The organism is Candidatus Tisiphia endosymbiont of Beris chalybata, assembly GCF_964026555.1.
In the GTDB taxonomy this organism is placed as follows: domain Bacteria; phylum Pseudomonadota; class Alphaproteobacteria; order Rickettsiales; family Rickettsiaceae; genus Tisiphia.
Genome location: NZ_OZ032159.1, coordinates 1 through 115343 on the forward strand (window position 1 = coordinate 1; position 115343 = coordinate 115343).

The following is a 115343-nucleotide window of genomic DNA, read 5'->3' on the forward strand; positions in this document are numbered from 1 at the left end:
ATGAAAAGTTATGGTGCTTGGTGGTTTTTATGCTCAATATATGCTGCTCTGACTTAAGGTATGAGCATAATATCAGGGCTGCCTCATATAAAAAATTATATAAGTAATATTGAATAAAAATTATTATAGTAGTGGTTACAAATAAGTGAGTGGTAACCATGAGAGAAGAAGAATTACGAGAAAGTTTTGAAGACTTTATTAATGGAATAAATGATCATAGAGTTGATAGGAATAAGCTTCATAGTGTGGAGGAGATTTTATTTTTGACTTTAACTGCAATTATTTGTGGAGCAGAAGGTTGGCGAGATATTGAACGATTTGGCAGGTTAAAATTAGAATTTTTACGTACGGTGTTTCCATATGCTAATGGAATTCCTTCTGACGATACGTTACGACGTTTTTTTCGAGTACTTGATCCTAAAACATTCAGCACATGCTTTACCGTTTGGGCAAGTAGCTTAAAACTTCCAAGTAGCACACATATAGCTATAGATGGGAAAGTGTCTCGTCATACATTCGATGGTGATAAGAATCCATTACATATGGTATCAGCTTTTGCTAGTGAATGTCGAACAGTGTTAGCACAAGAGAAAGTATCTGATAAAAGTAATGAAATTACAGCAATACCTAAATTACTTGGTATTCTAGACATAAAAGGAGCTATTGTTACCATTGATGCTATGGGCTGTCAAAGAGAGATTGCCCAAGCAATTATCGATAAAGAAGCAGATTACATATTATCATTAAAAGGTAATCAAGGAAATTTACACCAAGATATTAAGTTAGTATTTGCAGATAAAGAGTTGCTGAATGAATTGTCAGTTGATATCAATCAAACAACTGACGGAAGTGAGCATGGACGTATTGAAGAACGGATTTATCGAGCTGTTACTATGCCACAAGAATTACAGGAGCAACATAATTGGCCGGAGCTTAAGACAATTATAGAGGTTATAAGTAAACGAGAAATAAAAGGAGTTTTATCTGAAGAAACAAGATATTACATTAGCTCTTTAGAGCAAGAAGCAGTAAAAATCGGTATGGCAATCCGATCTCATTGGGCTATTGAGAATAGTGTGCACTGGATTTTGGATGTTAGTTTTAGAGATGATGATTCACGTATTAGAAAAGGTAATGCTCCTCAAAATATAGCTATTATTAAACACATGGCATTGAATGTATTACAGAAGGCTAAGCAAAAAAGGGATTCTATCAAGCAGCTTAGAAAAGCAGCTGGTTGGGATAATAATCAACTACTCACTATCTTACAGTATATTTAAGTGCGGCAGCCCTGCAGTTTATTACTGAATCTGTTGACTCGCTGGTAACTAATTTTCGTTCCTCTCAGCTTTGGTCAGATAGTCTTCAAAGCCAGTTTATGACTGCGCAAAGTAAAATGGGGTCATTAACTAATAGATCGAGTGAACTTAATTCTCAAGAACAAAGACAATCCGAGAGTCTGACCTTAAAATGGGCCCAAAGTGATTCAATGATTAAAGGTTTTTCATTTAGTGAAAATCAAGCGATCAAAGAATCTATTTTACAAGGGCAATCTCTTAACGAAAATTACGGTAGTAGTGAAAGAAAAGAAACCTCTACTAGTACTAATGCAAGTTTAGGGTTAAATTTAGGAGTTGTTAATGCAGGTGGAGGAGTAGGTGCTAATAATAGTAAAACTGAAGCCTATGATACATCAGCAAGCAAACAAAAAGCCTATAATGATGCTTTAGAAAAAGTAAAATCAGCTCAAAGAGATAATCGGATTAGTACTAGCAATGATGAAGTTAGATCATTAGGCCAAGATTTAATTAGTACCTGGAATGAACAACAATCAGTTAGTAGAGAAATAGCTAAAACAACGCAAACAATGCAACAATTATCCAACCAAAGAAACTATGTTGAGAGTAACTCCGCTACTATTGACCGCAACATGAATGAACCAGTTTTACAAGCAATTATTGCTCGAAATATCCCAGGAGTAACCAGCAAGGAACAAGCAGCTAGATGGGCAAGCCACCACAGTCATGAAGCTATGAACATAGCACAAGAAGTAGTTGGTATAAATAAACCATTACCCCAAAGTAATTGGAACGATAGTCACCCTCAAGTTAAAGATCTACAGTCAATTGATTCTATCATTAACAATACACCAATGACAACACAAGAGGACCTGAAAACCAACTATCTAGAATCAAATAATAGATTACAAGAGCAAGCTACTGTGACAGATAGCACAGGTGCATCAAAAGCATTAGCCGAATCAGTAAAATCTGATTTAAATAAAGGCAAAAAATTGTATAGTCAAAATGTAGATGAAATACTTGACAATCAATTGTCCAGCTCAGAAAGAGAGAAAGCAGTAGATCTTGAAATTACGACTGTTGATATCAAGGATGATAGTAACAAATTAAAAGAGCAATTTGATCAAACCAGCAATTCAACAATTGTTAGAACTGCGGGACGAGTAGTGGATAATATGAGGTTAAATACAGATGCTATCAAAAAGCAAAATATTACTTTGCCTTTAAGCAATAACAAGGATAATAAAAATTAATATTTTAAAAATAAAAAGTAATTTATGAGTATGATAAAAAAGTTAGTTGTAACTATCCTGTCATTGCTATTATTTAATATAACAATTGTAACCGCCAAAGAATCTTTAAACCAAGAGGTTACTAACAAACATAGACTGCAACAAAATATCCAAGATCAGGATTTAACTAACGATTCTGATCTCACTGCTGCAAAATCCTATTATGATAAAGGAATAGCTTTTAAAAGATTTAAAAAATATCAAGATGCCATAGAAAATTTTGACCTAGCCATTAAACATAAACATGATTATGCAGAAAGCTACTTGGAAAGAGGATGTTGTTTATTACACTTAGAAAAATATCAAAAAGCTATAGAGAATTTTGATCTCGCTATTAAATATCAACCTAATTATGTGGAAAGCTATTTAGAAAAAGGACATGCTTTATCAGAATTAGGAAAACAACATGCAGCTATAGAAAATTATAACATAGCTATAAAATACCAACCTGATTATTCAAATGCCTATCACAACAAGGGAGTAGCTTTTGAAAGGTTAGGGCAATATCAAGAAGCTATAGAAAATTATAATTTAGCAATTAAATACCAACCTAATGATGCACCGACATATTATAACAAGGGTATATCTTTAATAAAGTTAGGAAGATACCAAGAAGCTATAGAAAATTTTGACCTGGCTATACAATACAAACCTGAACTTACTGAAAGTTATCAAGAAAAAGGTCAAGTATTACAAAAACTTGGAAAATCTAAGGACGCTACAGAATTATTTAATAAAGCTAAATCGTTGTCAAAGTAAATTTTTTATCTACTAATAGATTAACCGCGCGTGTAGCCTTAAGAAAATGGCTAAAATCGCTATAATAACGCCATGTTCGACTTTTTTTTAAGATTGACAAAAGAATAGGATAGCCTAATAAGGTCATAGTTCAATTATCGAGAAAGAAGCTATGACCCTAGAAACGTTAATTCTGGATAAGAGAGTTATGAATATATAGATTAAAGTCAAGTTTTGTGGAAGGTTTAGTTTTTTTTAGAGAATAAGCAACTAGGGTAGAAAGAATATGAACAAAAGCATTAATAGGAGATCTATGTCTTGTATGTTCAAGATTCATTTTATTTTTTAAAAAATCAAAAACTGTTTCAATTAAGTTTCGTTTTCGAAGCAAGATTTTTTCCTTTAAATCCATTAATTTATTCGCCATATTTTTCTTAATTCCATGAATCATTTTTAAGCCTCTTTCATATAAATTTAAAAACAAATTTTGCTTGATATATCCCTTGTCAGCGGCCATAATGCCAGTTAATCCTTTAGTTAATTGCGCTACCGGAACTCTATCATCTACATTACCATTAGTCACTTTTAATGCCATAATTTCTCCTTGGTTATTAATTATTAAATGTAATTTAAAGCCATAAAAATATCCCATAGAGGATTTACTATGTTTGGCTAATCCTTTAAAAACTTTATTACTATAGCGTCGTTTATTGTGACAAGCTTTAATTGTTGTAGAGTCAATAAAATAAATACCTGTTTCTTGCCCAAATAATAAATGAATCAACATATTTAAGGGCATGAATAATCGCGGCATTAAAGCAACAAATCTGTTATAGCTTAGGGCGCTAGGGAAGTCGTTCTTATGTAAATATTCGACGTAAGTTTTATAGAAAAATTTAAAGTTCTTAGCATGCGATGTATGAAACATAATTATTATTGTTAACATTTCGCTTAAACTCATATTACAAGCGCGATCTCTCTGCTTATTGGATGGTAATAATTTGCTCTTTTCATATTCAAGATAAATTTTACAAAAATCATCTATAAAACTATATAATTCTGTGATATCTTTCTTCATGCCTACAGTTTGTTTTTTTGTTCAAAAACTTCAATACTGTAGGTTGCCTCCCTTGGCAATCCTTATTATACGCCATGTTCGACTTTTTTTTAAGATTGACAAAAGAATAGGATAGACTAATAAGGTCATAGTTCAATTATCGAGAAAGAAGCTATGACCCTAGAAGAGTTTATCATTACTGTGTATTGTTTCATAGAAGAAAAAATGACTATCTTAACGCCATGTTCGACTTTTTTTTAGCAGGTAACTAATTTTTCGAGTTGTGTTGGCACAAGTTTTAAAGACTTTGTCAAAAATGTAGCAATAGTATGAGCAAGTAATTTTCTAGCGATGCGAGATTGTAGATGCCAGTAACTCTTAACTCTGATAGCATTAATAGCAAAACGTTCTGTAAGCTGACCAATAACAGTTTCAATTAAACGACGAGTAGCAGTAATCCATTTAAGGAAATTCTTGGATCTATTATCCTTCATATTCTTTTTTAAAGGTGTTTGTAAATCAATGTTTTTGGTGGCCAATTCATCTTTTAAATCCTGACCAAGATAGCCTTTATCGCCCAGTACCATGCCACTAATATTAGGAGACATTACTTGCAGAGCTTCACGTTCAGACCCATTAGCAGGAGTTATCATGAATCCAGCTATTCGACCTTCTTCATTAATTAATACGTGTCCTAGAAAACCGTAATAATAGCTATCTTTCGAAGCGCAGTACCCATAGTCAGCGTATTCCTTAAAACATCGCCCTCTCGTTGCTCGGGCCAAATTTATTACAGGAATCGGTACCCCATCTATCATATGCAGATCTGATTTGCTTGCACTCTTAAACAAGTCGGCAAGCAGCATGTTCTTAATAGATAAAAGACCGCTACATTGCTTCACATAAGACGGTCTACTCTTTAGATTGGGAAACCATTCTTGAAAATGACGTTTAAAATATTCCCATATCTGCTTGTCTTGGTGCAAACCGATAAATTCTCCCACCACTTCCATTGTTAATGCTTCCACGTCACTTAAGCAAGGTGGAAATCCTGCTTTCCTTACTTTGATATTTTTGGTTATTATAGTCATTTTTTCTTCTATGAAACAATACACAGTAATGATAAACTCTTCTAGGGTCATAGCTTCTTTCTCGATAATTGAACTATGACCTTATTAGGCTATCCTATTCTTTTGTCAATCTTAAAAAAAAGTCGAACATGGCGTTTATTATCTATTATCCTCCCATATTCCCCTTATCCAGAATTAACGTTAGAAGAGTTTATCATTACTGTGTATTGTTTCATAGAAGAAAAAATGACTATAATAACCAAAAATATCAAAGTAAGGAAAGCAGGATTTCCACCTTGCTTAAGTGACGTGGAAGCATTAACAATGGAAGTGGTGGGAGAATTTATCGGTTTGCACCAAGACAAGCAGATATGGGAATATTTTAAACGTCATTTTCAAGAATGGTTTCCCAATCTAAAGAGTAGACCGTCTTATGTGAAGCAATGTAGCGGTCTTTTATCTATTAAGAACATGCTGCTTGCCGACTTGTTTAAGAGTGCAAGCAAATCAGATCTGCATATGATAGATGGGGTACCGATTCCTGTAATAAATTTGGCCCGAGCAACGAGAGGGCGATGTTTTAAGGAATACGCTGACTATGGGTACTGCGCTTCGAAAGATAGCTATTATTACGGTTTTCTAGGACACGTATTAATTAATGAAGAAGGTCGAATAGCTGGATTCATGATAACTCCTGCTAATGGGTCTGAACGTGAAGCTCTGCAAGTAATGTCTCCTAATATTAGTGGCATGGTACTGGGCGATAAAGGCTATCTTGGTCAGGATTTAAAAGATGAATTGGCCACCAAAAACATTGATTTACAAACACCTTTAAAAAAGAATATGAAGGATAATAGATCCAAGAATTTCCTTAAATGGATTACTGCTACTCGTCGTTTAATTGAAACTGTTATTGGTCAGCTTACAGAACGTTTTGCTATTAATGCTATCAGAGTTAAGAGTTACTGGCATCTACAATCTCGCATCGCTAGAAAATTACTTGCTCATACTATTGCTACATTTTTGACAAAGTCTTTAAAACTTGTGCCAACACAACTCGAAAAATTAGTTACCTGCTAAAAAAAAGTCGAACATGGCGTTAAGATAGTGAGTAGTTGATTATTATCCCAACCAGCTGCTTTTCTAAGCTGCTTGATAGAATCCCTTTTTTGCTTAGCCTTCTGTAATACATTCAATGCCATGTGTTTAATAATAGCTATATTTTGAGGAGCATTACCTTTTCTAATACGTGAATCATCATCTCTAAAACTAACATCCAAAATCCAGTGCACACTATTCTCAATAGCCCAATGAGATCGGATTGCCATACCGATTTTTACTGCTTCTTGCTCTAAAGAGCTAATGTAATATCTTGTTTCTTCAGATAAAACTCCTTTTATTTCTCGTTTACTTATAACCTCTATAATTGTCTTAAGCTCCGGCCAATTATGTTGCTCCTGTAATTCTTGTGGCATAGTAACAGCTCGATAAATCCGTTCTTCAATACGTCCATGCTCACTTCCGTCAGTTGTTTGATTGATATCAACTGACAATTCATTCAGCAACTCTTTATCTGCAAATACTAACTTAATATCTTGGTGTAAATTTCCTTGATTACCTTTTAATGATAGTATGTAATCTGCTTCTTTATCGATAATTGCTTGGGCAATCTCTCTTTGACAGCCCATAGCATCAATGGTAACAATAGCTCCTTTTATGTCTAGAATACCAAGTAATTTAGGTATTGCTGTAATTTCATTACTTTTATCAGATACTTTCTCTTGTGCTAACACTGTTCGACATTCACTAGCAAAAGCTGATACCATATGTAATGGATTCTTATCACCATCGAATGTATGACGAGACACTTTCCCATCTATAGCTATATGTGTGCTACTTGGAAGTTTTAAGCTACTTGCCCAAACGGTAAAGCATGTGCTGAATGTTTTAGGATCAAGTACTCGAAAAAAACGTCGTAACGTATCGTCAGAAGGAATTCCATTAGCATATGGAAACACCGTACGTAAAAATTCTAATTTTAACCTGCCAAATCGTTCAATATCTCGCCAACCTTCTGCTCCACAAATAATTGCAGTTAAAGTCAAAAATAAAATCTCCTCCACACTATGAAGCTTATTCCTATCAACTCTATGATCATTTATTCCATTAATAAAGTCTTCAAAACTTTCTCGTAATTCTTCTTCTCTCATGGTTACCACTCACTTATTTGTAACCACTACTATAATAATTTTTATTCAATATTACTTATATAATTTTTTATATGAGGCAGCCCTGCGATTATGCTGTATGGCAATATCATTCCTATTACCACCTGTTAGAAACCCTTCTATTATATGTCCTACTATAGTCATAACAAAGTGTAATTTTGTGCTCATACCACCCTTACTTTTTCCCTTGCTTTGGATCCCCCTTTTAAACCGCCACCATGTCGATGCAGTTTAAATATTGTACTATCAGCAATTACTATATTAATCAGCAACTTTTTACTTTGTTGTAATATCATTAGAATCTTCCACCATATTCCTTTCTCACTACCCCTTTTAACACGTTGATAGATTGTATGCCAACATCCATAACATTTTGGTAAATCTCTCCATGGTATCCCAGTTCTTAGTACATACATTATTCCACAAAATACCTTATAATGACTAATTTTTGGTGGCCGTCCCTTCCAAATATAATTCTTCTCTATAATTGGTTGTATTTCTTTTTCAAAAAATCTTTGCTCTACAGGAAACAAACGTTGATCCATTAAATCTCTCCTTGTTCTTTCCTGTATAATATAGCATATTCTTTTAATATTTATACACCTTTGTTAACAGTGTCTAGAAATCTACCCTTTTCTATTTTCATTGCCTCATTCATAAGAATTTGAAAAGCTTCGCTCATACCTTCAAATTCCTTCTCACTAATTGTTGCCATTAATGATTCCATTGTGTTATTCTTTTCTTGATAGTACATATTCTATCTCTTCTTGGTTTTTTTCACTTCAAAAGATAAAATATGGGCTATCGCTTTGCAACAACTGTTACACCTATCTTGCTCCGCCTACCTAATGCAATTTTACAGCAAATTTGTTACACTAACAAATTTGGGCAGGAAATTTATAGGTTCTGTTCTACTTAGTACTTGAATCTTCATGTTCTAGGTGATACTTTTGTTTTGATTGACTTACATAATACAAATATAGCTATTCTGGAAAGGTTTTTACCATAGTTTGGGTAAAATTATTGATCAACAATATGAAAACTTTTGTCAGGCAATTACTCAAACTATGGTAAAAACCTTTCCGTGTTAACTATAGATGTAATATAGGTAATCACAATTATGGTAACTAGTTTTAAAAAGGATAGGGTATTCATCATAAGTTAAGTGGAGGATATAATGGAAGATATAGAGCGGGCCAAGAAGGATGAAGAACAGCATCGTTTAGTATTTGAAGCGGTAACAAGTATCTTTGATAAGCAAAGCTTAAAAATAGATGATAGCCTTAAAGATGATATAAGAAACATGACAAATCCATTGTTAAAAGTGGCTAACCTTTATGGCCCAGTTGGAGAACAAGCGAATTCCAATATGGAGATTTATGCTAATGAATTTAATAAATTATTGCAACGCTACAAACCACTAACTAATAATATTACAACACTAGTGGACGCTATTGAAAAAAATGTCATAGGGAAAGAGACTCCTGCGGGTAGAGCTGAATTCATTAAAGAATATACCGATCGAGTATTAGGGGGGTGTGATATTCCATTGGAGAATTATCACGATAGAATACCAACTACCCAAGAAAATGAAAGTTTGTTCAATGAAATCGAAAACACACTGAAGCAATATGGCCCACTTTTAGCTGGTTTAATGCCACAAATAAAACAAGACATACGCAATACGAAAATGTTGCATAATGTTGAGATTCCTATTAATATGTTGGAGGGGGCAGGTACGGATAATTATCTAAAGACATTTGACGAATTTTTGACTAGGTCTAAAGGGCCGTGGGGTCAAAAAGAACAAGTGATAAATGATGAGATCATAATAAAGTTAGCAAATATTTATGATAAACTTACTACTGATATGCCTAAGGGACGAGCTGATGAGCTTAAGCAAAAAATGGATGATAAATTAAAAACCCAGGGGTTGGATAGAAAAAATTGGCAGGAAATACAATCTCAATATCAAGTAATAGAAGATATTATTACTAATCTTGAAACAATAGCAAATAAGCAAAATTTGGGTCAAGACATAGGTGCATCTAATGCTGTTAAATTTAAAAAGAAAGTAGAATTAATCAAACAATCGCTTAAGAACCAGTCTACTATTGCCCCTAGTATTAGAAAAGAGTTTCCTGAATTGCTTACACCGCTTGGTAACTGTAACGATTATAATATTAGGGGTAGGGTGAAAGAAAAAGTTTTTACGCAAGGACTTGAGGAGTTAAAGAATTGGTGTATAAGCACACAGAAAGAGCTGAATAACCCTAAGCATAAATTGGAAGAATTAAGAAATGTTATAGATAACGCCCTTAAATATATAGGGAATGCACTATTGTATGGACTCTACAAAACTCTAGGAGAGAACATAACGGCAGGAGAAGGATTAGGGAATAATATTCCTGATAAATTTCAAGAAGCACAGAAAGAGTATCGTCAATCTGTTCAAATATTCACAAATGCTAGCAACATGCATAACAATTTAAAAGCGATTACTCAAACAGTTAGCTCATATGTAGCACCTAATAAACAGCCCCCTGTAAGTAAGAGTTCTATCGTGCCTTCAACACTACACAGTAATAAGCAGAGTAATAAGCAGGGACCTCCTACACGAGGATAAAAATTGTAGATTATTCCCGAACCAAAGCATATAGTCCTCGAACTAATGGAATTCGTGACCGTTCAGTGTGCCAAGAACTAACTATGGAAATAGTTGGATGCTTAGTGATTCATGGTGGTAGGCCCACCGAGATCGGTTAGCACGAGCAGATCTCAAACGACCTCACGGTGCTGTCTCTTTCAAGGAGATGGTGTTGAGCGGATGTGGAAAAGGCGACGCAGGTCGTCACGTAGGACTCAAGGAGGTGAACGAGAGTGAACCATTGAAGAGGTATCGAAAACACGTTTTTTTTCTGTCAAAACCAAGGAGTCTGAACGGTCTTTGGGATAAGATTGACCGGTAATGTGTGTTTTGGGTCAATGACAGACGGTATAGAAATGGCACGAACTTGAGTTAGGGAATCGCATAGAACTTGGGAACCATCTATGTTTATCTTCCAGTAGATGGGGCGGATAGAAAAGTAGTAGTGATGAAGACTTAGAAATAAGCTGGAGCGAAGGATTCTACTTTTTGGGACATGGAAGATTAAACAACCGCAAGGAAGGATAAGGTACAAAATGTCAAGACAATATAATGTGACTCAAACTGAAGTTTTGGATGCTTGGAAGAGTGTTCGAAAAGCAGGTGGAGCATGTGGTTATGATAAACAAACTATCCAAGATATAGAGGCGGATCTGGACAACCAGATTTACAAAATATGGAATAGGATGTCTTCTGGTAGCGATATGGCCAAACCTGTGCTTTTAGTAGACCTCTTGCATAACCTAAAGATAATTGAAGAATTTTTAGGAGAAACGAAGTCGAGTACCGCAGCGTACATAGACGTACGTGAGGAACAGAGAGGAGTTTCGACGACAAAATTACCAATTAGATTAGGTTATGCAAGAGGTCTATTATTGTTAGAAAAAAATTTAAACCATTTATAGAATTTTACCACCCTTTTTTTTATCGCCTATTAATTACTCAATTTTTATCTCCTTGCAGCGGAATGAGAGTTGAAGATAAATACCTGTACGCACCTTAATGGTCTATGCTATACTTAAGTGTACGAGTATGAGAGGATTTGAGCCTAGACTCATTGCTCCAATTACCACTTGTTAGCAATGAAGTGATAAGGGCTATTTGCACTGGCAGTAGCTCTCTATAAAAAAACAACAATTAATTTATTATGTTCAGCTTATGTTTAAATTTTATATTAAAGGTACATTAATGCATCTCTCATTTATGACTATGTTATTATTAACTACTATGCTAAGTTCTTGTAATACTATGCAAGGGATGGGTAAAGATTTACAAGCGGGAGGTAAAAAATTAGAACATTCTGCAGAAACACACAAACCAGCTAAATAGAAGAAACGGGATTTTTCTCTCTAAAGCCGCAGTTAGGAAACAAAGATATTAGGATTATTAATTGAGTTTTTATATATATACTGTTCGTACCTGAAGAGTTGGTAGACGAAGGTCAACTTCAAGAAGAGCAAAGAGGGTCAAATTCCATAGTACCCTACGATTTTGGGTTGGAGGGTTGATTTAGGGAGGGAAGAAGTAGTATAAGGTTGATATTTTTTGAGAAACTATGCACCAAATACTACTTCAAGAATTGATTTTATATATAGACGGAAATAAATCAAGATTAAAATGTTTGTCTGGGATGATAATCAGTTTAATAACTGGAGGTTCTATCGACCCAAAGGGTTTAGCGCTTGGTATTTCAGGTGATGCTAAAGCATCGTCAAAAATCCATAGGATTTATCGATTGTTAAAAGAATTTACTTTTGATTATATGAAGGTTGCATCATTACTGTTAAGCTTGTTCGGTGTAGGAAATTATGTTGTAGCAATGGATCGAACAAATTGGAAATTTGGTAAAACAGATATTAATATTTTGTTTTTAGTAATTGTAATTGGTAAGATATCAGTGCCAATATATTGGCATTCTTTATCGCATGGTGGAGCTTGTTCTAAAGAATTTATGGAAGAATTTTTGCAGAAGTTTATTGACAATTTTGGGGTTGAAAAAATAAAATATTTACTTGCTGATCGAGAATTTATGAATAAAGAATGGTTAAATTTCTTAATAGATAATCATATAAGATTTGCTATTCCCCTAAGAACGGATCACCAAATTCGTCTTGAGAAAGGTTTAAAAACTTTAACGATTGGAAAAATAGACCTCTTGCATAACCTAATCTAATTGGTAATTTTGTCGTCGAAACTCCTCTCTGTTCCTCACGTACGTCTATGTACGCTGCGGTACTCGACTTCGTTTCTCCTAAAAATTCTTCAATTATCTTTAGGTTATGCAAGAGGTCTAATATTTAATGATCTCAAAGCCTTAAAATATAAGGTTTGTGCTGGAATATTGTGGGATAGAAAAGTCAATTTTGCTGCATATAGAAATGATAAAAATGAACTGATGGTTTTGGTGTCATCAATTGAGGTCGAAGTTGATATTTTCGCTTTATATAGGTACCGCTGGTCCATCGAACGGTTGTTTAAGCATCTCAAAAGCGGAGGCTTTGATATTGAAAAAAGTCACTTAGTAAATTTGGATAGATTCAAAAAATTATTGGTGGTAACTGCTATTGCTTCAGCTTTAATAGTTAAGAATGGCTTAATACAAAATTCACTAAACCCAATCCGTATAAAACTCCAAAAAACCACTGAAAAACAATTATTTTCATTATTTACTTACGGGTTTGATCATATTAAAAATATCTTTTATCAATCTATCATTAATAGCTGTAACTCAACTAATACGCACCTTATTAATACCTCCAAAAATAGAACTTCTTACTACTTACTCTGCCTCCCTACAAAAATCGTAGGGTACTCGCGCACCGGAGCGTACATATTAGTGTGAGGAGCCTCGATCTTTAGGGCACGACGACGCCAATTCTTGAAGTTCACCTAGTATAGTATAGTCCATTAAGGTGCGTACAGGGTATTTATCTTCAAGTATGCATAACTACTATGCTTCCCGCATACTATCATGTATGTATCATAATAGCCTAAGCTATATACACGTTGTGCTGCTCGACTTTGCTAACGTGTCTAGCTTTACTTAAAGTTAACCTCTGGTCTACCAACTCTTTATTTAGCAACAGTATAAGATGAGGACTTTGAAGGAGAAAGAATTAATAGCCCTCTTTCCTAGCTCGATGTGAGCTAGGAAAGAGGGCTAATCAAAGAATTGGATTTGAAATAGAAGAGAAATATGAGGTTGCCTAATATTATTGAGTTCGATATACGAGGATATATACTCGGTCGACTTCAAGAATTGGCGGGCGGCTCCCTCTCAAGATCGGCGCCACTCACGTACGAGAATCAGTACGCGTGCTGCTCAACTTTTGCCACGTGCTAGCGCCAATTCTTGAAGTTGACCTTTGTACCACCTCTTCATTTACGAACATTATATATCGAACTCAGGCTATAACTTTATATTTTGTTACATACCAAATCTTAAGCCAAGCATTATATTATGCGCTCTATAAGCGGTCTTACCACCTTCCTTGCTATCAAGTACTACTTTCTTACTTTTACCAAAGTCTCTCCAGCTATAAGAAAGTTCTCCTTTTACTCCCTCATTTAGATCTACCGTCCCACCCAGACTGAGTTGGTAAGCTAGATTATTCTTTACTTTGCTAGACGCAGTGTTAACTGCCCCTGCTGTCTCTAGTAATATTTTTTCTTTCACTTGACCCCAACCAAGGCCAGCTCCAGCGAAAATTTTGGCACCGCTAAAATCAAATAAATCTACATAACCGTTGAGCAATACTGATAACACTTTGCCTTTGTGTTTTATAGATCGAGGCGCACCTTGATAATCAAAAGATTTTTTCAATGCGGGATTTGCTAGCATGTGAAAAGTCAGATCTGTTCTAAAATTATCTATATAATAACCCGCACCAACGCCAAAAATTCCAGCCTGTCTACCTTTCATCTTAACTTGAAAGGCAGTATCTTTAGTTCTATCTAAAAATGATACTCCACCTTCAATTTTTCCATAAAATTGGTTTTCAGTTGTAACGGTAGTAACTGTCGCAACTGGCATTACTTTTACTTCAGGTTCGCAACCATCACAAGCCAATGCTGAAACAGAGGTTAAAAGAGCCGTACTTGTTGCCGCAATTAAAAGTAATTTTTTCATAATTTATTTCTCCTTAAATATTTGTTATTAAATAAAAACTTAATAAACATTAGTACTTTAATTTCTTAAATATAAGTAAATACCTATTTTTTTACTCTATCGTCACTAACATTTAACACATACCAATCTTTTTAGCTAGAAAAGTTAGGAAAAAATTGATATATTTTCTTCTAGATGTGACATAACTAATGGCATATTATATATCAAATTTTATTCCAACTACTACATTATGCCCTCTATAACCAGTGTTACCTAGAGAATTTTCTTCTTTTACTTTTTTAGTTTTCCCATAATCACTCCATCTGTATGAAAGCTCAGCTGCTACACCTTCAGCTACATCAGCAGAAGCACCTACAGTTAACTGATAAGCAAAATTATTCGCTTTCTTGGTAGAATATGACCTGTCTACTCCACCAATATGACCCTGAATTTTTTCCTTTACTTGACTCCAACCAATACCTGCCCCAGCAAATAATTTAGCTACCCCGCCGTCAAATAAATCAACATAACCGTTCAATAATAATGACATTACTTTTCCTTTATGTTTTACAGAATTATTCACTCCACTTTTACCAGTAGATTTTTTAAATTGAGGATTAGCAAGAAAATGGAGAGTTAAGTCAGTCCTAACATTCTCCATTACATAATAACCTGCTCCAAGGCCGAAAATTCCAACAGCTTTAGAGGTCATTTTTGTATCAAACAATTTATTTTTGATCTTATTGAGAAAGCTGGCCCCAGCCTCTGCTTTCACATAAAACTCATTCTCTTCTGCAAACGATATAGTAGAAGTAAGAAGCGTAGTACTTATTGCTGCGATTAAAAATAATTTTTTCATAATCTATTTCTCCTTAATTATAAAATAAGAGCTCTCTGCTCTTTTCAGCAACACCTGCGAAACAAAAAATTGCTCTTAAATTTCTCTGGCTACTTTAACCCGGTTATATATAGCATGATATTACTCTTATCAAAATAAAAAATTAGCTAAATTATTAATCAACGCTGGAAATAACCTGCTATGTTGCAGAAACAACACAGTTTATCACAATATAAGTTCATCTGGTACAGTTTATCATTTAAGTAACTATAAAGCTCATATATTTTTCGAACTTATTTTTTTCATCTTTATAATGGTCAGCATCTGGTAAAGCCGGCTTTTTAACATGAATACTGGGCCATTTATTAGAAAAAAATTTAGCTCTTTCTATCCAGTCAATTAGCTCTTCTGCTTCAGGTTTTATAGCTTTCACTGGGCATTCAATTTCGCACACCCCACAATCAATACATTCATCAGGGTTAATTACTAACATTAGTTCCCCTTCATAAAAGCAATCAACAGGACATACTTCCACACAGTCAGTATATTTACATTTTATACATTCATCAGTCACGACATAAGTCATAAGCTTTCTTGTTCCCTAAGCTTGGCTATTAACACGCGACATCGCAAGCCAAAAACCAGCAAAAAATATAATATAGTACTTATAAACATTAACATTAATGGCCATAACATAGTTTTATGAATAGCGGGTCCCTCTAACCTTAAAATACTTGCAGGCTGATGTAAACTATACCAAATATTTACCGAAAATTTAATTATAGGAATGTTGATAAAACCAATTAGTGCAATTGCTGAAGCTGGTTTTTCACTACGCCTTATATTATCCCCACTATTAACCACTACTATATAACTTAAATATAGTAAAAATAATATTAACATAGAAGTAAGCCTTGCATCCCAAACCCACCAAGTACCCCAAATAGGCTTACCCCATAAAGAGCCGGTGACTAAGCTAATCAGGCAGAATAGCGCTCCAATAGGGGCACTGGCCACTGCCATTAAAAATGCCAATTGCACTCTCCATACCACGTTCACTAAGCTGCAAATTGCCATAAAAGTATAAATCCCTAGCGCCATCCAAGAAGCGGGGACATGGATGTACATGATTCTCACCATTTCACCTTGCTGATAATCCGCTGGGGAAGCTATTAAAGCTTGGTATAGGCCTATTCCCATTGTTAACAACATTAAAACCCCTAATATTGGAGTCATAAATTGTACTAGCTTACTAAAATAATAAGGATTTAGTAATTTAAACATTTAGTCACTTGATTAATTATTTTTAAATATTGGCGATAAAATAGCTCGTCGCTCATTTTATCTACCTGCCAATTTTCGCTTTCTACTATTACTAAAATAGCATTAAGGTGTTTATAAACTGCTGAGTTTTGATCAAGGCTTATTATTAAACATTTACTATTTGAGGCGCTTAATATTTGCTCTATATTACTGATATATTTAAGGCTTTTTTGGTTAGAATTATATAATTTTGTTACGCGATATTGTGCATCATCAAAAAAATATTCCAAACTATCAGTAAGTAAGATAACGTCTGAGAGTAAAGATAATCGATCTTTTTTAATTTTACTAAGGGTTTCTATTTGTTGTTTTGATTTTGCTAGGTTTTCATGAATATATACCCTCATATCAGGAAATTGCTCTACTAATATTTTGACTAATTGTTCTAATAAGACTTGAACATTATATAAATCTAGCCAAATATGCCAATTATTATAAGAGTTATTTTTCACAATATTTAATCCAGGCATATTACTAATTTTAACTATATTTTTACTATAGCCCTTCATTAATTTTCCTATAAAACCATCAAACTGCTCATTGATATAGAATACAATATCAGCATTTTGAATCTTTTCTAAATCACTAGGTTTTAGGTTATAATGATGCGGGCAGCCGCTATTATTGGCAATAGAAATCACTTCCGCCTGTTCTTTAACTAACATTGCTATAATAGCTGCAAGGGGAGTAATACTAGTGACAATTTTAATTTGTTCTCTACTTGCCAAAGCATGGGAGGTAAATAACACAATCAGAATGCTAATAATCGCTTTCATATTTATCTGCCAACATATTAAGTAATTGCTCTTTAGTTAACATAAAATCACTTTCTATCCATAATTCCTTTAATATCCTTATAAATTTACCAGTAACTTTACCATGAATATTTTGCATATGCAAATCATGACCATTTAGGGGAAATATTGGGCGCTGCCTTAATGAGTAGTCTTTAATAAATTCTTGCGCTACTTCCATCTCTAACCTACCAAGCGCTACTAAAATATTGAGGCGCTGTAAATAATCATTCTCTTCTATCCAAATTTTTTTTAATATATTAGTATCTACTACTAAGGGTACAGAGTTAATAGAGCTCTTTCCAAATTCTACTCCTACTGATAATTTTGTCGTCGAACTCCTCTCCGTTCCGTAACAATCGTCTATGTACGCAGCTCGACTCGACTTCGCTTCTCCTAAAAATTCCTTAGTAGTAGCGAGTTTGGAAAGAGCTCTAATAAACCTAATCATAGAAATAATTTTACTTGCCTCTTGCCGCGAGAATTTTAAATCTAATAAATCACTTACCTGCAGGTTATGAATATGCTCAAATAATAAGGAGTATATATGATATAATTGGAGAGGACCCATTTCCTTAGAAAGATTGATATACTCCTTGGATATGAATTTGCATGCGTCGTTGCTCAATGCTCGCCTATTATCTATAGGCTTCGCTCCATCTAGCCTAGCAGCAAAATCATCTGAGAGGAGTATAGTTTTTAACAATATTTTGTGATCAAATTTAGTAATAGGGAATATTAGCTGTAGAATCCTGGAGTTAAACATTTGCTGTAAAATATGAGGACTATTAGCTGACATAACTAGCTTATCCATTTCCCATTTGATGCGTTCTTTAGATAGGGTATGCAAATTTGTTTTTAATTCAACACATGCATTTAATCCATCACGATCTAACTGTTTAGCGTAATAACACGAAAAGCGGAAAAACCGCAAAATCCGTAAATAATCCTCCTGAATTCTTTTATGTGCTTGACCTATAAATATTACCCTCGACTCTTGCAGATCCTGTAATCCATTAAAATAATCATAAATTTTATGTTCAAATGGGCAATAGCTTAATGCATTAATAGTAAAATCCCGCCTAGCAGCATCCTGAAAAAAGTCATCTGTAAAAATCACACTAGCGTGCCTGCCATCAGTTTGTACATCTTTTCTAAGAGTTGTAATTTCAAATTTTTCTTTATTGAAAAAAGCAGTGACTGTACCATATTTTTCGCCAGTCGGAAGCACCTTAATATTCGCCTTGCCTAAAATCTCTATTGTCTGTTGTGGTAATAAATTCGTTGCTATATCAATATCATAATTTTTTCTATTTAAAATTGCGTCTCGCACTGCTCCTCCAACAACTCTAGCCCTTCCCCCCCCTTGTTGCAATATGGATAAAATTTGCTGGTAATAATTTGAGGGAATAATCAACTGTTTACAGGAGATATGCATGTTACCTAAAAATTTAAATAATCCTTATAGAAAGTGGGGTTATCTTAATTTGAGGGAAGATAAACCAATTAACGCAAATATTATAGCTATGATCCAAAAACGTATTACCACCTTTGATTCAGGCCACCCCCCTTTTTCAAAGTGATGATGTAATGGGGCCATCTTGAAAATTCTTTTGCCTCCAGATGTTCGAAAATAATATACTTGAATTATTACAGATAGAGTTTCCACTACAAATAAGCCACCTGTAATTGCTAATACAATTTCATGTTTAGCAATTACACTGAGCACTCCAAGCGCTCCACCTAAACTTAAGCTGCCCGTATCCCCCATAAATATCTCTGCTGGCTGTGCGTTAAACCATAAAAACCCGAGGCTAGACCCAACAATTGCAGTACAAAAAATTGCTAGTTCAGAAATATAGGGTACATAAATAATTTGCAAATAATTTGCATAAAAATTATTACCTACTAGGTAGATAATTAAAGCAAAAGATGCAGCAGTAATTGCTATTGGTACTATTGCAAGCCCATCAAGCCCATCAGTTAAATTAACTGCGTTGGAAGCCCCTACTATAACGAACATAGAGAATGGTACATAAAATAGCCCTAAATCAAGAACTAAATTTTTGAAAAAAGGTATGCTAAGGATATTACTATTTGGATTACTAACACTATTTAATAACAAACAAGCAATAAGGCAAATAATCGATTGAAATAATAATTTCTTCTTCCCGCTCACCCCCCGGTGGTGATTTCTGGTAATTTTTGCGTAATCATCTATAAACCCTATTATGCCAAAACTAATAAATATAAATAATGCTATCCATATATATTTATTAGTGAGATCGGTAAATAATAAAGTTGAACTACAAACAGAAAAGATAATCATTATCCCCCCCATAGTAGGGGTTCCTACTTTTAATTTATGGGTTTCTGGACCATCATCACGAATTGGTTGCCCATGTTTCTGAAGATTGTGTAAAAATTTAATGAGACGTGGGCCTATTAAAAATGAAATAAGCAAACTAAATAACATAGCAAGCCCCATACGAAAAGTAATATAATGCAATAGATTTGCTATATGTAATTTTTGGATATAGGGCGCTAGTAGATTATATAACATTATAATACCTTAAAAATTTGTAGAATTTTATCAAGTTTAATACCCCTTGAACCTTTTATTAAAATCAATTCATTCCCACTAAGCAACTCACTCATATTTTCTATCAGCGTATCTACATTATCAAAATGATATTTTTCTATATACTGAGGAAGTAAATCATATATATGCCTTACATGATTACCAACTAAACAGATTTTTGTAGCAGCGGAATCAATTATCAGGGGCACCATCGCTTGATGTAATTGAACCGAATCATTCCCCAATTCTAGCATGTCTCCTACTATAGCTATTTTTTGTTTGCTACTAAGTTGTTTTAAATATAATAAAGAGGCTTTTAATGATTCAGGGTTAGCATTATAATAATCACAAATAATATCGAAATTCAAATTATTATATTCAGCTTTAACAATTTTACCGCGCCCTTCAGTAGGCAATATTTTTGGCAACTGCCTAACAGTTACTTCTAGGTCTTTATTGAGAACTGCTGCTACTTGCAGAACTGCTGCGTAATTTACCGCAGAGTGTTCAGGGATAAGTGGGGTCACAATATCTAGCGCCTTAACAAGTATTTTGTTAGAAACAGCATATTGTAAATGTACGTTTTGGCCTTGATTTTTATATCGCATTAATTGAGAATCTGCGCCCATGGATTTACCAAAAGTAAATATATTATTCATTGCTAACTTCTGTAGCTTATCTAAAACTCGACCATAATATTGATTATCGATATTTATAATAGCTATCCCATTTTTTGCCATGCCCTCAAAAATTTCACACTTAGCATCTGCAATCTCCACGCAAGAGTTAAAAAACTCCAAATGCGCTTCCGAGATCGTGGTAATCACCGCTATATTAGGCTTTACCATTTGGCTCAGTTCTCTAATCTCTCCTGCGTGGTTCATACCTAGCTCAAATATAGCCTGCTCTATATGACATGGCATAGAAGCAAGATTAATGAGTACCCCTAGATAATTATTAAAGTTTCCTCTACCGGCAAAAACCGGACCAAAATGGCTCAAAATAGTTTTAATTGCTTCTTTAGTCCCTGTTTTACCGCTACTCCCCGTAACCGCAATAAAGGTTGCCTTCGACTTGCGCCGCTTATATTCAGCCATTTGTATCAAAGCTAATAATGTATCAGAAACCTTAATGACTTTATCACTAGCTATTCCTGGGATTTCGCGGCTAATAATTACGGCACTTGCTCCTTTAGCAATAGCCTCTAGCGCATAATCATGCCCATCTCTATTACCTTTAAGGGCGATAAATAAATCTCCTGCTAATACCGCATTAGAATTAAACTGTATTTGCTGACCAGCAATACTAGGATGTATTACTACTCCTAAGCAATTGCTTAAATCTTCTGCTGACCAAATCATTCTCTTAACCACATTATTCTCCTTCTAAAATATTTTATCAATAGACCTCTTGTACAACTCGTATCGAGCTTCGCAAGGGATTGATACAGTTACGAATATGTTAACTCGATGAGTCCAAATTGATTTGATCATAATAAATTCCTGATTTTGTACTACCTTTTTTTAATGCCCATATAGTAACTATAGAAATCAGAGCAATATAGATTGCTACAGATATAGAAGTGCCAGTAAAATGCCATAGCGCAATACAAAGGGCAGGAGTAAAACGCCCTAATATGGAACTTCCTATCGCATTGCTAATACTAGAGAGTAAGTATTTATCGGAAGCGGGTAATAAGTCATTAACCCATATATTCAAGGGGCAGGCAAAAATTACTCCTAACACAATAATCCATAAACGAACTAAACTCACATACCATAAAGAAGCATGATCCACAAACCACCATAAGGGGATAATAGTGATGGTTAAAAGAACAGCACAAATAGACATTACTCTATTAGGGCTACTCTTTTTTATCCACTCTCCTATTAAAGGAAATATAGCCGCAAATAGAGCAGCATCCACAATTAGTAACAATGTATTATATTTCATCATTTCTTCGAAGGTTATTGCGGTAATCAAAGGGATCAAACTATTCATTACTATAAAAGGTATCGCATAAGTCATATATGAAAAGCCGTTTATTACTGACACATATAGGATATTCATCTTATTATTATTAATTAAACTTATATTATTACTTATAATAGTTCGAATTTGCACTTTTGGCTTAATTAATATTGGAGTTGTAGTTAAGTTCTTTCTTAAATAATATCCTATAATAGCCGTATTACCCCCAAAGACAAAACATAACCTCCAATATTCAGGAGCATTAAAAATAATTAAGATTGTACTAATAAAGGAAGCAATAATAATTCCGAGCATAGTCGATAATTGATATAATGTAGAAGCTCTTAAAGCTTGAGTATAAGGCTTATTTTCGAGAATATATAATTTTGCAATAGAAGTTTCGCCTTCTGCAAATATCCCTTGTAACATCCGGACAATAGTTAATATAAGAGGAGCAACCCATCCTACCATTTCATAAGAGGGGATAATACTCATTAATACTGTAGCAACCGCAACTCCTATTAATGAATAAGATAAAGCTAAAGGCGCTCCCCATTTTTTTGCGATTATACTAAAAATTATCGCACCTACGGGTCTAGTAATTATTGAACTTGCAAGAACGCTATAAGCTAAAATTAAACTTACTATAGGATCGTTATTAGGAAAAAAAATTTTTGACAGGATGGGGGCAATAAAACCATAGAGAGCTATATCAAAATGGTCTAAGCCATTCCCTATTATAATAGATAAATCTTGTCTTGTTAATGAAGTATTAGTCATAAGTTTATTATAATTCATTTATTTTTACTTGATATACTCTTGCGATTACTAGAAGCCTAATTTTATAGTCAATTGACTATATTTTACGCAGTAGAGACGCGCAAGTAACATATACTGCTCGTAACTGAAGAGTTGGTATACTCGGTGAACTTCAAGAATTGGATTTTATTTTAAATGGCGAGCGTTTGCTGCGTACATGCCAGTACGTGAGCACGTGAGTCCATGATAAAATAAAAAAACAATTTTTGAAAGACGAGTAGTATATATACATTATATCCTCAAATCCTTGATAATTGTAGAGCTACGACATTTCAACCCCTATAAGATTCGCCTCTTCTCTCACCAATAAGATTTCTCTGAGAGCTGTTATTTCTGGATTTCCTATCTCTTCTTCTGAGTTCTTATAATGATGGGGTATTGCTAAATTAGAGCTAGTAATATTATTATCGGAATTATCTTGGATAATAGCATCATATTTTGTGGTAAGCTTATTTATCAAGTTATATATTTTATGCTGATATTTAGAAGGAAGGATCTCTATTAATGTTTCTTGCAATTCGCCTAAACTTGCTCTAACATTTTCTACTTCTATTAGCATATGGTCACCTACATCTTGTTCCGGCACCTGTGCTTTGGCATAAAATTCCCCTAACTTCTGCAGAATCTGAAGGTTTTTACGACCAGCGCCAGGGCAACATATAGTAGCTATTTCGTGAAAGGATATATATTTCAGTAAAAAATTGCTCTCCCCTTTAAAAATATAATTACCCTTATGATCTTGCTGGTAAGCACCCGTTTCATTACGCTCAAATAAATATTGACATAAAGCTTCAAAAACTGCACTGGTACGCGTCCCATTCTTTATTATAGAAGAGATAGAGACTAAATTATCGTTAAGTTCTGCTTCAAACTTATACTCTAGAGTTTTTAACGCTTTTAATGCTGACTTATTCTTAATAAAAAACTGCATATATGGCTTTTGGGTTCTCTCTTTAGGAGAGATGGTAGTAATGAAATCGCATTTAAGCTGCTGGCTGGTCTGCTCTAATTTAAACCTTCTTTGTACAATGGCAAATATATGTTGATTTATCTTTGAATGGCAGACCCCTGACGAATCATAATTATTAGCTAGGCTAGCTTGCTGTTGCTCATGATTCCAAATCTCCAGGCTTGCTCTTTCTCTAATATCCTTCTCCACTGTCCTACTCCTTCCTATGACCTTAGTTGTTTTACTATAGTCAACTGATGAGAAGTTGGTGACATCGTCACTCAATGCTTGCCTATTATATATAGGCGTCGCTCCATCGCTCCTAGCACCAAATTCTCCTGAATTGACTATAATAGCAGAGCATTTAGTTGGACTCTTATCATTTATGGTAGGTATCTCTATGTTAACATCTGTTGGGGTAACTTTGTCTGTATTTTCGCGATTATGTTCCAAATGCTCAACAAGTTGCACCCCAGAAATATTAGAGCTTGAACAATGAAGTATAGAAAGGTATCGGCCTTTAAGATACTCTATGAATGGTTCTACTTTTTTTACTTCTATATGTTGTGCATGTTTTAATAAGTGCGTCAATTCATTCCAGGATTCTTGCATTTCTGCACTTTTCCCCCTACTACATTTACCTAAATCATTTTCAATTAGCTGAGCTTTTACATAAAATCGACATAATGTTTTGATAATGTGAATATTTATTGCTCCCTCCCCAGAATGACATATGATAGCGATCTCAGGGAGCGATAGATGATGAAATAATAAATTTATCTCTTCTGTAAAAAAATAATTACCTTCTTGATCTTGACAATAAGTATTATCAGCTTCATTCAAATAAAATAATTGAGCACATAATTCTTGAAAAACTTCTATTATATTATTTTCACACCTTATTATATAGGAAATCCATACTAAATTCGGAAGAAAAGCATTACCAAATATACATTCTAGCGCTTGCAGTACCCTTAAGGCGGGATCATTATTAAGAAAAAAGTCTATATATTTCAATTGAATCACAGAATCATCGCTTATAATTGCAATGAAGGTTGGTTCAAGCTCATGCACTGTCTGTCCTAACCTAAACTTTTGTTGTAGCTTAGTAAACGCTTCTTGTACTTCTCGTACTACAATTTGCGGGATAGGTAATTCTAAAAAACTTGATTGCTCTAAAGAATTACTTTCCCAAAACGGCCTAGCAGTTTGAAGCTCTCTTGCTATACTTTGTTGATTTGAAGAACTGAGCACATAAAATTTCGAGAAACTCCTATCTGTATCTACTTCATAATGTACATTGCTTTGGCGGTCCTGACTTATGCCTTGTGGCATTTGGCAATATTGCAAGGCGCCTACTCTCACATCTTGCTTCTCTGCCCTAACAGTTTTTTGTTTCTTATTAACTATTAATTCATTGTCGTTTTGTTGTGTATGAGGACGTTTAACAAAAATAGGTTCTGTATTCATAAATATATTATTAGGCAATTAATTCACCAGCAGTTATATTAATCTGTAATTAAAAATAATTTATTATATTTACCTTAAAATTGAATTACAATAAATAAATAATACAAACTTTAGAATCTACAAATTTTAGGTCCTTATGTTAGACTTCTTTCGAAACTCGCTGCTGATAGGGAATGCGACAGAGATGTGATGCGAGCTATGAAAGAGGTCTACTGAATCAAATTGCTGAAATACTGCTTGCGTTTATTAGGCATTTACTTTACCTTTGAATTTTTCCAAATAACAATAGACCTCTTTCATAGCTCGCATCGCCCAGGGAATTTGAAGGCAACTCTTTGCCCCAAACCGCAGCGTACTTAAATGTGCGTGAGGATTCGAGCCTAGATTCATTGTCCCAATTACCAGCTCGATGCGAGCTATGAAAGAGGTCTAATATGTATACTAATTACTTTATTTATCTACTTCTTTCGGGACTGCAGCTAAGGATCGCCCCTAGGTTTCGAGGCGGTCACAGCCCAATACGAGTCTCCAGAGAGGTTGAATGAGGAGTCTTGAAGTACGAGCAGTATACTGCTCGTACTTCAAGAGTTGGTAGACGATAGAATCAACTTTAAGTAGAGCGAGGAAGCTCAAAATCGAGCAGCGCAGCGTACCATAAAGTACGTGAGCAGCCTTGATCTTTAGGGCACAACGACGCCAATTCTTGAAGTTCCTAGAGTAGACCTCTTGCATAACCTAATCTAATTGGTAATTTTGTTGTCGAAACTCCTCTCTGTTCCTCACGTACGTCTATGTACGCTGCGGTACTCGACTTCGTTTCTCCTAAAAATTCTTCAATTATCTTTAGGTTATGCAAGAGGTCTAGTATATACTTCTAATAATTAGGATCAAATTGCACAAACCATTTAATTATTTTATTTCGGCAATAAAATCGAAAGAAATCACTGGCTTAGCTTCAGATTCTAGGCTAGCACAGCCAGGGAATATATTTTTTGCTATCAAAGGCCTCACCGCTGATGGTAATAATTTTATCGATGTCGTAATAAAAAAAGGGATAAAATTCATTGTCACCGACAACCCTGATGCCCTAAATAATTCAAATATTCTTACTAATAACGTCAATATAACGCTAGTTGAAGATTCTAGACTAGCTTTACTAGATTCAATTAATCTGTTTTATCCGCTATTACCTAAATATAGGGTGGCTGCTACCGGCACCAATGGCAAAACTTCTGTAGTATCTTATTGTAGGCAATTATATTCCTTATTAGGCCACCGTAGTAGCTCAATAGGGACCTTAGGCGTTGAGTATTCGCCCGCAATAAATCTCTCTATTATTCAGGAAATTCTAGACAAATCTCCGCAGCTTACCACTTTAGATCTTTTAACTACTAGGCAAATTTTCCATATCCTTGCCAAGCATAATATTAATTATATAGCTTTCGAAGCCTCTAGCCACGGCCTTCACCAGCAAAGGTTAGATGGGATCAAAGTACAAGTTGCATGCTTTACTAGTTTCAGCCAAGATCATCTTGATTATCATAAAGATATGGATTCTTATCTTTTAGCAAAATTAAGGTTATTTACCAACAATTTATTACCATTTGGTATTGCTATAATTAATTCTGAAATTAAACAATTAGGATTTATTACCAGCTATTTACAAGCACATAATATACAATTTTTAACTGTGGGTAGGGGAGGAGATTTAAACATTACTGCCACCAAGCAAGCAATTGATAGACAAAACATTAGCTTCACCTATAAAGAACAATGTTATAATTTTGCTACTAGTATAATCGGTAGTTTTCAAGCTTCTAATTTATTAATTGCAGCAATGATGGTGCACCTGACTGGCTTCCCATTGAATGAAGTAATAGCAAAGTTACCGAAAATTGAAGCAGTGAAAGGAAGATTACAAAGAGCTAGCGATGATAATAGTCCCTATCATGTAGTGATTGATTATGCTCATACTCCAGAAGCATTAAAAAAAACCTTGTTAGAGCTCAAACAAATAAAAGCAAACGCTGGGTCATTAAAGGTTATATTTGGTTGTGGGGGCAATAGAGATACTACAAAAAGGGCACAAATGGGGCACATTGCTAGCCAAATAGCAGATGAAATTATTATTACTGACGATAACCCTAGATATGAATCTGCAAGCTCAATAAGGCAACAGATCATTAAAGGTATAGGTGATAATAATTCTAATTATGAAGAAATAGCCAATCGAGAAGAAGCTATTATCTACACTATAAATAACCTACAGAGAAATGACATTTTATTAATTGCTGGTAAAGGGCATGAGGAGTATCAAATAATTAAGGATATAAAAACCCCATTTAGTGACTTTGATATTGCTAAGAAAGCATTAAAATCATTCAAGGATTGATAGTTAAATATACTATACTGCTCGTACTTCAAGAATCATCATTTTATTTTGAATGGCAAGCGAGCGCAACGTACATGTAATACTACATTGCAGTCTATAGACTAGGTTTTGTGAAGGTGTTTATGTAATGAGTAGATTTATAGGCATTTTTGCTTACAGCACCGCAGCGTACTAAATGTATAGCATAGGCCATAAGGTGCGTACAGGGTATTTATCTTCAAGTATGCACGACTACTATGCTTTCCGCATAGTATCCTGTATGTATCATAATGATATAAACTATACCGTAAACGTCATTGCGAGCGTAGCGAAGCAATCCAGGAAACATTGGCTCGTTTGCAGGATTTTTCGAGATTGCTTCGTCAGCCTTATGGCCTTCGGCCTTGTTGCATGGAGATTAAAAGTTGGAAGGAATAGGTTGTCAAGAGGAGATAGTTGCGCTTTTTTCGATGTATGTTCATACACCTTTATTAGCGCAACTGGTCGCAATATAACCAGTATGGCCTTCTCGCAATGACAATGCTCCGGCATCAACTATTTATTGGCAATGCCAAAATACGAGTGTGATAAATAATCAGTTAAAGGTAGTGACAGCGAAAGTCGGACTTGAGCAAATATTATAAAATTTATAATATGCTGTAGTGTCTTTAAAGGAGGTAATCCAGCCGCAGGTTCCCCTACGGCTACCTTGTTACGACTTCACCCCAGTCGCTAATTTTACCGTGGTTGGCTGCCTCTTGCGTTAGCTCACCACCTTCAGGTAGAACCAACTCCCATGGCGTGACGGGCAGTGTGTACAAGGCCCGAGAACGTATTCACCGCGGCATGCTGATCCGCGATTACTAGCGATTCCAACTTCATGCTCTCGAGTTGCAGAGAGCAATCCGAACTGAGATATCTTTTAGGGATTTGCTCCACGTCACCGTATTGCTTCCCTCTGTAGATACCATTGTAGCACGCGTGTAGCCCAACCCGTAAGGGCCATGATGACTTGACATCGTCCCCACCTTCCTCCGGCTTATCACCGGCAGTTTCCTTATAGTTCCCGGCATTACCCGCTGGCAAATAAGAATGAGGGTTGCGCTCGTTGCGGGACTTAACCCAACATCTCACGACACGAGCTGACGACAGCCATGCAACACCTGTGTGTGGTCCAGCCGAACTGAAGGGATGCATCTCTGCTTCCCGCGACCACCATGTCAAGGGTTGGTAAGGTTTTTCGCGTAACATCGAATTAAACCGCATGCTCCACCGCTTGTGCGAGCCCCCGTCAATTCCTTTGAGTTTTAATCTTGCGACCGTACTCCCCAGGCGGAGTGCTTAATGCGTTAGCTGCGAAACCGAAAGAATTTCCTCCGATATCTAGCACTCATCGTTTACGGCGTGGACTACCAGGGTATCTAATCCTGTTTGCTCCCCACGCTTTCGTGCATCAGCGTCAGTTGTAGCCTAGATGACCGCCTTCGCCACCGGTGTTCCTCCTAATATCTAAGAATTTCACCTCTACACTAGGAATTCCATCATCCCCTACTACACTCTAGATTAGTAGTTTTGAAAGCAGTTCCGAGGTTAAGCCTCGGGCTTTCACTTCCAACTTACTAAACCGCCTACGCACTCTTTACGCCCAGTAATTCCGAACAACGCTAGCCCCCTCCGTCTTACCGCGGCTGCTGGCACGGAGTTAGCCGGGGCTTTCTTGGTCAGGTACCGTCATTATCTTCCCTGCTGAAAAGGGCTTTACAACCCTAAGGCCTTCATCACCCACTCGGTATTGCTGGATCAGGCTTTCGCCCATTGTCCAATATTCCCCACTGCTGCCTCCCGTAGGAGTCTGGGCCGTGTCTCAGTCCCAGTGTGGCTGATCATCCTCTCAGACCAGCTACAGATCGTTGGCTTGGTAGGCCATTACCCTACCAACTACCTAATCTGACGCGGGCTCATCCATCAGCGATAAATCTTTCCTCCGAAGAGAATATACGGTATTAGCATTTATTTCTAAATGTTATTCCGTACTGATGGGCAGATTCCCACGTGTTACTCACCCGTTTGCTACTAATTAATTTAGAGCAAGCCCTAAATTAATCCGTTCAACTTGCATGTGTTAAGCATACCGAAAGCGTTCGTTCTGAGCCAGGATCAAACTCTCAAGTTTGATCCTGTCTACTTTTTTGTTCAAAAAATTGACAGGTTTAAGTTATCACTTATTAGTGATAAGTACAATTTGCTGTCACTACCTATATCTGATTATTTACTTTTAAAAACAGCTGATGACCTCAAGGATCATCTTTTTGTTAGGAGTGATTATATGTAAGTTCCCCGCCCCTGTCAATTACTATTTATCATTTTTTTAAAGAATTATAAATAGTAATTCTTTAAATTTGTGACTTGCTCTTTATTATCTCTTCCCCATAGCATATTGCAATATAAAATTTTTAACAAATTGTACTTTATCTATAGTGACAAAACCCAAACGCCTTAAGTACCATAAGGCTTTTGAATGATTGGAAAAAATACTATTTAAATTCTCGGTAATCATATACATAATAAAATTATCCTCCTGCCTTAATTTGTGATATTGCGCTAGCGTCTCCTGGTGGATTTCTCTATCAAAAATTAATTGTGTTAGGGTATCAATATCTTTTATCCCTTGGTTTAAACCTTGCCCAGCTAACGGATGAATAAGATGAGCACTATCTGCTACTAATACTATTCTGTTATAAAAATATTTATTAGAGACACGAGCCTTCAAAGGAAAAGTACTAATTTCACTATCTATCTGAATAATTCCTAAAGAATTTCCACAATTCTTATTTACTAAATATTCCAGTTGTTCTTTAGATAAATTTAGTAACAAGGGGGCTTGCCGCTCTGCTGTACTCCATATTACTGAGGAACAAAATGGATTCTTTAAGGGTAAAATTGCAAAAGGTCCTGAAGGCATGAAATGTTCGATAGCACAATTATCATGACTTTTATTATGACGAATATTAAATGTCAGAGCAGTTTGCTGATATGTTTTTTCTATTTTATTAGAAAAATAATAAGAGCGCACTTTAGAATTAACCCCATCACACACTACCAATAAATCGCTTTGGATCATTTTATACTCCTCTGATATGAATTTGCATGCGTTGTTGCTCAATGCTTGCCTATTATCTATAGGCTTCGCTCCACCGCGCCTAGCAGCAAAATCATCTGAGGGGAGTTTAGTATGTTGATAATAGATGATAGTCTGGTCATTTTGACTCTCAACCTTTTGATAGTCAAATTGATCAATTATCTCAATTAAAGCGTTTTGTTTAACTTCTTCTAACAAAATTTTTTTTAAATCATTATTACTTATTATATAGCCTAATGGCTCATTGTTTTTAACATCCTTTAGCCATAACATTTCTGGGGCTTTATTATCGACAACATATACCTCAAGCATTTTACTAGCAAATATTTCAAGTTTATCCCAGATATTAATATTATTTAAAAATTTTACTGAGGCTGGAGTTAATGCGGTAGTCCTAATATCAGTGCCAAAATTAATTGCGTTAATAGATTGATACTCAAGAATAGTAGTCTTGATATTTCGTTTAGCAAAAGATAAGGCGGTAAGCATTCCGCTCAAGCCACACCCTAATATGACTATACCCTTTTTCATTTAGATTGACCTATAAAATATTTTAAATAAGCGCTACTTGCTATAAAACTTAAAAGAAAATATATTAAAGCAATATCTAAATAAGAACTATTCATTTTAAACGACCCTAAAAAACAAATGAACAAGCTTACTATATTAGTTAAACTATTTAATAATAGAATTTTGCTAAAAATATTTATTTCTTTAATTAACAACAAAACTACAACAATAATAAACAAGAGTATAATAATTAAAAAAATATTTATCATAAAATTACTGAATACTAAATAATATAAAAATATAACAATTTTCTTTCTAAGGTACTAACTATTTCAATAACAACTATAATTTTAACAAACTAATTTAATTTTATAAACTATATGTACAATACTGATATTATTATTATCGGCGCAGGACCTATTGGGTTGTTTACTATTTTTCAAGCTGGAATGTTAGGGATGCGGTGTCATATCATCGACTCACAAGAGATAACAGGCGGACAATGTAGCCTGCTTTATCCAGAAAAACCTATATATGATATACCGGCTTACCCTAAAATTCTTGCTGCAGACTTAATCACACAACTTGAAGAGCAAGCAAGACCCTTTAATGCTGCTTATCACCTTAATCAGCAAGTAACCCAACTGAGCAAAGAGGAAAAAGGGTTCAAAATTACTACTTCGAAAAATACTATAATATCCGCTAAAGTCATTATCATAGCTGCGGGCAGTGGTGCTTTTGGCCCTAATAAACCCCCACTTGTCAATATAGAAACTTTTGAAGGTAAATCAGTATTTTATTTCATTAATAATCGTAATAATTTTGCTAATAAAGAAATAGTAATAGCGGGCGGAGGAGATTCTGCTGTCGATTGGACAATCTTACTAGCAGACATTGCAAAAAAAATATATTTAGTACATAGGCGCGAAAAATTTAGAGCTGCTCCAGAAAGTATAAGACAATTGAAAGAATTAGCCGCAAAAGGGCAAGTGGAACTTGTAATTAATTATCAACTAGACCATTTATTAGGAAATGATGGGAAACTCGACGCAGTAGGGGTAAAGGATCTAGAAGGAAATATCCGGATTTTACCTGCCAATATTTTATTACCTTTTTTTGGCTTAGCTCAAGAACTAGGTCCGATAAAAAACTGGGGATTAAACCTTAAAACTAATCATATACTAGTAGATCCTCAGTCTTTGGAAACAAATATCCCAGGAATTTACGCCATTGGTGATATTGCTAATTATCCGGGAAAACTAAAATTAATTCTGACTGGTTTTGCTGAAGCCGCTAGCAGTTTACATCATGCTTATACTAAAGTATTTGAAGGGAAAGCTTTACATTTTGAATATTCTACTACTAAAGGAGTAAATAGCTAGTGATATCACCCAACAATATAATTAATGGTAGATATTTTGCAGGGGAAATCTTATCTAAGTTAGCTGCAGAAATAGAAAATCTTAAACAACGACATCAATTAGTACCTGCCCTTGCTATTATTTTAGTAGGAGCTAATCCAGCCAGCACTTTATATATAAGAAATAAGTTAAGAGCTGCAGAAAAAATTGGCATGAAGGCAGTACAAATCAATTTACCAGATAATGTTTCCATAAATCATATAATAAAGGAGATAAAGCACTTGAACGAGGACCCTACTATTTCAGGTATTATTGTACAGCTTCCTCTCCCTCCCCATATAGATAATAACATAATTTTATCCGCTATTAACCCTAATAAAGATGTGGACGGCTTTCACCCGCTCAATGTTGGTTATCTACATAGCGATTTAGGGAACGGTTTCATACCATGTACAGCTCTTGGTTGTATTGAATTACTGAAACATGTAGACTCAAATTTAGAAGGGAAGAATGCAGTGGTTATAGGGCGCTCAAATATAGTAGGCAAACCGCTCGCCGCTTTATTACTCAAAGAAAATTGTACAGTATCTATATGTCATTCTAGTACTCAAAACTTACGTAGCATCACTATGCAAGCTGACATAGTGATATCGGCGATTGGCGTGCCCTTAAAATTAACGGAAGAATATTTCAATCCTCATTCTATAGTCATTGATGTGGGGATCAGTAAAATTCCAGGCACAGATAAAATAGTTGGAGATGTGGACTTTATAAATGTTGTTAATAAAGTACGGTATATTTCTCCTGTGCCTGGAGGGGTGGGTCCTATGACGGTGGCTTTTTTACTGCAAAATACACTTAAAGCAGCACTACGATCCCACTATAAGCTTAAATAACCCCAATATTTATAGGATAAGTTCATGGGCTATTCTTGGGAATTATTATTTCTAATTTCTTCCCAAGCTTCAAGTATTTCTTTTAATACTTCTCTATTTGTTTCAACCTCATGATCATCAAATTCACTTAGTGATTTTACTAAATCTTCAAGATCTTGTATGGTTAATTCAGATATATCTTCGTCGGGATAGTTTTCTTCTAAATGGGTAGCGATTTCGTCCACATCATTCCAATGCATTATTTTTACCTAATTATTTTTTTATAATATAAACCTTTTGGCCAAATTCGTATTAGCTCGTACATTTGAAATTAACTCTCTAACTATAGCCAAAGTGATTTAGCTACACATAAACCTCATGCTCCTTAAATATAAGTAACCGAATGATTTGACCTTAGAATTATCTCCAACTTGCCAACCGAATTATAGTTATTTGGGTTTCATATGTTTACTATTACCATTTCACCAGATCTATCAATAAATAATTTATTAGTATATATGTATATTAGTAAATTATTAAAGGCAGTGAGATTATTATGCAACTACATCTAACTTCACTTAAGACATTTCTGGATAATACCTTATCAGAAGACTTAGGGATAGGAGGTGATATTACCTCTAAATATTTAATTGATAAAAACCAACATATCGAATTTCATATTAGTGCGCGAGAAAAAATGGTGCTGTGTGGATGCCCTATAGTTTTATACTTCTTTAATAATCACTCAAATATTAAATATCAATTCTTTGCACAAGATGGGGATAATATCGCGGCAGGAGGGCCAATAATTAAAGGGACTGGTAAGGCTCTTGAAATATTAGCTTTGGAGAGAACTATTTTGAATTATTTGCAGCATTTATCCGGCATCGCAACTTTAACTAATGAATATGTTACTAAAATAGATAATAATAAAACTAAAATTTGTGATACACGTAAAACCTTGCCAGGCCTTAGGCTACTACAGAAATATGCTGTTACTTGTGGGGGAGGACGCAATCACCGTTTTGCGCTAGATAGTAGTATCTTAATAAAAGATAATCATATAGCAATTTGTGGCTCTATTGAAAATGCTATCCAAAAAGCAAAAGCTTATGCTCCTCACTATACGAAAGTAGAAGTAGAATGTGATAATTTAGAACAAGTGCAAAAAGCTTTAGAGTGCGGGGTGGATATTATAATGCTTGATAATATGAGCTTAGAGCAGATCAGCAATGCGGTAAAGCTTATAAATAATGAATGCTTAATTGAAGTTTCAGGACAAGTTACTTTACAAACCATATCTCAGCTAGCCAATTTAAATGTAGATTTTATATCAATCGGGCGGTTAACTAATTCCGTACCATCAATTGACATTGGTTTAGATATATAAAGTTTAAATATATAAAATTTACATTATACAATTTTTAAGCTATAATACGAAATATCTTAATTTAAGCTTATTAGTTTAACTATTGAGGAATGAACATGGAAACCAATAAATCAAAAAATAATCTAGTATTATTTAACATTAATGGCTTTAATGAGTCTGAAAACGGCCCTTCTCAAAAAGACTTGAATATATTCAATACCCCTTTCGAAATAGCTGATGTTAAGCATGAGACAAGCATTCAGGGAAGAGATATTAGCGATATAATAAACAATCCGAATAATGTAATAAGGGAAATATTAGAGGAAGCAGAAGAAAAAAATGGGCAGCCTATAGTTAATATTCAGTTTAATAACAATAATAAACCTCTCCCTATCATCATCAAGACAGCACTAGAGAAGTTGAAGGAGTTAGGGATTAAAGTTTGTTTTTCATTTAATCATTATAATACAGGAAATGAAGAATTCAATAAAGAGTGGCGGCCGCTTTTGACTAAAGCTAACCACGTATTTTTTGCAAATATTGAGGATAAAGAGGCCGCTATAGATAAAGCTCATATCACAGCAGATAAGGCTACCCATATTCAGTCGATCACCACCTCTCTAAATACAGAAGTAAAAAAATTAGGTAAAGATGCACGAATTGCTGTAATCAATGTGCCTTTAAATAATGCGGATATGATGACTGATCTCATTATGACTAAATTTAACATTGGTGGTGATAATGCGATAGATAAGAAAAATCTAAAGGAAGGCATTATGATTGAAGTAGCCGAAATTTTGCAACTTAATGGCAATGTTCCTGCAAAACTAGAAAAATATATCTCTCAAATATCTAGTCAATTTGAGAATGACCGGAAGACCTCTAACCAACAGGATATCTATAAGGAAAACCCTATTGATATATATTTAAGCTTGAAACCGGCGCTATTACCAAATACCTATAATGCAGCACAGAAACAGTCTGAAATTCAACAGGCAAATGCTGCAAGGTTAAAAACTGCCTTAAATAAAATGGTAACAGAACCAGCAACTCAAGAGGCTGTACCTCAGGCTAGAAACCAGGCTACTGTGCGAGAGAAGCAAGGTTTGCAAAATCCAAATTATTTATATTTTGATGAGGATATTACCACTTTATTAAAGGCCTCAGTTGACCCAGCAAAAGTTTCTGTTTGCGAAGGTTCTGCTGGTACTGGCTTTTCTCTTGATTCATCAAAAATGAGTATAAGTTATCTAGAAAACAGACTTACCCAAGCGGTTAACGACCTACGAAAAGAAAAGATAGAGGCTGCTGTCTGTCCAGTTGAGACGGGCGGGGGACATTGGGTAGGTTTAGCAATCAAGAGAGATGAGAATAATAATATAAAATTTATTTATAACGATCCTACAGGAAATCCTATAGGCTATAGGCCCGACTTATTGAAGCTACTTAAAAAAATAGCGCCTGATTCTGAAATCGACGATTTAAAAATTCGTCAACAACAAAATGATAAAGGTTGTGGGCCATTTGTTGTAGATAATTTAATTAAGATGGCAAAGGGAGAACCAATTCTTACCGCAGAAGAATCTAAAGGTGATAGGGAAGCAAAATTACGGGAAGAACATCAATCTATTATTGAATCAGGGGTAAAGACCCGACAAATTCAGCAAGCATTAACAGAACGTCAGAAGAGTGTAAGCCCCTCCTGTAAGCCTACTACTACGGTTGCTAGTATGATTAGTAATCAAACTCAGAGAAAAGGGTGGGGGAGATAAACAACAGACTTCCTGTCGATCTAGTAGCTGATTTTGTTGTCAACACTTGAAAATTGCTTTAATTGTTTCAAACTTTTGTATTATACTTGAATAATGTTAAAAATTGTGTAAGAATAAATAGATTAATTATAAAATGAGTGGAGTATGATCAATATATCAGCAATAGGCAATAAGATGTATAATTATACTAGGAAATTTTTTAAGGAACAAGATACCAAAAGCTATGAGGGACATTTTAAAAGAATGTTGCATAACCTAATTGAACTCCCGAAAGAAGGAGTAAAGGAGTGCGCGACATATTATAAAATAGCTGAGCTGACGCTAGAATCAACCTATCAAAATATTTTAGGTAAGTTCTATAATAATATGACAAAAATTGCTGAATTTATTGATCATCATGTAACGCCTTTTTCTGACCTCCTTACTGGGCTTTTATCAAAACAAGTTGACAATTATAAAACCCTAATGGCTACTACCAATTTACCAAAAGAGCCCTCTGCCCCGCCTGAAGAATCACTACTCTTGGCACCCTTAAGCCCCCCTCCATCTTATGAAGAAACAATCTCTAATGACTTGCTGCCCTATAAGGAAGCAGTTTCACGTCTCCCCCTACTCTCGTTCGTGGTACCCTCTGCCCCGCTCGAAGAATTACTACCCTCAGCGCCCCCTGGCCCCCCTCCATCTTATGAGGAATCAAACTCTTATAATGATTTGCGCTATAAGGAAGCAGATGCAAGGGTCCCCCTAATTTCACCTATAACGCCCTCTGCCCCACCCCTCGAAGGATTACTGCCTTCAGCGCCGCCAGAAGAGCTCCCGCCATCTTATGAGGAATCAAACTCTTATAATGACTTGCTGCTCTATAAGGAAACAGCTTCACGGGGCTCCCTATGCTCTCCAGCAAAACCCTCTGCCCCACTCGAAGAATTATCCCCCTTGGCTCCCCCATTACCGCCACCAGCATATGAAGAGGTAGCAAGCTCAAAATTACCTTCCGCTCCGCCTTCATTCCCCTTAGAAAATATGTTGACTGGGGTGGATGTGTTTTCTTTCCTAGATAAACTACCCTCCCTTAAGCTAGCTCTATCATATTTACCCCTTAACAAAAGAAATGAGATGGAAGATACTGGTAGTAAGGAACAAAATGCTGCTATAACATTAATAGATTTGGCAGGGTCTTATCCAATAACCTGTGAATATTAGATTCTGTGAATATTTCTATCTAATTAAAAAGGGGCTAAAATTTTGTCAATACTGCCTAGGTTGTGTTGACAAAAAATTTAACGTAACCAAATTAAAGTTCCTGCAAAATTTAGGAAAGCTAAGAAGGTGTCGGGAATTTTATCAAACCTAGAGAATATGCGTCTAAAATGTTTAATTTTACTGAAAAAACATTCTATTAAATGTCGTTCTTTATAAATATGTTTATCGTATTCACGTTGTACTTTACGGTTACATTTCGGCGGAATAACAACCTTACAACCCTTATTCTCTAAGCTTTTTACAAAGGCACTACTATCATACCCCTTATCTGCTATCAAGGTAATATCGTGGATATCTTTGGTAAGATTTTCAGCTTGAGTAATATCGTTCCTCTGCCCAGCAGTCAGAATAAACTTCAAAGGATTACCAAGCGCATCAACTTTAGTATGAATTTTAGTACTAAAACCACCTTTACTTCTACCTAAGGCTGCTTGCTCTTGATTGCCTTTGTGATACCCAGATGAACAAGCATGTGCTCTGACAATAGTCGCATCGATTATAGTTGATTCCATATCTGCATCCCTTGTTACATAATCCATTAATGCTTCCCATATACCCTGTTCTACCCATCTCTTAAATCTACGATAAATACTGTACCAATATCCATAATATTCAGGTAAAAGGCGCCATTGACATCCGCTCCTGGTTACAAACCATATCGCCTCAATAAATTTCCTTAAGCTAGCTTCATCATGGCTATGTATTCCTTTAGTTTGTTTTAAAAATGTTATAATTACTTCCCATACTCGTTCATTTATGTAATACTTCATTGTGGTGGTTTCTTTGTTTCAATGACTGAAAACTACCACTTAGTATTATTATTGCAATCCTCTATCTCTTATACCTCAACCTTATTTTTTTTGTCAACACAACCTAGGTTCTGTGAAGGTTTCTATGTATACGCAATGGATTTCAAGAGTTGGATTTTATTTGGCAGGGGTGAGCGCGCGGAGCGTACAACTAAGTACGTGAGCACGCGAAACCACGATAAAATGAAAAAACAACTCTTGAAAGGCGAAGAGTATAATGAGTAGATTTATAGGCATTTTTGCTCACAGAACCGTAGTGTACTAAAGTACGTGAGCAGCCTCGATTTTTAGGGCACGACGACGCCAATTCTTGAAGTTCCAAGAAGTATATCTATATAATCACCAGTCAGAAAGAGGAATAATATGTTAAAAGATGTATTAATAGTTGCATTATTAAGTGGGGGCCATTATGTAGGCGATGATAATAACGTTCGGGGCATTGGCATGGCCTTAGAATCGAGGGATTTTCACAATATAACATACGAAACTGCCATACACAAAAACCAAGCAGGAGCATATAGTTTAGAACCTAAAAAAATCTTAGCTATTCAAAATATGATCCATAATAAGACAGCTCTAGTAATAGGTGCGGGCATTGATGGTATGGAAGTACTAAATTCTTTACAAAAAGAACCACAACATGTGTTTATTTGGAGCGGCCATCAACTACCTAACCAGGTTAGAGAGCATTTATCTAATTTAAATATAATTATTATCCCTAAGTCAGCAATAGATGAACAAAGTCAGCATATTTTTAGTAGCGCGAAAGTGCAATTAATAACCACCATTGGCGTTCCACATAACAAAACTAAGGAAGATATAATTAAAAGTTATAATGAATGGATCGAGAAGGATAAAATAACAATCCTTGATAATGCTAAAATTTTGTTAGTAGCCTTACCTGGAGATGCTCCAGATAAGGCGGGCCAGATGAAATATTATACTAAAGAGTCCGCAGAACAACTAGGGACACAGCTAGGCAGCATAGCGAATGCTCAAAATATGATAATGCTAGTTACTAATGGACCTAGAACGGGGCAAAATGATCCTATTACTGGTGAAAAATTGCCTCTACATAAGGTAGGTGATATAATAGATTCAGTCAGCAAGAGTTTTTTAACAGCTGCTAAAAACCAATTGGATAGCACAAAGATTATATTTGATAATTTTAATTTTGACTCCCCTAGTTTATTCAACGCTTTTTTGGGAGCAGTATATTTAAATGATAGAAATAGCGTAGCTATAATAGGAGGCGATTCTACAAGTCAAGTGACTGAAGCAACTAACCTGCTTAAACCTGGGCAAGTTTATATTGTGAGTAATAATGCTATGAACGAAAGTCACCATAAACATAATGACAACGTTATAGATCATAAGTATGCCCAGCAGCTTTTACCTAATGCGCAATCTTTATCATTTAAAGATACGCAACTACCTTTAATACCAACCGATGCATCCATCGCAGCGGAAGGCATTATACAAGTTTTAGGAGGATTGTCTGAATAAACTAAATTCAATATAATTCGTTATATTGAATTTAGTTTATTATAATTACAATAAGTTATTATGATCAGCATTATTTCTCCGGCCAAATCGCAGGATTTTCTTCTGCCAATAATTGATATACCACCAACACAACCATATTTTATCGATGAAACGCGTCATTTAGTACAAATATGTCAAAAACTATCACAAAACCAAATTAAACAATTAATGCATGTTAGTGATAAAATTGCTGAATTGACCTATAATAGATTCCAAGATTTTGATAATCAGATATCTAAGCAAGCGATATTTGCTTATAACGGGGACGTTTATATTAGTATTGCAAAACAAGATTTTTCTCAAGAGCAAATTAATTTTTTGCAAAATCATTTACTTATTATATCAGGATTATATGGAGTGCTTAGGCCACTTGATTTAATTAAGGACTATAGACTCGAAATGTCAGTCACCCTACCAAATGCAGGCAAACTATCCAATTTTTGGCAAGACTATATAACTAATCATATAAATCAAATGCTAGCAACTCATTCATATAAATACCTAATCAATTTAGCATCAAATGAATACGCTAGTACAGTAAATCAACATAATTTGCATTACCCAATTATTAATATTCATTTTAAAGAAGCTAGAAATAATATCTTACAGGTGATAGGAATAAATGCTAAAAAAGCTAGGGGTAGTATGATAAACTACATTGCAACAAATCTTATAGATAATCCAGAAAAACTGAAAGATTTTACGGAATTAAATTATAAATATAATGCAAGTAAATCTTCAAATAAAGATTGGGTATTTATTAGACTTCCTGCATAAACCTATTTCCTTAACTTGAGTTAAATAGTACAAAATAATATGGAATTTGACCCTAACCTCTTATCACGTATCCAGTTTGCCTTTACTATAAGTTTTCACATCATTTTTCCATCATTTACCATTGGCCTTGCTAGTTGGCTGGCTGTAATAGAAGGATTATGGTTAAAAACCAATAACAATATCTATCAAGAAATATATAAATTCTGGGTTAAAATTTTTGCTGTTACTTTTGGTATGGGGGTAGTATCTGGAGTTGTTATGTCATATCAATTTGGTACTAATTGGTCTGGTTTTTCTGATAAAGTAGGGAATGTTCTAGGCCCGCTTTTAGGTTTTGAAGTACTTACTGCGTTCTTTCTAGAATCTTCTTTCCTGGGAATTATGCTATTTGGATGGAATAAAGTGAGTAAAAAAATGCATTTTGCCGCCACTTTAATTGTAGCCATTGGCACTATCATATCGGCTTTTTGGATAATTTCGGCAAATAGCTGGATGCACACTCCTAGAGGTTACTCCATAGGGGTTAATAATATCATATATCCATTAAATTGGTTAGAAATTATCTTCAACCCTTCTTTCCCCTATCGCTTCTGCCATATGATTATAGCTTCGTATTTAACCACTGCTTTCACAGTAGGGGGAGTTGCTGCCTGGTACCTTTTACAAGCAAAATACGTTGAGCATGCAAAAATTATGTTGAGCATGGCTATGTTAATGGCAATATTTGTGACTCCAATACAAATTTTTATTGGCGATCAACATGGGTTAAATACCCTAAAACACCAACCGGCAAAAATTGCTGCAATAGAAGGGATCTGGGAAACTGAGAAAGGGGCGGCCCTTAGATTATTTGGTTGGCCTGATGAACGTGAAGAGAAGACTAAATACTCGCTAGAAATACCTAAATTTGCCAGCTTGATCTTAACTCATAGATGGGATGGGGAAATAAAAGGATTAACAGAATGGGCCAAAACAAACCGCCCTCCTGTGTTAATAATATTTTTTGCTTTTAGAATTATGGTAGGTATTGGTATGTTAATGGCACTGACTGGTATCTTCGCTATTATTCTCACTCTACGTAAAAAATTATTTGATACAAAATGGTTTCAATGTTGGTGTGTGATCATGGCCCCCTCTGGTTTTATAGCAGTATTATCAGGATGGTTTGTTACAGAAATTGGCAGACAACCTTATGTCGTATATAATATAATTAAAACATCGGAAAGCTCCTCCCCCATATTAGGCCAATATATATTTATATCCTTAATTGCCTTTGTTGTAGTGTATAGTTTTGTATTTGGCGCTGGTATTTACTACATTTTAAATTTAATAAAAAAAGGACCTCGTATAATAAATGAAGAAGAAACATATGGCGCTCATAGCCTAGAAAATCCATTAACAGCAAGGTCAGACCTATGATTAATTTTTCTCCATATTTAGATCTGCCGTTAGCTTGGGGCGGGATAATTGGTATAGCTATTTTCCTCTATGTATTATTAGATGGTTTCGATCTAGGAATAGGTATATTATTCCCCTTTGCGCCCACTGATGATTGCCGTAATAAAATCATGAATTCGGTGGCACCGTTTTGGGATGGTAATGAAACTTGGTTAGTACTAGGAGGAGCGGGTTTATTTGTAGCGTTCCCACTAGCCTATTCAATTTTAATATCCGCCTTTTATATACCAGTCATTATAATGCTTTTAGGTTTAATATTCCGAGGAGTAGCTTTTGAGTTTAGATTTAAAACTTCTGCTAAATATCGATATATATGGGATTACTCCTTTCATTTTGGTTCAATTATTGCTACCTTCTTTCAGGGTACTATGCTTGGAGCTTTTGTTCAAGGTTTTAAGGTGGAAGGCAGAACATTTGCTGGTACTGTTTTTGACTTTTTAACCCCTTTTTCTATCATGACTGGAGTAGCATTAATGTTTGGCTATGCCTTACTTGGCTGCACTTGGTTGATAATGAAAACAGATGACAACACTCAGAGATGGGCACGCAAATGCGCATTATATGTATTAATGTACGTTATGCTATTTATTGGGTTAGTAAGTTTATGGGTACCATTTTTAAATGAAAGAATTCGAGTATTATGGTTTACTATGCCTAATTTTGCTTATCTCTCCGTAATTCCTATTTTAACTATTTGTACCTTCTTTATGTTGTGTACAGCTATTTGGCAAAATAAAGAATTTCAGCCATTTCTTTACGCAATCTTACTATTTATATTAGGTTATTTAGGACTTAGTATAAGCATTTGGCCCTTTATAGTACCACACCAAATTTCTTTATGGCAAGCAGCAGCAATAGCAGAAACCCAATCTTTTATGTTGATAGGTATCATCATTCTTTTACCAGTAATATTAGGATATACAGCTTTTTGTTATTATGTATTCCGTGGTAAATCAACCCACCACCCAATGTACTAAATTTATGATACTATATTCTAAATTAAGAAAGATTTTTACTTCCTTGAAGCTACCTAAAAGTCTTTTGACAAAAAAGACCAAAGAATGGTGGTGGTTTATTATATTATATTTAGGAGGATTAATATTTGTAATATCCTTATCTTATATTATAAAAATAATATTCTTAATGTTTAGCAAAACCCAGTAAAATAGCCTGTTAGTTAGTTAAAATAAGTGATTAATAATTGATTTAATTTATGTATACACCCTCCTCAGCGCATCCGCTCAATTTAAAACAATATCAAGAACTACCTTATATTGAAAAACGAATCATCCAACTTCATGCTTTTAGTAAAATTAACATTTCTAAAGTAGATTTTCTTAAAGTAGTGAGAAATATCTTACCATCTTCTGACAATATTAAGTGAATTTCTTGAAGTTACCTCTAAACCGCTGAACCAAAAATTAGCTGCAGTCTTAAAATACCCTAAAAACAAACTAAATAATGCATTAGATGATTTTATATTATTTTTGGTATAGCACTGTTAACAAAATAAGTTATAAGCTTTAATAAGAGCAAGAGCGATAAAGTTGAGGAAGATAGAGCTTGTTGTAAAACTCTAGATTTATAATAATAAGCGATTTAAAAGTAATTTGCTCATAGCAATATAAATAAAATTTTGGGATGTTTGAGTTAAAAAATCATATTCCTTTGCTAATCTTCTACTTCTACCAAGTCAACCAAAGGTACGCTCTACTACCCAACGTCGCGGTTCAACCTTAAAACCCGACTGTTTAATTGGTAAACTCTGGACCGGAGTATCTTTATGTACCCAAACTCCATGCCTTGTTTTTCTCTTAACAATTTCCAAATCAATATCATACTCTTTATTAATATAATCCTTTAACTTGCTACCTTGGTAACCCATATCAGACCATATTTTTTTAACAGCACTATATTTGGTTAACATATTAGACCTCTTGCATAACCTAAAGATAATTGAAGAATTTTTAGGAGAAACGAAGTCGAGTACCGCAGCGTACATAGACGTACGTGAGGAACAGAGAGGAGTTTCGACGACAAAATTACCAATTAGATTAGGTTATGCAAGAGGTCTATTTTTCCAATCGTTAAAGTTTTTAAACCTTTCTCAAGACGAATTTGGTGATCCGTTCTTAGGGGAATAGCAAATCTTATATGATTATCTATTAAGAAATTTAACCATTCTTTATTCATAAATTCTCGATCAGCAAGTAAATATTTTATTTTTTCAACCCCAAAATTGTCAATAAACTTCTGCAAAAATTCTTCCATAAATTCTTTAGAACAAGCTCCACCATGCGATAAAGAATGCCAATATATTGGCACTGATATCTTACCAATTACAATTACTAAAAACAAAATATTAATATCTGTTTTACCAAATTTCCAATTTGTTCGATCCATTGCTACAACATAATTTCCTACACCGAACAAGCTTAACAGTAATGATGCAACCTTCATATAATCAAAAGTAAATTCTTTTAACAATCGATAAATCCTATGGATTTTTGACGATGCTTTAGCATCACCTGAAATACCAAGCGCTAAACCCTTTGGGTCGATAGAACCTCCAGTTATTAAACTGATTATCATCCCAGACAAACATTTTAATCTTGATTTATTTCCGTCTATATATAAAATCAATTCTTGAAGTAGTATTTGGTGCATAGTTTCTCAAAAAATATCAACCTTATACTACTTCTTCCCTCCCTAAATCAACCCTCCAACCCAAAATCGTAGGGTACTATGGGTAGATTTATGCGGTCATTATACAGTTTAAATAAAAATCCCTTAACTGTATGGCATTGTTCATAACCTTTGTCTTTGAGCTCTGTTACTGCTTTATGAGTCGGTGCTAGACCTATCGCATTTTGCCGGCGGCTAGTTGCAAGTCTATAAGCTATGCCTAAAACATGCGATTTACCGGTACCGGCTCTGCCCCTTAAAATTCTGACTCCTTTATCAGTTACTAATATAGTTTTTAGCGCTTCTCTCTGCCACTCGCTAACATTCGTTAGATTTTCTATATTTTTCTTAAATGCATAGATATTATCATAATGAGCTTGCTGGTTCACTTTATCCGCTATCCGCATTAACCGTAACTCTTCGGCTCGTACTTCTATAGTAGTATAATAATTTGTTGCCTTACCATCTTGCTGGTATAATGTTACTAATCTCTCTGAAGCTAGTACTTGTTTTATTACTTGCGGTATTGTTTCATCTTCTACCTTCTGGATGGCTTGCTGCACGTCTTTTTTACTAAAAATAGCTTGATACTTGGTAATGTGATCCAATAATCCATTTGCTTCTTTTATGATCTTTAAATTGGCATCCTTAACTAATTCATTTTCCTCTACCACCTTGTTGATTAGGCTTCGCATTCTAACGGGGCCAATATGTTGCTGCGCTACTGCGCCAATAGCGTCTACGCGGTTGTCTAAACCTAATTTTTCGAAGTATCTATTGATCACCTCCTTAACCTTCTCGTGAATTATTTCTTCTTCAGGAATAATAAAGTCTTTTCCCCCTTTCGTATTTTTAAATTGTGGATTTAAATCTACTGCTTTTTCTCCAAGAGATTTACCATCTTTGCTAAATCTCCGAGTTGTCAGCAGCAGATGCACATGCCAATTCCTCTCACCCTTGTGCGGCTTATGGATATCTACCTGCACCCCTAAACCATTTTTTACCCAAGCCATTTCATCAATGATCTCATGGGTGATGGCTATTCTATCTTCTAGGTTTAGTTCCTTATCATCTGGCAAGGCGATCACTACATCTTTTAACAATTGGCTGTTCTTCCTTTTCTCTAGTCGCTCTACCCCATTCATTAATATTTTTGGATCTTTAAATCTACTATTTACATGATTGGGTAATAAAACTATGTGGTAAACATTGTCTCCTCTTTTTGTAAAATCATAAGTAATATTAGTCTGTTCATCTTTGATTTTTGTCCTAGCATTATAAGCAGCTTTACAACAGCTATTTCCCCCTTTACTTCTACTAACTATCTCGATTCTTGCAAATTGAATGGCCATAGTTTACTACTACACGATAATGTTAACCTGGCATTACTTTGCATGAATAGATTAGCATGGAAAAATTGCAGATGCGAGCTAAAGAACAAACCACATAGCAAGAAACTTTAGTTTCTATATTGCGTATAGCCTGCTTCTTGGGAAGGCAGTCTATAACCCTTAGGCTCGTTATTTTTCCCCTGTCTCCTGTTAGAGACAGCTGGATTTGTGTTTACTGTTTTATGGCGTGATAGGTTTTGGAGATCAGTATAATTGGAGGGGGAGAGGGGTGTGTTTAGAATTAGGATGCTGGTTCAAGAAAAATTTTAAGGCAGTCACATCTAACACTTGAATGACTTCAGCAGTTTGGGCATCCTGACATACAAGATAACTTATGTAGAAAATTATGGTAAATAGTAAAGAACAAAATACTGCAACAATAGCAGTGCACCAAATGCACGAGGCTACACAGCAAAAAATTAAACTCCAGCAGAAAAAAGCTAGGTTGATAATGGAAGAAGTAAAATTCAAAATCAAAGAACGGAAAATGCGTACTCGTCATTTAATTCAAGTGGGTGGTTTAGTTGTAAAAGCAGAATTAGATGCCTTACCTACCAATAGTTTATTTGGGGCATTAGTTACCTTAAAAAGTGAACTAACAAAATGTCCTGATATTCAGAATCACTGGACCAAAATAGGTAGAGATATTTTTGATCAAGAGGAAAAAACGAGAACTGCTGTTATCATAAAATTTGCCTCTAAACCTGAAGAATCCATACGCACCCACATCAGACAACATGGATTGAAGTGGAATAGTTTGCGAAAAGAGTGGTATGGGTTCATAACTGACATACAATCTCTAAAAAATGGTTTGCTGGATGTAGAATATGAACTAGAGATAGTAAAGTCGATATAAGCTAAATAACTATATCAAGCTGATACTGCATTGCCACTTCCTTAGCCGCAAAAGCCATAGAAATCTTTATAATCTTTTTAACATGCTGATACTCTTTTATTTTGCTATCATATTGCTTATCTATAATTTGCTTTAACCCTGCTTTGGCAGTCGATTCTAACTCTTCCGAAGTTTTACATATTTTATATTCAATAATAATTGCGGTGTCTAGCGCCTGAGCTATTGGAATCAATATGTGATCACACCTACCATGTCCAGATTCTCTGTTAGATTCTATCATATATTTCCGAACCAAAGGGGCTAAAATTCCACCCATTAAATTATGATAATCCCTCTCCCTACTTAGGTCATGATAACTAGTTGAGCCTAGTAAATATTCTTGTAATTTTTCTTTAAACTTATCTATTTGCTGTAGTAACAAGAGATTAATAAAATTATCATACTCACTCACTTTTATGTTTAATTTCCTAGCAACCCATTTTGTCACTCGTGCAATATAAATGTACCGTACCTCCTTATTAGGGATGGTTAAATGATAAGTTGGGCTTTCAGCGTTATCATCAGCAATCGCAGGGTTTAAATAACCAGCAAATACTAGTAAACTGTAAAATATATCTTCATCTTCTTCTATCTCACTCAAGGAAATTTGCTTGTATAGCTTTTTAATTATACCCTTGCCCACTAGCAGTTCCTGCAAATCTTTTTGGATTTCATCTGACAATAACGCCTTATCAACAAGCCCGGTTCCCCCGCTATCTAGCCAGTAATGATCAAGTTTACCCTTGTGCGCTAAACACTGCATTATGGACCATGGATTGTAAATGACTTCCCCGCCAAATGTATAACCATTATACCAATCTTTAATCTTCTCTGGATCAGTTGTAGTTGATACTTTTGTAAGTAACCCATCTACTTCTGTTTGAGTAAAACCATAAAACTTAGAAAAATCTTCATCTAATAAAGTATATTCACTAACATTATTCAAATCTGAGAATAAATTAGCTTTAGCAATCCGTAATATGCCAGTAATTACTCCTTTTTCTAAACGTGTATTAGTTTTAAGGCCACTACCAAATATTCCACGGAATAATTCAAGTACCAGCTCGAATTCTTCTGATTTATGACCAAATTTAATGTACGCACTATTAATCGGTGTATCATACTCGTCAATTAGTATATAAACTTTCTGACCAAAGTGCATAAAAAGTAATTCACTTAAGAAGCCTAAACTATTCTCTATATCTAATTTGTTAATATTCCCATTAAAGTAGCGGGTGAGTTGTGTTTTTTGATTATTGGATAATAATGTAGCACTTTCCTGGCAATATTGTTCTAAATACCTATGTTTTTCATATAATTTTATTATTTGCATTTGTATCTTAGACTCTATCTCCTGGTAACTATTCCCTTTCACATCCTTGAAATTTATGGAAATAACTGGGCATTTTCCTTGACGTTTCATCGCATTGGTAATACTTGCAATTTTCAAAGGTTTAAGCTCTTTAGTTTCATCAAAACCTAAATCTACTGTACCTCCCCAAAACAGCTTATTATTTATTTTCTCTTCCTCAGGTAAAGGCCTACCATCTTCATCTACCTCTATTTCAAAGAACTTCTGGAGCATATTCATATTCAAGCTCTTACCCCAGCGCCTTGGACGAGTAATAAGAATCACTTTACCACTATCTTGGAGTACTTCCATAATCATTAGACTTTTATCTACGAATACATCACTATTAACTACTAAATCATAGAATTCATCGGTCCCTACTAACATTCTAGGTAACTTATTACCAATAGCAACAGGGCTAATAGCTTGATCTATTGAATTAGTATCCGAAAGGTTCACTGTCATATTAGTTGATTATATTTAAGAATTACTGCACATCTTTAAACTATAATAAATTATAACATAAATAAATTAGACCACTAAGTAATTTAAGCAAATAATTTATTGCTGTAAGTTTGTAAGGCTTACAGCAACGTATTGTCCTCTAACTAATCAGTGCTATTTGGCAATTGCACCGGTATTTTGCACTCAACAGTCGTAGTTTTTCCTTCTTCACTGCTCAGGACAATCTTCCCATTCATTTCGTGGATCAACTGTTTCACACACATTAATCCTAAAGCTAATACTTTATATTGTATAGCAGAATCAAAACTTTCGAGTTCTTCACACATATCTTGTTGCTTTTCCACAGAGATACCAATGCCAGTATTGTGGACCATAAGTTGTAATATCCTATCTCTATGATTTTGCTCTAAACCATCAAAATCATGGTTATCTTTAAAGCTTCTAGCAGGAAATAGATTAGCAGTAATGACGACCGTGCCTTCTCCAGTGAATTTAACACTATTACCAACTAATTGATTCAATATTGCTTGCAATCTATAGCTATCACCTAGCAAAACATCTGGCATTTCATAACGAATATTAGAGACTAATCTTATTCCTTTATTCAAAGCTGCGGCTCCAGCTTTAGCTATTGATTGTTCCACTAATTTCTTTGGGTTAAATGCTTTCAAAACTATAGAAGTTAATCCGGGATTAGCTATAAAAAATTCATGTACATCATTAGAATAATCTAGTAGCGCTTTAGCACAATCCATAATAGCAGCCCAATGGTTTTTTACTTCCGCGTTTTGCTCCATTGCATAAAGTCTAGTCACTTGTTCCAAAATTCCCTTACTAGGCACATTGATACTATGGCTAATATTCTTTAAGTGCATTTTAGTTATTTCAGCTGTTTGTAACTTTTCTTTTATTTGTTGTAATTCGAGTTCTAGGCTTTTAAATTTAGTAATATCAACGTAATGATCGTGATAGCTAATTGTATGAGTCTCTTGCGCAGATGCTGGTATCAATGTGGCAAATATTGGAGAAAATTTAACAATCCAGCCCTTTTCTGCAATTTGATTTTGCTCTTGTTGTTGATTTTTAACATTATTTGTCATAAAATGGCTCTAACTATTTTTGGTTACAAAAGTGGTAGCACAGGAGGTAATGTGTGAATTTCTCGATTTGAACGTTACCTCTGTGCCTGATGCTACATTAGTGTCGCATCATCAGCAGAGATATCAGCATTATTTTGAGGAGTACAGAGGATTTCTAAAGCACTCTGTCCAGATTTTTACCAACAACTCTAAAAAGCTGCAAATTAGAGACATGTAGGAAATTATATTTCTCCAAACACCACCAAAATACAGTGATAATCTTGCCGCTTCAGAGTAGAAAAAGCCTCTGTAATCCGCATTACCACTGGCATTTCAGCTGTATTTATAGTATAATTTGTTATTATTGATACTGGTAAAAATTATGCTGCCTACTTCTAATAAACCGCAACCATTTTTACAATGGGTTGGTGGTAAAAGAAAAATCACTGATAAGCTAATTGTACATATTCCTCTAGGCCTCAACAATTATTATAAACCATTCCTTGGTGGTGGCGCATTATTTTTCCAAGTAAAGCACATGTTCAATAAATGTTTCCTATCGGACATTAACCTTGATTTAGTTACCAGCTACAATGCCGTTAAAAAAGATCCAACGGAGGTAAGTAAATTATTAGAATCACATCAAGAAAATCATTCACAAGACTATTACTATCAGGTTAGGGATAATAATGTTAACAGTCCCAGCAGAATTACTGCAAGGTTCATATATCTCAATAGATACGCCTTCAAAGGCATCTACCGTGTAAAAAAAGACGGTCAACTAGCGGTATCCTTCTCGAGCAAAATCCATGCTAATTCTGATATCGATAACAGACTACGTCAATGTAGTAGTTTTTTAAACAACACCTACATTTACGCCCTAGATTTTTCTTTCATTGAACCTACAACGAACGATTTTGTATATTTGGATCCACCTTATCATCAATCAGGTGAAACATTTTATACCCCCTTACCTTTCGATGAAAATGAGCAAATCAGGCTACGCGACTTTGTTAAAGAATTAGATAATAAAGGGGTAAAAGCTATGATTTCTAACAGCGATACACCTTTTACCAGAGATCTCTATCAAGGCTTTAACATCAGTACTGTAGACATAAAATATTCCATCCCAGAAAAACGGAAAACCTCTTATGAAGTGATTATTACAAATTATTGAAGTTAAATTAACTAACAGACGTATTTATCCAACATATTACAGTTCCCTTAATTTGCTCTCCTTATCTGCTTGCTCTAGCTTAAAAGTAAAATTTTGTGCTTGAAAAGCCAATCTTAAATCCCCCATATGACGCTGTCTTACTAAATACTCAATAAAGGGCGTATTGGGTTTAATACCATTTCCCCATTATAAGCAGAGATATTAGATTGATAGAATGAGTAATTTATGATATAAAGCTAGGTAATAATGAAATAATAGGAAGTAACAAGGAAATGCCTAAAGTATCAAAAATGATAAATGACGAATTAGTATTAAAAGCAAGGGAAGCTTTGAATAACGGAGGGAAGAATGGTGTTGTAGTAACAAGATTAAAAGCCATACTAGCATCGAGTAAGCATGGTATTAAGAAAGTAGCGGAAGTTTATGATATCAACAGATCTTCGCTACATAGATGGGTTGCTCTATTTCGAGATCAAGGCATTGATGGTCTCAAGAACATAGCAAAGCCTTCTAGATCAAAATTAAATACTGCTCAAAAAGATGAGATTAAAACTTTGATAAAGAGAGACAGTAGTATTACGATTAAGAAATTAAAGATAGTGATAAAAGAAAAATTTGATATAGATATAGAAAAATCTAGTATACATAGAATGCTAGGGGCACTTGGGTTTAGGCATATTACTGGTAGAAAGAGGCATTACAAAGCTGACACATCTTCTCAAGAAGAATTCAAAAAAAAATCTACAACAAGTACACCAAGATAATCCTATGGTACCTATTTATTTTTTTGATGAGACTAGGTTTGGGACCAATACAAAACATGGTTTAGGATGGTTTGAAAAAGGCAGTAGGACTCCAGTTCCTACAAAGCTGGGATTTAAATCATTTTATCTTTATTCTGCTACAAATCATAGAGATGGAGACTCTTTTAGTTTAATTATTCCGAATGTTGATAAGGCCTGTATGCAAGTTTTTCTTAATGAATTTGCGAAACATATAACTACAAAAGTTATACTAGTGATGGATGGAGCTGGATGGCATAAAGGTCTTACAATACCAGCTAATATTGAGATTATGTACTTACCACCATATAGTCCAGAGTTAAATCCTGTAGAGAGGTTGTGGCAACATTTAAAAGATTCGGTATTAAAAAATAAAGTTTACGATTGTTTAACTAAACTTGAAGATGCTGTAATTGAATTTATTCAATCTATTTCAATAGAAACTATAAAATCTATATGTAATTGTTCATATATCTATTTATAATAGGGAAATGGTATAAGAATTACTTGGCTGGCAACTTTATCTTCTTCTACCACCGCTAACTTACTAAATATGCTACGGTCCGCATTTTGGCCATGTTCCTGAAGCAAAAATCGCCTGACCTTATACCATACTGAAGCTGGATCTAGCTTATTCAGTCCTGACAAATCTTTAATCTCTTGTTTGGCGGCTGCAACTGGCTTAAATGGTAATATTTGTAGTTGCTTAATTTTATTACCGTAAACCGCTTGTACTTGCTCTAATATCTTAGTTTTCATGTGTTCTGACACGCTGATATCCTTTAACAATTTCAGTTGATACTGATCTTGATCAACTCCCTTAAATTCACAAGAAGTCAATAGCTCATAAGCGGTATTAGCCTCAAATATTCCAGCAATTTTCCGCTTTAGTTGTGCTTGCTTGCTAGTATCGAGGTTGCGTTCTATTTTTTCTAAATATTGCTCTTTTAGTTTTTCAGGATCATTGGATTTGAACTGAAAACTGCTTTGGTTAACTTTGCTACTTGCCCTTAGTTCATGCGCTAAAGCCTTGACCATATAGTTCAGCAGCACTTTTTTATTACAAAAATAATGGTTAGGATACTGTTCTGCCAATTTTAATAACAGCTTGTTGATAAAATTCAAGTTGAATTCACGATTTGACCTTAACTGCAGTAAATCCGCATCTTCCTCAGTTAGTGGATGGAAATCTGCTAACCTTTTTCTTTTGAACCAGCCCTTATTGTTCAAAGGCGCTGAAGCGTTAAGATATGAGGAGATTGCTGAATCATTGCCATTGGAATTAGGCATTTTCTCTATCACAGATGTAAGGCTAGCAGCTAACGTTGTTTCAGCTGTGTAAGCCTTTTCAGTCAGATCCTCAATGTTGCTAATCCTCTCTTCTGCTAACCCTTGCCCCTCGCTAGGAGGAAGAGTTCCTTGTAATCCTTGACAGGATGGTGCTAAGAGCGGTTCTGCTTGTTCTTGATGCTGTTCTATTTGCTCTTGGGGGAATTTTTGTTCTGGTGACTCGACTGTCTCATTTTGTTCAGAAACATTTTTTAAAAACTCAGATTCGCTAGATCTAGATATATTATACCATTTCCCTATTATAAATAGATATATGAACAATTACATATAGATTTTATAGTTTCTATTGAAATAGATTGAATAAATTCAATTACAGCATCTTCAAGTTTAGTTAAACAATCGTAAACTTTATTTTTTAATACCGAATCTTTTAAATGTTGCCACAACCTCTCTACAGGATTTAACTCTGGACTATATGGTGGTAAGTACATAATCTCAATATTAGCTGGTATTGTAAGACCTTTATGCCATCCAGCTCCATCCATCACTAGTATAACTTTTGTAGTTATATGTTTCGCAAATTCATTAAGAAAAACTTGCATACAGGCCTTATCAACATTCGGAATAATTAAACTAAAAGAGTCTCCATCTCTATGATTTGTAGCAGAATAAAGATAAAATGATTTAAATCCCAGCTTTGTAGGAACTGGAGTCCTACTGCCTTTTTCAAACCATCCTAAACCATGTTTTGTATTGGTCCCAAACCTAGTCTCATCAAAAAAATAAATAGGTACCATAGGATTATCTTGGTGTACTTGTTGTAGATTTTTTTTTGAATTCTTCTTGAGAAGATGTGTCAGCTTTGTAATGCCTCTTTCTACCAGTAATATGCCTAAACCCAAGTGCCCCTAGCATTCTATGTATACTAGATTTTTCTATATCTATATCAAATTTTTCTTTTATCACTATCTTTAATTTCTTAATCGTAATACTACTGTCTCTCTTTATCAAAGTTTTAATCTCATCTTTTTGAGCAGTATTTAATTTTGATCTAGAAGGCTTTGCTATGTTCTTGAGACCATCAATGCCTTGATCTCGAAATAGAGCAACCCATCTATGTAGCGAAGATCTGTTGATATCATAAACTTCCGCTACTTTCTTAATACCATGCTTACTCGATGCTAGTATGGCTTTTAATCTTGTTACTACAACACCATTCTTCCCTCCGTTATTCAAAGCTTCCCTTGCTTTTAATACTAATTCGTCATTTATCATTTTTGATACTTTAGGCATTTCCTTGTTACTTCCTATTATTTCATTATTACCTAGCTTTATATCATAAATTACTCATTCTATCAATCTAATATCTCTGCTTATAATGGGGAAATGGTATTAGATTTATTATTAATATCTATAATATTGTGTGGCTGAAATTTTTTTCGGGTTGACCCGAAACTTTTTTCAGCTTCATGCGAAAATTTTTTCGGGTAAGGCTGAAAATTTTTTGCCAATTTGATGCATGGGGTGTTTCGACATTTGATGTGATGTTTTACTATAGTTGCATTATACAAATGAATAAAACCTCCTTCTTGCAATTCAAGCATACATTGCCTAATACGTCTTTGACAGACTCCGAGTGATTGTTCAAAAAAATGGTACGATTCTTGCAATTCACGTTAATTCTGGATAAGGGGAATATGGGAGGATAATAGATAATAAGGATTGCCAAGGGAGGCAACCTATAAGAAGTTATAAGCTATACACGTTAATTCTGGATAAGGGGAATATGGGAGGATAATAGATAATAAGGATTGCCAAGGGAGGCAACCTACAGTATTGAAGTTTTTGAACAAAAAAACAAACTGTAGGCATGAAGAAAGATATCACAGAATTATATAGTTTTATAGATGATTTTTGTAAAATTTATCTTGAATATGAAAAGAGCAAATTATTACCATCCAATAAGCAGAGAGATCGCGCTTGTAATATGAGTTTAAGCGAAATGTTAACAATAATAATTATGTTTCATACATCGCATGCTAAGAACTTTAAATTTTTCTATAAAACTTACGTCGAATATTTATATAAGAACGACTTCCCTAGCGCCCTAAGCTATAACAGATTTGTTGCTTTAATGCCGCGATTATTCATGCCCTTAAATATGTTGATTCATTTATTATTTGGGCAAGAAACAGGTATTTATTTTATTGACTCTACAACAATTAAAGCTTGTCACAATAAACGACGCTATAGTAATAAAGTTTTTAAAGGATTAGCCAAACATAGTAAATCCTCTATGGGATATTTTTATGGCTTTAAATTACATTTAATAATTAATAACCAAGGAGAAATTATGGCATTAAAAGTGACTAATGGTAATGTAGATGATAGAGTTCCGGTAGCGCAATTAACTAAAGGATTAACTGGCATTATGGCCGCTGACAAGGGATATATCAAGCAAAATTTGTTTTTAAATTTATATGAAAGAGGCTTAAAAATGATTCATGGAATTAAGAAAAATATGGCGAATAAATTAATGGATTTAAAGGAAAAAATCTTGCTTCGAAAACGAAACTTAATTGAAACAGTTTTTGATTTTTTAAAAAATAAAATGAATCTTGAACATACAAGACATAGATCTCCTATTAATGCTTTTGTTCATATTCTTTCTACCCTAGTTGCTTATTCTCTAAAAAAAACTAAACCTTCCACAAAACTTGACTTTAATCTATATATTCATAACTCTCTTATCCAGAATTAACGTAATTCATCATCTTGTAGATTGTTACCGCTATTATAACAAACCTGCAGGCGAAAAACTACTAGGGATAATAATTGCTTAGCGGTTTTACTTAAAGCTTTTTCACAAACATTTTCAAGATCTCGCCACTCTGGTGGTACAAAATTACCAACGAAATTATAGAAGATAGTATCATTTTGGTTACTATTAGCAGAGGTATAAGCAATAGGGTGAGAGGAAGAGTTGACTATTTGCTGCATAATCCCTCCGTCTGAATATCAGATTCAGTAAGGGTTTGCAAGCAATTATAGCTACTATTTTTTAAACCATGAGCAGCATATACGCAGCATATAGGTAATACATGAATTTTTGAGGAAAAGCTCCAAAGCTCTGAAAGGCTTGGGATGACTGGTGGAGCCAGGGGGAATCGAACCCCCCACCTTTTGAATGCCATTCAAACGCTCTACCAACTGAGCTATGACCCCATGAAAATATTGAAATCAATTTAGGATAAGAAACTTATCTTAAATTGGAGCTACAAAAGCACATTATAAGTGCAGCTTTATACTATAATTAGAAAAATTAATCTATAAATTTTTTAAATGTTTTATTTATTTCTAATATATTAATTTCCTCTTTACACCAAGGAGTAAATTTATCAGCGTGTTTTTTTAGGTATAAATTAAAATCAGCCCAGCTAAAAAATTTTGTTTCTGATACTTCTTGGACGTTTGGTGTCACTACCTCATCTGTTATCGCTAAATATATAGGACATATCTCATTTTCTGTAATGTTACCTAGACTAAATTTATACCTATATTCACTAATAAAATATAATTTTTGTAAACTTTCTATGCCTAGCTCAAATTTTGCGTGTCTATAAATTGCTTGTTCATTAGTTTCATGAATTTGAGGGTGCCCGCAAAAGCTATTTGACCAAAAACCTCCCCAAGTTTTTTTAGTATCACTTCTTTTTTGTAGTAACAATTCTTTATTACTATTAAATAAAAATACTGAAAATCCTCGATGCAATTGGGTGATAGCATTGTGGGCTATTAGTTTATCTTGCGTGCCTAGCACGTTGTTATATTCATCTACTAGTACTACATGTACTGAATTTGTCATTTAAATAACTTTGTTGGGTAAATATTGTTCTATAACAGCTAAATAGTTACTTAAGATCTGCTGATTTTTATTAACAAATTTTAAAGCATTAGTTTGGTAAGTTTGCACTTCTTTAAAACCCTTAGGAGCAAGAAGGTAAATTATTTTATTTAATAATTCTTGCTCATCTTGAATTTGTATAGCCGCGTTGTTGTTAACCATATTACTTGCCATATCAGCAAAGTTACTCATATCAGGGCCAAATATAATATAATTTGAAAAATATGCAGGTTCAAGTATATTGTGCCCCCCCTGCTTAAATGAACCCCCAATGAAAGTGAGGTAAGCCACACTAAAAAATAGTCCAAGTTCTCCGAATGTATCAACAATATAAAGATCATCAGTTAGTATAGGTTGGCTATGCTCAGATTTCAGGCGATAAGACAACTTAAACTCTTTACATCTTATAGTTATATCATCTTTACGTTCAGGATGTCGGGGAATTAAAATAAAATAGCAATCCGGATATTGTTGTTTTACTGGTTTAATAAGGCTAAATAGTGCTTGCTCATCTTCAGGGTGTGTACTTGCAAATACAATAATTTTCTTATTATTAAGCTGGGTTATTAAAGTGTTTAACACGAGATTATTAACTGGAAGCTGCTTATTAGCAAATTTAATATTCCCTAAGTTAATTATATTATTTGTTATACCCAACTGCGTAAATTTATGAAAATCTTTGTCACTCTGTACTATAATTTGGCTAAAATTATAGACAATCGACCTAAAAACGTAACTTAATTGCTTCCAAGATTTAAATGACTTATCTGAAAGACGGGCATTAACTAATAATAATTTGCAATATCTACTTCCTTCACTTATTAGAGCGGGCCATAATTCTGATTCAATGAAAATTCCGAGTTGAGGTTGCCAATGTCTAAAAAATTTCTTAACAAAAATAATATTATCTATAGGTACAAATTGGTGCATAGCATTTGAAGGTAACTTTTGCTGTAGTAAAGCAGTAGATGAGGTAGTGCCAGTAGTTACAAGAAATCTTAAAGTGGTTTTTGATCTAGGTGTTTTTAGCCAAAGACCATTAAGGGCTTCAATTAAGGTAAGGGCAATATTAGATTCGCCAATACTGGCTGCATGTAGCCAAATTAAAAAATCATCTTTTTTAGGGGATATTTTACTAATAGCAAAGCGTTCACACACATGCTTTATATCTTCTTTACCTTTAAATGTTCTCAATATAATCAGTATAAAATATACGGGTAAAAAGAGGAAACTTAAAATATGGTAGAAATAAATCATGAATTATAAAAGCTCCATTAATACTTGCTGTAAATTTATATTATCCTGATACTCATTCCCCGTTAATTCCAAAGGTAACCCTATCTTAACTGTAATCTTACCAAAGGGTAGAGGTATAATCAGTTTATCCCAGCTATTCAATAGAAAATATTTAGAAGTATTACAAGATATTGGTATTAATTTTATATTGTATTTTTTAGCAACTTTATTAATAGTACTATTAATCTGGTAAACAGGTCCCCGTGGCCCATCTGGCGTGATAACTATATTACTATTATTACGTAATTTTGTTATAATTGTTTTTAAGGCCGCTACCGCTTCTTTATTGGTTGAACCACTTATTATATCAAAACCAAATTTCTCTACTATTTGCCTAATTATTTTACCATCTGAATGGGGAGAAATCAGAGCATAAATATCCTTATGACCCCAAAATATTCGTGGTCCAAAAGCAAGTCGATTATGCCACAAAGCAAAAATGGCGCCTCTTTCAGTTAAAAATTTTTCCTTAGTATAATCTTTGGGGAAAATGAATTGCCAGCGAGAGGTAAGATATACAATTTTCAAGTAAGGAATATAGTAAATTAGTAATAAAACTAAGAATATATTTATTCTTTTTGAGAAATTTTTTTATCACTTTAACTGCGTGCAAGCCCTCTCTATACGTAAACAGCCTTCCTGTAAATTATCTATTGAAGTAGCATACGAAATTCTGAAATACCCTTCTAGGCCGAATGCGATGCCAGGAACCACTGCAACTCCGCTATCTTCTAGAAGGTATTGAGCAAAATCATGACTATTCTTGATAATTTTCCCATTGGGCGTTTTTAGCCCAAATAAACCTTTACATTGAGGAAATAAATAAAAAGCGCCCTCGGGCCTGTAGCAGCTAATGGCAGGTACATTGTTTAAGATAGATAAGGCTAAATCTCGTTTCTTTTCAAAGTTGTTAGTATTGGTCTTAATAAAATCTTGCCGCCCAGTTAAAGCTTCTATAGAGGCCATTTGACTGATAGAAGAGGGATTTGAAGTGCTTTGAGACTGAATTATAGTCATAGCTTTCACTAATGGCTTAAATCCAGCGCCATATCCAATCCGCCAGCCTGTCATAGAATATGATTTTGATACTCCGTTGACAGTAAATATTCTCTCATGCAAATCAGGGGCTATTTGAGCAAAAGTATAGTACTGAAAATTATCAAAAATAATATGTTCATATATATCATCAGACATAATATTAATATGAGGGTAGTTTCTTAATAATGCTGCTATATCCTCTAATTCTTTGCGGGTATAAGCCGCCCCTGTCGGGTTACTTGGTGAATTAATAATTAGCCACTTAGTTTTGGAGTTAATAATTCTTTCTAATCCTTCCGGATTTAGCTTAAAATTATTTGCCATATCGCAATTAATAAATACAGGCGTACCACCAGCTAGCATCACTATATCAGGATAAGAAACCCAGTATGGACTAGGGATAATTACTTCATCTCCCTTATCCAGAGAAGCCATAAATAAGTTGTATATTACTTGTTTCCCGCCGCTGGATATTATTATTTCATCTAAGCTATAGTCCAGTTGATTGTCATTTTTAAATTTAGCTTGTACCGCCTGTTTCAATTCTATTATCCCAGATACATTGGTATATTTTGTGATACCATCACGGATTGCCTTAATTGCAGCTTCTTTAATGTTATCTGGCGTATCAAAATCCGGTTCCCCTGCTCCTAAGGATATTATATCCTTGCCTAATTTTTGTAATTCAATAGTTTTGTTAACTATTGATAAGGTAGGAGAAGGTTTTACTAGCTCTAAGCGTTTAGAAATAAGTGACATAATTTAAAGGTCCGAATAATGAGTGTCCTGCTCGTAAAGGAAAAGTGATTAGACTTCCTGCATAAGTTAATCTAGTCGGTAATTTTATCGTTAGTATTTTTGTCGTCGAAATTCGCCTCTGCTTCTCAGGTACGTCTTGTATACTACTCGTCTTTCAAAAATTGTTTTTTTATTTTATCATGGATTCACGTGCTCACGTACTTAGTTGTACGCAACAAACGCTCGCCATTTAAAATAAAATCCAATTCTTGAAGTACGAGCAGTATACGCACAGGTAGCCAGCTTCATTTCTTCTAAAATTCCCGAAGACTTTTTTGACTAATGTAGGAAGTCTCTTATAGCCCATTAACATGAATTTAAATATTTATAACATTAAATTTATTCTTTATAACATAAGTTAAGTAGTTATTTGATTGATAATTCATGTATAATATGAGAAAAACTACGTTAATAATTGAAATAACTTAACTCGGGTTAGACTTAAAAAATGAGTTGTAAAATGTGCAACTATAATTAGGTTGTTTCTGCTATTAGTTCTTCCAGCTTGGGACTAATTACCCTATAATTAGAAAATAATTAACGTTTAAGGAACAGGTACAGCTCAAATCCCAGCCTGATTGTTTCCATATGTACAGCGGGATTTGATATAGCTTTAGCCTGTCAAATTCAATTCATTAATAGCAGTTTTTTTAATAATTTGCAATTGGAGTTTCATAAATTATATGTTTGGTAGTAGAGTAGTTGTTAGCACCTATAATTCATTAAAAGATAAACTAAAATTATGTTATCAAGGTATTACGAATTTTCCTAGATGGTATCAAAGGCAAATCCTAATATTTATTCATTATTTTGTAGATCTCAAATATAAGGTACAACATATAAAAGAAACAAATTTTAATCTTGGTTTAGAACATTTGCATAAAAATAACCTTAATGATGCAATATTACGGTTTAAATTGGTTGAGAAATTTTTTGCTCCTAAGGACCCAGAAGCGAATTATTGGCTGGGTTGGACTTATTTTTTAAAAAACAACTATACTAAAGCTTTAGCTCATTTACTGCAATCCTTTGAAGCTGACCAGGTAAAGTTAGGAGTTTTTTTACAAAATTATCAAAATTTAACAGAAATCCCTCAACCGATTTGGAGGCAATATAAAAATCTTACTGCTCCGTATTATGCTGATAAATTTTATAATCATAATAAATTGCATTTACCTTACACTTTTATTAATAAAACTATCACTGCCATAACGAATTTGCCTGATACTTATAGAATTTTAGAATTAGGTAGTAATGTTGGGTTAATAGGTTATGAAGTCAGAAAAAGATTTCCTGATTATTTTACTGTGACAGGCGTTGAAAGTGCTAAGGCCATGAATATACTTGTGCCATTATATTATACTAACCTTAATATTTACGATCAGTTAATAGAAGCATCAATACCAGATTTTCTGCAGGAAAATTCTGATAAATATGATGTAATATTAAGCTGGAATTCTCTTTCTTTTACTAAAGATTTAACAAAATATTTCACTTTAATTTATTCAAGTACTAGTCCATTAGGATATTTTGCATTTTGTTTACCTATCGCTACTGCCCCTAGCTTTTCAATTGGTGGAAAAGAATTTATTTCAACTATCGAAGAAATAAATTCTGCATTAACTCAAGCTAAATTTATTATATTAAGTAATGAAGAATTAGAACTAGAAAAAAAATCTAGGTACTATATGGTAGTGTGTAAGAAAAATAATTAATTAGGCTGTATGAAATACTTTATCTTATTAATAGACTTCCTGCATAAGTCAAAAATAGTGGAAGGATTTTTAGGAAAAACGAAGACGAGTCGAGCGGCGTACATAGACACAGCTGAGCAGCGGAGGCGAGCTGCGACGACCAAATTACCAACCAGATTGACTTATGCAGGAAGTCTAATACTCTTTAGTATTTTTAATCTTACTGCTACTGGTGCTATCCCTGCTTCTAACGAGGCTGATGAAGATTTTCGATATACCTATACTTATGGCAAAGGGTGTCATCAAGTGTATGATCCCTATGAAACACTAAATCGAAAAATTTTTGCTTTTAACTCTGTTTTGGATTACCTGCTCTTACGTCCAGTTACTATAGGCTACAAAAATCTTACCAACGCTTATACTAAAGCTAGGGTCAGTAGCTTTATAGATAATATTAGCACTCCTGTAACAATAGTTAATTATGGCTTACAGGGAAATTATGCACAAACTATGAAAAGTGTCTGGAGATTTCTTATTAATACTACGTTTGGGATAGGGGGGTTATTTGATGTGGCGAGTAAAATGGGTTTAACAGTAGCACCCCAATCTTTTGGTAGCACTCTTGCTAATTATGGGGTAGGACCCGGACCATATTTAGTGTTACCGTTTTTGGGAGGTACTAATGCTCGGGATGTTACTGATTCGGTGTTTACAAACACTTATTTTAACCCTATAATGCATATGGTACATAGAGATTTCAGAGTAACAGTATTTGGTGCTCAAACTATCGATACTAGGTTGGCGTTATTACCCTTTACTGATTATGTAGCCCAGAACTCTACTGATCCGTATATTGCGATTAAATCAGCAACCCATCAAAATCGTGAGTCTGTGCTTTTTTACCCTAAACAATTTGTTTGTCCTAAATAATAAGGTAGAAGTTATGAAAAAAGTTGCTCTATATTTAATATTTTTATGTTCTATGCCTGGATTAATATACGCTGCTGATATTGTGGATAAATATGTTGATCAATTAGTAAAAGATGGCTTAACTATACTAAATGACAACACGATAAGTCAAGAGGCGAAAGTTTCTAAAACTAGAAAGTTAATTTTGGCTAATTTGGATCTTCCCTGGATGGCTAAATTTACCCTTGGAGGCTACAGGAAAACCCTCCTTCCTGAACAAATTAGTAAATTTACAGAAGCCTATAGTCATTATGTGAGCAAAGCCTATGCTAGTTTAGTAAAAAACTATCATGGCCAAGAACCGAAAATTTTGGAAGTAAGTTCACTTGGTAATGATGAATCTATGGTGTCAATGTTAATAGGAAATATTAAAGTGAAATATCTAGTACGCAAAGTTAATGATACTGATCATCATGCTAACTTTAAGGTATCAGATATTATTACTGAAGGTGTGAGCCTTATCAATTCTCAACAATCAGAATTTATGAATATTCTAAGTTGCAGAGGGTTTGACGCTTTAATCGAAGAGTTAACTAAAAAATCCTAAACTCCTTAACATGAAAATTCTAGCGGGGCTTAGTCATAAAAACTTAGCACAATCCTTAGCTAAGGAACTAAATTGTCAATATATAGAAGCCTATACTACTACCTTTGATGACTCAGAATTAAGAGTACAAATTCTGGAGGATATAAATGGGTGTGAGGTAGTGATTGTACAATCTACTTGTAGACCAGTTAATAATCATTTAATGGAACTATTATTGTTAGTGGATACGGTAAAAAGAGCGGGAGCTAAAAGCATCACTGCAGTTATACCGTATTTTGGATATAGCCGCCAAGATCGCAGACCATATATTTTTGCGCCAGTTGCAGCCCGGTTAGTAGCAAATATGCTAGAAGCTGCCGGGGTACAACGAGTTATTACTGTAGATTTGCACTCACAGCAATTAGAAGGTTTTTTTAATATTGAAGTACAAAATCTTAACCCTATCAGCTTATTTATTCCTCTAATCAATAATTATAACAATAGGGCTCTTTCGGAACTTGTATATAAGGAGCCAACTGAAGCAACCTATAAATTATCCTCTCAGATAGAGTTATGCAAGGAGGCTAATACTATAGTCAATTCAGGAGAATTTGGTGCTAGGATCGATGGAGCGACGCCGATATATAATAGCCAAGCATTGAGTAACGATGTCACCAACTTCTCATCAATTGCCTATATTATAGTAAGCCCAGATATTGGAGGTATTGCGCGTGCACGGGCCATGAGTAAGCTATGCAATATGGAGATAGCGGTTATCAATAAAAGTAGAACTGTCAATAATGAATACCACATGTCAGGAATACTAGGAAATGTTGAGAAAAAACATTGTATATTAATTGATGATATTGTGGATAGTGGGCAGACAATTTGTAAAGGCGCTAAATTATTAATGGAATGTGGGGCATTGTCCGTTGATGCTTTTATTACTCACCCCGTACTTTCTAGGTCGTCTCAAGCAGCGATTGAAAATTCTAATATAACAAACATATATATCACTGATACTATAGCCGTTGCAAATTTAAGCTCTAAGTTTCAAGTTGTTTCTATAGTCTCCCTTTTAGTGACTGCATTAAAAAAATAAAATTTCCTTTTCAGAATTGATTATTTCTGTATATACTGCTGGTATTTTAAGAACCCTAACTTTATTAGACTTCCTACATAAGTCGAAAAAGCGCTCGGGATTTTTAGGGAAAACGAAGCCGAGCACCACAATGGATAAGGATGTACATGAGGAGCGGAAGGCCACATTTTGACAACAAAATCATCCACTAGACCGAACACCCACTAGATAGGGCTTATGCAAGAGGTCTAAGGAGTCTAGGTTCTGTGAAGGTTTCTATGTAATGGAAATATTTATGCGTACTGCTCATTGTACTCTTGAAATAGATTTAGCAAAAATTCGAGCTAATTACCGTATTATGGCTAAATTATGTAAATCAGCAGAAGTAGCGGCGGTAGTTAAGGCTAATAGCTACGGGCTAGGAGCGTCTGTTGTTGCTCCTGCTCTAGAGCAGGAAAACTGTAAGAGTTTTTTTGTTGCTAACATCGAGGAGGCTATTTCGTTACGTCAAGTTTTAGCTAGTGGATCAAGTATTTATGTACTTAATGGCGTATTTTATGAGGAAGTAGAATGGTTTAAGCACTACAACTTGATTCCGGTGCTTAACAATATAAAGCAGCTAGAAATTTGGCAAAAATTTGCTCTGCGTAATAAAGAAATATGTTCAAGCAGTAATGCGCTATCTTGTACTATACATATTAATACTGGCATGAATAGGCTTGGTATGACAGATAAAGAAATCAAGGATATAGTAAATAATCCGCGGTTATTAGATGGGCTCGCATTACAGTATGTTATTAGCCATTTATCTGCTTCTGAAGTTGCGGGGGATCCTTATAATCAGCAGCAGTTAGAAAAATTTAAGGATTATTTAAGTTTTTTTCCAAAAATTAAGGCTAGCTTATCTAACTCTAGTTGTGCATTTTTAGGGGAAGAATATCATTTCGACCTAATACGCGCCGGAGCGGCATTATATGGTATTAACCCATCAGGGAGCTTAATGAATCATTCATTACATAACCCTGTTAGGTTAACGGCTCCAATAATTCATCTGCAAGAACTATCAGCAGAAGATTATATTGGTTATAATATGACTTTTAAGACAGGCCGTAATAGTATGATTGCTACCTTACCTCTTGGATATGCTGATGGTTATTCTCGAGCGTTTAGCAATTATGGAGAAGTATTTATTGATTCCTATAGGGCTCCTGTAGTTGGTAGAATTTCAATGGATTTAATCACTATTGATGTCACTGATCTACCACCAGAAAAAATTTTTCTAGGACAGCAAGTTGAGATTATAGGGAATAATTGTACACCAGATAAAATTGCCAATATAATTAATACCATTGGTTATGAAATATTAACCATGATGGGTAATCGATATAAAAAAGTTTATAAAAATGATTCTTGATATAGTTAATTTATTAGGTAAACGTACCTTAGAGTTTGCCAGAAATATAGGAAACTTTTCTATATTTACCTTTTTAGTAATGACTACTGTTTTTAAGCGACCTATATATTATGGTTTAATTTTAAAACAGCTACTCTTTATCGGTTTCTTTTCTTTACCGGTAGTAGCGATGACTACTTTTTTTTCTGGAGCGGTACTAGCTTTACAGAGTTATACAGGATTTTCGCGTTTTTCTGCTGAAAGTTCGATAGCTACGGTAGTAGTTCTTTCTATCACTCGTGAACTTGGCCCAGTGCTGGCGGGCCTTATGGTAGCTGGAAGAGTAGGAGCATCAATTGCAGCTGAAGTAGCTACTATGAGAGTAACGGAACAAATAGACGCTCTTTATACTTTATCTACCGATCCGTTACGGTATTTAGTGTTTCCAAGAGTAGTAGCAGCGGTGGTTACTTTACCGTGCTTAGTATTAATAGGGGATGTACTTGGAGTGCTAGGAGGTTATTTAGTTAGTGTTTATAAATTAGATTTTAATAGTTCTGGATATTTAGTAAATAGTTTTAAGTTTTTGGAAGCAATAGATGTTATTTCAGGATTAGTGAAAGCTGCAGTATTTGGTTTTATTATTGCAATAATTAGCTGCTATAGTGGTTATCATGCAGAAAAAGGAGCAAAAGGCGTGGGCACTGCCACTACTGCTGCGGTGGTCAGTTCTTCGGTACTTATTTTATGTAGCAACTATTTGTTGACAGCTTTATTTTTTTAATATACTTCCTGCATAAGTCAATCTAGTTAGTCATTTTGCTAGTTAGTCATTTTGTCGTGGAAACTTGCCTCTTGCTCCTGCGCTGTGTTTATGCACGCTCTAGTAGCTGGCTTCGTTTTTTCTAAAAGTGAAGTTCTTTGACTTATATAAGAAGTCTAATCATTGATAGTTAAGTAACTTGAATATAATTTTATAAGAATTAATTATGCCTGATGGAAAACCAAAAATAAAAATACGTTCATTATATAAAGCTTTTGGAAATCATCAAGTGCTTGCGGGCATAGATTTGGATATCAAAGAAAACAGTTCAACGGTGATTTTAGGAGGTTCTGGTAGCGGGAAATCAGTTTTAATCAAAACAATAGTAGGCTTAATAAGACCTGATAAAGGTAGTATAACTATTGATGAGGTGGAAACTATAAATCTTTCAGACAAAGATAGGTTTAAAATTATGGAAACCATAGGATTCTTATTTCAAGGTGGAGCACTTTTTGATTCTTTGACAGTGCAAGATAATATTACTTTTTTTGCTGAAAAATTATTCAAACTATCTAGAAAAGATACAGAAGAACTAGCGGCTTCTAAGCTTAACTCTGTAGGTTTATCACCTAGGATCTTAAAACTTTACCCTTCGGAACTTTCTGGTGGAATGCAAAAAAGAGTGTCTTTGGCTAGAGCTATTTGTAGCAATCCTTCGATTCTTTTCCTGGATGAGCCTACTACTGGGCTTGATCCAATAATGGCAAATGTTATTAATGAATTAATAATTAAAATACGAGAAGAGCTCAACGTTACTACCATTACTATAACTCACGATATGAATAGCGCTTATATGATAGCTAAAGAAGTGACCATGATTTATAAGGGGAAGATCTTATGGTTCGGTACTAAAGAGGAAATCAAAAATAGCGATAATCCATATTTACAGCAATTTGTTAATGGTCTAACTTCAGGACCAATAGAGGTGTAAGGTGTTGTGGGACTTAGGAAAATCTAAGCATAGATATTTTATAAGCCTCTTATTAATGCTTATAGCGTATATGTTTGATGCTTTCGCTTTTGACCTACAAGCTTATAGTATAGCAGAGTGGGAAAGAGTGAGTATAATAGGGCTCATTATTATTACTATTATTGTACCTTCTAAATATCGGGTGATAATAATTGGTACTGTTCTAGGCTTAACGCTTAGTTATTTTACTTATAAATATCTAGTACCCTTCTTGTTAACTTTCTTGTAATTTTTTATTAGACTTCTATCGAAACTCATATCGAGCTGATATACTCCTCAAGGTTAATTACCTGCGCAGTGTTAATCAGCGCTGGGGAGTGAGAAGTTAATATAATAATCCCTCCATTATTAGCTTTGGAAATGATTAAATTATATAATAATTCTTTATTCTCTTGATCGAGGTTTGCTTCTATTTCATCTAATAACCAAAGATCTGTTTGACAAACCATTAATTTGGCTAAGGCAATTTTTTTTTGATTGCCTGCAGAAAGCTTATAACATTTTTCATGTAAAAGATGATCTAATTTAAAATAATATATTGCCGGTTCAAGTAATTCAATAGAGCCATAGATTTTACTCCAAAATTTTAAATGCTCTAAAATAGTTATTTGGGGTTTTAAACCAATATTATGACCAATATAATTGCAATATGGCTTTTTAACTTCTTCACATTCTAATAATTGGTATAATATTTTGCCTTTTGTTGGCTTCTGCAAGCCAGCTATCATTCTGAGTAAGGAAGTTTTTCCGCAACCATTAGGACCTTGCAGGTACACTACCGAGGAAGGCAGTAAGGTCATGCTAATTCTAGAGAAGCAATTTTTTACGCCTATATTAAAGGTTAGTTGCTCAAATGACAGCATTGACAGAACACTAATAAAGTTTTAATACAATTTACTTTAAATATATATTTTTTCAAGTTAAGTTAATTTAATTATGAGTATAATGTAAAAACTTAAATTATTGGCAAAGAAATTTTTTAAGTGTGATAAGGTTTAAAGACCTTGCGGATCTAGATCAGAATAATTATGGAGTGAATGGTGAATAATACTAATTATGTTAAAGAAATAATAGTCAGCGGTAGCTCTTATAGAATTTTCGATATAAATAAAGCAGCAAATGATATCCAACTTGATTTAAAGCGCTTGCCATATAGTTTAAGGATATTATTTGAGAATGTATTACGTCTTAATGGTAGTAAAGAAAGCTTATTATTATTTAAACAATGGCTTCAGAATAAAAAATCTGTTTCTGAGATACCATTTATGCCGGCTAGAGTGCTAATGCAAGATTTTACCGGTGTCCCTGCTATTGTGGATTTGGCTGCAATGCGTGATGCTATGCAAAAACAATCAAGGGATCCTTTGAAAATTAACCCTTTAATTCCGGTTGATTTGGTGATCGACCATTCAGTTCAGGTTGATTATTATGGAGCAGCAGATTCTTTTGCTAAAAATGTTAAAATGGAAGTACAAAGAAATATAGAGCGTTATAAATTTCTTAAATGGGGGCAGAAAGCATTTAATAACTTTAAAGTAGTGCCTCCAGGAACAGGGATTTGTCACCAAGTGAATTTGGAATATTTAGCAAATGTAGTATGGACCAAACAAGAAGACGGAGTCACTATTGCTTATCCTGATACCGTAGTTGGCACAGATAGTCACACTACTATGATTAACGGTTTGGCAGTTCTTGGCTGGGGCGTTGGCGGGATTGAGGCAGAGGCGGCGATGCTTGGCCAACCTTTATCAATGATTTTACCGGAAGTAATTGGGGTGAAGTTAACTGGCACTTTACAAGGGATAATTACCGCCACAGATCTAGTGCTAACAATTACTCAAATGTTAAGAAAGAAAAATGTTGTGGGTAAATTTGTAGAATTTTATGGTAATGGATTAGATTCTATGTCGATAGCGGATAGAGCTACTATCTCAAATATGTCGCCAGAATTTGGGGCCACCTGTGGTTTTTTCCCGGTTGATAGCGAAACCATCAAATATCTTAATTTTACTGCTAGAGATCCTAATACAGTAAAATTAGTAGAGGAATATAGTAAATTACAATCTCTATGGCGTGACCATGAAATTATTCCTGAATATACTGATATATTAGAGCTAGATCTATCTACCTTAGAAACTTCCCTTGCTGGCCCAAGACGCCCTCAAGATAGGACTAATTTACTAAATGCTGCTAATAGTTTTAGCGAGCAGCTAACTTCTTTTACTAAAGGAAATAATGATTTAAACATTAGATATCCTGTAGCTAATGCTGATTTTACTATAGGTAACGGAGATATCGTGATTGCTGCCATTACCAGCTGTACCAACACCTCCAATCCTAACGTAATGATTACCGCCGGGCTGGTAGCCCAAAAAGCGGTAGAGCTTGGTTTAATAAAAAAACCGTGGGTTAAAACTTCATTAGCCCCTGGCTCCCAAGTGGTAACAGAATATTTAGAAAGAAGTGGCTTGCAAAAATATTTGGATATTTTAGGCTTTAATTTAGTAGGATATGGTTGTACTACTTGTATAGGTAACTCAGGGCCGCTTAAGGAAGAAATAGAACAAACTATTTCTACGAATAAATTAGTGGTAGTTTCCATTCTGTCAGGTAATAGAAATTTTGAAGGTCGAATCCACCCTTTCACTATTGCTAGCTATTTAGCTTCTCCTCCTTTGGTTGTTGCATATGCTTTAACAGGCACAGTTAACATTAATCTTGAGCAGGATATACTAGGGCAAGACCAATATGGTAAGGGTATATACCTCAGGGATATTTGGCCCAGCCAGGAGGAAATCAAAAAGACAATTGAGGCATCTCTCACTTCTCAAATGTTTAAGGACAAATATAGTCAGGTGTTTATAGGGGATCAAGAATGGCAGAATATTCAAGTTGTGAAAACTGATACTTACGCATGGGATGCGGAGAGTACCTATATTAATAATCCCCCTTATTTTGCAGAATTGCCTTCCCCAGCTAACTCCTTGCAAGATATAGAGCTAGCAAGGATCTTAGCAATTTTTGGAAATTCCGTAACTACCGACCATATTTCTCCTGCCGGCAGCATTAATTCAACTAGCCCCGCGGCTAAATATTTGATAGAACATGGAATTGCACCTAAAGATTTTAACTCGTATGGTTCAAGGCGGGGTAATCATGAAGTAATGGTGCGAGGTACTTTTTCTAACAGTAGAATTAAGAATATGATATGTGAAGGAGTTGAAGGAGGAGTTACGATAAATCAACTCAATAATCAGCAAATGAGTATTTATGATGCCGCTATGGATTACAAATCTCAGGGAGTCCCGTTAGTAATTTTTGCGGGTAGAGAATATGGTTGTGGTTCGTCAAGAGACTGGGCAGCCAAGGGGACAAATTTACTAGGAGTAAAAGCAGTAATTGCTGAAAGTTTTGAAAGAATCCATAGGTCAAATTTGGTTGGTATGGGTGTGCTACCCCTGATACTTATTAATTGTACAGTATCGGATTTAAAACTTAACGGTACAGAATATATTACTATTAAAGATTTGAGCAACGGGATTAAGCCCTATAATCAACTTAATTGTCTTATTAAAAGACAAAGTGGTATAATTGACACTATTCCAGTAGTTCTGCAAGCTTTTACTGATAATGAGGTCAATTATATCCAACATGGCAGTATAATGCATTTAGTAGTAAAAAATTTAAAGGATGAAAATGGACAATAAAATTAAAAAATATACGCAAGCTGGCAGAGCCAACCTTATTATAATTTATATATTATTTTTATGTGGAATAGTAGCTCCACTGTTACTGCTGGTAGGAGTAGGGTTTGCGTATGTGAACAAGGACGTTAAAGCCAGCAATTTATCTAGCCATTATATTTTTATATTACGTACCTTTTCTATCGCACTTGTAAGCACTATTTGTATATCTTTGATAGGACTATTTATACATCCTATCCGGATATTGTTACATGCGTGCTTATGTATTTGGTATATATTACGAGTGGCTATAGGTTTTAAATATTTGTTAAATGATAAGCCACATGCAAACTACATGACTTATGGTATTAAATAGACTTCCTCCATAAATCAAAGTAGCCTTCAGAACTTTTAGAAGAAACGGTGCCGGGGACTACCTGTGCGTATAGCTTAGGTTACTATGATACCATAGTACCCTACGATTTTGGGTTGGAGGGTTGATTTAGGGAGGGAAGAAGTAGTATAAGGTTGATATTTTTTGAGAAACTATGCACCAAATACTACTTCAAGAATTGATTTTATATATAGACGGAAATAAATCAAGATTAAAATGTTTGTCTGGGATGATAATCAGTTTAATAACTGGAGGTTCTATCGACCCAAAGGGTTTAGCGCTTGGTATTTCAGGTGATGCTAAAGCATCGTCAAAAATCCATAGGATTTATCGATTGTTAAAAGAATTTACTTTTGATTATATGAAGGTTGCATCATTACTGTTAAGCTTGTTTGGTGTAGGAAATTATGTTGTAGCAATGGATCGAACAAATTGGAAATTTGGTAAAACAGATATTAATATTTTGTTTTTAGTAATTGTAATTGGTAAGATATCAGTGCCAATATATTGGCATTCTTTATCGCATGGTGGAGCTTGTTCTAAAGAATTTATGGAAGAATTTTTGCAGAAGTTTATTGACAATTTTGGGGTTGAAAAAATAAAATATTTACTTGCTGATCGAGAATTTATGAATAAAGAATGGTTAAATTTCTTAATAGATAATCATATAAGATTTGCTATTCCCCTAAGAACGGATCACCAAATTCGTCTTGAGAAAGGTTTAAAAACTTTAACGATTGGAAAAATAGACCTCTTGCATAACCTAATCTAATTGGTAATTTTGTCGTCGAAACTCCTCTCTGTTCCTCACGTACGTCTATGTACGCTGCGGTACTCGACTTCGTTTCTCCTAAAAATTCTTCAATTATCTTTAGGTTATGCAAGAGGTCTATTTTGTTACCATAACATCTTGCGCCTCTTAAACTCCAACCATATAGAGGACAAGCGTTATCTTCTATCCCAGATTCATCAAGATATACTAGCTTTTCTGGTGGAATTTGAGTTATCTCTTCCCAAAACTTCTCTCTTGCTACTATATCCCTCTTGGGGTGATAAAAGGTTTTTTTATATGTGTAATTAAAGCTTTTTAAAGCACGCTTAATTGTCGAGCTCGATGCTCTATTTGGCATTAGCTCTACGATTTCTTTTATACTCTTCCCCTCATTGATCTTCATGAATTTTAAAAACTCTGCTTTATCTTTTATTATCTTTCGACTATAGCCATTCTGATAACCACACTTGGCTTTGATATCACCAGTGCTATCTCTCATCCTCTTCCATTTATACACTGTCTCTCTACAAACCTTAAATATTCCTATTATCTTTGCTACTGTCATTTTAGTTTCTAGTGCCGATATAACTCTTATACGTAATTCATATGGATGATAAGCTGATGCCATTTATTCTCTCTCTTTAGTATCTCCTTTAATTTATATCTCTTCCTCTTCGCTCTGTCTACATCTTACTGTACTATGCTATATATAGCTTATCCAGATAAAAAGGCGACATTAGCAAGGGCTTAAATCAACCGCTTAATAGAAATCAAAGAAGATAATATTTTAAACACCTTGTCGCCATTTTCATTCTCTAAGCTATATGCGAGCTAGGTATTGGTGTTTGCGACGCCAGGCAGAGGAGGTAAAGATAAATTTTTTTGTCAGGAGTTGCGATTGCTCTATTATAAAATAATAAAATCTTCTTATCTCTTGAACCGTATAATTTATCATTTTTTTCGGTTTTTTTAAATTCTTCCAATGAATCTTCTAAAATTGCTGGCATCAGTTGAGCTTTGGTGATCACTAACATTGTCAAAGCAATCATTGACAATAGACCTCTTGCATAACCTAAAGATAATTGAAGAATTTTTAGGAGAAACGAAGTCGAGTACCGCAGCGTACATAGACGTACGTGAGGAACAGAGAGGAGTTTCGACGACAAAATTACCAATTAGATTAGGTTATGCAAGAGGTCTAATGTTACATGACGATACCAACCAGTTTGTGTTCTAACTTCATACTGATCAAGACCAGGTTCACTCTTAGCCATCTCAAAACATTCTTCTATCGACCACCGAGCTCCTGCCGCATTCATTACCTCTTCTAATGATGTATCCACCTTAGAAAATACTGTATAGAAAGCCAAATCATTAACGTCATATCTACTGCGCCTGTTTAATAAAAATCTCTCACAGCCTTTTACTCGATGATCAGGTTTTTTAGTACTACAGTTGTAGATTAGAAAAATTATAGTAAAGGTTTAATATTTTTGTTTATTTTGGCCCCAAAAATATCAATATATCATAAAAATTTGTCATACAAATGCTCAATTCTTAAAATTTCTACTAATCTACAACTGTAGTATAGCTTAGATTAATAAGGTACAGACAAAATAGTATCCAGAAAGTTTAATAGCTATGCATAGTTGGGGATATATGCTATGTCCATACCTTAATGATCTAAGCTATACTAGGCAATGCCAACAAAATTAGTGAAAATTTGTCTTGAAAAATCGGTCCAGTATAGTATGTTGTATCTTATTTGCTGGCATTCTTTGACTTAAGTAAAAACTTCTGCAACTATTTTAAACTTAGCAAAATATTTGCATATTATCAAATATTTTATTCAGCAATTCCCGCTAGGTCTGGCAAGCCCGATACTTAAGCCTAACTCAGAATTTAATTTTCGCACTGTTTTATTAGCAAAACCTTGACCCTATGCTGTTTCTAGAAGATTATTAGCGGGAATTGCTGAAGTATTGAGATAATGCTAGAAAGATTAGATTATGGTGATAGAATTACTAAAAGAGATAAAAAAATTTTCCATACAATAAAGCAGTTAGCCTAGCACTGTTAATATCATTAATGCCCAATTGATATTAAGGCACAGTCAATTGTGGAGCTAACAACAAATAAATATTTTTGCCGAGGATGGTCAAGTATATATAGAGCATTAGATAATTTCTAAATTCCTATTAAGTCAAGTTTCGGAAAAAGTAGTAAAATTACCAAAGCTTTATTTAATAGGAATTTAGAATTAGTTAATAATATAGGTGAATATAAACCAGAGATATTGGCTAAAGTTGCTGAAGTTTTTGATAAATTATGCACTCAAATTGAATAAATAGGTCCAATTCTGTCATAAAATTAACAAAAACAAGAGCTATAATTTTCACTATTAGAAGAATTTTTGTCAAAACTTAAGTTTTTAATTTGTTCAAGTTTAGAGATTATGCATGATAAAAAAATATATGGAAAAATAAAAGAAGTTAATTTTAAGAATATTCAAACTCTTTTTGACTCTAGAACAGAATCTATTAATAGTCCTTTGCATGCTATCATGTTACAGAATCAAGATTCGGACTTACCAGTAAGAAGAAATTTATATGAACAAGAGATAATTTTAACAGAGATATTGATCAATCAAGATAGTAAAGTTTTAGATCTCGGATGTGGTTATGGTCGTATTGCCCAAATGATACCTAACAATATCAGTTATTATTATGGACTAGACTTTTCAGAAAAATTTATTAGAATTGCTCAACAGAATTTTTTATATAATGATAATTTTTTCTTCAGTAACTATGATGTTACTAATTTTTACAATAATAATGTGATTAAATACAAAAAATTTAATGTAGTTTTTATTGTAGGTACAATGATGTATCTAAATGATTTTGCAGTAAGCCAAGTATACACTAATATCTTAGATTACCTAGAGGAGAATAAATCAGCAGTAATTTATATTAGAGAATCAGTTTCTTTATTAGAAGATAGAATTACTTTAGATAATTTTTACTCAGATAAATTAGAGAGTAATTATAGTGCCATATATAGAACTGATGCAGAATATAAAAATTTATTTAAAATATTTGAATCTAAGGGTTTTTATTTATCTAAATCACTATTATTTGATGAATCGCTGGCTAATAATAGTGAAACAAAACAAAAATTTTATATACTAAGAAGGGATTAAATTGAAGTCAGCATTTTGCTTTGATATGGATGGTACGTTAACAAAGCTTGAAGTATTACCAATCTTGGCCAGAGAAATCAGTATAGAACCTGAAATTGCTGTCTTAACTCGCGCTACAATAGAGGGCTTTTTACCATTCGAGCAATCCTTCTGTCTTCGAGTACGTTTATTAAAAGATCTTCCTATTACACAAGTACAAAATATTATAGAAAATATACCTCTTCATAACCAAATTATTGAATTTATCAAAATAAATTCACAACATTCTTATATAGTTACTGGGAATTTAGATGTATGGATTAAAAAGTTAGTAAAAAAAATAGGGTGTAATTATTATTCTTCTAAAGCTGATTATATAGGAAATAAGCTGAAAGGAGTACAAGTTATTCTTAATAAAGCAAATGCAATAAAAGATTTAAGGAATCAAGGATATGAACGCATTATTGCAATAGGAGATGGTATGAATGATGTATCTATGTTTGAGCAAGCTGATATTAAAATTGCTTTTGGTGGTGTTCACTCACCAGTATTATCTTTAATTAAATTAGCGGATTATATAACTTACCATGAGAAAAGTTTATGCAATATCCTGAACATGTTATAATACTTGCAGCTGGGATAGGAAGTAGGCTAGGTATGAATACACCAAAATGTTTAGTGGAAATTCACGATAAAAAAATTATTAATTATCAATTAAATCTACTAAAAGATTTTCAGAATATTAGAATAGTTATAGGATTTAAAGAAGAAGAGGTTATAGAGCATGTTAATAAAATTAGGAGAGATATTATTTTTGTACGTAATGATCAATATCTGACTACTACTAATATTACCAGCCTCATTTTAGCAGTTAGATACTTAAATAAGCCGTTTATTTTGTTGGATGGAGATATTATAATTAATAAACAGGATTTTTGTAGATTTATTGAAGAATGTAGAAATAGTAAAGAAAGTATTGTAGGTGTGACAAAACACAGATCACAAGAAGCAGTATTTGTCAATATTGAAAATGGCTATATTCATGCATTTTCTACTGATATTAAATCTAACTATGAGTGGTGTGGAATAGCATATATTCATGACTTTCAAATTAATCTTGATCTCTTAGGATATATTTATAAGCTTTTTGAAGATATGATACCTATCAAAGCATTTGAGTTAGATGTATATGAAATAGATACTCCTATAGATTACGCATTAGCTACTAAAATGATTACAGATAGAGTAATTTTTGATTTATTGTAAAATACTTAAAGGTAATATGCCCTTAAATGAAATTTTGAATATTAAAAAAGATATTGCTCAAGTAGCGAATGATAGTTATTCTTATTTTAATTTTAATCAACAGCTTATTGATCGTCAGAAATACAATATGTGGGAAGGAAATCATAAGTTACTTGATAGGTTTTACAAGCAAGTAGGAGGTGCTTCTTTAAAACCTATTAAAGTTGTGTTTATGGTAGCGGATACTGCATTATGGGATGTTTTTCAATCGGTTTATTATAAATTGTTGTTGGATTCTGAGTTTGAACTAAAAGTTATTGTTTTTAGACGCGTAGATGTGCAACCTGATAAATCATACTCTGAAGTAGTCGATTTTTTTTCTAAGCGAAGTATTGCAGCAGATATAGTATGGGGCCATAACACCGATTATCCTCCGATTGCTCCTGAAGATGCTGATGTCGTTTTTTATACTTTAGGTAGTGCAGCATTTCCTGATGTTTACAAGATGGAATATGTTAGTACATATTGCCGTACTTGCTATTTGTCTTATGGTTTTCTGCTGATAAATGCAGAAAATTATCAATTTGCTCAAGATTTTCATCATAGTGCCTGGGCAATCTATGCTAGTACTCGTCGTGAAGTACAACTATATCAAAAATATACAATGCGTTATAGTAGTAATGTAGTACTGACAGGTTATCCAAAATTTGATCTTTTGGATTTTAGAAAAATAAAAGTTAATAAACCTAAACGACCTATCATAATATGGGCTCCTCATTGGACAATAGCCTTGTGTTACCCAAGTATTAATCTTGGGACTTTTGACCAAATATGTATGGACATTATAGAAGTTTTTTCTTCATTTTCAGAAATTGATTTTATCTTCAAGCCTCATCCTAATCTTTTGTATGCTCTTGACAAAACAACTTTTATGACTCAAGAGAGTTATATTCAGTATTTATCATTATTACTGCAATGTACAAATGTTTCTATCTATAATCATGGAGACTACTGTAATTTATTCTTAAAATCATCAGCTATGATCACCGATAGTGTTTCATTTCTCGCAGAATATCTCCCCACAGGTAACCCATTATTATTTTTATCACGTAAAGATCGAGTTAAATTTAGTGATGTAGGAGAAGAAATTATAAGATTACATTATCATGGTGAAGGAATTGAATCTATTAAAAATTTTATTCAGCAAATTATTTACAAACAAGATGATTCAATGAAAGATCTGCGAGTAACAAAGGCATTCGCTCTTTTAGAGATTGAGGAAATAAATTCTGCTGATAAAATACGAGATCACTTGCTCCAAAATTTTGGCAGAGCTCTGCCTCAACAAGATAAATTGCACTGCTAGAAATTAATTGGCAACTCGCGTTATAGATATTAATAATAATATCTAATATATCTAGTACTACAGTTGTAGATTGAAATATGGAAAGAATGATAGTAGACTATGATGAAGTAAAATAATCTAGGCTATAATAAGGATGGAAATAGAAATAAGTGATTTAGAAAAACAATTATTAGAAAGATGGACAAAATTTAGAAATTATTTTACTCGAAGTAAAGGATGGGAAGCTGGATTAAATTACATCAAAGGATTGTTGTGTAAAGTAGAACGTAAAAACAGCTGGCAAATAGCCCAAACTGTTGGTAGTGTTAATCCATATTGTTTTCAAAATATGCTGAAACGAGGTAGTTTTGATGAAGATGCTGCTCGTGATTGTAACTAAAAACTATTGATTTCGGAGCTAGGAGCAATTGGTGTGTTTGTAGTAGACGACACTGGTTTTTTAAAGAAAGGTAACAAATCAGCTGGGGTCAAACGCCAATATAGCGGTACAGCTGGTAGAGTTGAAAATAGTCAAGGAATTTTTCCTATATTTTACGTGATGCTTTATTTGCCGCTCGGCATGGTTATTAGTCGGTTCTATTTCTGGGTTATCTACAAATAACCACATCATATCAAATGATTTCAAGATATTCTTTGCAACTCTTGTGGCCTTGTTGCATAGAGAATAAGAGTTGGAAGAAATAGGTTGTCAAGAGGAGATAGTTGCGCTAATAAAGGTGTATGACCATACATCGAAAAAAGCGCAACTGGTCGCAATATAACCAGAAACTAAAGAAAATAGCAAGCATAAATTTTTTTATCTCTGAGGAAGCGATAAGCAATTGGTATTATAGTGGTAAGCGACAACATGGGGGCAAAGTAATATATAGTGAATATGTAATAGAGTTATGTTTGTTGATGCGAGAATTTTATCAATTACCATATCGACAAGCACAGGGTTTTGTGGAATCTGTATTGAAATCAATGAAGCTTGAACTTAAGATACCAGATTATACTACTGTTTCTCGCCGTGCATCTAAATTAAATGTTGTGCTAGGTAATAAAGAGTTAGTCAAGACAAAGAAAGAATCTATAGTAGTATAGCCTGCGGTATTTAGCTGGTGACACTTGATTTTGCAGGATTCGGTTGTGCTCACGTATTCTCTATACGCTGCGCAACCTCGCCTTTAAATTCAAGTGTCACCAGCTAAATCACTTTGGCTATAGCTGTAGATTCAACAGGTTTATCGCTTTATACTCATACTGAATGGAATCGAAAGAAACACCAACAGAATCAGCTAGCAGGTTATGAGAAATGGCGTAAATTACATGTAGCAATAAACGTTGCAACTGGAGAGATTTTGGAGAGCAGATATACAAAATCTACAGCCAATGATGGTGCTGAGTTGTCATCATTGCTTGATTCGATACCAGAAGAAATATCAGCAGTATGTGGTGATATGGCTTATGATACAGTGAATTGTCGAGCAGCAATTAAATTAAAAAAGGCACGCCAACTTATACCGCCGATAAGGCATGCACGAATAGCCAAAGATAATAGAAATATCAAGAAAAAATACCATGAGATTTTATATGAAAGAGATGAAGCTATCAGATACATTCAGTATAATACTATTAACGGGGATACTTCATTAGCGTGTAAATCATGGAAAGAAAAGAGTGGCTATCATGCGAGATCTTTAGTTGAAACTACTATGTGGCAAATAAAAAGCCATAGTTCTGACTATTTAAGCAATAAAAGTGAACAAGCTAGAATGACACAGGCGCGAATAAAATGCAAAATTGTTAACTTAGTTAACGCTGCTTAACTTTTTGGGGATTCCGCCTCTTCCAACTCTTATTCTCCATGCAACAAGGCCATTTCCTTCTCGCAATGACAATGCTCCGGCATCAACTATTTATCGGCAATGCCTGTATCTTCTCCTCTTAATAATTGCATTAACAATGCTAATGGTAGTATTAACCTAGGCCACAGCTGAATTATACGGCTATAGCTTGGCAAGTTAAAATAACCTCGATATTTATAACGCGAGTTTAGGATAAGGAGAGTTTAGAGAAGTAATAAGAAAGGGCTTTTCAAATCAAAGATGTTGAGTTATAAGAAATTTTTTAAAGAAAATCAAGATAACTCAACATGAAAAAATGTATCACAACAGTATATTAGACCTCTTGCATAACCTAATCTAATTGGTAATTTTGTCGTCGAAACTCCTCTCTGTTCCTCACGTACGTCTATGTACGCTGCGGTACTCGACTTCGTTTCTCCTAAAAATTCTTCAATTATCTTTAGGTGATGCAAGAGGTCTATTTAATTATTAACAATAAAGGAGAGATAATGGCAGTTAAAATTACTAAAGGAAATAGAAGTGATATCTCTACTGTTTTGTCTATGACTCAAGGGTTAGAAGGTAAATTATTTGGTGATAAGGCTTATATATCAAAGGAGATATTTAACAAACTTTTTGCTAAAAGCTTACGTTTATTTACCAGTATTCGCAAAGATATGACAAAACATTTACTTGGAATAGAAGATAAAGTACCGTTAAAGAACAGAGCTCTAATTGAGTCAGTATTTAATGTACTCAAAAATTGCATGAATCTAGAGCATTCAAGAAATAGATCACCTGTTAATTTTCTAATCCATATTTTGGCTTGTGTGGTAGGATATGCTATTAAAAAACTTAGCTTGAAATTAGTTACTTCTGCTAATCCTCCTTTGTTCTTATCCTAAACTCGCATTACTACTACCTGAGTCTTTAAAGTATGTCTTCTCTTTTTACCTGAATAGTAGCGTTTTTGTCTTTTTTTGGGCGCTGGATAGGACTCTCTGTTGCATCAATTAGAATCGTTTCATATACCATATCACTTTTAACTAAAGCTTTCTTACCAGGAAGAGCAAAATCTGGATGCTTAATTAATGTATCTTCTATCCATTTTATATTCCTATAACAACTACTTTCAGATATTCCATATGAAGCTGATATATGAAAATATGTTCTATATTCTCTTATATATTCTAAAGCCATCAATAACCTTTCTTCTCTAATTAAACGATTTGGTTTCCCCCCAAATTTTTTCTTCTTTGTCTCTGCTTCTTCTAAAATAATAATCATTCTTTCAAACGTACTCTTCTTAACTCCTGTCAAACGTCTAAATTCTTCTTCTCCAAACTTCTTAAGTTCTTCGTATCTCATATGATAAAATTCCTAAAATTTTATCATCTTATTCTATATCCTAGGTTATGCAAGAGGTCTAATTTTGAAATCAGTTTTTCCTCTGTATACCCTACAAACAAAGGCTTAAAGGTGAGTAGGGAAAAATTTCGCCCTTTCCCGCAAACAACCCCAAGTAGCTGCGCTTGGGCAAAAATTAAAACAAATAGCAAATCAACTATTTTCTTTTAGAAAGGCCTTATTACAGGACAAAATTAATGTTCTGAGATTTTTACGTTATGCAAGAAAATTACGAAAACGATCGTGGTACTTTTTAAAAGAAATATCTTACATTCCTGATGCTGTTCGTGCTGCTGGGATAGCAAAAAACATGATGAAGCACGAAAATATGATGTGGAAGTTTCTTGAAAACCCGAAAGAAATTCCGCTAACCAATAATCATGCCGAAAGACAAATTAGGCATTATGTGGTTTATCGGAAGAATTCCTATTTTACGGGGTCTGAACGGGGTGAGAGATTTTTGGAAAGACTAATGTCACTTTATATAACCTGGAAACAACAAAACCAAAACCCATTTCAAAAACTATTAGGGGGGCTGGTTTAGGCCGCTCCCCTGAAAAGATACAAAAGATAAAATATGATTTTACAGAAAATTTGTTGCTTTATCATTTTTTTTCCACTAAATCTAAAGGCCAAGCCTTGATGGTCTCCCTAGTTTGACTAGGGAGACCATATCATTAAGTTATCAATTAAACTGATGTTCATATAGAAGGGCCAGAAGAAGGACCTTTTTTGCCGCCTACTGTGTTTATAAGACGTTGCTCTAGAGGTGGAAAAATGTTACTTATCGTATGTTGCGAAAGATGCTTATTTATCACTTTAGCTGCTTGTATTGCTAGGCCTTTAACCTTAGTATTATCTCTACTACTTCTCAAGCTTGTGAGACCGTGCTGAAGATCACTGACCCATTGATAGTTAGAATAATCACTATCGCAGCTTAATTGAATAAGATTTGAATTAAGTCTCTCAAGTTTTTTACTAATATCTATTGGTGTTGAGCCCTTAGCAACTAGATCCTTAATATAGTGCTTGGTAAAAGTTGATAAGTTCTTTGGATCAAGATCTTGATTATCAGGTAATTGCAAATGTACAGGACCATTTTCTAGTATTAATTGTTTATTCTCCGTGTCAATTTCGCAGGTAGCCAATGACCATACTGACTTGAATTTTTCCAGCAATGCTGTCATATCAGCACTACTAGATGTTCTTCCCCATGCTGTTGTCAGTTGGACAGGAGTTTTACCATTTCTATCCACTGTATTAGGATTAGCGCCTAAATTAAGAAGTAATTTGGTTGATTCCTTGCTATGCCGTAGAATCGCAGCATGTAATGCCCACCCATCTTGTCCACCGCCGATATTAGGATCCGCATCGCAAGCTGCTAACTTTTTTATCATCTCCGGGTCGTTCATCCGCGCTGCATAGTACATAGGTGTTTGCCCACGACTATCTTGAGCGTTAATATCAGCACCTACATCACGGAATAACTCAACTATTTCCCAATTACCAGATGCAGCTGCACTATGTATTGCTTGACCATCATGTGGAGATTCTATATTAATGTCAGCCTTATATTGAAGTAGCACTTTAATCATGGGGATATTCTTCTCCATAATTGCGCATTTCAAAGCTGTAATTGCGCATTTCAAAGCTGTATACCTGGTAGGTCGATGTTGATTCGCATCAGCGCCAGATTCAAGCAAGAATGTTACCATTGGTAAATCATTTATGCGTGCTGCTTCACATACCGGTATTTCATATTTATTCCCATAATTAACATCAGCTCCTTTAGCCACAAACATTTTTGCCATCTCTAAGTCCTTGCGCTGTACTATATATAATAAAGCTGTAGTATCGTCATTTGAATTCTTTACATTAGGATCAACATCTTTATCCAATAACTCCTTTGCTGTCTTGATGTCCCCCTTTTTTGCTGCGTCTAATAATGCTATTTCATCTTCTGTCATATTAATGCCTTTTGATTTTTAAAATCTTGTATGACTATATCACACAATCTGGTGTCCACTAAGTGATAATTAGGATTAGGATTAAATTTATTTTTTATAGTTTGTAAATCTGTTGTGATTTTTTGTTCAATTGCTGTAGCGCAGATTTCGGGAATAGAATTAATCTATTTGATATTGCATCACAACTTCCTTACCACAAAAAGCCATAGAGATCTTTATAATCTTTTTAACGTGTTGATACTCTTTTATTTTGCTATCATATTGCCTATCTCTAATTTGCTTTAACCCCGCTTTTGCAGCGGGTTCTAGCTCTTCTGAAGGTGACCGTTCAGGGGTTGTACAAAATAGACTAAAAAAAGCTTGCATAAATATTAAATAAATGTAATTTGAGGTTAAATATTTAAGCAAGATTAATGAGCAAAAATCTAGAAACTCAAGTATAGCTTAAGTCATTGAGGTATGGACAAGTCAAGGGGGAAGTGATATAAGATTTAGGGAAGATAATAAAGAGAGAGAATACATGGCAGCCCCTTATCCATATGAATTACGTATAAGAGTAATATCGGCCCTAGAATCTAAGATGCCAGTAGCAAAGATAACGGGAATATTTAAGGTTTGTAGAGAGACAGTATATAAATGCAAGAGGTCTAATATATCAACATACCAGGAGAGTAAATATAATAGCTGGTTTGTGCCAGGATCAAATTATTGCCCCGGTAGTTTTTGAAGGCAGTTGTAATAAAGCATTTTTTGTATCTTATGTAGAGACGATGTTAATAAAGGAACTTAAAGCTGGTCAAGTAGTAGTAATGGATAATATTAATTTTCATAAAACTGCTAGAGTTAAAGCTTTAATAGAATCAGTGGGATGTAAGATTTTGTATTTACCTACTTATAGTCCTGATCTTAATCCTATTGAGCATTATTGGTTTAAGATGAAGCATCAGATCAGAAAAGTCGCTAGCGACTTTAAAGATTTTTTTGTCGCTGTAGAACATGGAGTACTAATGTCTACAGCTTAGTGACTTAAGCTATATAGCTTAGGTTACTATGATATATACACGATAGTACGCAGGAAGCATAGTAGTCATGCATACTTGAAGATAAATACCCTGTACGTACCTTAATGGACTATACTATAGAAGGCAAAGCGCTATTATCCAGAAAATTATACGAATATGGTTGTAGCTTTTCATCCCGAAACTTTAACTCCATCTCTACTAATTTATTGCGCCGTAGATCTAATTCCTCTTCTAAATATTTTAGCTCCTCATGGTTATTCTCTCCGTAATTATCATCAAAATAAGGCTCCTCACTAACATAACATTCATGACATGCTATGTGATAATTAACTGAACTTATTCTCTCTTTAAGTTCGGAAGTCTCGTGTCTTAATTGCAAGATTTCTTTTGCATAGTTTGAAAGCACTAACAGGTAGTTATAATCTTGTATCTCCGTAGTTAATTCCCGTAATTTCTGTAAATATTCTGTGATCTCACGATTATTTTCTAGGATACTATTTTCCAACCTTTTACATATTTCCTGCTGTTGGATGATCATCGCTTGGTGATCACGGTTAGTATACTGCAGACAAAATTTATCTTGATATTCCGCAAGAGATAAGTTCATTAAGTCTTGAGCATAAGTAATTTGTGCCTTTTGCGGATTAGATTGCCTATTTTTTTCTTTTATTTTTTCTTCGTAAAGTGAATATTTCTTTTGTAGGTCTTCGAGCTTTAATAAATTGTTATAATGTATATTAGTCATATTATTACCTTTGTCAGTTGAAATAAAAACATCGTACAAAGATTACTGCTCCATACAGTCTATTGTACAATATGGTACAATTACAGTCAAGTAATATAGTACAAAAAAGTACTTTATTTGTACTATTTATTAGATAATTTACGGTAATTATGCTACATGTTTTTTAGCTATTTGCTAGCGTTATTTATTAGACCTCTTGCATAACCTAATCTAATTGGTAATTTTGTCGTCAAAACTCCTCTCTGTTCCTCACGTACGTCTATGTACGCTGCGGTACTCGACTTCGTTTCTCCTAAAAATTCTTCAATTATCTTTAGGTTATGCAAGAGGTCTATTGATAAGATTTTACCCTAAACAGTAAGTAAATTCTAATAGGGAATGTAGGTAGTATAGCGTATAGTATAGGCCATTAAAGGTGCGTACAGGGTATTTATCTTCAAGTATGCATGGCTACTATGCTTCCCAGCATGCTATCATGTATATATCATAATGATATAATACCCTGTCCGAAAACTAATCATCACGTTGTCGTACTTCATGATCTCCGCTCCTCACGTACTAGTTGTACGCGCAGGTAGCCGACACTCGTACTCCTAAGTGCTAATTTAGTTTTGGGAAATGGTATAAGCTATATGACAAGCTTTAAAAACTTTTTCTTTGAACCAGCATTTTCATCCTGTTAACACTGAACTAATCCTATAGTCTCCTATCAGAAGAATAAAAGCAACTTTCTTTGACAAAATATGTAATATTTTGTATATTGTTTTTCTTATTTTCTCTAATATTTAGGCCTTTATTCTTGACATAGATTGTACTGTTATATATACTAAACTGTACCACAATGTTATTGATTATTCTATTAAAATATAGGAGAATATATTATGCCAAGAGACCCGGTAACCGCACTAGAAAAATTGAAGAAAATTGAGGAGAAAAAACAGAAAGTATTAATAACTCGTAGAGAAGATTTATTAGAAATCATTAATAGCTGCAATGCCATGACTATTGATGATCAACTTCTTGCAGGATTCCTACTATTTGCTATGAACGAGCAGAACAAGCAACACCCTATGTTAAAGGAGTTTATCCAATTAGCTAAAACCACGCTCGATCCCCGTAAATTATTAGCTAAAAAGCACAAGAGCGTTAAAAAGAATCAATCAACTTGATATTGCATGGCCACTTCCTTGCCACAAAAAGCCATGGAAATCTTAAGTATCTTTTTCACATGCTTATACTTTTTTATTTTGCTATCATATTGCCTATCCATAATTTGCTTTAGCCCTGCTTTGGCAGCAGATTTTAGCTCTTCTGAAGTAGTACATATTTTATATTCAATGATAATTGCGGTGTCTAGCGCCTGAGCTATTGGAATCAATACGTGATCACACCTGCCACACCCATATTCTTTGTTAGATTCTATCATATATCTACTGGCTAAAGGCGCCAGCAGCCCTCCCATTAAATTATGATAATCCCTTTCCTTACTTAAATCATGATAACTGGTGGAATTTAATAAATATCCTTGCAATCTTTTGGCAAACTTCTCTATTTGTTGATCAATTAATAAGGCGATAAAATCATAATAATCACTCATATCCATATTTAACTTGCGCGAAACCCAGTCCATTACCCTTTCGGCGTAGATCCCTCTGACATCCTTATTAGGAATGGTTAAATGATATCTTGGATTCTCGGGATTATCATTTGCCAGGTAAGGATTTAAATAACCAGCAAATACCAGTAAGCTATATAGTATATCTTTATTATGTTCTATTTGCCCTAAAGAAATTTGTTTATATAATTTCTTAACAATTCCTCTGCCTTCCAATAATTCTTGCAAATCTTCTTGTATTTCATCTGACAATAACGCCTTATCAACAAGCCCCGTTCCCCCACTATCTAACCAGTAATGATCAAGCTTACCTTTATGCGCTAAACATTGCATAATGGACCATGGATTGTAGATGATTTCTCCGCCAAATGTGTAGCCATTATACCAATCTTTAATTTTTTCTGGAGCAGTGGTTGTTGGTACCTTTGTTAAGAGCTCATCAACTTCTGTTTGAGTAAAACCATAAAATTTAGAAAAATCTTCATCTAGTAAAGTATATTCACTAACATTATTGAGATCTGAGAATAAATTAGCTTTAGCAACCCGTAATATACCAGTAATTATGCCTTTCTCTAAGTATGGGTTGGTTTTTAGGGCGCTACCAAACATGCCACGGAATAGTTCAAGCACCTGCTCGAATTCTTCTGGTCTGGAGCCAAACTTAATGTACGAACTATTGATCGGGGTATCATATTCATCGATTAATATGTAGACTTTTTGGCCAAAATGCATAAAAAGTAATTCACTTAAAAATCTTAGACTAATTTTTAGATCATCTGTACTCAGCTCTCCTGTAAAATATTTCTTCAGCTCCTTTTTTTGTACCTCTTGCAGTAATCCTGTATTTTCTTTTATGTACCGCTCTAAATATTGGTGGTGTAAAAATAACCCTATAATTTGCCGTTTTATTCCATTCTCAATCTCCTGATAACTATTCCCTTTCACATCTTTAAAATTTATTAAAATAACTGGGTAATGACCTTGTTGAGCCATGGCATATTCATTAACGCTAATCTTTAAGGGTGTAAGGGGCATTTTACCTTTAATACCTAAATCTACTGTACCTCCCCAAAACAGCTTATTATTTATCTTCTCTCCCTCAGGTAAAGGTACCCCTGTATCATCCACTTCTATTTCAAAGAACTTCTGGAGCATATTCATATTCAAGCTCTTACCCCAACGCCTTGGACGAGTAATGAGAATTACTTTACCACTATCTTGTAGTATTTCCCTAATCATTAGGCTTTTATCAACAAATACATCACTATTAACTACTAAATCATAGAATTCATCAGTGCCTACTAGCATTCTAGGTAGCTTATTACCAGCTGGGAAGGGGGTAATAGCTTGATCTATTGAATGAATATCAGAAAGGCTCACCGTCATATTATTTGTTGTTATATTTAAGAATTACTGTAGATCTGTACACTATAACAAATTATAGCATAAATAAATTAGACCACTAAGTAATTTCCAGAAAATATTTTTTGCTGTAAGTTTATAAGGCTTACAGCAACTATTTAGCCTCACTATTCAGAATCAGTACTGTTTGGTAATTGCACCGGTATTTTACACTCAATAGTGGTAGTTTTACCTTCTTCACTTGATAATTCAATCTTACCGTTTATTTCTTGGACCAACTGTTTCACACATATTAACCCTAAACCTAACTCTTGACACTGGGTAGCAGAATTAAGACTACCAAAGTTCTGCGCAAATAGATTGCTGCTTTTCTTGAGAAATGCCAATACCAGTATCGTGGACTATAAGTTGTAATATCCTATCGGTATTCTCTTGTTCCAAAACATCAACATCATAGTTCTCTTTAAAGTTTCTAGCAGAAAATAGATTAGCAGTAATGACGACCACCCCCTCTTCAGTAAATTTGATACTGTTGCTAATTAGCTGATCCAATATTGCTTGCAATCTATAACTATCACCAATAAGGACCTCTGGCATTTCATAACGAATATTAGAGACTAATCTTATTCCTTTATTCAAAGCTGCGGCTCCAGCTTTAGCTATTGATTGTTCCACTAATTTCTTTGGGTTAAATGCTTTCAAAACTATAGAAGTTAATCCGGGATTAGCTATAAAAAATTCATGTACATCATTAGAATAATCTAGTAGCGCTTTAGCACAATCCATAATAGCAGCCCAATGGTTTTTTACTTCCGCGTTTTGCTCCATTGCATAAAGTCTAGTCACTTGTTCCAAAATTCCCTTACTAGGCACATTGATACTATGGCTAATATTCTTTAAGTGCATTTTAGTTATTTCAGCTGTTTGTAACTTTTCTTTTATTTGTTGTAATTCGAGTTCTAGGCTTTTAAATTTAGTAATATCAACGTAATGATCGTGATAGCTAATTGTATGAGTCTCTTGCGCAGATGCTGGTATCAATGTGGCAAATATTGGAGAAAATTTAACAATCCAGCCCTTTTCTGCAATTTGATTTTGCTCTTGTTGTTGATTTTTAACATTATTTGTCATAAAATGGCTCTAACTATTTTTGGTTACAAAAGTGGTAGCACAGGAGGTAATGTGTGAATTTCTCGATTTGAACGTTACCTCTGTGCCTGATGCTACATTAGTGTCGCATCATCAGCAGAGATATCAGCATTATTTTGAGGAGTACAGAGGATTTCTAAAGCACTCTGTCCAGATTTTTACCAACAACTCTAAAAAGCTGCAAATTAGAGACATGTAGGAAATTATATTTCTCCAAACACCACCAAAATACAGTGATAATCTTGCCGCTTCAGAGTAGAAAAAGCCTCTGTAATCCGCATTACCACTGGCATTTCAGCTGTATTTATAGTATAATTTGTTATTATTGATACTGGTAAAAATTATGCTGCCTACTTTTAATAAACCTGGGCCATTTTTACAATGGGTTGGCGGAAAAAGAAAAATTACCGATAAATTAATTGAACATATTCCTCTAGGGCTCAATAATTACTATGAACCGTTCCTTGGTGGTGGGGCATTATTTTTTCAGGTTAAGCATATGTTTAATAAATGCTTTTTATCTGATATTAATTTGGATTTAGTAACGTCCTACAATTCCGTTAAAAAAGATCCAACGGAGGTAAGTAAATTATTAGAATCATATCAAGAAAATCATTCACAAGACTATTACTATCAGGTTAGGGATAATAATGTTAACAGTCCCAGCAGAATTACTGCAAGGTTCATATATCTCAATAGATACGCCTTCAAAGGCATCTACCGTGTAAAAAAAGACGGTCAACTAGCGGGGTCCTTCTCGAGCAAAATTCATACTAATTATAGAAGATAGTAGCATTTTGGTTACTATTAACATTACTATTAGTAGAGGTATAAGCGATAGGGTGAGAGGAAGAGTGGACTAATTGCTGCATAACCCTGCCTGCTGAATATGAGATCCAGTAAGGGTTTTCGAGCAATTATCACAGCTATTTTGGCTAGCCTGAACCGCATATAGGCAGTATATGGAATTGTGGAGGAAATTGTTAAATGGCGCAACGCGTGATAAGTATGTGGTGCCGCTAGTAGGAATTGAACCTACGACCTCATCATTACCAATGATGTGCTCTGCCCCTGAGCTATAGCGGCTTTAGTAGTGAGTTGACTGCATAAGATACACGCTATCTTGAGCTGTGTAAATATTATTATATAAGCATCCACAGTTAGGTTTTAAAGCTGTGCGATACTATGTGTAGCCAATATAATCTTATTCCCAATCAGTTTTTAATAGACCTCTTTCGAAACTCTACTTCTGCTGGTAATTGGGATAATGAATCTAGGCTCTGTGAAGGTTTCTCTCTAATGGTCTTATCGATCGTTATTTGCGTTCTCGAATTGTCAGATGTACCCTAGTGCGCTGCGGTTCTGTGAGCAAAAATGCCTATAAATCTACTCATTCCATAGAAACCTTCATAGAACCTAAGCTCGAACCTCCAGGTATATTTAGTACGTGATGGTTCGAGGCGAAAAGTCTCCTTCAAATGCCCTGCGCGATGCGAGTTTCGAAAGAGGTCTAATGATTAAAACCATATTTTGAAGCAATACAAAAAGTTAAAAGACGTTTGCAAAGCTGTGTTGTCCGCATATCTTTTGACTCATTCTATTAGTTAATCCCTGTAAAAAGCAGAGGGGGATTAACATTCATAAGAATTTACTAATAATACGCTCTTTCTGTCATATCTTATCTTATTAGTCAAGTAAAATTTTGGTATTGCCAAAAAATAGCTGGTTATGAGTAATAATATTCATATCTCTTTGATCTCAAGAATTGGATTTTATGTGCCAGTAGAGTAGTGTGCCCTACTAATACATGAGCACGCAATCCTTGAAAAATAAAAAATAATTCCAATGTACAAATGAGCGTAATGCCAATTTAAACTGCGATATTATTAGTGCATCACTTAACTACTTCAGGTAACGCCACCAAAAAATACTATTATACTTGTAAAAATTTTATTAATAAATTAATAATTATTAATTATTGATAGTAATTGGTAATGAATAATTATATATTATAAAATTTTCATGCTAGGAGGATTATATGCAGAAAACGATGGATACGATTTTTAAGGCGTTAGATACCAAGGATATCGTAATTAAACTTGAGGAATTAGAGATACCTACGGAAGAAGTAGAATTGATAATGCATCAAATTGTGCCTGGAGAGAAAAATTATAACTCCTCAACAGTCCGATACGCTATTCTCACTCTTCCAACTTCTGAAAAATTATTAAATTTGTATAAGGAAGATAATAAGGCATTTGACTTAGGGGCAATGTTTCCAATAATAAATCAGGATGCTAAAGATATGGAGGGTAATACTATACTACACCTTGCCGTCCAGGAAGGAATAGAGAGTTTATTAAATTGTTTTTCTCTGTATTTGTTGTATTCCCCAAATAGTAAGAATCATACGGGTTTCACTCCTTTACATTTGGCAGCAGAGAGAGGGAACATCAATGCAATAAGTATATTACATGAGAAAGGAGCGGCCCTAGATGCCCAAAATAACACAGGCGCTACCCCTTTACATGTGGCAGCATCCACAGGGCAGGTTGAAGCTCTTAAAACATTGCTGAAACTTAATCCTGCGCTAATAGATATCCCAGATTTAAACAATAATACTGCTTTAATGATTGCAGCAAAGAGTGGCGATATTAATACAGTGAAAACACTACAAGAACTTAAGGCTAATAAAGTAAACGCCACCACCCAACAAAATATTACCGTTGCAACCATTCCAAAAAATCAAGTTTTTAAGTCACCAATTCAAGAATTAGTACAAGATATCCAGGAAGCCAGTCAGTCTATTGATATGCAAATCTATAAATTAGCTAAGCAAGGCAGTACTCAGAAACTAAAAGCTTTACTTTTAAATGAGGGTATTAATAAAAATGCTAAATTTAAGAAGGGACGCAATAATGCTTTGCATGTTGCTAGAAAGAATAATAATGTAGTAGATCAGTTAATTGCATTTGGCTTTCCTTTAGATGCTAAAAATTTAGATGCTAAAAATAAGGAATGGCAAACTACTCTAGCAGTGATAATAAAAAACCAGGATGAGGATAGAGTATTACCAAGCATAATGGAACGCGTCGAGCAAGCGCCAGCTGACGAACGACCTTTAATACTGAAGGACACAATAAAAGCAATAGAACAAACGCAATATCCTGAGCAAAATTCTGAAGAACAAACAACTGTAGATTTGATGGTAAGTACTCTTAGAAACGAACTGAATAAGATATCAAGTGTAAGTCAATCACTTAAGAGGGAGGCTACGGCTATGGATGATTCAACCATTAGTACTACTAAAGGTTTTACACCATCTCCTACTCCTTCTGTTGGTTCTCCTGCTAAAAAACCAAGAGTAGGCAGATAATAGACTTTCCGCCTAAGTCAATTTAGTAGGTATATACTCTAGGAACTTCAAGAATTGGCGTCGTCGTGTTTAAAGACTACGCTCCTGGCGTACTAATATGTACACTCCTATACGCGACTTTGACCCTCCTTGCTCTTTCTTGAAGTACGAGCAGTATATGAGTGTCGAGCACCGGAGATTAGTAGGTGGGGGGCGAAGATCATGAAGTATGACAACCTAGTTTTGGGTAATGGTATTATAATCAATTCCCTGTGCGACGCAGAAGGTTACATAGAAGGCAGGTTACTTGAGGAAACTCTAGCCAGATCTAACGTTAGGAAAATAGTAAAAAGATAAAATATTGAGTAAGCAAATAATTTCTTAGCTTGTCTATTATTTTGATCCTTAAATAAAGAAAAGGCATAATATAAAAAAATGATCCCTAATATACCAGCTACAATTAGATATACAAAGTGACTTATTCCCAAGAAATAAGGAAAAAATGAGGTAATAAACATTATTATACTATAAATAACAATTTGTTTTTTAGTATAAATTTCTCCTTTGATCACTGGCATCATAGGGATATTACAATTTTTATAATCTTCCGCTCTAAATAGAGCTAAAGCCCAGGAATGAGGAGGCGTCCAGGTTAGGATAATTAGGAATAACGAAACTGACCCTAAAGAAATGTCATTAGTAACGCACGTCCAGCCAATTACTGGAGGTAAGGCTCCAGCAATGCCGCCAATCACAATATTTTGAATGGTGGTACGTTTAAGCCATATGGTATAAATAAAAATATAATATAATATAGTAATTAATAGTAGTAAACTAGATAGCAAGTTAACACAAAGCCCCATTAGGAATACTGAAGAAAAGGCAAGTACTATGCCAAACGCTAATGCATCTTCAGGTTTGATAGCTTTAATAACTATAGGTCTATTTTGGGTACGTGTCATTATCGCATCAATATCTCTATCATACCACATATTAATTGCGGCGCTACTTCCCGCTCCCAGTGTAATACATAACATAGAGATGAAGGCAATAAATGGATGTATATGGTTAGGGGCAAGCCATAGTCCAGAAAAACTAGTAAATACCACAAGGGCCATTACTCTTGGCTTCATTAAGGCTATATAATCCTTTACGGAACTATCATAGGCCAATGTTACCAAAGGTCTTTCACGCGCAACTATATGAGTTTTATTCATAGAATTATTTTATGAAAACTTATTATTTTTAGGAAATCCGCTAGGAGGTATTTTACCAGCACCACCACGGTGACCTAAAAATGGTAAAATATTTTTTTCTACCTTTATTTTGTCGCCACTAGTCCAACTTAAGCCTGTTTCCCCATTAAATATTTTAATATCGACTAGTTTCGCATCTTTAAATTTCTGTAGCGCCACCCCTTGTCCTCTTCTCATCGATGGTATTTCACTTACTTTAAATATTAATAATTTTCTATTCTCGCCTATACACGCTATATAATCACCATCTACAATCTGACATTTTAGGCACGCATGGTTTTTTGGTAGCTGCATAACTTGCTTGCCCAGCTTAGTCGCGGCTACTACCTCATCTGAGTTAACAATAAAACCTTTACCTTGCGTATTGACCAGGAGAAGATTAATATTTGGCTTATAAACAAAGACATCTACTATTTCTTCATTCCCTATGTCTACTATCAATTTAATAGATTCACCATTACCTTTTCCTCTAAAAATATTGTCCGCTAAAATAGTAAAGAAACGGCCAGCCGCACTTAATATAAGAATCTTGTCAGTAGTATAAGCGTTAATAACAAATTTTTCTTCATCCCCTTCCTTATACTTCATGGAAGATAAATCATTATTATGCCCTTTTAAAGAGCGAATCCACCCCATTTTTGAGCAAATTATAGTGATAGGCTCCTTAGCGATAAAAGCTGAGATGTCGATAATTTGGGCTTCATACTTTGCTTCTTCAAAAGTAGTTCGACGTTGTCCTAATTTAGTACTAAAGCCAAATTTATTTTGCACAAGCTGAATTTCTTTTTTGAGAATTTTGTTTAATTCCTTAGGATCTTGTAAAATTTTGAGCAGAGTTGCATGCTCTTTTTCTAAAACCCCTTGCTCCCCAATAATTGCTTGCTCTTCTAATTTACGTAATGATCTTAATTTAGTATTGAGAATTGCTTCAACCTGAAGCTCAGTTAAATTAAATTTATCCATCATTAGCTGTTTAGGCTCATCTTCTTCACGGATAATGTTAATTATTTCATCTAAATTTAAATAAGCTATTCGCAATCCATTAAGAATCTCTAATCTATGTTCAATTTTATTAATACGAAATCTAGATCTACGGGTAATAATATTTTTTCTATGTAATAAAAATTCTTGCAATATTTCCAGTATATTAGCTACTTTAGGTATATTATTCGAATCTATGACATTCATATTAAGCTGAATTCTATTTTCTAAAGAGGTGAGCTTAAATAACGATTCCATAATAATATTTGGATCACAATTTCGATCTCTAGGCTCGATGATTAACCTGATATCTTCAGTAGATTCATCTCGTATATTACTGATTAAAGGGATTTTTTTATCTTTAAAAAGCGCAGCAATTTGTTCAATCACTTTAGATTTTTGTACCTGATAAGGTATTTCGGTAATGACGATTTGATATAAACCATAGCTTAACTCTTGTTTTTCCCATCGCGACCTTACTCTAAAGCTACCGCGGCCCGTAGAATACCCTTGCTGAATTACCTGAAGATTATCAATAATTATGCCGCCTGTAGGAAAATCCGGCCCTTTAACAAACTGTAAAACATCACTGATCTCTGCCTTCTCGTGGTCTACTAGGTAGGTTAAGGCCTCACATAATTCATGTAAATTATGCGGAGGAATGCTTGTAGCCATTCCTACTGCTATCCCTTCTGAACCATTAGCTAACAAATTCGGAAACATCGCGGGCATAATGACCGGTTCAGTATCAGAATCATCATAGGTAGCACGGAAATCAACTGTATCTTTGTCTATATCCAACATTAAGAGAGTGCAAATCTCTGTCATTCTCGATTCGGTATAACGCATCGCAGCAGCATTGTCCCCATCGATTGAACCGAAATTTCCTTGCCCATCAATCAGCGGGTAGCGTAGAGAAAAACTCTGAGCAAGACGAACTAAGGTATCATACACTGCAACGTCACCATGGGGATGATATTTGCCAATTACATCTCCCACTACTCTTGCGCATTTCTTATAAGCAGAAGTTGGCTCTAACCTTAATTGTAGCATAGCATATAATAATCGGCGGTGGACAGGCTTTAACCCGTCGCGTACATCTGGTAATGATCGAGACATAATAGTGGAGAGAGCATAAGCAAGGTACCTCTCTGATAGGGCGTTCCCAAAATCTATATGTTCAATTTTAGCATCTTTTGTGGTGGTAATTTTTGTGGTTGTCATTCTTAAAATCTGTTATCAAGAAAAGTATGCTATATGTGAATTAGTGATAATTTCATATACCCAATTTACGCAAAATACTTAAAGTTCTTCATCTTTACGCAAAATACTTAAAGTTCTTCATCACAATTGGTCATTGTTACTGGCGTTACAAGCATTAAATATTTAAAATATGTAGTACAAATATTTAACAGAGGCAACAGGTTTTCTATCAAAATTCTTTCCTTACCATCGTAAATATAAAGCTTATCAATTAACTTTACTTCTTGTAACACTCCTATTACTAGCCAGATTAAGAGATAAGAGAGGTCTTGTAAACTAGTTTTATCAATAATTAAATTGATGGAAGAGTTATTTTCTTTTCGTATAATTTGTATTAATTCACAGAACGCTAAATAGTCATATGGCTCTTTAGCAATAATAATTTTAGCTATAGTCAAATTATTATCACTGCAATGATCAAGCAAAGATTTTTGCAGTGGCGTAATATCAAGATTTGATGAATATAATAGAATAGTAACTCGCTGCACTACCTTATCAGTCATAATGGTCCCCCTTAAGATTAAACCTGAAAATTTTTAAGTGTGATCACCAAAATCATTGCTGAGAGGTTCATTTCTGAGAAGTACTTTGGTGATCGGGGAGTTCACAAAACTGTCAACAGGCAGCTATAATAGTTTTTAGGCTTAAATTATACATTTAAGCCCTGAACATAACCATTATCTCCCCGACCGTAAAGTAAGCCGAGGAACATCATTTTAGCGGTTGATATTATACCGCTGTTGAAACAAGGTTGTGAAACCCCATTAGTAACTTTACAGTTACTCTAGCGGTTATTTTAAACTTTCTTTAGTTAAAGTCAATGAGAATACTAGTCTATAATGGTATAACTGGAGCCTTGTTTATGAGTAAAGGCATAATACCTTAAATAATAGGCCCATTTTGGTGGCAGAAGTTAGTCTGTCAACCTGACGTGAGATTATACTTGCTTGGTTATTAGGTAATTTATTTTGTAAGAGTTGACTGCGCAGCAAAATGCCATTACTAATTAAAAAATCACGTTGGGTTATGGTGCCCTTGGTCTTAATACCTATATCTCTTGCTATTGTTTTTAATTTATCAAAATCAACGTGGGATGATAAATCAGCTTTGCCCAAATTTTCTAAGACCGGACAATATTGGTGGTCCATTACTGCTTGTAAGGTAGAGGGATATTGATCAGATGTTCTTAGATTTGGCTTAATATCATAACCATAATCAATAATAAGAGAGGCCCCGCCATAGAGCGTTATATGCTGGCTAATAAATTTGATAATATCTTGTGACTGTGTTGACTCTTCTACTATCGCTCCCTCAATTGCCTTAGAGTAGGTTTGGAGCAAATTAGCCTGCAGCATTTGATTAATTAATAGCTTGTCAAATTTGAGTTGCTCGTTAGTAGAATCAAGACATACTACCACTTCATACCATAAATCTTTATTCTTAATATACTGCTTAATAGGTAGGCTATCACAAAACTCATTGGCTATTATAAGGGAAGGGAGCTTAGCAATATCTTGCACCCTAGCCAGATGCATTAAAGAGTTGGTATTACTAAATTGTTTCAGAGCTGCCTGCTGTTTCTCAATAAAATGCGGATTAATCTCAATTAATTCAACTGTTAGGGCTTGATAAAATGCGGGCACTAATTTAGCGACATTCAATAAATCTCTCATTAATGTCCCATGCCCAGGCCCAAGTTCTACTAGATTAATGCGGTTTGGGCACTTCATTTGGTACCACTTATCAATAACCCATAAAGCTATTATTTCTCCAAAAAGTTGTGAGATTTCGGGGGCGGTAGTGAAATCTCCTTGCGCTCCTAATTTATCTTGGGTTTGATAGTATGAACCAGGGACTGCAGATATGGCATATTCCATCATTTCCGCAACTGTAATATGATTTTTTTGTTTTATTAGGCTTTTGATTTGAGAATGAATTATCATTTAACTCGTACTAGCAAATAGCTCCCTAATATTAACATAGGTACTGTTAAGATTTGCCCCATAGTTAAATTAGAATAAATAAAACCAATCTGTGAATCTGGCTGCCGGAACAATTCTATAATAATACGAAAAATTGAGTAAAATATTAAAAATATAGCAGAATTTATTCCAGCAATTTTTATAGTCTTATTCCTAAAGGTTGCGTAAAATAAAATTAAAAATAGTATAATGCCTTCAAAAATAGCCTCATATAATTGGCTAGGGTGCCTTGGTTGCAAATCGCTAGAAGGGAACACTATGCCCCATGGCATATTGGTCACTCTGCCATATAATTCTCCGTTGATAAAATTAGCTATTCTTCCTAAAAATAATCCAATAGGAGCGATGGTCGCTAATATATCTCCTAGCGCTAAAAAATTAATTTTATATTTATAGCAAAAAAAGTAACTAGAAATTATTACCCCAAGCATACCCCCATGAAACGACATCCCTCCTTCATAAGTCTTTAAAATTTTTATTGGCTCAGCAAGATATTGCAGGGGATCATATAGTAATACATACCCTAATCTTCCTCCAATTATTATACCTAAGACAGCCCAAGTGACAAATTTTTCTAGTTGGAAATGGGTAATATTAATTTTAAATTTTTTAATGATTTTATAAGCATAGAACCAAGCAAGTATTATGCCACAGATATATGCCAGTGAATACCAGTGAACGGCAAATGGTCCTACATAGAAAGCTACAGGATTAATATTAGGAAAGATCATATAAATAATTTAAATTAACTAGACTATTACTTAGCGAAATAATATAACATATATCTTATAGTACACTAAGTGTAAAATGGTTAATTCATATGACAATAGAATATTTTATAAATTTTTATAATAAATATAATTTTGAAATTTTGTTTATAGTGTTGTTAATGTTGTCCATCATTCCCGCAGTCTTCTTTATTAAAAAAGCTATATTTACAATAATTAAAGGCTATATAAGTAAGTGGTGCGGTGAGTACGAAATAATAGTACAAAAATATAATGTATATACTTATTTATTACATACATTATTAAGTTTATATTTTATCTTTTGGAGTAACATAATAGATTCCTTCGCTCACCCCTATGTGTCATCTACTCCTCATTTAATCAGTGGGCTTAAGAATAATATAATAGGAATTTATACGGGTATTTCTTTTACTCTACTTACTTTAGCAGGAATTGATACCACTTTTGATATTTATCAAAAGAAAAAAGCAGTTCCTCTAGTCCGGCGTGCACCTTTAAGCTTATGTGTACAAGTGCTCAAAATGATTATTATTGGCATTGCTTCTATCCTCATTATCGCTCATATTTTAAATATTTCTCCTAGAGCGTTTTTTGCAAGTTTAGGAGCTGCTGCTGCCCTGTTAACTTTTCTATTTAAGGATAGTGTCGTAGGTTTGGTAGCAAGCTTACAAATTATTTCTTACGATATAATACGAATCGGTGATTATATTAGAATTGCCCAGTTAAATATTGAGGGTACAGTAGAAAAAATTACTATCGCTATAACTAAAATTCGTAATACTGATCAATCTATTTCTACCATTCCAACTAGTAGTTTGTTAACTACTAATGTAGTCAATTCGCGAGGAATGAAAGAAGTAGCTGCCCAGAAGATACAAAGAGCAATTTACTTGGACATGAATAGCATTGTATTTGTTCCCGCTACATTCTTAGAAGAGTTAAAATCTGCTCCATATCTGATGAAAAAGGCTATAGAGCAGGTTAATATACAAGATGAAAAAAATAGTGTAACCAATATAAAAATATTTAGATTATATATAACGGAATATTTAAAAAGTCATTCGGCAATATATCAGCAAGGTTTTACCTTTTTAGTACGGCAATTAGCCCCCACCACTAGTGGCTTACCTCTAGAATTATATGTTTTTACCACTGAGATGGATTTAAATATGTATGAAAATATTCAAGCAGATATTTTTGATCACTTGCTGGCAGTGTTACCTCAATTTCAATTAAAGACATTTCAGAAATAATAATATTATGACTTTAGAAATCAAATCTAACTTAGCCGCTGCCTACCAAATTTTAGCCCTGCTTGCTTTAGATGATCATACATATACTCATTTATCAGCTAGACCTGCAGGAGGAGATTTTTATTATATTTACCCTTTTGGTTTAAGATTTGAGGAAGTAACAAAAGATAATTTATTAAAAGTCAGTTTAGATGGCAAAGTACTAGAGGGGAGTGAATACAGTTACAACGAAACTGGCTATATTCTTCATGGTAGTATATATACAAAAAGAGAGGATATAAATTCAGTTTTTCATTTACATACTCCTGCCACTGTTTCGGTATCCGCTATGAGATGTGGATTGCTACCAATAAGTCAATGGGCGCTACATTTTTATGAAAGATTATCTTATCATCAATATGATTCTCTGCTACTGTCTGGAAAACAAGGAGATAAAATTATTGAGGATTTAGGGCAAAATTATGTAATGTTTTTACATAATCATGGAATATTAACAAGCGGCCGCACAATCCATGAAGCTATGTTTTATACATACCATTTAGAGCAGGCTTGTAAAACGCAGCTACTAGCACTTTCTACAAATCAAGAATTAATTGTTCCTTCTACCGAGATTTGTAGAAAATCGGTTCAAGATTTGTTATCATTCGAAAAAGATTTAGGTAAACGGGACTGGCTTGCTTGGCTTAATTTGCTTAAAAATAAAAGTTGCTAATTTAGTTTTGGGCAATGGTATTATAATATAATTAAGGAATGAAAGTGAAAAAATTTCTAAAATACTTCGTTATATTAATTGGCTGCATAATTATTATATTATTAATAATTCCTTACTTTATTTCTTTGAATTCTTACAAAGGAATGGTTATTGATAAAGTGAGGGAAACAATAGGAAGAGAACTAAAAATTAACGGAGATATTACCTTTGCTTTACTTCCTACTCCAACTATAAAACTGAAATCGGCATCCCTTTCTTCATTACCTGGCGCCCATGCTCCTTCTTTATTAGAGGTGCAAGAGCTGGCCGCGTCTATTTCGCTATTTTCTTTACTTAAAGGTAATATCAATATTGCTGCAATTGACATTTATGAGCCAGTACTTAATTTAGAGCGTCTCTCTAATGGTTCAGCTTCTTGGGAATTTTCTAGTAATGCTGATAGCTTACCTAAAGATGAAAATCAAGCAGCACAAATTAACCATCCCACAGCTTTTCCTTCAGTGTATATAGGTGCTATCAAGCTACTTAAAGGTAAGGTAAATTATTTTGATTTTAGCAAGAATAGGCATGAAGTTAATACTCCCACTACTGTAGAAATTGATAATTTAGAGATAAAAAATCTTCAAGGTCCGGCTAATATAGCCTGCCAATTTTATTCTTCGGGAAAGCATTATAACCTTAACGGTAATATATACGAAAAGCAGGGGATTATTGCCATGCAAACGAATATCAATATTTTGCAAGAAAAAATTATTGTAGCCGGTGATTTAGATAGGGATAATATGAGTTTTATTGGGCAATTTACCGCAGAAGGGAATTCCAAAAGTCTCCAGGATATTTTTCCTACGATAAAAATTCTTAAGGATTCAGACCACAAGCTTACTGCTAATATTGACCTAAATAAGAAATTATTAAACTTTAAGGACATTAAATTGTCATCCGGCAAAATATTAGCTACTGGACATGCTAATTTTTCTCCTGAAGATAACAAGTTGGATCTCCGGCTTAAATTGAATCCCGGTAATATAGATATTCATCTTACTCCTATTGAGAAGGATTTGGATAATAGTTTTAATGAGAAATTCGCTATTACTAGCACTTCTTTAAAGCCTTTATTTGATGAATTAGCAATTAATGTTACAGGGCTTTCTAACCTTCTATTAAATCAGCCCTTTGCTTTTTCTACTTCCGCCCTATATCGCGACCAAGATCTCTTTTTGAATGATATCAATTTGAGTATAAATAAAGCTAATTTAAAAGGTAATGTAAGGGTTAAGAATTGGCAGAAAGAGATCTTAGCAACTTATAATTTAACTGCTAATGAGGTTTCTGCGCTGGCTAGTTTGCTGGCGATAAATTTACCAGTTAAGCTTAATGATTTATTGATTAAAGGGGAGACTAGCGGCGACAAAGGTCGTATTAAGACCAATACTATATTACAGTTTGCCAAAACTACTACTAACATACGAGGTAATATTGGTACCGAAAAAACTATTAAACCCAATTTAACTATTGAAAGTAGCGGAGAAAATTTAGACAACACAATAAATGACCTCACTTCTTCTTCTAGGAATCTGCTTGGCCGTTATTCTCTTCTAGCGCATTTAGAAGGGGATATCACTAAAGCCCTAAAGATTAATATCGATAAATTTACAGTAGTGGTGAAAAAGAGCCAGAGTAATCTTAATGGGAATATAAATATAAATTTAAAAGCTCCTAAGCTTGATATTACTTCAGATATTAAAATTACTTCTTTAAACCTTAATGATTTGAGTAGTGACCCGGCTACTAATAAATCTGTGAATCCTCCTAAAGAATCTGCTAGCTCTCCTCCTTGGAGCAGAGATAAAATAGATTTATCATTTTTAAAGAAATTTGACGGTAATTTCACTCTATATATTCAGAAAATTATTAAAGGCGATTTAATATTAGATACTATTAAAGCGAGTATGTCTTTATCAAATGGAGTACTTAATATTACTAATTTAAATGGGAAATTATATGGAGGAGAGGTAGAGTTAACAGGCCAAATTTCCTCTCAAAACAACCAAGCCATTAATTTAAAAACAAATCTTAAAGGTGCGCAGTTAAGAAACATAATAACGCCAGCAGGAAAGATTAAAATTACCCAAGGGGTTGTAAATTTTAGCGCTAATATAAATAGTTTGGGGCAAAATCAATTCCAATATATAAGTAATTTGGGGGGCAATACTATTCTCACAGCAACCGAAGGGATGGTTAGTGGATTTGATTTACAAAAAATATTAAATAGTTTTAAAAAAACTAAAAGCCTTGAAGATATTTTACGAATTTTTGAGGTATCCTTTTCTGGGGGAAGCACCAAGTTTCAAAACCTAATTCTCTCTACTGAAATAAAAAATGGGGTTGCAAATATAGTAGAAGGCAAATTAGTATCAGAGGAATCAGAAATAACAGCTAAGGGTAATATTGAGCTTCCAAAATATTACTGTGATATCAACGGTATAGTGGCTTTAGATATTAAAAAATCTTTACCTCCATTTAAAGTACGGTTTTATGGGTCTCTTAATAATATTCAGCATAAGTTGGATACCCAACTCCTGGAGCAATATTTTATTAAGAATGTTTTGAGCAATGTAATTGAACAGGCTGGACAAGGTAAAAAGCCTGCAGAGCTTATTAAAAATCTTATTGGTATTGATCAAGGTAAAAATCCTGCAGCATCGCAAGATGAGCAGCCATCTTCTCCTAATAAAAATCCTCTGCAAGAGCTCAAAACTATAGGCAAAGAATTGAAAGGATTATTTAAGTAAAATTTTACTTGGCTAACAGGACGAGAGGAATTTGAGTAGAATTATATACTGCTCATTTGGCCGAATTAGGGGGCGTTCGGGCCCCAATTCTTAAAGTGCCTAGAGAAATATATCATACCATGTTCCCAAACTAATCATCTACGTTCGTCGTATAGCATAGACCATTAAGGTACGTACAGGGATTTATCTTCAAATATGCACGACTATAGTCACTTAGGTTAAACTAGCTACGTTGTTGCTCGTCGCTTACCTAGTATCTCCTAGGCTTCACTCCTCGCACCTAGTATCTAATTCAACCTAAGTTACTATACCAAGCGTTAAAAATAAATTTAATTACAAATCCTATTGTATTTTACACATAAAGGATTATAATGTGCTGTTTTGCTTAATGATAGGAGGATAGAAAAGGGTGCTAATAAGTTTTAATAATACAGGCTTATACTAGATGAGCAGCAAGATAAATAATGAGTCTACTATAGTAGTAGCAATGTCAGGGGGAGTGGATAGCTCAACTGTTGCAGCTATGCTGCACTCGCAAGGTCATAAGATTATCGGGATCACTTTGCAGTTATATGATCACGGTTTAGCAACCATGAAGAAAAATGCTTGTTGTGCTGGGCAGGATATTTATGATGCAAAAATGGTAGCAGCTAAACTTAATATACCGCACTATGTTTTAGATTATGAAAGTAAGTTTAAAGAATCCGTGATTGATGATTTTGCAGATAGCTATCTTAGAGGAGAAACCCCTCTACCATGTGTTAGGTGTAATCAATCGGTAAAGTTTAAAGATCTATTAAAAGTAGCAAAAGATTTAGGAGCTGACCATCTAGCAACTGGGCATTATGTGCGCAAAATAAATGGGTTGGAAGGAGCAGAACTACACACTGGTGTTGATCTTTCAAAAGATCAAAGCTACTTCCTATTTGCCACTACTATGGAACAATTAAATTATCTTCATTTTCCTTTAGGGGAATTAAATAAACAACAAACTCGCAATATAGCAAACCAGTTTGGTTTAGCTATTGCGGAGAAACCCGACAGTCAAGATATTTGTTTTGTGCCAAATGGTAATTATAGAGAAGTGATTAGTAAAATACGCATGGGTGCTAATGAAGAGGGGAAAATAATACATGTAGATGGTTTTGAGCTCGGGACTCATAGTGGCATAATAAATTATACTATAGGACAACGCAGGGGGCTAGGGATTGCTTTCCATGAACCTCTTTATGTGGTCAAGATAGATCCGAATACAAAAATAGTATATGTAGGGCCTAGTTCTGCATTAGAGTCACTAGAATTTACTATTAAGGACGTTAATTGGCTTGGTAAACAAATGATTGGGCAAGAAGAGATTGAGGTGCAGGTTAAAATTAGGTCCACTAGGCCTAGTACCTTTGCTAAGGTTAAAAAACTGAGTGAGACGGAAATTAGGGTAAAATTATTAACTGCAGAAAAATCTGTCACTCCCGGTCAGGCTTGCGTAATATATGATAATAATAGAGTACTTGGCGGGGGGTGGATTACTAGAGAGATTATATAAGAGAAGTTTCAAGAGAATATCAATTTTCATTTACTTATAAAAATTGGAGTAATAATGAGTTTTTTTACAAAAAAAAGTTTTGAATCAATAAAAGAATTGGGAGCTACCAGCGGACTGAGTAAAAATTTAGGAGCTTTTGATTTAGTCCTACTTGGCCTTGGGGCTATAATTGGTACCGGCGTATTTGTTACCACTGGTATAGTTGCTGCTCAATACTCAGGGCCAGCTGTGATGTTATCTTATCTAGTGGCTGGGGTAACCTGCATTTTTGTAGCGCTTGCTTATACAGAACTTGCAACTATGTTACCTGATTCTGGCAGTATTTATACTTATTCTTATGTAGCCTTTGGAGAGGTATTTGCCTGGCTAATGGGAAGCGTCATTATATTGGAATTAGCCTTTGCAGCTGGCGTAGTTGCTGTTGGCTGGTCGGGTTATGTTCAGGCGATACTAGCAGCAGGCGGGATATATTTGCCTAAATATTTAACTACCGTTCCAATGAATGGCGGAATAATAAACTTACCAGCTTTTCTAATAGTAGTATTTGTCTTTTTTATTCTCTATTTAGGGACCAAAGATAGTAAAAAGTTAAATGCCATTTTGGTATTTATAAAAATGGCCGCTATTTTTGCTTTTATAGTTTCGGCTACCCCGCATTTTGATGTAACGAATTGGGAAAACTTCCAGCCATTTGGGGTGAATAATATGTTAATAGGCTCCTCTATTCTATTTTTTGCCTTTACAGGTTTTGGTACGATAGCGGCAACAGCAGAAGAGTGTAAAAATCCCAATAAAGATTTAATGATTGGTATTATTGGTTCTTTGGTGATCTCGACTATAGTATATGTAGTAATCGCTGGCTTAGTTACAGGCATTGCTCCTTTTTCTGAGCTTAATAATGATCAACCTTTAGCTTATGCGCTTAACCTAAATAATAGTAAAATAGGGTCAGCAATTGTAGCTACTGGTGCGGTGTGTGGCATGACTACAGTATTGATGATGAATATTTATGCTACCTCACGTATTTTCTATGTAATTGCTAGAGATGGATTGTTACCAAAAAGTTTTGCAAAAATTCATTCAAAATATGGTAGCCCTTATATTACTCTATTAATATTTTCTGCTCTTGCCGCTATTTTAGGAGGATTTTTTCCAACTTCATTGCTTATTCAATTATCTTCTATGGGTTCACTGATTGATTACTCAGTAGTTGCATTAATAGTAATATTATTTAGAATAAAAATGCCTAATGCTACTCGACCATTTAAGTGCCCAGCAGTATTTATTGTGGTTCCAATTGTTTTAATAGCTTGCACTTACTTGTTAGCTATTCAAATATTTGATACAGAGTTCCGGCTGATGACAGCAGGTAAAGTGCTAATAAGCTGGTTTATTGCGATGTTTGGTCTATATATTTTGAGATATTACTCTATGTTAAGGAATAAAAAAGCATGAATGATCAATTGAGCGTAAATCAGCTGTATAATATTCAATCATTACGCGGCACTAAAGATTTACTCCCTAATGAATATATAATTCATGAATATATAATTAACACCGCAAAAGATATAGGGAAGCTTTATGGGTATAAACCCATGAGCACCCCTATAATTGAATATACTAAAACTTTTGATCGTACTCTTGGTGAAACTTCGGATATTATTAGTAAAGAAATATATAGTTTTAGTGATAAGAGTGGTAATAATATAGCTCTAAGACCGGAATTTACCGCGGGTATTATTAGGGCTTTTATCTCCAATAAACTACATCAATCATTGCCTCTTAAATTTTTTTCCGCAGGACCAATATTTCGGTATGATAGACCGCAAGCGGGAAGGCAAAGACAATTCCATCAGGTAAATTTCGAATATATTGGGGGAGAGGGACCATTAGCAGATGCTGAAACAATTAACTTAGCTTTTGATGTTTTGAAAGCTTTAGAAGTGAATTTAGATATAACTTTAGAGATAAATTCGCTTGGCTGCAGCGAAACCCGAACTATTTATGAAACAAAATTAGTAGAATATTTTAATGATTATAAATTCGAATTATCGGAAGATAGTCAAAAGCGCTTAATTAAAAATCCTATGCGCATATTAGATTCTAAAGATGAAGAGGATAAAAAAATAATAAAACATAGCCCGGTCATTACACAATATTATAGTAATGAGGCTGCTAAATATTTTGATAAACTTGTGAAATATTTAGACTTATTAAATATACCATATATTATTAATCCAAGATTGGTTCGAGGGCTTGATTATTATTGTCATACAGCTTTCGAATTTACTACCCCTAACCTTGGAGCGCAGTCTACTATCTTAGCTGGGGGTCGTTATGATAATTTAAGTAAAATGATGGGAGGACCCGACGTTAAAGCGGTTGGTTTTGCCGCTGGGGTTGAAAGACTAGCATTAATACGAAAGTATAATACCCAATTGAATAGGCCAGTATTTATTTGTCCTATTAGCGATAGCAATGTGGATTATTGTTTAACTTTAACTCAGCGCTTGCGACAAGAAAATATTGCAATCATTTTGGATATTGCGGGGAAAATTGGCAAGAGGATACAGAAAGCTAACTTTCAAAATGCTAAATATATAATTTTCGTAGGAGATGAGGAGCAAACAACTAATAGTGTCAAAATAAAAGATCTAGATCAAGAGCACGAATCGGTCCTACAATTTGATCAGCTTATCGAATTTTTGCAAAATATTAGACTTTCTGCATAAGTCACAGTATATACGCAATGGATTTCAAGAGCCATCATTTTATTTGCCAGGGGTGAGCGCGCGAAACTTTGATAAAATGAAAAAACAACTCTTGAAAGGTGAAGAGTATACTCCTCTTCGCACCTGAAGAATTGGTAGACGATAGAATCAACTTTAAGAAGAGCGAGGAGGGTCCAAGTCGAGCACCGGAGCATACATATTAGTACGTAAGGAGCGCAGACTTTAGACACGACGACGCCAATTCTTGAAGTTCACTGAGTATATAAGTTTATTTTATCGTGAACTCACGTGCTCATCTGCACTTAAGTACACTGCGATTTTGCGTGCCTCATCTCCTTTAAATTCCCTGCGCGATGTGAGCTAGGAGGCTGCCCTAGATAACTAAAGTAATTCTATATTTGGCTCTTTTTGCCTGCGAATAAACATGATTTTCTTGAATAGGTACACTATTCCTTCAAAAATTATATTTATTCTCGCCGAAAGATAACTCAAAATATAATTAATTAGTTAGCTAGGGCAGCCTCCTAGGAAAGAAGTCTAATAAAAAATAAATTGTTAATTTAAATAAATTGTAGAGAGAGTTAAGTGTTATATATATTTATTGCTTTAAGCTTAACTACCTTCGTGTTAGTCATAGGGCTTATCACTATGGCGATTGGCGGCAGATTTGAGAAAAAATTTAGCTCAAATTTAATGTCGTTAAGAGTGTTATTGCAAGCGCTTACAGTATGTTTACTTGCTTTTCTCTATCTTTCAAAATAAGATAATCAGCTAATTTCAAGATTGTAATTTATAAAATGTCTGATTTATTTCACTTCACCAATCAAAAAAAATCTAAAATAAATAATAGTTCCTATAGCGCTAAGGATATCGAAGTATTAGAAGGGTTAGAACCAGTACGCAAAAGACCGGGAATGTATATTGGGGGGACTGATGCCAATTCTATGCATCATTTAGTAGTAGAGGTACTAGATAACGCTATGGATGAAGCGGTGGCTGGTTTTGCCAATATAATTACTATACAAATGCATGCCAACAATACTATAACCATCTCGGATAATGGGCGAGGAATCCCTGTAGATAATCATCCAAAATTTCCTAATAAATCTGCTTTGGAAGTAATTCTTACTCAATTACATTCAGGCGGTAAATTCTCTAATAAAGTATATCAGACAGCAGGAGGATTGCATGGGGTTGGAGTTTCAGTAGTTAATGCTTTATCTGATCACCTGGAAGTTAAAGTGTATAAGGAAGGCAAATTATATAAGCAATCTTATTCTAAAGGTCATAAAGTAAATGATTTAACCTGTGAAGAAGTAGCAAAAAAATTAAAAGGTACGGCAATAAATTTTCACCCTGATCCTGAAATATTTGGCGCAAGCAATCACTTTATTCCTCTAAAAGTATATGAATTAGCTAAGTCAAAAGCTTATTTATATAGAGGAGTAACAATAGTGTGGGAATGTGAGATTATATCGCAAAATGATGTGCCAGAAAAATCCTTGATACATTTCCCCAATGGCTTGACCGATTACCTTCTATCCAAAATAAACCCCAATACTTTAGTTAGTGAGGAAATTTTTTGGGGTAATATTAATTGGGAACAAGAGCATATAAAAATTGAATGGGCAATTGCCTGGCATACAAATGAAGAACGTAATTTTATGCAGTCATATTGCAATACTATTTCTACTCCTCTTGGAGGAACTCATGAACAAGGGTTGCGTTTAGCGTTATTACGCAGTTTAAAAGACTACGGAGAAATGACGGGCAATAAGAAAACTTCAAATTTAATTATTGAAGATATTCTTGAAACTTCTTCTATTGTTCTTTCAGTATTTATTCCGGATCCAATATTTCAAGGACAAACTAAAGAAAAATTGGTCTCTTTAGGAGTGAACAAAATAGTAGAAAACATTATTAAAGATCATTTTGATCATTGGCTAAGTAGTAATAAATCAGCCACCAATCTGCTATTAGAGCACCTAATCAATATTGCTGAATTCCGGATCAATAAGCGTAATGAAAAAAATATATCCCGTAAAACTGCTACCCAAAAATTAAGATTGCCGGGTAAATTGGCAGATTGTACTAGAACTACTCCTCAAGGTACTGAGTTATTTTTAGTTGAAGGTGATTCAGCGGGGGGCTCTGCTAAGCAGGCAAGAGATAGAGAGAACCAAGCTATTTTACCTCTCCGGGGCAAGATACTTAATGTAGCGAATGCAACCTTAGAAAAAATTACTCATAATCAAGAAATTCAAGATTTAGAAATCGCTCTAGCATGTGGTAGCCTTAAAAATTATAGAGGAGAGAACTTAAGATATGAAAAGATCATAATTATGACTGATGCAGATGTAGACGGGGCGCATATAGCATCTTTGTTAATGACATTTTTTTACCTGAGGATGCCTAAATTAATTGCTTCAGGGCACTTGTATATTGCTAAGCCACCACTTTATCGTATAACTCAATCTAACAAAACTTACTATGCAATAAATGAACAGCAAAAATCATCCTTAATAAATAAATTAACAGCTACTAATAGAAATAAAATAGAAATTGGCAGATTTAAAGGGCTAGGAGAAATGATGCCAGCCCAGTTAAAAGAAACCACAATGAATCCCAAAAATAGATCTCTGCTGCAAGTTACTATAGATGATTTTGAGAATGTTGGTAATATAGTAGAGGATCTTATGGGGAAAAAACCGGAAAAGCGGTTCCAGTTTATTCATGATCAGGCTTTAACTAAGATGGATAAAATTATAAACAATCTGGATATTTAGGAGTATTATGGCACGAGGTTTAATTACAGTATTATTACCGTATGTTTTTATCCTTTGTAATGTAGCATGGGCACAAGAGGAGAAAATCCATCATTCGGATCTACCAAATTCTGCTTATTATAAACAATTTCAAGAAGTGTTTGAGCGTGTTAACAAGGACTATGTTCAAGAACCAAATAAACAAAAAATGATAGATGCGGCAATAGAGGGTATGTTAAACTCTTTAGATCCGCACTCAAGTTATTTTACCGACGCTGATTTAGAGGATTTTCTCAATCAAACTAAAGGGGTCTTTGGGGGGATTGGGGTAGAAATCATGTACGATAAGGGGGATATAAAAGTCATCTCCCCTATTGATGATTTGCCAGCCTATAAAGCAGGGATCAAGACAGGAGATTATATAGTAAAAGTTAATGAAGATTTCGTCTCCAGTTTAGGATTTAATAAATCGGTGAAAGAAATACGAGGGGCGCCAGGTACTAAAGTCAAGTTATTAGTAATTAAAGAAAATGAAATGAAACCTCAAGAAATTGAGCTTACTCGCGAAATAGTCACTATCAAACCTGTTAAAGCGCATTTAGAGAAAAATAATATTGCTTATATAAGAATAGCGACCTTTAATGAGCATACGATTGCTGAATTAAAAAAAGCTATGAAGACCTTACAGGCTGAAAGCAAGGGGGGGGTCAAGGGTATTATTCTCGACTTACGTTTCAATCCGGGTGGATTATTAGAGCAATCTATTGCCGTTAGTGAATATTTTATTGATACTGGTACTATCGTCTCTACTAAAGGGAGAACAAAAAATAGTAATGTTATATTTAATAGCAATAAATTTACCGAAAAAGCCCCCAAAGTCCCTATGGTAGTGCTAATTAACGCTGGTTCTGCTTCAGCTTCAGAAATTGTGGCTGGGGCTTTAAAAGATCACAAAAGAGCGATAATTCTGGGCACTAAATCATTTGGTAAAGGTTCCGTGCAGAGCTTTACCCAAATCAGCCCTAGGGCTGCAGTAAAGCTAACTACTGCTAAATATTATACCCCTAGTGATCGTTCAATTCAAGCAGAAGGGATTGAGCCAGATATAGTGGTGGAAAGGGCAAAGGTAGAATACCCTAACGCTCAAGAAGCTGAAAAGAGATTTTCTGAAGCTTCATTAAAAAATTATTTAAAAAATGATAATAAAAAATTAGACGACACAAAGAGCATTAAAGAAGTACAAAAACTAAATAATATTAATGATAACCCCAATACTAACAAAGATATGGAATTAAAATCTAAGAATAGCATAGCGCCAGGGGAAGACCTTTATAAACATGATTATCAATTTGCAAGAGCATATGATTTAATTATGGGATTACTTCTAATAAATAATCTCAATAAGCAAATTAATACTCAAGCTCAGTAACTATACTGCTCCATTTTAAAAGGCCGTATTTTATTTAAGGCAGTCGATGTAGCTTACGCTCTTAAATTACAAAAGATAATAAAGGGAACCTAAAACTTTTAGAGCGCTCTAATAGACCTCTCTCACCTCTTGCATCTCATGGGGGCGGTTAAAGGGAGCCTAGGAGAGCAAATTATCAGCTCGATGCGAGCTGTGAAAGAGGTCTAATGATTCAAAATAAGCATATTGTTAGGTTAGCATTCATCGGCTTATTTGTTAACATTGTGGTAAATATGATTTATTATCGTTACTTCATTATTGAAGAAATGATTTTAAAGCAAGTAGGAGTAGCCAATATAAAAATAGCCGATATTTATACCCAAAATGTTTGGAATCATAATAGAGCAGCTATAAAAAAGATACATGCTATTGGTTATAGAGATCTATTACAAGATCAAGATTTTATTCAATTTGCGGTTACTTCAACTAATGCTTTTGTTAATCTCAATGCTAATATTTCTTTATATGATCTACAAGGCAATAAAATTATCACTAGCTCTCCTACCCGGATAACAAGCTGCAAATATTTCCCGGATGACAATATCTATCAAAGAATTATCCACCAGATTGATAGGTATTTTTTAAAAGAATTAATTGTAGAACAGGCTTTTAATAAAGCTTTTGCTGGCACCACCACTCATGTATTAATACCTAAGGCTATATTTCAGAAAACTGATGCTCACCAAGGGGAGAAAAGGTCTATTATTACTAGTTATATACCAATAATAGACCTTAGTGTGGACAAACCGCCAGTGGATGGAGTATTAGAAATTAATACTGATATCACTAATCTCTGGGCGAACATCGCTCATCTGGAAAAGAAGGTTGTCCTAACTTTTTCTATTATATTAATTATTTTGCTGACGATAGTGATGAGTAACACTCAATATGCTCAAAAAATTATCGATCAGCAATTTGAAGTTAATAGAACATTGGAAGAAGCTGTTACTAAAGTGCGGAACGAAAGTTCTGCGCATACCAAATTTTTTGCTAATGTTAGCCATGAACTACGTACTCCTTTAAATGCTATTATAGGCTTTTCCGAAATTATGTTGTCTGAAGCCTATAACAAAGAACATCCTAATTATATAAAAGATATTCATAATGCTGGTAAGCATTTACTAGGTATAATAAATGATATATTAGATTTATCAAAAGCTTCAGCTAATAAATTAACAGTAGAAGAAATAGAACTAGATTTAAATAGATTAATATCTTCAACTTTAAGATTAATAAAACCAAGAGCAGTACAAGCAAAAGTTGAGTTAATTGAGCAATTACCGCAAACTCATATTATCATCAAGGCAGATCCTAAAAGGATTAAACAGGTGCTACTCAATCTATTATCTAATGCTGTTAAGTTTACTAAAGAGGGAGGGAGTGTGGTAGTAGCGGCTAAAAAAAATGAGTTTGCAAGGGTAGTATATCTACAGGTGCAAGATACCGGAATAGGGATTGATGAGAAAGATATCCCTAAAGTATTATCTACATTTGGTCAAATTGATAACACCGATTCTAGACAATACGAAGGTACAGGTCTTGGTTTACCTTTAACTAGGAAATTGGTCGAATTAATGAATGGAAAATTTGCTATAGAAAGTAAATTAGGGCAGGGAACTACAGTCACTCTTACTTTCCCTTATGAAATATTAAATTAACTGGAGTGCTATACTGCTCGTATAGCTTATATTATTATGATATATACTCTAGGAACTTCAAGAATTGGCGTCGTCATGTCTAAAGGTCGAGGCTCCTCACGTACTTTATAGTACGCTGCGCTGCTCGACTTTGACCCTCCTCGCTCTTCTTGAAGTTGATTCTATCGTCTACCAACTCTTTAGGTACGAGCAGTATATACACGATGGTATGTGGGAAGCATAGTAGCCATGCATACTTAAAGATAAATACTCTATGCGCACCTTAATGGTCTATGGGACACTCTTCTGCCAATAAAGGTATCTCATGGGAGGAGCCCTCGTAAGATAGAGAGGAGGGTACAGTTCCAGACATTGAATCCGGGCATACCTTTTTTGTACTGCTCTCCCCATTAGAGCTGCAAGTTAAAGAAACCCCCGAGCCGGCGCAAGTTTCTGCATCATTCCCATTCTCATTATTACCAGATGGTAAAAAAGGGCGGTCCTGCCTTTTTTTAATTGGCGTTTTTGAAGAAGGCTCTTTATCCTTGTCTTTTTCACTCTTGGCTAACTTTATAGCTATAGTCATTTTTAAATCATACATTAATTTCTTAACTTAAAGATAGCAAAAATTAATAATATTGTCAACACAAAATATAATGTTTTTGTTAAAGTAGTTAATTTTTTATAACTTAATTAAGATAAATTGAGGTCCTATTTTAAAATCGTTAGTTGTTAGAACCCATAAAGGAATTTTTTAAAAGTAATTTAGAGACATTTTATGGGGGCAGGGCACCTATTTCAAAAAAATTCTACCATTTAGCAGGAAAAGTACCTTAGACTATAGGCATAAGCCAAACGATAAAATTTCTTCCACCGATCCTTGATACTTTGTAGCAATTTCTACTTTTATTGGACAAATTATATTAAAAGCCTAGCTTCTTGTAATTTTTATAGTATAATTAAGCTCATTTTTTATATATAATAACCTGAGTTAGGTACAAGCTGTTATCTCTTACCAAGGTTAATGGCAGAACTAACAGGTTTAGAGCCTTGAAATCTGTTAGTTACATATAAACTTCTTT

109 protein-coding genes, 2 tRNA genes, 1 rRNA gene and 11 pseudogenes are annotated in these 115343 nt (G+C 34.3%); 63 read left to right on the forward strand and 60 right to left on the reverse strand.

Features of this window, described 5'->3' with window-relative positions; genetic code table 11:
- The first annotated feature begins 158 nt into the window (after nucleotides 1-158).
- The 3 genes from AAGD44_RS00005 (at nucleotide 159) to AAGD44_RS00015 (ending at nucleotide 3352) form a co-directional block, all read left to right on the forward strand.
- The gene (locus AAGD44_RS00005) at nucleotides 159-1280 is read left to right on the forward strand and encodes an ISAs1 family transposase (protein ID WP_341763535.1); all 1122 of its coding nucleotides are present in this window, start codon (nucleotides 159-161) and stop codon (nucleotides 1278-1280) included.
- A gap of 98 nt (nucleotides 1281-1378) precedes the next feature.
- Nucleotides 1379-2554: a hypothetical protein gene (locus tag AAGD44_RS00010; RefSeq protein WP_341763536.1), complete on the forward strand. Its 1176-nt coding sequence runs from the start codon at nucleotides 1379-1381 to the stop codon at nucleotides 2552-2554.
- A 30-nt stretch (nucleotides 2555-2584) separates the two neighbouring features.
- Nucleotides 2585-3352, forward strand: coding sequence for a tetratricopeptide repeat protein (locus AAGD44_RS00015; protein WP_341763537.1), 768 nt, complete (start codon nucleotides 2585-2587; stop codon nucleotides 3350-3352).
- On the opposite strand, the gene AAGD44_RS00020 is transcribed toward AAGD44_RS00015, so the two are convergent.
- The 3 genes from AAGD44_RS00020 to AAGD44_RS00030 form a co-directional block, all read right to left on the reverse strand.
- Nucleotides 3333-3479: a hypothetical protein gene (locus AAGD44_RS00020; RefSeq protein ID WP_341763538.1), complete on the reverse strand. Its 147-nt coding sequence runs from the start codon at nucleotides 3477-3479 to the stop codon at nucleotides 3333-3335. The genes AAGD44_RS00015 and AAGD44_RS00020 overlap by 20 nt on opposite strands.
- A gap of 39 nt (nucleotides 3480-3518) precedes the next feature.
- Nucleotides 3519-4409, reverse strand: coding sequence for an IS982 family transposase (locus AAGD44_RS00025; protein ID WP_341763461.1), 891 nt, complete (start codon nucleotides 4407-4409; stop codon nucleotides 3519-3521).
- Between the two features lie 236 nt (nucleotides 4410-4645).
- The gene (locus AAGD44_RS00030) at nucleotides 4646-5530 is read right to left on the reverse strand and encodes an IS982 family transposase (protein ID WP_341763539.1); all 885 of its coding nucleotides are present in this window, start codon (nucleotides 5528-5530) and stop codon (nucleotides 4646-4648) included.
- Between the two features lie 24 nt (nucleotides 5531-5554).
- Between AAGD44_RS00030 and AAGD44_RS00035 the strand changes: the two genes are divergently transcribed.
- Nucleotides 5555-6538 carry an IS982 family transposase gene (locus tag AAGD44_RS00035; RefSeq protein ID WP_341763540.1) on the forward strand — a complete coding sequence of 328 codons (984 nt, stop codon included), beginning with the start codon at nucleotides 5555-5557 and terminating at the stop codon, nucleotides 6536-6538.
- On the opposite strand, the gene AAGD44_RS00040 is transcribed toward AAGD44_RS00035, so the two are convergent.
- The 4 genes from AAGD44_RS00040 to AAGD44_RS00055 are packed head-to-tail and all read right to left on the reverse strand — an operon-like array spanning nucleotide 6535 to nucleotide 8440.
- On the reverse strand, nucleotides 6535-7668 hold the full coding sequence (locus AAGD44_RS00040; protein ID WP_341763596.1) for an ISAs1 family transposase: 1134 nt from the start codon (nucleotides 7666-7668) through the stop codon (nucleotides 6535-6537). The two genes, AAGD44_RS00035 and AAGD44_RS00040, sit on opposite strands and share 4 nt — an antisense overlap.
- Before the next feature lie 51 nt (nucleotides 7669-7719).
- Complete coding sequence (locus AAGD44_RS00045; RefSeq protein ID WP_341764066.1) at nucleotides 7720-7854, reverse strand: hypothetical protein; 135 nt, start codon at nucleotides 7852-7854, stop codon at nucleotides 7720-7722.
- On the reverse strand, nucleotides 7851-8231 hold the full coding sequence (locus AAGD44_RS00050) for a transposase (protein WP_341764067.1): 381 nt from the start codon (nucleotides 8229-8231) through the stop codon (nucleotides 7851-7853). Before AAGD44_RS00050 ends, AAGD44_RS00045 begins: the two co-directional genes overlap by 4 nt.
- Nucleotides 8232-8281: 50 nt before the next feature.
- Nucleotides 8282-8440 (reverse strand): hypothetical protein, encoded by a 159-nt coding sequence (locus AAGD44_RS00055; protein WP_341764068.1) that lies wholly within the window; start codon nucleotides 8438-8440, stop codon nucleotides 8282-8284.
- A 423-nt stretch (nucleotides 8441-8863) separates the two neighbouring features.
- Here AAGD44_RS00055 and AAGD44_RS00060 point away from each other — a divergent pair, with 423 nt between their 5' ends.
- From AAGD44_RS00060 to AAGD44_RS00075, 4 genes are all read left to right on the forward strand, one after another.
- On the forward strand, nucleotides 8864-10312 hold the full coding sequence (locus AAGD44_RS00060) for a hypothetical protein (protein WP_341764069.1): 1449 nt from the start codon (nucleotides 8864-8866) through the stop codon (nucleotides 10310-10312).
- 557 nt (nucleotides 10313-10869) lie between these two features.
- The gene (locus AAGD44_RS00065; RefSeq protein WP_341764070.1) at nucleotides 10870-11238 is read left to right on the forward strand and encodes a palindromic element RPE1 domain-containing protein; all 369 of its coding nucleotides are present in this window, start codon (nucleotides 10870-10872) and stop codon (nucleotides 11236-11238) included.
- A 253-nt stretch (nucleotides 11239-11491) separates the two neighbouring features.
- Complete coding sequence (locus AAGD44_RS00070; protein ID WP_410520982.1) at nucleotides 11492-11662, forward strand: entericidin A/B family lipoprotein; 171 nt, start codon at nucleotides 11492-11494, stop codon at nucleotides 11660-11662.
- Nucleotides 11663-11888: 226 nt separating this feature from the next.
- Nucleotides 11889-12506 carry a transposase gene (locus tag AAGD44_RS00075; protein ID WP_341763778.1) on the forward strand — a complete coding sequence of 206 codons (618 nt, stop codon included), beginning with the start codon at nucleotides 11889-11891 and terminating at the stop codon, nucleotides 12504-12506.
- On the opposite strand, the gene AAGD44_RS00080 is transcribed toward AAGD44_RS00075, so the two are convergent.
- A complete protein-coding gene (locus AAGD44_RS00080; RefSeq protein WP_341763779.1) occupies nucleotides 12412-12618 on the reverse strand; it encodes a palindromic element RPE1 domain-containing protein in 207 nt (68 codons plus the stop codon). The two genes, AAGD44_RS00075 and AAGD44_RS00080, sit on opposite strands and share 95 nt — an antisense overlap.
- Nucleotides 12619-12674: 56 nt before the next feature.
- Here AAGD44_RS00080 and AAGD44_RS00085 point away from each other — a divergent pair, with 56 nt between their 5' ends.
- Nucleotides 12675-13175 (forward strand): transposase, encoded by a 501-nt coding sequence (locus AAGD44_RS00085; protein WP_341764071.1) that lies wholly within the window; start codon nucleotides 12675-12677, stop codon nucleotides 13173-13175.
- Nucleotides 13176-13760: 585 nt separating this feature from the next.
- Here the strand turns inward: AAGD44_RS00085 and AAGD44_RS00090 are convergent.
- From AAGD44_RS00090 to AAGD44_RS00140, 11 genes are all read right to left on the reverse strand, one after another.
- The gene (locus AAGD44_RS00090) at nucleotides 13761-14462 is read right to left on the reverse strand and encodes an adhesin (RefSeq protein ID WP_341764072.1); all 702 of its coding nucleotides are present in this window, start codon (nucleotides 14460-14462) and stop codon (nucleotides 13761-13763) included.
- Nucleotides 14463-14658: 196 nt separating this feature from the next.
- Nucleotides 14659-15300, reverse strand: coding sequence for an outer membrane protein (locus tag AAGD44_RS00095; protein WP_341764073.1), 642 nt, complete (start codon nucleotides 15298-15300; stop codon nucleotides 14659-14661).
- A gap of 238 nt (nucleotides 15301-15538) precedes the next feature.
- Nucleotides 15539-15865 (reverse strand): ferredoxin FdxA, encoded by a 327-nt coding sequence (gene fdxA / locus AAGD44_RS00100; RefSeq protein WP_341764074.1) that lies wholly within the window; start codon nucleotides 15863-15865, stop codon nucleotides 15539-15541.
- A complete protein-coding gene (locus AAGD44_RS00105; protein ID WP_341764075.1) occupies nucleotides 15862-16563 on the reverse strand; it encodes a heme ABC transporter permease in 702 nt (233 codons plus the stop codon). The genes fdxA and AAGD44_RS00105 overlap by 4 nt, the downstream gene beginning before the upstream one ends.
- The gene (locus tag AAGD44_RS00110; protein WP_341764076.1) at nucleotides 16548-17378 is read right to left on the reverse strand and encodes a metal ABC transporter substrate-binding protein; all 831 of its coding nucleotides are present in this window, start codon (nucleotides 17376-17378) and stop codon (nucleotides 16548-16550) included. The genes AAGD44_RS00105 and AAGD44_RS00110 overlap by 16 nt, the downstream gene beginning before the upstream one ends.
- Complete coding sequence (locus AAGD44_RS07750; protein ID WP_410520983.1) at nucleotides 17362-18834, reverse strand: poly(A) polymerase; 1473 nt, start codon at nucleotides 18832-18834, stop codon at nucleotides 17362-17364. The genes AAGD44_RS00110 and AAGD44_RS07750 overlap by 17 nt, the downstream gene beginning before the upstream one ends.
- A gap of 39 nt (nucleotides 18835-18873) precedes the next feature.
- The gene (mraY, locus tag AAGD44_RS00120) at nucleotides 18874-19959 is read right to left on the reverse strand and encodes a phospho-N-acetylmuramoyl-pentapeptide-transferase (RefSeq protein ID WP_341764077.1); all 1086 of its coding nucleotides are present in this window, start codon (nucleotides 19957-19959) and stop codon (nucleotides 18874-18876) included.
- Nucleotides 19959-21338 (reverse strand): UDP-N-acetylmuramoyl-tripeptide--D-alanyl-D-alanine ligase, encoded by a 1380-nt coding sequence (locus AAGD44_RS00125; protein ID WP_341764078.1) that lies wholly within the window; start codon nucleotides 21336-21338, stop codon nucleotides 19959-19961. Before AAGD44_RS00125 ends, mraY begins: the two co-directional genes overlap by 1 nt.
- 100 nt (nucleotides 21339-21438) lie before the next feature.
- Nucleotides 21439-22728, reverse strand: coding sequence for an MFS transporter (locus AAGD44_RS00130; RefSeq protein ID WP_341764079.1), 1290 nt, complete (start codon nucleotides 22726-22728; stop codon nucleotides 21439-21441).
- Nucleotides 22729-23029: 301 nt separating this feature from the next.
- Entirely contained in the window at nucleotides 23030-25186 is a 2157-nt protein-coding gene (locus AAGD44_RS00135) for a hypothetical protein (protein ID WP_341764080.1), read from the reverse strand.
- Between the two features lie 712 nt (nucleotides 25187-25898).
- Entirely contained in the window at nucleotides 25899-26042 is a 144-nt protein-coding gene (locus AAGD44_RS00140) for a palindromic element RPE1 domain-containing protein (RefSeq protein ID WP_341764081.1), read from the reverse strand.
- Between the two features lie 60 nt (nucleotides 26043-26102).
- On the opposite strand from AAGD44_RS00140, the gene AAGD44_RS00145 reads away from it, so the two are divergent.
- Nucleotides 26103-27578, forward strand: coding sequence for a UDP-N-acetylmuramoyl-L-alanyl-D-glutamate--2,6-diaminopimelate ligase (locus tag AAGD44_RS00145; RefSeq protein WP_341764714.1), 1476 nt, complete (start codon nucleotides 26103-26105; stop codon nucleotides 27576-27578).
- 649 nt (nucleotides 27579-28227) lie between these two features.
- Here the strand turns inward: AAGD44_RS00145 and AAGD44_RS00150 are convergent.
- The 3 genes from AAGD44_RS00150 to AAGD44_RS00160 form a co-directional block, all read right to left on the reverse strand.
- Nucleotides 28228-29730, reverse strand: a 16S ribosomal RNA gene (locus AAGD44_RS00150).
- 243 nt (nucleotides 29731-29973) lie between these two features.
- The gene (locus tag AAGD44_RS00155) at nucleotides 29974-31227 is read right to left on the reverse strand and encodes an FAD-dependent monooxygenase (RefSeq protein ID WP_341764082.1); all 1254 of its coding nucleotides are present in this window, start codon (nucleotides 31225-31227) and stop codon (nucleotides 29974-29976) included.
- Nucleotides 31224-31475 carry a monovalent cation/H+ antiporter complex subunit F gene (locus AAGD44_RS00160; RefSeq protein WP_341764083.1) on the reverse strand — a complete coding sequence of 84 codons (252 nt, stop codon included), beginning with the start codon at nucleotides 31473-31475 and terminating at the stop codon, nucleotides 31224-31226. The genes AAGD44_RS00155 and AAGD44_RS00160 overlap by 4 nt, the downstream gene beginning before the upstream one ends.
- 111 nt (nucleotides 31476-31586) lie before the next feature.
- Here AAGD44_RS00160 and AAGD44_RS00165 point away from each other — a divergent pair, with 111 nt between their 5' ends.
- Together AAGD44_RS00165 and AAGD44_RS00170 are read left to right on the forward strand one after the other, a co-directional pair.
- A complete protein-coding gene (locus AAGD44_RS00165) occupies nucleotides 31587-32588 on the forward strand; it encodes an NAD(P)/FAD-dependent oxidoreductase (RefSeq protein WP_341764084.1) in 1002 nt (333 codons plus the stop codon).
- A gap of 2 nt (nucleotides 32589-32590) precedes the next feature.
- A complete protein-coding gene (locus tag AAGD44_RS00170) occupies nucleotides 32591-33463 on the forward strand; it encodes a bifunctional 5,10-methylenetetrahydrofolate dehydrogenase/5,10-methenyltetrahydrofolate cyclohydrolase (protein ID WP_341764624.1) in 873 nt (290 codons plus the stop codon).
- A 29-nt stretch (nucleotides 33464-33492) separates the two neighbouring features.
- On the opposite strand, the gene iscX is transcribed toward AAGD44_RS00170, so the two are convergent.
- Entirely contained in the window at nucleotides 33493-33702 is a 210-nt protein-coding gene (gene iscX / locus AAGD44_RS00175) for a Fe-S cluster assembly protein IscX (protein ID WP_341764085.1), read from the reverse strand.
- 296 nt (nucleotides 33703-33998) lie between these two features.
- Here iscX and nadC point away from each other — a divergent pair, with 296 nt between their 5' ends.
- The 3 genes from nadC to AAGD44_RS00190 all read left to right on the forward strand — a co-directional run bounded on the left by nadC (nucleotide 33999) and on the right by AAGD44_RS00190 (nucleotide 37786).
- Nucleotides 33999-34832 (forward strand): carboxylating nicotinate-nucleotide diphosphorylase, encoded by an 834-nt coding sequence (nadC, locus tag AAGD44_RS00180; protein ID WP_341764086.1) that lies wholly within the window; start codon nucleotides 33999-34001, stop codon nucleotides 34830-34832.
- A gap of 95 nt (nucleotides 34833-34927) precedes the next feature.
- Nucleotides 34928-36583, forward strand: a complete 1656-nt coding sequence (locus AAGD44_RS00185; RefSeq protein WP_341764087.1) for a hypothetical protein — start codon at nucleotides 34928-34930, stop codon at nucleotides 36581-36583.
- A 144-nt stretch (nucleotides 36584-36727) separates the two neighbouring features.
- A complete protein-coding gene (locus AAGD44_RS00190) occupies nucleotides 36728-37786 on the forward strand; it encodes a hypothetical protein (protein ID WP_341764088.1) in 1059 nt (352 codons plus the stop codon).
- A gap of 77 nt (nucleotides 37787-37863) precedes the next feature.
- Here the strand turns inward: AAGD44_RS00190 and AAGD44_RS00195 are convergent, their stop codons facing one another.
- Nucleotides 37864-38616 (reverse strand): IS5 family transposase, encoded by a 753-nt coding sequence (locus AAGD44_RS00195; protein WP_341763544.1) that lies wholly within the window; start codon nucleotides 38614-38616, stop codon nucleotides 37864-37866.
- Nucleotides 38617-39018: 402 nt separating this feature from the next.
- On the opposite strand from AAGD44_RS00195, the gene AAGD44_RS00200 reads away from it, so the two are divergent.
- The 5 genes from AAGD44_RS00200 (at nucleotide 39019) to AAGD44_RS00220 (ending at nucleotide 43819) form a co-directional block, all read left to right on the forward strand.
- On the forward strand, nucleotides 39019-40161 hold the full coding sequence (locus AAGD44_RS00200; protein ID WP_341764089.1) for a hypothetical protein: 1143 nt from the start codon (nucleotides 39019-39021) through the stop codon (nucleotides 40159-40161).
- 60 nt (nucleotides 40162-40221) lie between these two features.
- Nucleotides 40222-40977: a peroxide stress protein YaaA gene (gene yaaA / locus AAGD44_RS00205; protein ID WP_341764090.1), complete on the forward strand. Its 756-nt coding sequence runs from the start codon at nucleotides 40222-40224 to the stop codon at nucleotides 40975-40977.
- Nucleotides 40978-41016: 39 nt separating this feature from the next.
- Entirely contained in the window at nucleotides 41017-42396 is a 1380-nt protein-coding gene (locus AAGD44_RS00210; RefSeq protein ID WP_341764091.1) for a cytochrome ubiquinol oxidase subunit I, read from the forward strand.
- Nucleotides 42393-43412: a cytochrome d ubiquinol oxidase subunit II gene (cydB, locus tag AAGD44_RS00215; RefSeq protein WP_341764092.1), complete on the forward strand. Its 1020-nt coding sequence runs from the start codon at nucleotides 42393-42395 to the stop codon at nucleotides 43410-43412. The genes AAGD44_RS00210 and cydB overlap by 4 nt, the downstream gene beginning before the upstream one ends.
- A gap of 236 nt (nucleotides 43413-43648) precedes the next feature.
- On the forward strand, nucleotides 43649-43819 hold the full coding sequence (locus tag AAGD44_RS00220; RefSeq protein ID WP_341764093.1) for a hypothetical protein: 171 nt from the start codon (nucleotides 43649-43651) through the stop codon (nucleotides 43817-43819).
- A 198-nt stretch (nucleotides 43820-44017) separates the two neighbouring features.
- Here AAGD44_RS00220 and AAGD44_RS00225 read toward each other — a convergent pair.
- Nucleotides 44018-44368, reverse strand: a pseudogene (locus AAGD44_RS00225) (transposase); the annotation flags it as partial.
- A gap of 4 nt (nucleotides 44369-44372) precedes the next feature.
- Between AAGD44_RS00225 and AAGD44_RS00230 the strand changes: the two are divergent.
- Nucleotides 44373-44579 (forward strand): palindromic element RPE1 domain-containing protein, encoded by a 207-nt coding sequence (locus AAGD44_RS00230; RefSeq protein ID WP_341763779.1) that lies wholly within the window; start codon nucleotides 44373-44375, stop codon nucleotides 44577-44579.
- On the opposite strand, the gene AAGD44_RS00235 is transcribed toward AAGD44_RS00230, so the two are convergent.
- Both AAGD44_RS00235 and AAGD44_RS00240 read right to left on the reverse strand, forming a co-directional pair.
- Entirely contained in the window at nucleotides 44485-45102 is a 618-nt protein-coding gene (locus AAGD44_RS00235) for a transposase (protein ID WP_341763778.1), read from the reverse strand. The two genes, AAGD44_RS00230 and AAGD44_RS00235, sit on opposite strands and share 95 nt — an antisense overlap.
- 80 nt (nucleotides 45103-45182) lie before the next feature.
- A pseudogene (locus AAGD44_RS00240) lies at nucleotides 45183-46472 on the reverse strand (MobA/MobL family protein); the annotation flags it as partial.
- A 433-nt stretch (nucleotides 46473-46905) separates the two neighbouring features.
- Here AAGD44_RS00240 and AAGD44_RS00245 point away from each other — a divergent pair.
- Entirely contained in the window at nucleotides 46906-47367 is a 462-nt protein-coding gene (locus AAGD44_RS00245) for a conjugal transfer protein TraD (protein WP_341764625.1), read from the forward strand.
- Between the two features lies 1 nt (nucleotide 47368).
- On the opposite strand, the gene AAGD44_RS00250 is transcribed toward AAGD44_RS00245, so the two are convergent.
- Both AAGD44_RS00250 and AAGD44_RS00255 read right to left on the reverse strand, forming a co-directional pair.
- Nucleotides 47369-49222 carry an AAA family ATPase gene (locus AAGD44_RS00250; protein ID WP_341764095.1) on the reverse strand — a complete coding sequence of 618 codons (1854 nt, stop codon included), beginning with the start codon at nucleotides 49220-49222 and terminating at the stop codon, nucleotides 47369-47371.
- Between the two features lie 143 nt (nucleotides 49223-49365).
- Nucleotides 49366-50322: a sensor histidine kinase gene (locus AAGD44_RS00255; protein ID WP_341764096.1), complete on the reverse strand. Its 957-nt coding sequence runs from the start codon at nucleotides 50320-50322 to the stop codon at nucleotides 49366-49368.
- A gap of 361 nt (nucleotides 50323-50683) precedes the next feature.
- On the opposite strand from AAGD44_RS00255, the gene AAGD44_RS00260 reads away from it, so the two are divergent.
- The 3 genes from AAGD44_RS00260 to AAGD44_RS00270 all read left to right on the forward strand — a co-directional run bounded on the left by AAGD44_RS00260 (nucleotide 50684) and on the right by AAGD44_RS00270 (nucleotide 52744).
- A complete protein-coding gene (locus tag AAGD44_RS00260) occupies nucleotides 50684-51478 on the forward strand; it encodes a DNA adenine methylase (protein WP_410520984.1) in 795 nt (264 codons plus the stop codon).
- Between the two features lie 272 nt (nucleotides 51479-51750).
- Nucleotides 51751-52242: a helix-turn-helix domain-containing protein gene (locus AAGD44_RS00265; RefSeq protein WP_341763541.1), complete on the forward strand. Its 492-nt coding sequence runs from the start codon at nucleotides 51751-51753 to the stop codon at nucleotides 52240-52242.
- A 4-nt stretch (nucleotides 52243-52246) separates the two neighbouring features.
- Nucleotides 52247-52744 carry an IS630 family transposase gene (locus tag AAGD44_RS00270; protein WP_341763542.1) on the forward strand — a complete coding sequence of 166 codons (498 nt, stop codon included), beginning with the start codon at nucleotides 52247-52249 and terminating at the stop codon, nucleotides 52742-52744.
- On the opposite strand, the gene AAGD44_RS00275 is transcribed toward AAGD44_RS00270, so the two are convergent.
- The 3 genes from AAGD44_RS00275 to AAGD44_RS00285 are packed head-to-tail and all read right to left on the reverse strand — an operon-like array spanning nucleotide 52735 to nucleotide 54843.
- Nucleotides 52735-53871, reverse strand: coding sequence for a hypothetical protein (locus AAGD44_RS00275; RefSeq protein ID WP_341764097.1), 1137 nt, complete (start codon nucleotides 53869-53871; stop codon nucleotides 52735-52737). The genes AAGD44_RS00270 and AAGD44_RS00275 overlap by 10 nt on opposite strands.
- The gene (locus tag AAGD44_RS00280) at nucleotides 53850-54347 is read right to left on the reverse strand and encodes an IS630 family transposase (protein WP_341763542.1); all 498 of its coding nucleotides are present in this window, start codon (nucleotides 54345-54347) and stop codon (nucleotides 53850-53852) included. Before AAGD44_RS00280 ends, AAGD44_RS00275 begins: the two co-directional genes overlap by 22 nt.
- A gap of 4 nt (nucleotides 54348-54351) precedes the next feature.
- Entirely contained in the window at nucleotides 54352-54843 is a 492-nt protein-coding gene (locus AAGD44_RS00285; protein ID WP_341763541.1) for a helix-turn-helix domain-containing protein, read from the reverse strand.
- Between the two features lie 577 nt (nucleotides 54844-55420).
- Between AAGD44_RS00285 and AAGD44_RS00290 the strand changes: the two genes are divergently transcribed.
- Nucleotides 55421-56311 (forward strand): IS982 family transposase, encoded by an 891-nt coding sequence (locus AAGD44_RS00290; protein WP_341764098.1) that lies wholly within the window; start codon nucleotides 55421-55423, stop codon nucleotides 56309-56311.
- Here the strand turns inward: AAGD44_RS00290 and AAGD44_RS00295 are convergent.
- From AAGD44_RS00295 to AAGD44_RS00320, 6 genes and pseudogenes are all read right to left on the reverse strand, one after another.
- A complete protein-coding gene (locus tag AAGD44_RS00295) occupies nucleotides 56308-56550 on the reverse strand; it encodes a hypothetical protein (protein ID WP_341764099.1) in 243 nt (80 codons plus the stop codon). The genes AAGD44_RS00290 and AAGD44_RS00295 overlap by 4 nt on opposite strands.
- A 149-nt stretch (nucleotides 56551-56699) precedes the next feature.
- A tRNA-Ala gene (locus AAGD44_RS00300) sits at nucleotides 56700-56775 on the reverse strand.
- A gap of 97 nt (nucleotides 56776-56872) precedes the next feature.
- Nucleotides 56873-57415 carry an isopentenyl-diphosphate Delta-isomerase gene (gene idi, locus AAGD44_RS00305; RefSeq protein ID WP_341764100.1) on the reverse strand — a complete coding sequence of 181 codons (543 nt, stop codon included), beginning with the start codon at nucleotides 57413-57415 and terminating at the stop codon, nucleotides 56873-56875.
- Nucleotides 57416-58711 (reverse strand): lipid IV(A) 3-deoxy-D-manno-octulosonic acid transferase, encoded by a 1296-nt coding sequence (gene waaA / locus AAGD44_RS00310; RefSeq protein WP_341764101.1) that lies wholly within the window; start codon nucleotides 58709-58711, stop codon nucleotides 57416-57418.
- 3 nt (nucleotides 58712-58714) lie between these two features.
- A pseudogene (locus AAGD44_RS00315) lies at nucleotides 58715-59363 on the reverse strand (lysophospholipid acyltransferase family protein).
- Nucleotides 59345-60547, reverse strand: a complete 1203-nt coding sequence (locus tag AAGD44_RS00320; protein WP_341764102.1) for a pyridoxal phosphate-dependent aminotransferase — start codon at nucleotides 60545-60547, stop codon at nucleotides 59345-59347. The pseudogene AAGD44_RS00315 and the gene AAGD44_RS00320 overlap by 19 nt, the downstream one beginning before the upstream one ends.
- 722 nt (nucleotides 60548-61269) lie before the next feature.
- Here AAGD44_RS00320 and AAGD44_RS00325 point away from each other — a divergent pair.
- From AAGD44_RS00325 to AAGD44_RS07755, 8 genes are all read left to right on the forward strand, one after another.
- A complete protein-coding gene (locus AAGD44_RS00325; protein ID WP_341764103.1) occupies nucleotides 61270-62301 on the forward strand; it encodes a methyltransferase domain-containing protein in 1032 nt (343 codons plus the stop codon).
- 9 nt (nucleotides 62302-62310) lie between these two features.
- Complete coding sequence (locus AAGD44_RS00330; protein ID WP_410520985.1) at nucleotides 62311-63210, forward strand: VacJ family lipoprotein; 900 nt, start codon at nucleotides 62311-62313, stop codon at nucleotides 63208-63210.
- A gap of 13 nt (nucleotides 63211-63223) precedes the next feature.
- Complete coding sequence (locus tag AAGD44_RS00335; RefSeq protein ID WP_341764104.1) at nucleotides 63224-63796, forward strand: phospholipid-binding protein MlaC; 573 nt, start codon at nucleotides 63224-63226, stop codon at nucleotides 63794-63796.
- 10 nt (nucleotides 63797-63806) lie between these two features.
- Nucleotides 63807-64877, forward strand: coding sequence for a ribose-phosphate diphosphokinase (locus AAGD44_RS00340; RefSeq protein ID WP_341764105.1), 1071 nt, complete (start codon nucleotides 63807-63809; stop codon nucleotides 64875-64877).
- Between the two features lie 274 nt (nucleotides 64878-65151).
- Entirely contained in the window at nucleotides 65152-66270 is a 1119-nt protein-coding gene (locus AAGD44_RS00345) for an alanine racemase (RefSeq protein WP_341764627.1), read from the forward strand.
- Entirely contained in the window at nucleotides 66260-67033 is a 774-nt protein-coding gene (locus AAGD44_RS00350; RefSeq protein ID WP_341764106.1) for an ABC transporter permease, read from the forward strand. Before AAGD44_RS00345 ends, AAGD44_RS00350 begins: the two co-directional genes overlap by 11 nt.
- A gap of 205 nt (nucleotides 67034-67238) precedes the next feature.
- On the forward strand, nucleotides 67239-68003 hold the full coding sequence (locus AAGD44_RS00355; RefSeq protein WP_341764107.1) for an ABC transporter ATP-binding protein: 765 nt from the start codon (nucleotides 67239-67241) through the stop codon (nucleotides 68001-68003).
- 70 nt (nucleotides 68004-68073) lie between these two features.
- Nucleotides 68074-68271 (forward strand): DUF5510 family protein, encoded by a 198-nt coding sequence (locus AAGD44_RS07755; RefSeq protein ID WP_410520986.1) that lies wholly within the window; start codon nucleotides 68074-68076, stop codon nucleotides 68269-68271.
- 25 nt (nucleotides 68272-68296) lie between these two features.
- On the opposite strand, the gene ccmA is transcribed toward AAGD44_RS07755, so the two are convergent.
- Nucleotides 68297-68911 carry a heme ABC exporter ATP-binding protein CcmA gene (gene ccmA / locus AAGD44_RS00360; RefSeq protein ID WP_341764628.1) on the reverse strand — a complete coding sequence of 205 codons (615 nt, stop codon included), beginning with the start codon at nucleotides 68909-68911 and terminating at the stop codon, nucleotides 68297-68299.
- Between the two features lie 168 nt (nucleotides 68912-69079).
- Here ccmA and acnA point away from each other — a divergent pair, with 168 nt between their 5' ends.
- The 3 genes from acnA to AAGD44_RS00375 all read left to right on the forward strand — a co-directional run bounded on the left by acnA (nucleotide 69080) and on the right by AAGD44_RS00375 (nucleotide 72891).
- A complete protein-coding gene (gene acnA / locus AAGD44_RS00365; protein ID WP_341764108.1) occupies nucleotides 69080-71749 on the forward strand; it encodes an aconitate hydratase AcnA in 2670 nt (889 codons plus the stop codon).
- Nucleotides 71739-72101: a hypothetical protein gene (locus AAGD44_RS00370; RefSeq protein WP_341764109.1), complete on the forward strand. Its 363-nt coding sequence runs from the start codon at nucleotides 71739-71741 to the stop codon at nucleotides 72099-72101. Before acnA ends, AAGD44_RS00370 begins: the two co-directional genes overlap by 11 nt.
- A gap of 172 nt (nucleotides 72102-72273) precedes the next feature.
- Nucleotides 72274-72891 carry a transposase gene (locus tag AAGD44_RS00375; RefSeq protein WP_341763778.1) on the forward strand — a complete coding sequence of 206 codons (618 nt, stop codon included), beginning with the start codon at nucleotides 72274-72276 and terminating at the stop codon, nucleotides 72889-72891.
- On the opposite strand, the gene AAGD44_RS00380 is transcribed toward AAGD44_RS00375, so the two are convergent.
- A complete protein-coding gene (locus tag AAGD44_RS00380) occupies nucleotides 72797-73519 on the reverse strand; it encodes a palindromic element RPE1 domain-containing protein (RefSeq protein ID WP_341764110.1) in 723 nt (240 codons plus the stop codon). The genes AAGD44_RS00375 and AAGD44_RS00380 overlap by 95 nt on opposite strands.
- A 187-nt stretch (nucleotides 73520-73706) precedes the next feature.
- Nucleotides 73707-73940, reverse strand: a complete 234-nt coding sequence (locus AAGD44_RS00385; protein ID WP_341763791.1) for a hypothetical protein — start codon at nucleotides 73938-73940, stop codon at nucleotides 73707-73709.
- A 14-nt stretch (nucleotides 73941-73954) separates the two neighbouring features.
- Here AAGD44_RS00385 and AAGD44_RS00390 point away from each other — a divergent pair, with 14 nt between their 5' ends.
- Nucleotides 73955-74128: a palindromic element RPE1 domain-containing protein gene (locus AAGD44_RS00390; RefSeq protein WP_341763790.1), complete on the forward strand. Its 174-nt coding sequence runs from the start codon at nucleotides 73955-73957 to the stop codon at nucleotides 74126-74128.
- On the opposite strand, the pseudogene AAGD44_RS07760 reads toward AAGD44_RS00390, so the two are convergent.
- Nucleotides 74082-74201 (reverse strand): annotated as a pseudogene (locus AAGD44_RS07760) (IS701 family transposase); the annotation flags it as partial. The gene AAGD44_RS00390 and the pseudogene AAGD44_RS07760 sit on opposite strands and share 47 nt — an antisense overlap.
- Nucleotides 74202-75346: 1145 nt before the next feature.
- Between AAGD44_RS07760 and AAGD44_RS00395 the strand changes: the two are divergent.
- The 6 genes and pseudogenes from AAGD44_RS00395 to AAGD44_RS07765 form a co-directional block, all read left to right on the forward strand.
- A complete protein-coding gene (locus AAGD44_RS00395) occupies nucleotides 75347-76090 on the forward strand; it encodes a class I SAM-dependent methyltransferase (protein WP_341763789.1) in 744 nt (247 codons plus the stop codon).
- 1 nt (nucleotide 76091) lies between these two features.
- Nucleotides 76092-76694: an HAD family phosphatase gene (locus AAGD44_RS00400; RefSeq protein ID WP_341763788.1), complete on the forward strand. Its 603-nt coding sequence runs from the start codon at nucleotides 76092-76094 to the stop codon at nucleotides 76692-76694.
- A gap of 32 nt (nucleotides 76695-76726) precedes the next feature.
- A complete protein-coding gene (locus AAGD44_RS00405; RefSeq protein WP_341763787.1) occupies nucleotides 76727-77335 on the forward strand; it encodes an NTP transferase domain-containing protein in 609 nt (202 codons plus the stop codon).
- A gap of 16 nt (nucleotides 77336-77351) precedes the next feature.
- The gene (locus tag AAGD44_RS00410) at nucleotides 77352-78680 is read left to right on the forward strand and encodes a hypothetical protein (protein WP_341763786.1); all 1329 of its coding nucleotides are present in this window, start codon (nucleotides 77352-77354) and stop codon (nucleotides 78678-78680) included.
- Between the two features lie 133 nt (nucleotides 78681-78813).
- Complete coding sequence (locus AAGD44_RS00415) at nucleotides 78814-79059, forward strand: hypothetical protein (protein WP_341763785.1); 246 nt, start codon at nucleotides 78814-78816, stop codon at nucleotides 79057-79059.
- Nucleotides 79060-79089: 30 nt separating this feature from the next.
- A pseudogene (locus AAGD44_RS07765) lies at nucleotides 79090-79203 on the forward strand (transposase); the annotation flags it as partial.
- Here the strand turns inward: AAGD44_RS07765 and AAGD44_RS00425 are convergent.
- Nucleotides 79195-79329 (reverse strand): annotated as a pseudogene (locus AAGD44_RS00425) (IS66 family transposase); the annotation flags it as partial. The pseudogenes AAGD44_RS07765 and AAGD44_RS00425 overlap by 9 nt on opposite strands.
- A gap of 71 nt (nucleotides 79330-79400) precedes the next feature.
- Here AAGD44_RS00425 and AAGD44_RS00430 point away from each other — a divergent pair.
- Both AAGD44_RS00430 and AAGD44_RS00435 read left to right on the forward strand, forming a co-directional pair.
- The gene (locus tag AAGD44_RS00430) at nucleotides 79401-79763 is read left to right on the forward strand and encodes a transposase (protein WP_341763784.1); all 363 of its coding nucleotides are present in this window, start codon (nucleotides 79401-79403) and stop codon (nucleotides 79761-79763) included.
- A 113-nt stretch (nucleotides 79764-79876) separates the two neighbouring features.
- On the forward strand, nucleotides 79877-80488 hold the full coding sequence (locus AAGD44_RS00435; RefSeq protein WP_341763783.1) for a transposase: 612 nt from the start codon (nucleotides 79877-79879) through the stop codon (nucleotides 80486-80488).
- Nucleotides 80489-80586: 98 nt separating this feature from the next.
- Here the strand turns inward: AAGD44_RS00435 and AAGD44_RS00440 are convergent.
- Together AAGD44_RS00440 and AAGD44_RS00445 are read right to left on the reverse strand one after the other, a co-directional pair.
- Nucleotides 80587-80709, reverse strand: a pseudogene (locus AAGD44_RS00440) (IS982 family transposase); the annotation flags it as partial.
- Nucleotides 80710-80799: 90 nt separating this feature from the next.
- Complete coding sequence (locus AAGD44_RS00445; RefSeq protein WP_341764111.1) at nucleotides 80800-80979, reverse strand: palindromic element RPE1 domain-containing protein; 180 nt, start codon at nucleotides 80977-80979, stop codon at nucleotides 80800-80802.
- Here AAGD44_RS00445 and AAGD44_RS00450 point away from each other — a divergent pair.
- A complete protein-coding gene (locus AAGD44_RS00450; protein WP_341764112.1) occupies nucleotides 80974-81411 on the forward strand; it encodes a transposase in 438 nt (145 codons plus the stop codon). The genes AAGD44_RS00445 and AAGD44_RS00450 overlap by 6 nt on opposite strands.
- Nucleotides 81412-81419: 8 nt before the next feature.
- On the opposite strand, the pseudogene AAGD44_RS00455 reads toward AAGD44_RS00450, so the two are convergent.
- Nucleotides 81420-81874, reverse strand: a pseudogene (locus AAGD44_RS00455) (transposase family protein); the annotation flags it as partial.
- A gap of 151 nt (nucleotides 81875-82025) precedes the next feature.
- Here AAGD44_RS00455 and AAGD44_RS00460 point away from each other — a divergent pair.
- Nucleotides 82026-82457 (forward strand): annotated as a pseudogene (locus AAGD44_RS00460) (IS66 family transposase); the annotation flags it as partial.
- A 157-nt stretch (nucleotides 82458-82614) separates the two neighbouring features.
- Here the strand turns inward: AAGD44_RS00460 and AAGD44_RS00465 are convergent.
- Nucleotides 82615-83880: an ankyrin repeat domain-containing protein gene (locus AAGD44_RS00465; RefSeq protein ID WP_341764113.1), complete on the reverse strand. Its 1266-nt coding sequence runs from the start codon at nucleotides 83878-83880 to the stop codon at nucleotides 82615-82617.
- A gap of 159 nt (nucleotides 83881-84039) precedes the next feature.
- Nucleotides 84040-84246: a PD-(D/E)XK nuclease domain-containing protein gene (locus AAGD44_RS00470; protein ID WP_341764114.1), complete on the reverse strand. Its 207-nt coding sequence runs from the start codon at nucleotides 84244-84246 to the stop codon at nucleotides 84040-84042.
- A gap of 154 nt (nucleotides 84247-84400) precedes the next feature.
- On the opposite strand from AAGD44_RS00470, the gene AAGD44_RS00475 reads away from it, so the two are divergent.
- Nucleotides 84401-84607 carry an IS630 transposase-related protein gene (locus tag AAGD44_RS00475; protein WP_341764115.1) on the forward strand — a complete coding sequence of 69 codons (207 nt, stop codon included), beginning with the start codon at nucleotides 84401-84403 and terminating at the stop codon, nucleotides 84605-84607.
- Nucleotides 84534-84902: pseudogene (locus AAGD44_RS00480) on the forward strand (IS630 family transposase); the annotation flags it as partial. The gene AAGD44_RS00475 and the pseudogene AAGD44_RS00480, both read left to right, overlap by 74 nt.
- 109 nt (nucleotides 84903-85011) lie before the next feature.
- On the opposite strand, the gene AAGD44_RS00485 reads toward AAGD44_RS00480, so the two are convergent.
- Nucleotides 85012-85647, reverse strand: coding sequence for a hypothetical protein (locus tag AAGD44_RS00485; RefSeq protein WP_341764116.1), 636 nt, complete (start codon nucleotides 85645-85647; stop codon nucleotides 85012-85014).
- Nucleotides 85648-85814: 167 nt separating this feature from the next.
- Nucleotides 85815-85973: a palindromic element RPE1 domain-containing protein gene (locus tag AAGD44_RS00490; protein WP_341764117.1), complete on the reverse strand. Its 159-nt coding sequence runs from the start codon at nucleotides 85971-85973 to the stop codon at nucleotides 85815-85817.
- Nucleotides 85974-86528: 555 nt separating this feature from the next.
- On the opposite strand from AAGD44_RS00490, the gene AAGD44_RS00495 reads away from it, so the two are divergent.
- Nucleotides 86529-86816: a hypothetical protein gene (locus AAGD44_RS00495; protein WP_341764118.1), complete on the forward strand. Its 288-nt coding sequence runs from the start codon at nucleotides 86529-86531 to the stop codon at nucleotides 86814-86816.
- Here AAGD44_RS00495 and AAGD44_RS00500 read toward each other — a convergent pair.
- From AAGD44_RS00500 to AAGD44_RS00510, 3 genes are all read right to left on the reverse strand, one after another.
- Nucleotides 86804-88648 carry an AAA family ATPase gene (locus tag AAGD44_RS00500; protein WP_341764119.1) on the reverse strand — a complete coding sequence of 615 codons (1845 nt, stop codon included), beginning with the start codon at nucleotides 88646-88648 and terminating at the stop codon, nucleotides 86804-86806. The genes AAGD44_RS00495 and AAGD44_RS00500 overlap by 13 nt on opposite strands.
- Nucleotides 88649-88791: 143 nt before the next feature.
- The gene (locus AAGD44_RS00505; protein ID WP_341764120.1) at nucleotides 88792-89010 is read right to left on the reverse strand and encodes an ATP-binding protein; all 219 of its coding nucleotides are present in this window, start codon (nucleotides 89008-89010) and stop codon (nucleotides 88792-88794) included.
- Complete coding sequence (locus tag AAGD44_RS00510; protein WP_341764121.1) at nucleotides 88961-89755, reverse strand: sensor histidine kinase; 795 nt, start codon at nucleotides 89753-89755, stop codon at nucleotides 88961-88963. The genes AAGD44_RS00505 and AAGD44_RS00510 overlap by 50 nt, the downstream gene beginning before the upstream one ends.
- 361 nt (nucleotides 89756-90116) lie before the next feature.
- Here AAGD44_RS00510 and AAGD44_RS00515 point away from each other — a divergent pair.
- Nucleotides 90117-90539, forward strand: a pseudogene (locus tag AAGD44_RS00515) (Dam family site-specific DNA-(adenine-N6)-methyltransferase); the annotation flags it as partial.
- A 245-nt stretch (nucleotides 90540-90784) separates the two neighbouring features.
- On the opposite strand, the gene AAGD44_RS00520 reads toward AAGD44_RS00515, so the two are convergent.
- Nucleotides 90785-90859: transfer RNA gene (locus tag AAGD44_RS00520), tRNA-Thr, on the reverse strand.
- Between the two features lie 952 nt (nucleotides 90860-91811).
- Between AAGD44_RS00520 and AAGD44_RS00525 the strand changes: the two genes are divergently transcribed.
- Complete coding sequence (locus AAGD44_RS00525; RefSeq protein WP_341764122.1) at nucleotides 91812-93149, forward strand: ankyrin repeat domain-containing protein; 1338 nt, start codon at nucleotides 91812-91814, stop codon at nucleotides 93147-93149.
- Nucleotides 93150-93415: 266 nt separating this feature from the next.
- Here the strand turns inward: AAGD44_RS00525 and cyoE are convergent, their stop codons facing one another.
- The 5 genes from cyoE to lgt form a co-directional block, all read right to left on the reverse strand.
- Entirely contained in the window at nucleotides 93416-94345 is a 930-nt protein-coding gene (gene cyoE, locus AAGD44_RS00530) for a heme o synthase (RefSeq protein WP_341764123.1), read from the reverse strand.
- 9 nt (nucleotides 94346-94354) lie between these two features.
- A complete protein-coding gene (parC, locus tag AAGD44_RS00535) occupies nucleotides 94355-96589 on the reverse strand; it encodes a DNA topoisomerase IV subunit A (RefSeq protein ID WP_341764124.1) in 2235 nt (744 codons plus the stop codon).
- A gap of 107 nt (nucleotides 96590-96696) precedes the next feature.
- A complete protein-coding gene (locus tag AAGD44_RS00540; RefSeq protein ID WP_341764125.1) occupies nucleotides 96697-97131 on the reverse strand; it encodes a hypothetical protein in 435 nt (144 codons plus the stop codon).
- 357 nt (nucleotides 97132-97488) lie between these two features.
- A complete protein-coding gene (locus tag AAGD44_RS00545; protein WP_341764126.1) occupies nucleotides 97489-98571 on the reverse strand; it encodes a class I SAM-dependent methyltransferase in 1083 nt (360 codons plus the stop codon).
- Entirely contained in the window at nucleotides 98568-99341 is a 774-nt protein-coding gene (gene lgt, locus AAGD44_RS00550) for a prolipoprotein diacylglyceryl transferase (RefSeq protein ID WP_341764127.1), read from the reverse strand. Before lgt ends, AAGD44_RS00545 begins: the two co-directional genes overlap by 4 nt.
- A gap of 89 nt (nucleotides 99342-99430) precedes the next feature.
- On the opposite strand from lgt, the gene AAGD44_RS00555 reads away from it, so the two are divergent.
- The 10 genes from AAGD44_RS00555 to AAGD44_RS00600 all read left to right on the forward strand — a co-directional run bounded on the left by AAGD44_RS00555 (nucleotide 99431) and on the right by AAGD44_RS00600 (nucleotide 114282).
- Entirely contained in the window at nucleotides 99431-100612 is a 1182-nt protein-coding gene (locus AAGD44_RS00555; protein ID WP_341764128.1) for a mechanosensitive ion channel domain-containing protein, read from the forward strand.
- 7 nt (nucleotides 100613-100619) lie between these two features.
- Nucleotides 100620-101324: a class II aldolase/adducin family protein gene (locus AAGD44_RS00560; protein ID WP_341764129.1), complete on the forward strand. Its 705-nt coding sequence runs from the start codon at nucleotides 100620-100622 to the stop codon at nucleotides 101322-101324.
- Between the two features lie 44 nt (nucleotides 101325-101368).
- Nucleotides 101369-104116: an AsmA family protein gene (locus tag AAGD44_RS00565; protein ID WP_341764130.1), complete on the forward strand. Its 2748-nt coding sequence runs from the start codon at nucleotides 101369-101371 to the stop codon at nucleotides 104114-104116.
- A 445-nt stretch (nucleotides 104117-104561) separates the two neighbouring features.
- Entirely contained in the window at nucleotides 104562-105659 is a 1098-nt protein-coding gene (mnmA, locus tag AAGD44_RS00570; protein WP_341764131.1) for a tRNA 2-thiouridine(34) synthase MnmA, read from the forward strand.
- A 54-nt stretch (nucleotides 105660-105713) separates the two neighbouring features.
- Nucleotides 105714-107114 carry an amino acid permease gene (locus AAGD44_RS00575; RefSeq protein ID WP_341764132.1) on the forward strand — a complete coding sequence of 467 codons (1401 nt, stop codon included), beginning with the start codon at nucleotides 105714-105716 and terminating at the stop codon, nucleotides 107112-107114.
- Entirely contained in the window at nucleotides 107111-108391 is a 1281-nt protein-coding gene (gene hisS / locus AAGD44_RS00580; RefSeq protein WP_341764133.1) for a histidine--tRNA ligase, read from the forward strand. Before AAGD44_RS00575 ends, hisS begins: the two co-directional genes overlap by 4 nt.
- 585 nt (nucleotides 108392-108976) lie before the next feature.
- On the forward strand, nucleotides 108977-109153 hold the full coding sequence (locus AAGD44_RS00585; RefSeq protein WP_341764134.1) for an HIG1 domain-containing protein: 177 nt from the start codon (nucleotides 108977-108979) through the stop codon (nucleotides 109151-109153).
- A gap of 35 nt (nucleotides 109154-109188) precedes the next feature.
- On the forward strand, nucleotides 109189-111177 hold the full coding sequence (parE, locus tag AAGD44_RS00590) for a DNA topoisomerase IV subunit B (protein ID WP_341764135.1): 1989 nt from the start codon (nucleotides 109189-109191) through the stop codon (nucleotides 111175-111177).
- A gap of 7 nt (nucleotides 111178-111184) precedes the next feature.
- Nucleotides 111185-112585 carry a S41 family peptidase gene (locus AAGD44_RS00595; protein ID WP_341764136.1) on the forward strand — a complete coding sequence of 467 codons (1401 nt, stop codon included), beginning with the start codon at nucleotides 111185-111187 and terminating at the stop codon, nucleotides 112583-112585.
- A gap of 206 nt (nucleotides 112586-112791) precedes the next feature.
- Complete coding sequence (locus tag AAGD44_RS00600) at nucleotides 112792-114282, forward strand: HAMP domain-containing sensor histidine kinase (protein ID WP_341764137.1); 1491 nt, start codon at nucleotides 112792-112794, stop codon at nucleotides 114280-114282.
- A gap of 262 nt (nucleotides 114283-114544) precedes the next feature.
- Here AAGD44_RS00600 and AAGD44_RS00605 read toward each other — a convergent pair whose 3' ends face one another.
- Complete coding sequence (locus AAGD44_RS00605; RefSeq protein ID WP_341764138.1) at nucleotides 114545-114862, reverse strand: hypothetical protein; 318 nt, start codon at nucleotides 114860-114862, stop codon at nucleotides 114545-114547.
- Between the last annotated feature and the right edge of the window lie 481 nt (nucleotides 114863-115343).

Coding starts and splice junctions, on each gene's coding strand:
- AAGD44_RS00005 (WP_341763535.1), top strand. CDS start 159: ATGAGAGAAGAAGAATTACGAGAAAGTTTTGAAGACTTTATTAATGGA.
- AAGD44_RS00010 (WP_341763536.1), top strand. CDS start 1,379: ATGACTGCGCAAAGTAAAATGGGGTCATTAACTAATAGATCGAGTGAA.
- AAGD44_RS00015 (WP_341763537.1), top strand. CDS start 2,585: ATGATAAAAAAGTTAGTTGTAACTATCCTGTCATTGCTATTATTTAAT.
- AAGD44_RS00020 (WP_341763538.1), bottom strand. CDS start 3,479: ATGACCTTATTAGGCTATCCTATTCTTTTGTCAATCTTAAAAAAAAGT.
- AAGD44_RS00025 (WP_341763461.1), bottom strand. CDS start 4,409: ATGAAGAAAGATATCACAGAATTATATAGTTTTATAGATGATTTTTGT.
- AAGD44_RS00030 (WP_341763539.1), bottom strand. CDS start 5,530: ATGACCCTAGAAGAGTTTATCATTACTGTGTATTGTTTCATAGAAGAA.
- AAGD44_RS00035 (WP_341763540.1), top strand. CDS start 5,555: ATGACCTTATTAGGCTATCCTATTCTTTTGTCAATCTTAAAAAAAAGT.
- AAGD44_RS00040 (WP_341763596.1), bottom strand. CDS start 7,668: ATGAGAGAAGAAGAATTACGAGAAAGTTTTGAAGACTTTATTAATGGA.
- AAGD44_RS00045 (WP_341764066.1), bottom strand. CDS start 7,854: ATGAGCACAAAATTACACTTTGTTATGACTATAGTAGGACATATAATA.
- AAGD44_RS00050 (WP_341764067.1), bottom strand. CDS start 8,231: ATGGATCAACGTTTGTTTCCTGTAGAGCAAAGATTTTTTGAAAAAGAA.
- AAGD44_RS00055 (WP_341764068.1), bottom strand. CDS start 8,440: ATGTACTATCAAGAAAAGAATAACACAATGGAATCATTAATGGCAACA.
- AAGD44_RS00060 (WP_341764069.1), top strand. CDS start 8,864: ATGGAAGATATAGAGCGGGCCAAGAAGGATGAAGAACAGCATCGTTTA.
- AAGD44_RS00065 (WP_341764070.1), top strand. CDS start 10,870: ATGTCAAGACAATATAATGTGACTCAAACTGAAGTTTTGGATGCTTGG.
- AAGD44_RS00070 (WP_410520982.1), top strand. CDS start 11,492: ATGTTTAAATTTTATATTAAAGGTACATTAATGCATCTCTCATTTATG.
- AAGD44_RS00075 (WP_341763778.1), top strand. CDS start 11,889: ATGCACCAAATACTACTTCAAGAATTGATTTTATATATAGACGGAAAT.
- AAGD44_RS00090 (WP_341764072.1), bottom strand. CDS start 14,462: ATGAAAAAATTACTTTTAATTGCGGCAACAAGTACGGCTCTTTTAACC.
- AAGD44_RS00095 (WP_341764073.1), bottom strand. CDS start 15,300: ATGAAAAAATTATTTTTAATCGCAGCAATAAGTACTACGCTTCTTACT.
- fdxA (WP_341764074.1), bottom strand. CDS start 15,865: ATGACTTATGTCGTGACTGATGAATGTATAAAATGTAAATATACTGAC.
- AAGD44_RS00105 (WP_341764075.1), bottom strand. CDS start 16,563: ATGTTTAAATTACTAAATCCTTATTATTTTAGTAAGCTAGTACAATTT.
- AAGD44_RS00110 (WP_341764076.1), bottom strand. CDS start 17,378: ATGAAAGCGATTATTAGCATTCTGATTGTGTTATTTACCTCCCATGCT.
- AAGD44_RS07750 (WP_410520983.1), bottom strand. CDS start 18,834: ATGCATATCTCCTGTAAACAGTTGATTATTCCCTCAAATTATTACCAG.
- mraY (WP_341764077.1), bottom strand. CDS start 19,959: ATGTTATATAATCTACTAGCGCCCTATATCCAAAAATTACATATAGCA.
- AAGD44_RS00125 (WP_341764078.1), bottom strand. CDS start 21,338: ATGATTTGGTCAGCAGAAGATTTAAGCAATTGCTTAGGAGTAGTAATA.
- AAGD44_RS00130 (WP_341764079.1), bottom strand. CDS start 22,728: ATGACTAATACTTCATTAACAAGACAAGATTTATCTATTATAATAGGG.
- AAGD44_RS00135 (WP_341764080.1), bottom strand. CDS start 25,186: ATGAATACAGAACCTATTTTTGTTAAACGTCCTCATACACAACAAAAC.
- AAGD44_RS00155 (WP_341764082.1), bottom strand. CDS start 31,227: ATGAAAAAGGGTATAGTCATATTAGGGTGTGGCTTGAGCGGAATGCTT.
- AAGD44_RS00160 (WP_341764083.1), bottom strand. CDS start 31,475: ATGATAAATATTTTTTTAATTATTATACTCTTGTTTATTATTGTTGTA.
- AAGD44_RS00165 (WP_341764084.1), top strand. CDS start 31,587: ATGTACAATACTGATATTATTATTATCGGCGCAGGACCTATTGGGTTG.
- iscX (WP_341764085.1), bottom strand. CDS start 33,702: ATGCATTGGAATGATGTGGACGAAATCGCTACCCATTTAGAAGAAAAC.
- nadC (WP_341764086.1), top strand. CDS start 33,999: ATGCAACTACATCTAACTTCACTTAAGACATTTCTGGATAATACCTTA.
- AAGD44_RS00185 (WP_341764087.1), top strand. CDS start 34,928: ATGGAAACCAATAAATCAAAAAATAATCTAGTATTATTTAACATTAAT.
- AAGD44_RS00190 (WP_341764088.1), top strand. CDS start 36,728: ATGATCAATATATCAGCAATAGGCAATAAGATGTATAATTATACTAGG.
- AAGD44_RS00195 (WP_341763544.1), bottom strand. CDS start 38,616: ATGAAGTATTACATAAATGAACGAGTATGGGAAGTAATTATAACATTT.
- AAGD44_RS00200 (WP_341764089.1), top strand. CDS start 39,019: ATGTTAAAAGATGTATTAATAGTTGCATTATTAAGTGGGGGCCATTAT.
- yaaA (WP_341764090.1), top strand. CDS start 40,222: ATGATCAGCATTATTTCTCCGGCCAAATCGCAGGATTTTCTTCTGCCA.
- AAGD44_RS00210 (WP_341764091.1), top strand. CDS start 41,017: ATGGAATTTGACCCTAACCTCTTATCACGTATCCAGTTTGCCTTTACT.
- cydB (WP_341764092.1), top strand. CDS start 42,393: ATGATTAATTTTTCTCCATATTTAGATCTGCCGTTAGCTTGGGGCGGG.
- AAGD44_RS00220 (WP_341764093.1), top strand. CDS start 43,649: ATGTATACACCCTCCTCAGCGCATCCGCTCAATTTAAAACAATATCAA.
- AAGD44_RS00235 (WP_341763778.1), bottom strand. CDS start 45,102: ATGCACCAAATACTACTTCAAGAATTGATTTTATATATAGACGGAAAT.
- AAGD44_RS00245 (WP_341764625.1), top strand. CDS start 46,906: ATGCACGAGGCTACACAGCAAAAAATTAAACTCCAGCAGAAAAAAGCT.
- AAGD44_RS00250 (WP_341764095.1), bottom strand. CDS start 49,222: ATGACAGTGAACCTTTCGGATACTAATTCAATAGATCAAGCTATTAGC.
- AAGD44_RS00255 (WP_341764096.1), bottom strand. CDS start 50,322: ATGACAAATAATGTTAAAAATCAACAACAAGAGCAAAATCAAATTGCA.
- AAGD44_RS00260 (WP_410520984.1), top strand. CDS start 50,684: ATGCTGCCTACTTCTAATAAACCGCAACCATTTTTACAATGGGTTGGT.
- AAGD44_RS00265 (WP_341763541.1), top strand. CDS start 51,751: ATGCCTAAAGTATCAAAAATGATAAATGACGAATTAGTATTAAAAGCA.
- AAGD44_RS00270 (WP_341763542.1), top strand. CDS start 52,247: ATGGTACCTATTTATTTTTTTGATGAGACTAGGTTTGGGACCAATACA.
- AAGD44_RS00280 (WP_341763542.1), bottom strand. CDS start 54,347: ATGGTACCTATTTATTTTTTTGATGAGACTAGGTTTGGGACCAATACA.
- AAGD44_RS00285 (WP_341763541.1), bottom strand. CDS start 54,843: ATGCCTAAAGTATCAAAAATGATAAATGACGAATTAGTATTAAAAGCA.
- AAGD44_RS00290 (WP_341764098.1), top strand. CDS start 55,421: ATGAAGAAAGATATCACAGAATTATATAGTTTTATAGATGATTTTTGT.
- AAGD44_RS00295 (WP_341764099.1), bottom strand. CDS start 56,550: ATGCAGCAAATAGTCAACTCTTCCTCTCACCCTATTGCTTATACCTCT.
- idi (WP_341764100.1), bottom strand. CDS start 57,415: ATGACAAATTCAGTACATGTAGTACTAGTAGATGAATATAACAACGTG.
- waaA (WP_341764101.1), bottom strand. CDS start 58,711: ATGATTTATTTCTACCATATTTTAAGTTTCCTCTTTTTACCCGTATAT.
- AAGD44_RS00320 (WP_341764102.1), bottom strand. CDS start 60,547: ATGTCACTTATTTCTAAACGCTTAGAGCTAGTAAAACCTTCTCCTACC.
- AAGD44_RS00325 (WP_341764103.1), top strand. CDS start 61,270: ATGTTTGGTAGTAGAGTAGTTGTTAGCACCTATAATTCATTAAAAGAT.
- AAGD44_RS00330 (WP_410520985.1), top strand. CDS start 62,311: ATGAAATACTTTATCTTATTAATAGACTTCCTGCATAAGTCAAAAATA.
- AAGD44_RS00335 (WP_341764104.1), top strand. CDS start 63,224: ATGAAAAAAGTTGCTCTATATTTAATATTTTTATGTTCTATGCCTGGA.
- AAGD44_RS00340 (WP_341764105.1), top strand. CDS start 63,807: ATGAAAATTCTAGCGGGGCTTAGTCATAAAAACTTAGCACAATCCTTA.
- AAGD44_RS00345 (WP_341764627.1), top strand. CDS start 65,152: ATGCGTACTGCTCATTGTACTCTTGAAATAGATTTAGCAAAAATTCGA.
- AAGD44_RS00350 (WP_341764106.1), top strand. CDS start 66,260: ATGATTCTTGATATAGTTAATTTATTAGGTAAACGTACCTTAGAGTTT.
- AAGD44_RS00355 (WP_341764107.1), top strand. CDS start 67,239: ATGCCTGATGGAAAACCAAAAATAAAAATACGTTCATTATATAAAGCT.
- AAGD44_RS07755 (WP_410520986.1), top strand. CDS start 68,074: ATGTTTGATGCTTTCGCTTTTGACCTACAAGCTTATAGTATAGCAGAG.
- acnA (WP_341764108.1), top strand. CDS start 69,080: ATGGTGAATAATACTAATTATGTTAAAGAAATAATAGTCAGCGGTAGC.
- AAGD44_RS00370 (WP_341764109.1), top strand. CDS start 71,739: ATGGACAATAAAATTAAAAAATATACGCAAGCTGGCAGAGCCAACCTT.
- AAGD44_RS00375 (WP_341763778.1), top strand. CDS start 72,274: ATGCACCAAATACTACTTCAAGAATTGATTTTATATATAGACGGAAAT.
- AAGD44_RS00380 (WP_341764110.1), bottom strand. CDS start 73,519: ATGGCATCAGCTTATCATCCATATGAATTACGTATAAGAGTTATATCG.
- AAGD44_RS00385 (WP_341763791.1), bottom strand. CDS start 73,940: ATGATTGCTTTGACAATGTTAGTGATCACCAAAGCTCAACTGATGCCA.
- AAGD44_RS00395 (WP_341763789.1), top strand. CDS start 75,347: ATGCATGATAAAAAAATATATGGAAAAATAAAAGAAGTTAATTTTAAG.
- AAGD44_RS00405 (WP_341763787.1), top strand. CDS start 76,727: ATGAATACACCAAAATGTTTAGTGGAAATTCACGATAAAAAAATTATT.
- AAGD44_RS00410 (WP_341763786.1), top strand. CDS start 77,352: ATGCCCTTAAATGAAATTTTGAATATTAAAAAAGATATTGCTCAAGTA.
- AAGD44_RS00415 (WP_341763785.1), top strand. CDS start 78,814: ATGGAAATAGAAATAAGTGATTTAGAAAAACAATTATTAGAAAGATGG.
- AAGD44_RS00430 (WP_341763784.1), top strand. CDS start 79,401: ATGACCATACATCGAAAAAAGCGCAACTGGTCGCAATATAACCAGAAA.
- AAGD44_RS00450 (WP_341764112.1), top strand. CDS start 80,974: ATGCAAGAGGTCTATTTAATTATTAACAATAAAGGAGAGATAATGGCA.
- AAGD44_RS00465 (WP_341764113.1), bottom strand. CDS start 83,880: ATGACAGAAGATGAAATAGCATTATTAGACGCAGCAAAAAAGGGGGAC.
- AAGD44_RS00470 (WP_341764114.1), bottom strand. CDS start 84,246: ATGCAAGCTTTTTTTAGTCTATTTTGTACAACCCCTGAACGGTCACCT.
- AAGD44_RS00475 (WP_341764115.1), top strand. CDS start 84,401: ATGGCAGCCCCTTATCCATATGAATTACGTATAAGAGTAATATCGGCC.
- AAGD44_RS00485 (WP_341764116.1), bottom strand. CDS start 85,647: ATGACTAATATACATTATAACAATTTATTAAAGCTCGAAGACCTACAA.
- AAGD44_RS00495 (WP_341764118.1), top strand. CDS start 86,529: ATGCCAAGAGACCCGGTAACCGCACTAGAAAAATTGAAGAAAATTGAG.
- AAGD44_RS00500 (WP_341764119.1), bottom strand. CDS start 88,648: ATGACGGTGAGCCTTTCTGATATTCATTCAATAGATCAAGCTATTACC.
- AAGD44_RS00510 (WP_341764121.1), bottom strand. CDS start 89,755: ATGACAAATAATGTTAAAAATCAACAACAAGAGCAAAATCAAATTGCA.
- AAGD44_RS00525 (WP_341764122.1), top strand. CDS start 91,812: ATGCAGAAAACGATGGATACGATTTTTAAGGCGTTAGATACCAAGGAT.
- cyoE (WP_341764123.1), bottom strand. CDS start 94,345: ATGAATAAAACTCATATAGTTGCGCGTGAAAGACCTTTGGTAACATTG.
- parC (WP_341764124.1), bottom strand. CDS start 96,589: ATGACAACCACAAAAATTACCACCACAAAAGATGCTAAAATTGAACAT.
- AAGD44_RS00540 (WP_341764125.1), bottom strand. CDS start 97,131: ATGACTGATAAGGTAGTGCAGCGAGTTACTATTCTATTATATTCATCA.
- AAGD44_RS00545 (WP_341764126.1), bottom strand. CDS start 98,571: ATGATAATTCATTCTCAAATCAAAAGCCTAATAAAACAAAAAAATCAT.
- lgt (WP_341764127.1), bottom strand. CDS start 99,341: ATGATCTTTCCTAATATTAATCCTGTAGCTTTCTATGTAGGACCATTT.
- AAGD44_RS00555 (WP_341764128.1), top strand. CDS start 99,431: ATGACAATAGAATATTTTATAAATTTTTATAATAAATATAATTTTGAA.
- AAGD44_RS00560 (WP_341764129.1), top strand. CDS start 100,620: ATGACTTTAGAAATCAAATCTAACTTAGCCGCTGCCTACCAAATTTTA.
- mnmA (WP_341764131.1), top strand. CDS start 104,562: ATGAGCAGCAAGATAAATAATGAGTCTACTATAGTAGTAGCAATGTCA.
- AAGD44_RS00575 (WP_341764132.1), top strand. CDS start 105,714: ATGAGTTTTTTTACAAAAAAAAGTTTTGAATCAATAAAAGAATTGGGA.
- hisS (WP_341764133.1), top strand. CDS start 107,111: ATGAATGATCAATTGAGCGTAAATCAGCTGTATAATATTCAATCATTA.
- parE (WP_341764135.1), top strand. CDS start 109,189: ATGTCTGATTTATTTCACTTCACCAATCAAAAAAAATCTAAAATAAAT.
- AAGD44_RS00595 (WP_341764136.1), top strand. CDS start 111,185: ATGGCACGAGGTTTAATTACAGTATTATTACCGTATGTTTTTATCCTT.
- AAGD44_RS00600 (WP_341764137.1), top strand. CDS start 112,792: ATGATTCAAAATAAGCATATTGTTAGGTTAGCATTCATCGGCTTATTT.
- AAGD44_RS00605 (WP_341764138.1), bottom strand. CDS start 114,862: ATGTATGATTTAAAAATGACTATAGCTATAAAGTTAGCCAAGAGTGAA.